The 115343-nt window shown below is 60.5% G+C and carries 91 protein-coding genes, 1 tRNA gene, 1 other RNA gene, 1 CRISPR repeat array and 3 riboswitches (2 of these 97 running past the window's edge); of the genes, 36 read left to right on the top strand and 57 right to left on the bottom strand.

Annotated elements, in window-relative coordinates:
- Positions 1 to 2667: the 5' portion of a S8 family serine peptidase gene (locus ACFP6B_RS00730; RefSeq protein ID WP_377125510.1), read on the bottom strand. Its footprint begins 1212 nt before the window's first position; only the first 2667 of its 3879 coding nucleotides appear in the window; it begins with the start codon at positions 2665 to 2667; its stop codon lies off the left edge, out of view.
- 221 nt (positions 2668 to 2888) lie between these two features.
- Positions 2889 to 6776, bottom strand: a complete 3888-nt coding sequence (locus tag ACFP6B_RS00725; RefSeq protein ID WP_377125507.1) for a S8 family serine peptidase — start codon at positions 6774 to 6776, stop codon at positions 2889 to 2891.
- A gap of 223 nt (positions 6777 to 6999) precedes the next feature.
- Between ACFP6B_RS00725 and ACFP6B_RS00720 the strand changes: the two genes are divergently transcribed.
- Positions 7000 to 7557, top strand: coding sequence for a DUF4870 domain-containing protein (locus ACFP6B_RS00720; RefSeq protein WP_377125504.1), 558 nt, complete (start codon positions 7000 to 7002; stop codon positions 7555 to 7557).
- A gap of 4 nt (positions 7558 to 7561) precedes the next feature.
- Here ACFP6B_RS00720 and ACFP6B_RS00715 read toward each other — a convergent pair whose 3' ends face one another.
- Positions 7562 to 7987, bottom strand: a complete 426-nt coding sequence (locus ACFP6B_RS00715) for an arsenate-mycothiol transferase ArsC (protein ID WP_377125501.1) — start codon at positions 7985 to 7987, stop codon at positions 7562 to 7564.
- Between the two features lie 15 nt (positions 7988 to 8002).
- A complete protein-coding gene (locus ACFP6B_RS00710; RefSeq protein ID WP_377125498.1) occupies positions 8003 to 8653 on the bottom strand; it encodes a DJ-1/PfpI family protein in 651 nt (216 codons plus the stop codon).
- Between the two features lie 323 nt (positions 8654 to 8976).
- Between ACFP6B_RS00710 and ACFP6B_RS00705 the strand changes: the two genes are divergently transcribed.
- On the top strand, positions 8977 to 10161 hold the full coding sequence (locus ACFP6B_RS00705; protein ID WP_377125495.1) for a tyramine oxidase subunit B: 1185 nt from the start codon (positions 8977 to 8979) through the stop codon (positions 10159 to 10161).
- 194 nt (positions 10162 to 10355) lie between these two features.
- Here the strand turns inward: ACFP6B_RS00705 and ACFP6B_RS00700 are convergent, their stop codons facing one another.
- Positions 10356 to 12332, bottom strand: coding sequence for a M13 family metallopeptidase (locus ACFP6B_RS00700; protein ID WP_377125492.1), 1977 nt, complete (start codon positions 12330 to 12332; stop codon positions 10356 to 10358).
- A 275-nt stretch (positions 12333 to 12607) separates the two neighbouring features.
- Between ACFP6B_RS00700 and ACFP6B_RS00695 the strand changes: the two genes are divergently transcribed.
- Positions 12608 to 13372 carry a Rho termination factor N-terminal domain-containing protein gene (locus ACFP6B_RS00695; protein ID WP_377125489.1) on the top strand — a complete coding sequence of 255 codons (765 nt, stop codon included), beginning with the start codon at positions 12608 to 12610 and terminating at the stop codon, positions 13370 to 13372.
- Positions 13373 to 13454: 82 nt separating this feature from the next.
- The gene (locus ACFP6B_RS00690; RefSeq protein ID WP_377125486.1) at positions 13455 to 14972 is read left to right on the top strand and encodes an MDR family MFS transporter; all 1518 of its coding nucleotides are present in this window, start codon (positions 13455 to 13457) and stop codon (positions 14970 to 14972) included.
- Positions 14973 to 15066: 94 nt separating this feature from the next.
- Here ACFP6B_RS00690 and metE read toward each other — a convergent pair whose 3' ends face one another.
- Together metE and ACFP6B_RS00680 are read right to left on the bottom strand one after the other, a co-directional pair.
- Positions 15067 to 17397 carry a 5-methyltetrahydropteroyltriglutamate--homocysteine S-methyltransferase gene (metE, locus tag ACFP6B_RS00685; RefSeq protein WP_377125483.1) on the bottom strand — a complete coding sequence of 777 codons (2331 nt, stop codon included), beginning with the start codon at positions 17395 to 17397 and terminating at the stop codon, positions 15067 to 15069.
- Positions 17398 to 17434: 37 nt separating this feature from the next.
- Positions 17435 to 18346: a methylenetetrahydrofolate reductase gene (locus ACFP6B_RS00680; RefSeq protein WP_377125480.1), complete on the bottom strand. Its 912-nt coding sequence runs from the start codon at positions 18344 to 18346 to the stop codon at positions 17435 to 17437.
- Between the two features lie 104 nt (positions 18347 to 18450).
- Positions 18451 to 18540: riboswitch (SAM riboswitch) on the bottom strand.
- Between the two features lie 113 nt (positions 18541 to 18653).
- On the opposite strand from ACFP6B_RS00680, the gene ACFP6B_RS00675 reads away from it, so the two are divergent.
- Positions 18654 to 19640: an aldo/keto reductase gene (locus tag ACFP6B_RS00675; protein WP_377125477.1), complete on the top strand. Its 987-nt coding sequence runs from the start codon at positions 18654 to 18656 to the stop codon at positions 19638 to 19640.
- A 90-nt stretch (positions 19641 to 19730) separates the two neighbouring features.
- Here ACFP6B_RS00675 and ACFP6B_RS00670 read toward each other — a convergent pair whose 3' ends face one another.
- On the bottom strand, positions 19731 to 20156 hold the full coding sequence (locus ACFP6B_RS00670) for an arsenate-mycothiol transferase ArsC (RefSeq protein WP_237222909.1): 426 nt from the start codon (positions 20154 to 20156) through the stop codon (positions 19731 to 19733).
- A 102-nt stretch (positions 20157 to 20258) separates the two neighbouring features.
- Positions 20259 to 21284: an Ltp family lipoprotein gene (locus ACFP6B_RS00665; RefSeq protein ID WP_377125474.1), complete on the bottom strand. Its 1026-nt coding sequence runs from the start codon at positions 21282 to 21284 to the stop codon at positions 20259 to 20261.
- Between the two features lie 305 nt (positions 21285 to 21589).
- Here ACFP6B_RS00665 and ACFP6B_RS00660 point away from each other — a divergent pair, with 305 nt between their 5' ends.
- Positions 21590 to 22885, top strand: a complete 1296-nt coding sequence (locus ACFP6B_RS00660; RefSeq protein ID WP_377125471.1) for an adenylosuccinate synthase — start codon at positions 21590 to 21592, stop codon at positions 22883 to 22885.
- Positions 22886 to 23008: 123 nt separating this feature from the next.
- Entirely contained in the window at positions 23009 to 24022 is a 1014-nt protein-coding gene (locus ACFP6B_RS00655; RefSeq protein WP_377125468.1) for a magnesium and cobalt transport protein CorA, read from the top strand.
- Between the two features lie 143 nt (positions 24023 to 24165).
- On the opposite strand, the gene ACFP6B_RS00650 is transcribed toward ACFP6B_RS00655, so the two are convergent.
- Entirely contained in the window at positions 24166 to 25707 is a 1542-nt protein-coding gene (locus ACFP6B_RS00650; RefSeq protein ID WP_377125465.1) for an MFS transporter, read from the bottom strand.
- 174 nt (positions 25708 to 25881) lie between these two features.
- Between ACFP6B_RS00650 and ACFP6B_RS00645 the strand changes: the two genes are divergently transcribed.
- The gene (locus tag ACFP6B_RS00645; RefSeq protein ID WP_377125462.1) at positions 25882 to 26415 is read left to right on the top strand and encodes a TetR/AcrR family transcriptional regulator; all 534 of its coding nucleotides are present in this window, start codon (positions 25882 to 25884) and stop codon (positions 26413 to 26415) included.
- Here the strand turns inward: ACFP6B_RS00645 and treC are convergent.
- From treC to ACFP6B_RS00630, 3 genes are all read right to left on the bottom strand, one after another.
- Entirely contained in the window at positions 26412 to 28061 is a 1650-nt protein-coding gene (treC, locus tag ACFP6B_RS00640; protein WP_377125459.1) for an alpha,alpha-phosphotrehalase, read from the bottom strand. The two genes, ACFP6B_RS00645 and treC, sit on opposite strands and share 4 nt — an antisense overlap.
- A 159-nt stretch (positions 28062 to 28220) precedes the next feature.
- Complete coding sequence (treR, locus tag ACFP6B_RS00635) at positions 28221 to 28955, bottom strand: trehalose operon repressor (protein WP_237196707.1); 735 nt, start codon at positions 28953 to 28955, stop codon at positions 28221 to 28223.
- Positions 28956 to 29351: 396 nt separating this feature from the next.
- Positions 29352 to 30557: a cobalamin-independent methionine synthase II family protein gene (locus tag ACFP6B_RS00630; RefSeq protein ID WP_377125456.1), complete on the bottom strand. Its 1206-nt coding sequence runs from the start codon at positions 30555 to 30557 to the stop codon at positions 29352 to 29354.
- Between the two features lie 593 nt (positions 30558 to 31150).
- On the opposite strand from ACFP6B_RS00630, the gene ACFP6B_RS00625 reads away from it, so the two are divergent.
- The 3 genes from ACFP6B_RS00625 to ACFP6B_RS00615 all read left to right on the top strand — a co-directional run bounded on the left by ACFP6B_RS00625 (position 31151) and on the right by ACFP6B_RS00615 (position 35217).
- Entirely contained in the window at positions 31151 to 31660 is a 510-nt protein-coding gene (locus ACFP6B_RS00625) for a GNAT family N-acetyltransferase (protein WP_346876024.1), read from the top strand.
- Between the two features lie 174 nt (positions 31661 to 31834).
- Positions 31835 to 33673, top strand: a complete 1839-nt coding sequence (ilvD, locus tag ACFP6B_RS00620; RefSeq protein ID WP_377125453.1) for a dihydroxy-acid dehydratase — start codon at positions 31835 to 31837, stop codon at positions 33671 to 33673.
- A gap of 347 nt (positions 33674 to 34020) precedes the next feature.
- On the top strand, positions 34021 to 35217 hold the full coding sequence (locus ACFP6B_RS00615; RefSeq protein WP_377125450.1) for an RNase H family protein: 1197 nt from the start codon (positions 34021 to 34023) through the stop codon (positions 35215 to 35217).
- Positions 35218 to 35374: 157 nt separating this feature from the next.
- Here the strand turns inward: ACFP6B_RS00615 and ACFP6B_RS00610 are convergent, their stop codons facing one another.
- Complete coding sequence (locus ACFP6B_RS00610) at positions 35375 to 36001, bottom strand: DedA family protein (protein WP_377125447.1); 627 nt, start codon at positions 35999 to 36001, stop codon at positions 35375 to 35377.
- 341 nt (positions 36002 to 36342) lie between these two features.
- Here ACFP6B_RS00610 and ACFP6B_RS00605 point away from each other — a divergent pair, with 341 nt between their 5' ends.
- The 4 genes from ACFP6B_RS00605 (at position 36343) to ACFP6B_RS00590 (ending at position 42134) form a co-directional block, all read left to right on the top strand.
- Entirely contained in the window at positions 36343 to 37857 is a 1515-nt protein-coding gene (locus tag ACFP6B_RS00605) for an O-acetylhomoserine aminocarboxypropyltransferase/cysteine synthase family protein (RefSeq protein WP_377125444.1), read from the top strand.
- A gap of 3 nt (positions 37858 to 37860) precedes the next feature.
- Entirely contained in the window at positions 37861 to 38364 is a 504-nt protein-coding gene (locus ACFP6B_RS00600) for a CoA-binding protein (protein ID WP_377125441.1), read from the top strand.
- A gap of 313 nt (positions 38365 to 38677) precedes the next feature.
- A CRISPR array of direct repeats spans positions 38678 to 39318; the repeat unit is 29 nt; unit sequence GGAAATACCCCCGCGAGTGCGGGGAAGAG.
- A gap of 416 nt (positions 39319 to 39734) precedes the next feature.
- Positions 39735 to 40856 carry a pirin family protein gene (locus ACFP6B_RS00595; RefSeq protein ID WP_377125438.1) on the top strand — a complete coding sequence of 374 codons (1122 nt, stop codon included), beginning with the start codon at positions 39735 to 39737 and terminating at the stop codon, positions 40854 to 40856.
- Between the two features lie 414 nt (positions 40857 to 41270).
- A complete protein-coding gene (locus tag ACFP6B_RS00590; RefSeq protein ID WP_377125435.1) occupies positions 41271 to 42134 on the top strand; it encodes an NlpC/P60 family protein in 864 nt (287 codons plus the stop codon).
- Between the two features lie 421 nt (positions 42135 to 42555).
- Here ACFP6B_RS00590 and ACFP6B_RS00585 read toward each other — a convergent pair whose 3' ends face one another.
- Complete coding sequence (locus ACFP6B_RS00585) at positions 42556 to 42822, bottom strand: hypothetical protein (RefSeq protein ID WP_377125433.1); 267 nt, start codon at positions 42820 to 42822, stop codon at positions 42556 to 42558.
- A gap of 1228 nt (positions 42823 to 44050) precedes the next feature.
- On the opposite strand from ACFP6B_RS00585, the gene ACFP6B_RS00580 reads away from it, so the two are divergent.
- Positions 44051 to 45187 carry a trans-sulfuration enzyme family protein gene (locus ACFP6B_RS00580; protein WP_377125430.1) on the top strand — a complete coding sequence of 379 codons (1137 nt, stop codon included), beginning with the start codon at positions 44051 to 44053 and terminating at the stop codon, positions 45185 to 45187.
- 62 nt (positions 45188 to 45249) lie between these two features.
- Here the strand turns inward: ACFP6B_RS00580 and ACFP6B_RS00575 are convergent, their stop codons facing one another.
- Positions 45250 to 46422, bottom strand: a complete 1173-nt coding sequence (locus ACFP6B_RS00575; RefSeq protein WP_377125427.1) for a hypothetical protein — start codon at positions 46420 to 46422, stop codon at positions 45250 to 45252.
- A 14-nt stretch (positions 46423 to 46436) separates the two neighbouring features.
- Positions 46437 to 47165, bottom strand: coding sequence for a hypothetical protein (locus tag ACFP6B_RS00570; protein ID WP_377125424.1), 729 nt, complete (start codon positions 47163 to 47165; stop codon positions 46437 to 46439).
- A 306-nt stretch (positions 47166 to 47471) separates the two neighbouring features.
- Between ACFP6B_RS00570 and ACFP6B_RS00565 the strand changes: the two genes are divergently transcribed.
- The 3 genes from ACFP6B_RS00565 to ACFP6B_RS00555 are packed head-to-tail and all read left to right on the top strand — an operon-like array spanning position 47472 to position 49776.
- Positions 47472 to 48299 (top strand): transporter substrate-binding domain-containing protein, encoded by an 828-nt coding sequence (locus tag ACFP6B_RS00565; RefSeq protein ID WP_377125421.1) that lies wholly within the window; start codon positions 47472 to 47474, stop codon positions 48297 to 48299.
- A gap of 57 nt (positions 48300 to 48356) precedes the next feature.
- On the top strand, positions 48357 to 49034 hold the full coding sequence (locus tag ACFP6B_RS00560; RefSeq protein ID WP_377125418.1) for an amino acid ABC transporter permease: 678 nt from the start codon (positions 48357 to 48359) through the stop codon (positions 49032 to 49034).
- The gene (locus ACFP6B_RS00555) at positions 49027 to 49776 is read left to right on the top strand and encodes an amino acid ABC transporter ATP-binding protein (RefSeq protein WP_237186904.1); all 750 of its coding nucleotides are present in this window, start codon (positions 49027 to 49029) and stop codon (positions 49774 to 49776) included. Before ACFP6B_RS00560 ends, ACFP6B_RS00555 begins: the two co-directional genes overlap by 8 nt.
- Before the next feature lie 158 nt (positions 49777 to 49934).
- Here the strand turns inward: ACFP6B_RS00555 and ACFP6B_RS00550 are convergent, their stop codons facing one another.
- On the bottom strand, positions 49935 to 50198 hold the full coding sequence (locus ACFP6B_RS00550) for a type II toxin-antitoxin system RelE family toxin (protein ID WP_283489840.1): 264 nt from the start codon (positions 50196 to 50198) through the stop codon (positions 49935 to 49937).
- Between the two features lie 2 nt (positions 50199 to 50200).
- A complete protein-coding gene (locus ACFP6B_RS00545; RefSeq protein ID WP_237186906.1) occupies positions 50201 to 50422 on the bottom strand; it encodes a DUF6290 family protein in 222 nt (73 codons plus the stop codon).
- Between the two features lie 136 nt (positions 50423 to 50558).
- Between ACFP6B_RS00545 and ACFP6B_RS00540 the strand changes: the two genes are divergently transcribed.
- Complete coding sequence (locus tag ACFP6B_RS00540) at positions 50559 to 50996, top strand: GNAT family N-acetyltransferase (protein WP_377125413.1); 438 nt, start codon at positions 50559 to 50561, stop codon at positions 50994 to 50996.
- A 59-nt stretch (positions 50997 to 51055) separates the two neighbouring features.
- Here the strand turns inward: ACFP6B_RS00540 and ACFP6B_RS00535 are convergent, their stop codons facing one another.
- From ACFP6B_RS00535 to ACFP6B_RS00495, 9 genes are all read right to left on the bottom strand, one after another.
- Positions 51056 to 51829 (bottom strand): trimeric intracellular cation channel family protein, encoded by a 774-nt coding sequence (locus tag ACFP6B_RS00535; protein ID WP_377125410.1) that lies wholly within the window; start codon positions 51827 to 51829, stop codon positions 51056 to 51058.
- Positions 51830 to 52279 (bottom strand): gamma-glutamylcyclotransferase family protein, encoded by a 450-nt coding sequence (locus tag ACFP6B_RS00530; protein WP_377125407.1) that lies wholly within the window; start codon positions 52277 to 52279, stop codon positions 51830 to 51832.
- Between the two features lie 99 nt (positions 52280 to 52378).
- Positions 52379 to 53593, bottom strand: coding sequence for a glutathionylspermidine synthase family protein (locus tag ACFP6B_RS00525; protein WP_377125404.1), 1215 nt, complete (start codon positions 53591 to 53593; stop codon positions 52379 to 52381).
- Between the two features lie 5 nt (positions 53594 to 53598).
- Complete coding sequence (locus ACFP6B_RS00520; protein ID WP_377125401.1) at positions 53599 to 54219, bottom strand: hypothetical protein; 621 nt, start codon at positions 54217 to 54219, stop codon at positions 53599 to 53601.
- 121 nt (positions 54220 to 54340) lie between these two features.
- Positions 54341 to 56449, bottom strand: a complete 2109-nt coding sequence (locus ACFP6B_RS00515) for an AMP-binding protein (RefSeq protein ID WP_377125398.1) — start codon at positions 56447 to 56449, stop codon at positions 54341 to 54343.
- A 317-nt stretch (positions 56450 to 56766) separates the two neighbouring features.
- Positions 56767 to 57693 carry a type IV toxin-antitoxin system AbiEi family antitoxin domain-containing protein gene (locus tag ACFP6B_RS00510; RefSeq protein ID WP_377125395.1) on the bottom strand — a complete coding sequence of 309 codons (927 nt, stop codon included), beginning with the start codon at positions 57691 to 57693 and terminating at the stop codon, positions 56767 to 56769.
- Between the two features lie 234 nt (positions 57694 to 57927).
- The gene (locus ACFP6B_RS00505; RefSeq protein ID WP_377125392.1) at positions 57928 to 58785 is read right to left on the bottom strand and encodes an ABC transporter permease; all 858 of its coding nucleotides are present in this window, start codon (positions 58783 to 58785) and stop codon (positions 57928 to 57930) included.
- A 2-nt stretch (positions 58786 to 58787) separates the two neighbouring features.
- A complete protein-coding gene (locus ACFP6B_RS00500; RefSeq protein WP_377125387.1) occupies positions 58788 to 59828 on the bottom strand; it encodes an aliphatic sulfonate ABC transporter substrate-binding protein in 1041 nt (346 codons plus the stop codon).
- Positions 59829 to 59836: 8 nt separating this feature from the next.
- Entirely contained in the window at positions 59837 to 60643 is an 807-nt protein-coding gene (locus ACFP6B_RS00495) for an ABC transporter ATP-binding protein (protein ID WP_377125384.1), read from the bottom strand.
- Between the two features lie 4 nt (positions 60644 to 60647).
- A riboswitch (SAM riboswitch) is annotated at positions 60648 to 60741 on the bottom strand.
- A gap of 201 nt (positions 60742 to 60942) precedes the next feature.
- A riboswitch (SAM riboswitch) is annotated at positions 60943 to 61043 on the top strand.
- 108 nt (positions 61044 to 61151) lie between these two features.
- On the opposite strand from ACFP6B_RS00495, the gene ACFP6B_RS00490 reads away from it, so the two are divergent.
- Positions 61152 to 62618 carry an LLM class flavin-dependent oxidoreductase gene (locus ACFP6B_RS00490; RefSeq protein ID WP_377125381.1) on the top strand — a complete coding sequence of 489 codons (1467 nt, stop codon included), beginning with the start codon at positions 61152 to 61154 and terminating at the stop codon, positions 62616 to 62618.
- Positions 62619 to 62750: 132 nt separating this feature from the next.
- Here the strand turns inward: ACFP6B_RS00490 and ACFP6B_RS00485 are convergent, their stop codons facing one another.
- Complete coding sequence (locus ACFP6B_RS00485; protein ID WP_377125378.1) at positions 62751 to 63482, bottom strand: hypothetical protein; 732 nt, start codon at positions 63480 to 63482, stop codon at positions 62751 to 62753.
- Positions 63483 to 63665: 183 nt separating this feature from the next.
- The gene (gene cls, locus ACFP6B_RS00480) at positions 63666 to 65165 is read right to left on the bottom strand and encodes a cardiolipin synthase (RefSeq protein WP_377125375.1); all 1500 of its coding nucleotides are present in this window, start codon (positions 65163 to 65165) and stop codon (positions 63666 to 63668) included.
- 141 nt (positions 65166 to 65306) lie between these two features.
- On the opposite strand from cls, the gene ACFP6B_RS00475 reads away from it, so the two are divergent.
- Both ACFP6B_RS00475 and ACFP6B_RS00470 read left to right on the top strand, forming a co-directional pair.
- A complete protein-coding gene (locus ACFP6B_RS00475) occupies positions 65307 to 65963 on the top strand; it encodes a TetR/AcrR family transcriptional regulator (RefSeq protein ID WP_237186917.1) in 657 nt (218 codons plus the stop codon).
- 110 nt (positions 65964 to 66073) lie between these two features.
- Positions 66074 to 67036: an NAD(P)-dependent oxidoreductase gene (locus ACFP6B_RS00470; protein ID WP_377125372.1), complete on the top strand. Its 963-nt coding sequence runs from the start codon at positions 66074 to 66076 to the stop codon at positions 67034 to 67036.
- A 433-nt stretch (positions 67037 to 67469) separates the two neighbouring features.
- Here the strand turns inward: ACFP6B_RS00470 and ACFP6B_RS00465 are convergent, their stop codons facing one another.
- Positions 67470 to 69221 (bottom strand): ABC transporter ATP-binding protein, encoded by a 1752-nt coding sequence (locus ACFP6B_RS00465; protein ID WP_377125369.1) that lies wholly within the window; start codon positions 69219 to 69221, stop codon positions 67470 to 67472.
- Positions 69222 to 69298: 77 nt separating this feature from the next.
- Here ACFP6B_RS00465 and ACFP6B_RS00460 point away from each other — a divergent pair, with 77 nt between their 5' ends.
- Positions 69299 to 69919 (top strand): hypothetical protein, encoded by a 621-nt coding sequence (locus tag ACFP6B_RS00460; RefSeq protein ID WP_237186920.1) that lies wholly within the window; start codon positions 69299 to 69301, stop codon positions 69917 to 69919.
- Positions 69920 to 70010: 91 nt separating this feature from the next.
- On the opposite strand, the gene ACFP6B_RS00455 is transcribed toward ACFP6B_RS00460, so the two are convergent.
- The 10 genes from ACFP6B_RS00455 to ACFP6B_RS00410 form a co-directional block, all read right to left on the bottom strand.
- Positions 70011 to 71222: an ABC transporter permease gene (locus ACFP6B_RS00455; protein ID WP_237205858.1), complete on the bottom strand. Its 1212-nt coding sequence runs from the start codon at positions 71220 to 71222 to the stop codon at positions 70011 to 70013.
- On the bottom strand, positions 71222 to 72754 hold the full coding sequence (locus ACFP6B_RS00450) for an ABC transporter permease (RefSeq protein ID WP_377125365.1): 1533 nt from the start codon (positions 72752 to 72754) through the stop codon (positions 71222 to 71224). The genes ACFP6B_RS00455 and ACFP6B_RS00450 overlap by 1 nt, the downstream gene beginning before the upstream one ends.
- A 150-nt stretch (positions 72755 to 72904) precedes the next feature.
- Entirely contained in the window at positions 72905 to 74659 is a 1755-nt protein-coding gene (locus tag ACFP6B_RS00445; RefSeq protein WP_377125362.1) for an ABC transporter family substrate-binding protein, read from the bottom strand.
- A 253-nt stretch (positions 74660 to 74912) separates the two neighbouring features.
- Positions 74913 to 75392, bottom strand: a complete 480-nt coding sequence (locus tag ACFP6B_RS00440) for a GNAT family N-acetyltransferase (RefSeq protein ID WP_377125359.1) — start codon at positions 75390 to 75392, stop codon at positions 74913 to 74915.
- A gap of 124 nt (positions 75393 to 75516) precedes the next feature.
- A complete protein-coding gene (locus ACFP6B_RS00435; RefSeq protein WP_377125356.1) occupies positions 75517 to 77634 on the bottom strand; it encodes a glucose PTS transporter subunit IIA in 2118 nt (705 codons plus the stop codon).
- 249 nt (positions 77635 to 77883) lie between these two features.
- The gene (locus tag ACFP6B_RS00430) at positions 77884 to 80406 is read right to left on the bottom strand and encodes an HAD-IC family P-type ATPase (protein ID WP_377125353.1); all 2523 of its coding nucleotides are present in this window, start codon (positions 80404 to 80406) and stop codon (positions 77884 to 77886) included.
- A 92-nt stretch (positions 80407 to 80498) separates the two neighbouring features.
- Positions 80499 to 81275, bottom strand: a complete 777-nt coding sequence (locus tag ACFP6B_RS00425; protein ID WP_377125350.1) for a heme ABC transporter ATP-binding protein — start codon at positions 81273 to 81275, stop codon at positions 80499 to 80501.
- Positions 81272 to 82264: a FecCD family ABC transporter permease gene (locus tag ACFP6B_RS00420; RefSeq protein ID WP_377125542.1), complete on the bottom strand. Its 993-nt coding sequence runs from the start codon at positions 82262 to 82264 to the stop codon at positions 81272 to 81274. The genes ACFP6B_RS00425 and ACFP6B_RS00420 overlap by 4 nt, the downstream gene beginning before the upstream one ends.
- Positions 82265 to 82312: 48 nt before the next feature.
- Positions 82313 to 83527: a heme/hemin ABC transporter substrate-binding protein gene (locus tag ACFP6B_RS00415; protein WP_377125347.1), complete on the bottom strand. Its 1215-nt coding sequence runs from the start codon at positions 83525 to 83527 to the stop codon at positions 82313 to 82315.
- Positions 83528 to 83605: 78 nt separating this feature from the next.
- The gene (locus tag ACFP6B_RS00410; RefSeq protein WP_377125344.1) at positions 83606 to 85768 is read right to left on the bottom strand and encodes an HtaA domain-containing protein; all 2163 of its coding nucleotides are present in this window, start codon (positions 85766 to 85768) and stop codon (positions 83606 to 83608) included.
- 199 nt (positions 85769 to 85967) lie between these two features.
- Between ACFP6B_RS00410 and ACFP6B_RS00405 the strand changes: the two genes are divergently transcribed.
- Complete coding sequence (locus tag ACFP6B_RS00405; protein WP_377125341.1) at positions 85968 to 86624, top strand: biliverdin-producing heme oxygenase; 657 nt, start codon at positions 85968 to 85970, stop codon at positions 86622 to 86624.
- A gap of 182 nt (positions 86625 to 86806) precedes the next feature.
- Here ACFP6B_RS00405 and ACFP6B_RS00400 read toward each other — a convergent pair whose 3' ends face one another.
- Positions 86807 to 87913 carry a YhgE/Pip domain-containing protein gene (locus ACFP6B_RS00400; RefSeq protein ID WP_377125338.1) on the bottom strand — a complete coding sequence of 369 codons (1107 nt, stop codon included), beginning with the start codon at positions 87911 to 87913 and terminating at the stop codon, positions 86807 to 86809.
- 109 nt (positions 87914 to 88022) lie between these two features.
- On the opposite strand from ACFP6B_RS00400, the gene ACFP6B_RS00395 reads away from it, so the two are divergent.
- Together ACFP6B_RS00395 and ACFP6B_RS00390 are read left to right on the top strand one after the other, a co-directional pair.
- Positions 88023 to 88640 carry a TetR/AcrR family transcriptional regulator gene (locus ACFP6B_RS00395; RefSeq protein WP_377125336.1) on the top strand — a complete coding sequence of 206 codons (618 nt, stop codon included), beginning with the start codon at positions 88023 to 88025 and terminating at the stop codon, positions 88638 to 88640.
- Between the two features lie 225 nt (positions 88641 to 88865).
- A complete protein-coding gene (locus ACFP6B_RS00390; protein WP_377125333.1) occupies positions 88866 to 89762 on the top strand; it encodes a hypothetical protein in 897 nt (298 codons plus the stop codon).
- A gap of 163 nt (positions 89763 to 89925) precedes the next feature.
- Here ACFP6B_RS00390 and purL read toward each other — a convergent pair whose 3' ends face one another.
- From purL to purS, 3 genes are read right to left on the bottom strand one after another with little or no spacing between them, the layout of a single operon-like run.
- Complete coding sequence (gene purL, locus ACFP6B_RS00385) at positions 89926 to 92244, bottom strand: phosphoribosylformylglycinamidine synthase subunit PurL (RefSeq protein ID WP_377125330.1); 2319 nt, start codon at positions 92242 to 92244, stop codon at positions 89926 to 89928.
- Positions 92245 to 92269: 25 nt separating this feature from the next.
- Positions 92270 to 93079, bottom strand: a complete 810-nt coding sequence (gene purQ, locus ACFP6B_RS00380) for a phosphoribosylformylglycinamidine synthase subunit PurQ (RefSeq protein WP_377125327.1) — start codon at positions 93077 to 93079, stop codon at positions 92270 to 92272.
- 5 nt (positions 93080 to 93084) lie between these two features.
- Complete coding sequence (gene purS / locus ACFP6B_RS00375) at positions 93085 to 93336, bottom strand: phosphoribosylformylglycinamidine synthase subunit PurS (protein ID WP_237188980.1); 252 nt, start codon at positions 93334 to 93336, stop codon at positions 93085 to 93087.
- A gap of 120 nt (positions 93337 to 93456) precedes the next feature.
- Here purS and ACFP6B_RS00370 point away from each other — a divergent pair, with 120 nt between their 5' ends.
- Positions 93457 to 94806, top strand: a complete 1350-nt coding sequence (locus tag ACFP6B_RS00370) for a Fic family protein (protein WP_377125323.1) — start codon at positions 93457 to 93459, stop codon at positions 94804 to 94806.
- Here ACFP6B_RS00370 and ACFP6B_RS00365 read toward each other — a convergent pair.
- The gene (locus tag ACFP6B_RS00365; protein ID WP_377125320.1) at positions 94803 to 95378 is read right to left on the bottom strand and encodes a TetR/AcrR family transcriptional regulator; all 576 of its coding nucleotides are present in this window, start codon (positions 95376 to 95378) and stop codon (positions 94803 to 94805) included. The genes ACFP6B_RS00370 and ACFP6B_RS00365 overlap by 4 nt on opposite strands.
- 94 nt (positions 95379 to 95472) lie before the next feature.
- Here ACFP6B_RS00365 and ACFP6B_RS00360 point away from each other — a divergent pair, with 94 nt between their 5' ends.
- Both ACFP6B_RS00360 and ACFP6B_RS00355 read left to right on the top strand, forming a co-directional pair.
- Entirely contained in the window at positions 95473 to 95856 is a 384-nt protein-coding gene (locus tag ACFP6B_RS00360; RefSeq protein WP_377125317.1) for a DUF1304 domain-containing protein, read from the top strand.
- Between the two features lie 54 nt (positions 95857 to 95910).
- Entirely contained in the window at positions 95911 to 96918 is a 1008-nt protein-coding gene (locus tag ACFP6B_RS00355) for an NADP-dependent oxidoreductase (RefSeq protein WP_377125314.1), read from the top strand.
- 92 nt (positions 96919 to 97010) lie between these two features.
- Here the strand turns inward: ACFP6B_RS00355 and ACFP6B_RS00350 are convergent, their stop codons facing one another.
- The 7 genes from ACFP6B_RS00350 to ffs form a co-directional block, all read right to left on the bottom strand.
- A complete protein-coding gene (locus tag ACFP6B_RS00350) occupies positions 97011 to 98111 on the bottom strand; it encodes a C4-dicarboxylate ABC transporter substrate-binding protein (RefSeq protein WP_377125311.1) in 1101 nt (366 codons plus the stop codon).
- Between the two features lie 16 nt (positions 98112 to 98127).
- On the bottom strand, positions 98128 to 99060 hold the full coding sequence (locus ACFP6B_RS00345; protein WP_377125308.1) for a 3-methyladenine DNA glycosylase: 933 nt from the start codon (positions 99058 to 99060) through the stop codon (positions 98128 to 98130).
- A gap of 427 nt (positions 99061 to 99487) precedes the next feature.
- Entirely contained in the window at positions 99488 to 100108 is a 621-nt protein-coding gene (locus tag ACFP6B_RS00340) for a hypothetical protein (protein ID WP_377125305.1), read from the bottom strand.
- Positions 100109 to 100338: 230 nt separating this feature from the next.
- A complete protein-coding gene (locus ACFP6B_RS00335; protein WP_237197563.1) occupies positions 100339 to 101628 on the bottom strand; it encodes an aspartate kinase in 1290 nt (429 codons plus the stop codon).
- Between the two features lie 145 nt (positions 101629 to 101773).
- The gene (gene recR / locus ACFP6B_RS00330; RefSeq protein WP_237198740.1) at positions 101774 to 102883 is read right to left on the bottom strand and encodes a recombination mediator RecR; all 1110 of its coding nucleotides are present in this window, start codon (positions 102881 to 102883) and stop codon (positions 101774 to 101776) included.
- A 13-nt stretch (positions 102884 to 102896) separates the two neighbouring features.
- Positions 102897 to 106133, bottom strand: coding sequence for a DNA polymerase III subunit gamma and tau (locus ACFP6B_RS00325; protein WP_377125301.1), 3237 nt, complete (start codon positions 106131 to 106133; stop codon positions 102897 to 102899).
- A 273-nt stretch (positions 106134 to 106406) separates the two neighbouring features.
- An RNA gene (ffs, locus tag ACFP6B_RS00320) (signal recognition particle sRNA small type) lies at positions 106407 to 106503 on the bottom strand.
- A gap of 200 nt (positions 106504 to 106703) precedes the next feature.
- On the opposite strand from ffs, the gene ACFP6B_RS00315 reads away from it, so the two are divergent.
- Positions 106704 to 106788 (top strand) — tRNA-Ser (locus ACFP6B_RS00315).
- 241 nt (positions 106789 to 107029) lie between these two features.
- Here the strand turns inward: ACFP6B_RS00315 and pnuC are convergent.
- Together pnuC and ACFP6B_RS00305 are read right to left on the bottom strand one after the other, a co-directional pair.
- Positions 107030 to 107896 carry a nicotinamide riboside transporter PnuC gene (gene pnuC / locus ACFP6B_RS00310; RefSeq protein WP_377125298.1) on the bottom strand — a complete coding sequence of 289 codons (867 nt, stop codon included), beginning with the start codon at positions 107894 to 107896 and terminating at the stop codon, positions 107030 to 107032.
- A gap of 30 nt (positions 107897 to 107926) precedes the next feature.
- Positions 107927 to 109027, bottom strand: a complete 1101-nt coding sequence (locus ACFP6B_RS00305) for an AAA family ATPase (protein ID WP_377125295.1) — start codon at positions 109025 to 109027, stop codon at positions 107927 to 107929.
- 203 nt (positions 109028 to 109230) lie between these two features.
- On the opposite strand from ACFP6B_RS00305, the gene ACFP6B_RS00300 reads away from it, so the two are divergent.
- Positions 109231 to 109557 carry a type II toxin-antitoxin system VapB family antitoxin gene (locus ACFP6B_RS00300; protein ID WP_237205835.1) on the top strand — a complete coding sequence of 109 codons (327 nt, stop codon included), beginning with the start codon at positions 109231 to 109233 and terminating at the stop codon, positions 109555 to 109557.
- On the opposite strand, the gene ACFP6B_RS00295 is transcribed toward ACFP6B_RS00300, so the two are convergent.
- Positions 109554 to 110222, bottom strand: a complete 669-nt coding sequence (locus ACFP6B_RS00295; protein ID WP_377125292.1) for a TetR/AcrR family transcriptional regulator — start codon at positions 110220 to 110222, stop codon at positions 109554 to 109556. The genes ACFP6B_RS00300 and ACFP6B_RS00295 overlap by 4 nt on opposite strands.
- A 219-nt stretch (positions 110223 to 110441) precedes the next feature.
- Here ACFP6B_RS00295 and ACFP6B_RS00290 point away from each other — a divergent pair, with 219 nt between their 5' ends.
- The 4 genes from ACFP6B_RS00290 (at position 110442) to ACFP6B_RS00275 (ending at position 114976) form a co-directional block, all read left to right on the top strand.
- A complete protein-coding gene (locus ACFP6B_RS00290; RefSeq protein ID WP_377125289.1) occupies positions 110442 to 111152 on the top strand; it encodes a queuosine precursor transporter in 711 nt (236 codons plus the stop codon).
- A gap of 313 nt (positions 111153 to 111465) precedes the next feature.
- Positions 111466 to 112923, top strand: a complete 1458-nt coding sequence (locus tag ACFP6B_RS00285; protein ID WP_377125286.1) for an amino acid permease — start codon at positions 111466 to 111468, stop codon at positions 112921 to 112923.
- 128 nt (positions 112924 to 113051) lie between these two features.
- On the top strand, positions 113052 to 114497 hold the full coding sequence (locus ACFP6B_RS00280) for an amino acid permease (RefSeq protein WP_377125283.1): 1446 nt from the start codon (positions 113052 to 113054) through the stop codon (positions 114495 to 114497).
- Between the two features lie 2 nt (positions 114498 to 114499).
- On the top strand, positions 114500 to 114976 hold the full coding sequence (locus tag ACFP6B_RS00275) for an acyl-CoA thioesterase (RefSeq protein ID WP_377125280.1): 477 nt from the start codon (positions 114500 to 114502) through the stop codon (positions 114974 to 114976).
- Between the two features lie 80 nt (positions 114977 to 115056).
- On the opposite strand, the gene ACFP6B_RS00270 is transcribed toward ACFP6B_RS00275, so the two are convergent.
- A protein-coding gene (locus ACFP6B_RS00270) for an SRPBCC family protein (protein WP_377125277.1) crosses the window boundary here: on the bottom strand, positions 115057 to 115343 show its 3' portion. Its footprint extends 202 nt past the window's final position; only the last 287 of its 489 coding nucleotides appear in the window; its start codon lies beyond the right edge, outside the window; its stop codon occupies positions 115057 to 115059.

Here is a 115343-nt window from a genome sequence, read left to right as displayed (position 1 = left end):
GGCGGTTGAGTTAGCACCTGCATACATGAGGTCAGCTACCTGAGATGAGACACTGCCCAGGGAGCTGGTGGGAATGCGGGGGCTTTCAACACCCAGCTGGAAGGCACCAACAGCGGAGCGGTAACCGCCCTGGTTGAGTTCAGTACCGGAGAGAGTGACTTCGGTGGCGTTTGAGCCGGGGCCGAACTCGATAGCTGAGTTAGCTACCTTCATATCGGCAACGGGCTTGGGAGCTACCTGAACAGGTACGCGCAGCTGAGTATCGCCCTCGGTCAGAATCAGACGTGAAGAAACGGTTGCCAGGTACTGGCGGGCAATTTCCTTATGGGTTTCGAGAGCCGCGGGGTCACGATCCTTAGCGAGCTGGGAACCGTCAAGGGTTGCGGTGAGAGTGATTTCAGCCTGGCCACCGGCAGGAACGGTGACGGTGCTGGGGGCACTGATGGTCGCGCCGGTTACGGTGGAGCTATCGGCCAGGGCTACCTTGAAGGTACGCTCACGGTCGGAGTAGTTCTCAACGGTGACGTTACGGGAGATGGTGAGAGACTCACCTACGGGAACTTCGGGTGCACCGAAGCTGGTTGAGACCTGCTCGGGGCGGTTGGAGTTGTAGACCAGAACATCGGTGTTGACGGCAGCCAGGGCGTCAACACGGCCCGAGCCAACTCGTTCAACAGAGTAGATATTGCCTTCATCGGTAACCAGATCGTGGTTAGCGGTGTTCATGATGGCGGCCTTGATTTCGGCAGGGCCGTAATTCTGGTGGGCCTCCAGCACAAGGGCTGCGATACCTGCAACGTGGGGAGATGACATTGAGGTGCCGGTCATAATCATCGGGTCAGAGCCCAGACCAACACCAGCGGAGCTGATGGAGGTACCGGGAGCAGCGACGTCGGGCTTAGTGAAGCCGTTTACACCAAACTGACCACGGCCGCTTGATGAGTTGAGGGTGTCGAGCGCGCCGGTCTCAAAGACGGTCTTGCCGATCCAGTCAGAATCCAGCTTGATACGCAGGGTACCGGCCTGGGCGGCAGGCAGAGCCTTCTCGGCATCTGCTACGGTCAGGCGGATGCCGGGGATGGTTGAGTTACCGGCGATACCTGAGGTTTCCTTCAGTACCTTGGACGCGAGGACAACACCTGCGCCACCGGCCTTCTCAATGTTGTTGAAGCGGACGGCGGAGCCACAGGGGAAGTTACCTTCGAGGTCTTCGGCCCAGTCAATCCAGACCCACTTGCCGTTGAAGTCGGTTCCCGCGGGGAAAGCTTCACAACCGTAGCGGTTGTTTTCGGGGGCCATGACAACTTCACCGGTGAGCTGGTCCTCAGATGCTGCAGCGTAGTTGAAGCTGATGCTGTAGTCGCCCTGGACGGGGCCAGCGATATTGGCAGGGGAAAGAATCTCGGCCTTGTCAGCGTAGGCATAGGTTCCGATGGAGTTAGCTACGGTCAGAGCTGAGATGGTGTTACCGGGAGTACCCAGGATTGAGTAGGTATCGCCCTGGCCCTGGTAGCTGTTGGCGTTACCGGCTGCAATAACCGAGAGAACACCCTGGCGGTAGAGGGAGTCAATAATGTAGTTTTCGGGGTCATCTACCGCTCCGAAGTCAGCACCCAGGGAGAGATTGACAATGTCTGCCTTGTCGGAGAAATCGCCGTCGCCGTTGGGGTCGAGGGCGCGGTCGAGGGCTTGACCGGTGAGGTTGGTGCTACCGTCACAGCCGAAGACACGCAGGCCGACGACCTTAGCTTCGGGAGCTGCACCCGGGCCAATCTTCATACCCAGAACATCGTCCTGGGTGAGCTTGGTGTAGTCACCGCGGAAGGTGCTGCCATCTGCATTGACGGCAAAGCCCGCAGCGCTACCTGCCACGTGGGTGCCGTGGCCGTTGGCGGTGCAGTCAAGGGGGTTGTTATCGGGCTTCGGTGCGTTAGAGCCGAGGTAGTCGTCACCGGCTAGGTCGTAGCCACCGACGAACTTTTCGGGATCGTAGAGGCCACTGTCTGCAGCGGGCATATCGGTTGAGGCCTTAGCTTCATTGTAGGCTTCAACGGTGCCGGGGCCACCAAACGCTGCGTGGGTGTAGTCCACACCGGAGTCGATGACGGCGATGGTGACGTCCTTACCGGTCTTGCCGGTCTGTACCCAGGTGTTGAGGGCCTCGGTGGTGATAGCGGTACCGCCGTTGGTGCGTTCCTTGGGGACGATGCGGGAGATGCGAACAACGTCGCTACGCTGGGCCAGCGCGCGGAGCTCTTCGGCGTCACCGCGCAGAGCGGTTCCTCGCAGGACGTTGTGGGTGGTGTAGATGACCTCTGCATTAGCCTGGGTGGCGACCTGCTGGGTCTGGGATTCTACACGCTGGGCGATGGCTTCAACCTGGGCTTGGGCCTGCACAGGATCGCTTTCGCCAGAAAGGACGCTGCGGGGCTGGGTGCTTTCGTAGGCGCCATTTCCTCGGAACTGAACGAAGACCTCAACTGTGCCTTCAGCCTCTGCCAGTGAGCCCCCAATTTTGCTGGTGACATCGTTAGCTTGGGTTGAAGGGTTGAGGTCTACATCGTATGCCTGGGCCGGTGGAGCGGCCATAGGCAAGGAAAGCGCGAGACCAAGCAGGGCAGCTGCACTGCCTTGTGCGGCCTTCCGTCGCATAGGATTCTTCTTCATGGGTTTCCTTAGGGTGTGTGTATTAACGCCCACGGGTGGTGAGTGTCATTATCTATCTAACCGTTGTGAGGTGGGTCTCTGTCAAGGGGTTTCTCATAATGTGTACGGAATTAACTGGACAGATAGTGAGCGACCCCTATCGTTTTACTGGGGTAATCAGTAGAACGTATAGGGGTCGCTAGTGAGAGGATCCGACTCAGTGCGAACCTTCTGCTACAGGTTTACCTCTTTTTAGCCAGGACGCTCTGGTCGTAGCGGTAGAGGAATGCTGCCATCGCACCACGCTTGATGGGGGTGTATGGACGGTAGGTGCCGTCCTCCCAGCCATAGGTGATGCCGGTTGACTGTAGCCAGAGAATCTCCTTGTGGAAAATATCTGCTGAGCTTACGTCAACGAAGGGAGATTCAGCGGGAGCAGTGAAGTCCGGTGAACCTGCGTAGCGATAGAAGAAGGCAGCCATCGCATCTCGATTGACGGGTGCATCGGGGCGGTAAGTACCATCAGGCCAACCGGTGGTGATACCCATGGAGTGCATCCAAGCGATTTCCTTGTAGAAAGTATGATCGGTGGGCACATCGGTAAAGGGTGAGACCGTCGGTGCGGTGTACTGGGGTGACCCTGCGAGGCGGTAGAAGAATGCTGCCATTGCATCGCGTTTTACTTCTTCCTGAGGGCGGAAGGTGCCGTCTGACCAGCCGCGGCTAATGCCACGCTGGGCTAGCCATGAAATTTCTTCATAGAAGAGATCACCAGGTTGGACGTCGGTAAAACGCGGTGCATTCACCTGGACAGGGGCCGCGCTGCCGGCGTTCACGATTTCGGCGCGTCCGCCGTCCTCGCCCTTCTTGATGCCGCTCAGGTCGCCGGTGGCGTTGTGCAGGTGCAAGAAGAGGCCCTGGGCCTTATTGTCGGTGCCGCGGTAGGCGGTGATTTCGTTATCGGGGGAGTCTACGTAGAGACCGGGGCCAATCTGCTGATCAGAGCCAAACGCCAGATCGGGCACAAAGGGGTTGTAGGAAATCCAGCCGGTGGTATCTACAAGGGTGTCGTGGCCTGCAGCTACGGTATATACCAGGTAGCGCAGTGACTTCAGGGAGTCCTTGGTGATGCCGAGCTTGGTCAGTGAGATAGGAATGACCATGGCGTTGTTATCCATGATGTTGGTATCAACATCACCCCATACACCGTTGATGGGGACGATATCTACGATCTTGCGGCTCCAACCGTTGCTGCCGTAGACCACTGCTACCGGGTAATCCACGCCGGGGAGGCGCTGGGTGACAATCAGGTATTCGGCACCGCCGTCACCGTTGGTGTCTACCTCGATATTGAAGGTAAGTGCCGGCGTAAGTGATTCCCAGTTAGCCCAGGTTGAGATACCAAAGCTCAGGTAGGTGTCCTGGTCGGTGGTATCGGTGTAGAGCTGGTAGGCGTAGTTGCTGTTGGCACCTACGTACTGCAGGTCGCCAGCCTGGGCAGAAGGTACACCGAGGGTGCTGGTCTGCTGGCGGGGGCTTGAGTAGCCCAGCTCAAAACCTGCTACCGCAGAGACGTAGTTACCCTGGTTGAGCTCGGTGCCCTTGAGGGTAACCGGTGCAGTTTCTTCGAAGGGTTCAAAGTTGATATTGCCATCGACGCTCATATTAGCAACGGGCTTGGGAGCTACCTGCACGGGGGCACGCAGCTGCTCGTCGCCGTCGGTCAGGGTGAGGCGGCTAGAGAGGGAGGCAATGTACTGACGGGCAATGTCAGTCTTCAAATCACCCGAGTAGTGGGTGGCTAAGGTGCTCTGGTCAAGGTCCTTGGCCAGCTCTGAGCCGTTGATAGTAACGGTGACGGGGATACCTGCAGTAGCACCCGGGGCCACGGTGACGGTTTCGGGGGCAGAGATGCTTACGCCCTGCAGGGTGTTGCTCCCGGTGAAGCCGACCTTGAACGTGCGGGTGGTATCGCCACGATTCTCTACGATGAAGCTCCGGGTGAGGGTCTGGGTATCACCCGGGGCAACCTCAACTACGCCGAAGCTGCTGGATACCTGTTCCTTGCGGTCTGCGTTGTAGAGCAGGACGTCAGTATTGACGGCCTTGTAGGCGTCTACGCGGCCTGAGCCCACGCGCTCCACGGTGAAGATGTCGCCCTCAGCGTCGCGCAGATCGTGAACAGCGGTGTTCATGATGGCGGCCTTGATGTCGGCAGGGCCGTAGTCAGGGTGTGCCTCAGCAACCAGTGCAGCAATACCAGCAACGTGAGGAGCTGCCATCGAGGTGCCGGTCATGGTGGCATGAAGGGTGCCGCCACCTGCGGCAGCTGAACGGATGGAGGTTCCGGGGGCTGCGACGTCCGGCTTGGTAAAGCCCTTGCTGCCGTGCTGGCCGCGGGAGGTCGAGGTGTTCAGGGTATCGAGTGCGCCGGTTTCCTTGACGGTGTTACCAATCCAGTCTGCATTGAGGCGGATGGTGACGTTCTCGCCTGCTGCCACGGCTGCGCGCACCTTCGTGGCATCGTCCACGGTCAGGCGGACGCCGGGGATAGTGTTGTTGCCCGCGATGCCGGTGGTCTCGTCCTTGACGCGGGAGGCGAGGACGACGCCTGCACCGCCAGCCTTAGCGATGTTGTTGAATCGCACGGCTGAGCCGCAGGGGAAGGTGGTGGGGGAGTCTGCCCAGTCGATGAAGACCCACTTACCTTCAAAATCAACGTCTTCTGGGTAGGCGTCGCAGGCGTAGGGGTTTTCGGGAGTGGTCATGACAATTTCGCCGGTGAGGCGCTCTTCGGTGGCGTCAGCGTAGTTAAAGTTGACGCTGTAATCGCCAACGACCTTGCCGGCGAGGCCTTCGGGGGCGATAATTTCGGCGCCGTCGCCGTAGGAGTAGGTGCCTACGGAGTTGGCAACCGCCAGTGAAGCTACGTTATTGGCGGGGTTGCCCAGGATGTTGTAGGTGTCGCCAACGCCCTGGTTGTTGTTGGCGTTACCGGCTGCGGTGACAGCCAGGACGCCGTTGCGGTACAGGGCGTCCATCATTGCGTTTTCGGGGTCGTCGGCCGGGCCGAAGTCGGTGCCCAGGGAGAGGTTGACGATGTCTGCCTTGTCGGAGAAATCGCCGTCACCGTTGGGGTCGAGGGCGCGGTCGAGAGCCTGACCGGTCAGGGAGGTTGAGCCGGAGCAGCCGAATACTCGGAAGCCTAGAAGTTTAGCTTCGGGGGCTGAGCCCGGGCCGATGAGCATGTCCTTGACGTCTTCAGGCTGCAGGGTGGTGTAGTCGCCCTCGAAGGTGCTGCCGTCGGCGTTGATGCCGTAGCCTGCGGCGCTACCGGCGACGTGGGTTCCGTGGCCTGCAAAAGAGCAGTCAATGGGGTTGGTGTCGGGTTTGGGGCGGTTCATGCCGTTATAGCTGTCGCCCGAGAAGTCGTAACCTCCGACAAACTTTTCAGGGTCGTAGAGACCGGAGTCTTCCGCGGGCAAGTCAGCCATGCGGATAGCCTCTTCGTAGGCATCAATCGTGCCGGGGCCGCCAAAAAGGGCGTGGGTGTAGTCGATGCCCGTATCGACTACGGCGATGGTAACGTCCTTACCGGTTTTGCCGGTCTGTACCCAAGTATTGACCGTCTCGGTATCGAGGGCTGTACCTGTGGTGGTGCGCTCCTTGGGGATGATGCGGGAGATTCGTTCCACATCGCCACGCTCTGCCAGGGCTCGGATAGCCTCGGCATCGCCGGTGATGGCGGTGCCACGTACGGTGTTGTGGGTGGTGTAGATAATCTCTGCGCCGGCCTGTGAGGCAACCTGCTGGGCCTGCGACTCAACGCGCTGGGCAATGGCATTCACCTGGGCTTGAGCACTCACAGGCTCACGCTGGCCGGAGCGGACGTTCTGGGGCTGGGTGCTCTCAAAAGCGCCGGTGCCGCGGAACTGGACGAAGGCCTCAACGGTGCCCTCTGCATTAGCCAGGGATTCGCTGACCTTGCCTGCGGTGTTGCTGGACTGGGGTGCCAGATCGCTGTCGTATGCCTGCGCCGGGGGTGCGACAAGCGGCAGGGAAAGAGCCAGGCCCAGCAAGGCTGCAGCGCTACCCTGGGCTGCTTTCTTGTGGAAGGAGGATTCTTTCATGGGATTCCTTAGGTGTGCATGTTCTGCATACATGAGTGGTGTATGTCACTATCCAATAAGCGGTCTGTGGGGGTTCTGTGTCAAGTGTTTTGCAAAAACAACGTGATTTTGAAGTGCTGGCGTAACACAGAAATACATATGCTTATGGGGTGCCATGCCCTGGCGAAGACGGGCGAATAGATAAGCTAGATAGCACAGTGGAGACAAGCAAAGGCGTACTACCATGACTGAACAGAATCAGAACCCCTACGGCGACTACGGCAATCAGAGCGGGCCGGGGCAGGGCCCCGTTGGTCAGCCTGGCCCCGCATACCAGCAACCTGGCGCCCCGGGACAACCCTACAGTGGCCAGCACGGTTATGGGCAGGGTCCCAATGTTGCTTCCCCGACCTATGATGCTTACGGCAACCTTATTCCTGCTGATGCCAAGAGCATGGCCATGTTTGCCCATCTCTCGGGCCTGCTGGGCCTGATATTGACCGCATCTTTCGCGAGTTTTGTGGGGCCCCTGATCTTCTGGGCTATCTACAAAGACAAGCCGGGGTACGCCTTTGTGCGCGTGGCCGCTGCGGGCGCCTTCAACTTCAATTTCACTCTCTGGCTAGTGAATATTGCCGCCTGGGTACTTACTATCGTGACTTTTGGAATAGCGGGTCTATTTACCTGGATTGTCTTTATTGCGGTATGGGTAGCCCTGATCGTTGTGCACATTCTTGCAGCGGTGAAGGCCAATAACGGTGAAGTTTTCACCTACCCCATGACCCTCACCGTATTGAAATAAAGCCCTAACGAGAAAGTTCGTCGAGCAGGGTCCTGACGCGGCTATCAATATCGTCGCGAATCAGGGCCATACGCTCTGCACCCTCAATACCCTGGTGAGAAGGTTCTACAGTTTCCCAACGCTCGGTCTTAGCCAGAATCGCAGGGTCATCGGTTTCAAGCTGGGCAGCAGTCCCCACAATAACAATGCGGTCTGCGGCAGCTAGATCTTCGGCCGACGCGAACTTGGGGGTACCTGCGCTCATATCTGCCCCAATTTCGGCCAGCGAAGCGGCCGACTCAGCGTTCACCGCACTACCCACCGCAGCCTTGGTACCCGCGGACGTCGCGCGCACGCGTCCTTGCGCATGAAGGTTCATCAGGGCCTCAGCCATCTGCGACTTACCCTTGTTGGACTGGCAAATAAAAAGGACGCTGGGGGTGGGGTTCACGGGGCCTCCTCGGGTTTAGAAAGAGTTGGTTGCTACCCATTGTTTAAGGGCGCGTGTGTAGGCAAGATTGCTTTCTTCTGATGCCGTTTCGAACAATGTTTGCCACGCATTAATTACTGGCTGAGGAAAAACATTAGCTTGACGAAGAACCTCAGCTGTGAATGCGATTGGATGCAGGCCGGAAGCAGTGGTGATACCTGTGTCGGTAACAACTTTGGTATCTAGGTAGAATCTCTCCCCGGTATAGCCAGGAGCCTGCTGCAGAAAAGATATTGAGTTAGATGTGTGGGCACGGGAATTCAAAAACCCGCAACGTGCTAAAAAGTACGTTGCTCCACAAATTGCAGATACTGGTTTTTCTTGCTCCAATAAAGCAGCGACCGTTTGATACAAAGTGCTGTGTCCCTTTCCGTAGGTAGCAGCACCGGGTATTACTAGAGTAGCAAGGGCCTTATCATCGCAAATTTTTTCGACTGTAGTTGTCGGCGTAATAGATAGGCCTCCCTGAGAATAGACGGTATCTAAGGTTTCTCCGGCAAAGGCAACGTGGTACTGTCCTGGTCTTGCTTTTTCTGCTATGGCTAATTGAGTTGTAATGTAAGCATATTCCCAGTCAGCCATCGTATCCGTTGCATAGATAGCTACTATTTTGGGACGTTGTTCCATAACCTCTAGGATATCAATCTGCTGTATAAGCATAAGGATATTTGTCCTCATGATTCATTGAGCCGATATCTCTTCGTAGGTGGAGTAGGCAGGCACCTCATGGTGGTCTTGGCGAAGATGCAGAACCCTGATAAGCAGAGTTCTGGTTTAGCTGTTTTTGACGCCTGTCCTGCATCGTATACGCCGTTCAAGGTTGTGTAGAACGAGTTCTGTTTCCTGACTTTGCCGGCCAGATATTTCCCACAGTCCATTTATTTCCTTCCGGCAAAAGTGTTATGTTGATTCGTCTGAACTTTTAACACTCACAGTTGGAGATCCCCCGCTTGACTTCACACGACGCCTACCTCAACGCAGCCGTTGACCCCGAACTCAACCCCGTCTTCCCCCGCATCGACTTCCGCTACCTCTCAGAAGCCGACATGATTGCAGCGGGCGTAGAAGACGTCGCCGCTTGCACCGACGCCATGGAAGAAGCCCTGGCCCTGCACGCCCGCGGCGACTACCGCATGGCCGGCCACAACGGCGAATCCCACGGCGCTAAGGTACAGTTCCCCGTCAACCCCGCCCACGAAGGCATGCCCGCCGACGGCCCCGACCGCCGCTACGTCGCCATGCCCGCCTACCTGGGCGGCTCCTTCCGCACCATGGGCGTCAAAACCTACGCTTCTAACATCGACAACCGCGAGATTGGCCTACCCCGCTCCATTCTCATGCTCACCCTCAACGACGCAACCTCCGGCGCCCCCCTCGCCTACATGAGCGCCAACCTACTCTCGGCCTACCGCACCGGCTGCGCCTCCGGCGTCGGCGCCCGCCGCTTCGCCCCCAAGAACGCCAAGGTGCTCGGCCTGCTGGGCCCCGGCGTCATCGCCAAAGCAACTGTTGCAGCCCTCATCGAAGCCCGCCCCACGGTCGACACCATCAAGGTACTCGGCCGCTCCCAAAAGGGCATCGACACCTTCATCAGCTGGGCCGAAGAAACCTACCCCGGCATGAACGTCATCGCCGTTGAAGAACTCGAAGAAGTCGTGCGCGACTCAGACATCGTCACCTTCTGCACCTCAATCCACGTGGGCGACCCCGAAACCTACCCCACTGTCCGCCGCGAATGGGTCAAGCCCGGCGCCTTCTTCGCCATGCCCGCCGCCTGCAACCTCGACGAAGGCATGTTCGAACCTGACGTGCGTAAACTCGTCGACAACGCCGGCATGTATGACGCCTGGGCCGAAGAAACCGAACCCGGCAAATCCCACAACTACGTCTCCATCGTCGGCTGCAAGTTCAACGACCGCATCCATAACGGCCTCATGGCCCCTGAAGAACTGCGTGACATGGGCGAAGCCCTCAACCACCCCGCCCCCGAGGACGACGAAGAAAAAATCACCGTCTACTCCGTCGGCGGCATGCCCATTGAGGACGTCGCCTGGGGCACCGTGGTCTACCGCAATGCCGTCCGCAAGGGCATCGGCACCGTGCTGAACCTCTGGGACGTCCCCGCAATGTCCTAGCGCTCGGGTACGCAAAAGGACGCCGGTGAGTAGTTCACCGGCGTCCTTTTAGTTAAGCGGGGGTGCGGGGGACGGGCGTGCTGGAAGCCTGCTGGCACGGGGCTGGCGTGAATCGCTGCGAGCCCCCCAGGGCGAGCTGCGAGAGGGTCAGCAGGCGGAAGCACGGCCGTCCCCCGCACTTTATATAGCTTCTTCTACCAGATACGCACGCGCTCCTCCGGTGCCAGATAGAGGCCGTTCTCGGGCTGCACGTCGAAGGCGGTGTAGAACTCGTCGATATTGCGGACAACGCCGTTGACGCGGAACTCCTCGGGGGAGTGCGGGTCGATGGCCAGGAACATCTCGGCGGTCTGCGGGCGGGTCTTCATGCGCCAGCCCTGGGCCCAGGAGATAAAGACGCGCTGGGTGGCGGTCAGACCGTCGATGACGGGGGCGGTCTCGAGGGTGAGGTCCTGGCGTTCCAGGTAAATCTGGTAGGCCTTGAGTGCGATGGAAAGGCCGCCCAGGTCACCGATGTTTTCGCCCAGGGTCAGTTCGCCATTGACGGTGAACTTCTCGGGGTCTAGGCCGGTGGGGGTGTAGCCGTTGTACTGCTCCACCAGGGCCTTGGTGCGGGCGGTGAATTCTTCGCGGTCGGCGTCCGTCCACCAGTTGTTGAGTGCACCGGTGCCGTCGTACTTGGAGCCCTGGTCGTCGAAGCCGTGGCCGATCTCGTGGCCAATGACGCCGCCGATAGCGCCGTAGTTGACGGCGGCGTCCGCGTCCACGTCGAAGTAGGGGGCCTGCAGGATTGCGGCGGGGAAGACGATTTCGTTAGCCGGGGGCATGTAGTAGGCGTTGACGGTCTGCGGGGTCATGAGCCACTCGGTCTTGTCAACGGGCTCATTGATGCGGGCAATCTGGAACTCGTGCTCAAAGACGCCCGAGCGGCGCAGGTTCTCGAAGAGGTCGTCAGTCAGTTCTAGGGCGGAGTAGTCGCGCCACTTGTCGGGGTAGCCGATCTTGGTGACGAACTTGCTGAGCTTCTCGAGGGCACGGGCGCGGGTCTCGTCGGTCATCCAGTCTAGGTCGGTGATGGAGCGGCGGTAGGCTTCGAGCAGGTCGTCTACCAGTTCCATCATTTTGGCCTTGTGGGTGGGCGGGAAGTGAATCGCCACGTACTCCTTGCCCAGTTCTTCACCCAGGGAGTTTTCGACCAGGCCGACGCCGCGCTTCCAGCGGTCACGCAGTTCTTCGGAGCCTGAGAGGGTGCGGCCGTAGAAGTCAAAGTTCTCTTCAACGATGGCCTGGTTGAGGTAGGGGGCGCGGGAGTGAGCCATGTGCCAGATGTACCAGAGCTTCCAGATGAAGAGGGGAGCGGTGGCCCACATCTGGGCGGCTGCCTCAAAGTAGGAGGGCTGGTTGACCACAACGGTGCCGGCCTTCTCTGTGGAAATACCCATGTCTGCCAGCCAGGTGGTGAAGGGGAAGCCGGGGAACTTCTCGTCCAGGTCGGCGGCCTTGACCGGGTTGTAGCGGGCATCGGCGTCGCGGGTGCGCACGTTATCCCAGTGGTGGGAGGCGATTTCGGTTTCGTGGGCGAAGACGGCGCGGGCGGCGTCTGCCGGTTCAAGCCCGAAGTTCTCGGCCAGGCCGGTCAGCTCAAACATGCGCTCAATGTGGGCGACGTAGGCCTCGCGCAGCTCGGCGTATTTTTCGTCGCGGTAGTAGGACTCATCGGGCAGACCCAGGCCGGTCTGCGCCAGGTAGAGCACGTACTTCTGGGGGTTCTTGGCGTCGATGCTGGTGTACCAGCCGAAGGGGCCGCCGTGGCCCTGGCGGTCAAGTTCAGCCATCACACGCACGAAGTCCTCGGGGGTAGCTGCCTCCAGCACTGGCTGCACTTCGGCGTGCAGCGGGGCGGTGGCGTCCGCCTCAATTTTCTCGGTGTTCATGAAGGAGGAGTAGAGGGCGCCAATGCGTGAGGACGGTTGCTCGGCGGCGAACTTCTCGACGATGTCGCGCACGTGTTCCTCGGCTGCATCGCGCAGGAAGTACATGCCGCCGTCGCGGGAGCGGTCGGCGGGGATCTCGTGGGAATCGTACCAGGTGCCGTTGACGTGGCGGAAGAAGTCGTCAGCGGGGTTGGTGGCGGGATCAAGGAAGCTAGTGTCGATACCTGAGTTAGTCATATCACCTAGTTTAGGGGTGCGGACGCCGCCCGTCAGGTGCCCTGCGCTGGTTCGGCTCAGAGCGTGAGGGGGAGCTGTTCCGCCCCCTTCCGCTGCTCCGTGTTCTGCCGTCCCGTTATTTTGTACCGTGCCCTGCCCACTTTTTGGGTCAAAAGTGGGCAGGGCGCGGTACAAAGTGGGTTAGAGGGGCGTAACCAAACCGTGCCGCGCTTGGGGTGGCGCGTGACCGGGACTACGCTTAGACAGTAAGAACACTGATAAGTGGAAGGTGAACCATGGGCAAGAAACCAGAACTCAGCAAGGAACTCAAGCGCTCCAGCGACAAGGCACAGAAGCGCTACGTGAAGGCCTACGCCAAGGCCCTAGACAAGCACGGCGACGAGAAGAAAGCCCGCAAGAAGGCCCAGAAGAAGCTCGAGAAGAAGTACGAGCTGGTGGGTAAGAAGTACGAAAAAATCTCTGACAAGCCCCAGCCCGCCCCTAAGGGCAAAGGCAAAGGCAAGGACGCCGCCGCCCCCTCTACCGGCAAGGGCAAGAAAGGTGCCGCGAAGGTAAAGGCAGAGAAGAAGTCTGACAAGAAGGACTCGAAGAAGGTCGAGACCAAGAAGCCTCAGAAGGCTAAGAAAGCTGAGCCCAAGAAGGCAGAGAAGAAGGACTCAAAGAAGAAAACCAAGAAGGGCACAAAGAGCACGGCCCAGCGGGAGGCTGAGCTGATTCTGGCTGAGACAGCTGAGAGCACGGAGGAAGCTACTGGCTACGAAGAGATCCTTGATGCTGAGAGCCTGGAGCTTGTTGACTCCGCTGACTTCGACGAAGACCTGACCACCGAACCCCTGGCCGAGGCCCCTGCCCAGGAGGATGCGGCGTCCGCCCCCGACCTGCAGGACGACGATAACCAGACTTTCCTGGTGGCAGAGGTGCGCCCCCTGGCTGAGCTGACGCGTGCTGAGCTCTACGAGCTGGCGAAGCAGCTTGAGGTGCCGGGCCGCTCGTCCATGAACAAGGGTGATCTGCTGATTGCGGTGCGCGCCGCCCAGTAAGCCATCTCGCTCGGCTCGCCTAGGCAGGTGTGAGCAAGACGCTATATACGCTCTCCACGGCGAAGAGTAGGCTTAAACGCCTATGTCTTCTACGCAAACACACTCTCACCCCGAAACCGGAGCGCACGCGGTCACCGAACCGGCTGCGCACACCGCATCAATGCCCGCCGCCCATAAACTAGAGCGCCAGGAGTTCCTGCTCCTGGCCATTATGGTCATCGCGGCCTTCGTGCTGATTCTGAATGAAACCCTGCTGGGCGTAGCCCTGCCCGACATCATGTCAGACCTGAACATCAGCGCCTCCACCGCTCAGTGGACCTCCACCGGCTTCATGCTGACCATGGCAGTCGTAACCCCGGCTTCTGGCTTCATCATCTCCCGCTATTCCATCCGCACGGTCTTCGTGGGCGCTATGGCCCTGTTCTCCCTGGGTACCCTGGTGGCTGCCATCGCCCCCGGCATTGCCCTGCTGCTGGTCGGACGCGTGCTCCAGGCAGGCGGTACCGGCGTGATGATTCCGCTGCTGATGACCACCATGATGCGCCTGGTTGCCCCCAGCAAAATCGGTCAGGCGATGGGCCTTATCGGTATGGTCATTTCGGCGGCGCCGGCTGCTGGCCCCACCGTCTCAGGTCTTATTCTGAACGCCGCTAGCTGGCGCTGGCTCTTCTGGCTGATCCTGCCTATCGGCATCATCGCCTTGGCGATTGGTCTGCGCCTGGCCCCGGCCGAGAAGCCCGAGGGTAGCTCGCAGAAGCTCGATGTCTTCTCTATCGTCCTCTCAACCCTGGGCTTTGGCGGCCTGGTGCTGGGCCTATCGTCTATGGGCGGCGATTCCTCCCACGGCGGTGCCCACCTGCCGGTTAACCCCTGGGTTATCGTGGCTGTCTCGGTTGCCCTGCTGGCCGTATTCGTGCGTCGTCAGATTCAGCTGCAAGATCGCGGCCCCTTCATGGACCTGCGCATCTTCCGTGCCCGCCCCTTCACCCTGACCGTCATCATGACCTCCCTGGGTATCGGCGTCATGCTGGGCACCGCAATTATGATTCCTCTCTACGCCGCAAACGTCCTGGGCATGAGCGCCCTGCAAACCGGCCTGATGCTGCTGCCCGGTGGCGTGCTCATGGCGGTGCTGAGCCCCGTCGTCGGCCGCCTGTCGGACCGCTTCGGCGCCCGCACCCTGGTCATCCCCGGTGCCCTGCTCTTTAGCGCCTCTATCTGGCTAATGAGCACCTTCAACACCCAGACTCCCGTCTGGTACCTGGTGGCCACCTACATGCTCATGACCTTCGCCCTACCGCTGATTAACACCCCCATGATGTCCCTGGGGCTGGGCTCTCTTGATCACGAACTACACGCTTTCGGTTCCTCGGCCATGACCACCTTCCAGCAGGTATCCGGTGCCGCAGCAACCGCCCTCTTTGTGGCCCTGCTGGGTATCGGGTCGGCTGCCCACGGCGGTACCGGCGTAGAGGCCTACATGGCCGGTGTGCACCTGGCCTTCCTGGTAGCAGCCTTCATGTCGCTGGGCTCTATCGTGGTGGCCCTGCTTCTGCCTGCCGGCAAGCAGGCTGCCGGAAGCGCCCCCATGGCCCACTAGGGTCGCATCTGCGCTTCACGGGTGCAAGGACGCCGCCACCCACCCTCCTGCCAGACGGCAGGGAGGGCGGGGGCGGCGTCCTTTTTGCTTACCCCTAGACCGCTACGGTGAGGCTGGCTCGTACAGCCTCGGTAGCGGCAACCAGAGACTCGATGGAAGCCTTGGTCTCCTTGTAGGCGCGGGTCTTCAGGCCGCAGTCGGGGTTAACCCAGAGCTGACGGGCGGGGATATGCTCCAGGGCAGTAGCCAGTAGCTTCTCGACTTCGTCGACCTGGGGCACACGCAGGGAGTGGATGTCCCACACGCCGGGGCCGATGCCGCGGTCGAAGCTCTCGGGTACGTCGGCCAGTAGCTCCAGGCGGGAGCGGGCTGCCTCAATCGAGGTGACATCGGCGTTCAGGGCATCGATGGCCCCAAAAATCTCGTTGAACTCCGAGTAGCACAGGTGGGTGTGAATCTGGGTGGAGTCGGCAACCTGCGAGGTCGCCAGTCGGAAGGCACCGACCGACCAGTCGAGGTAGGCAGCCTGATCCTCGGCACGCAGGGGGAGCAGCTCGCGCAGGGCGGGCTCATCCACCTGAATGATGCGGGTGCCTGCGGCCTCAAGGTCAGCAATCTCATCGGCTAGGGCCAGCGCAACCTGGGTTGCGGTCGCCGCCAGAGGCTGGTCATCGCGCACAAACGACCAGGCCAGAATCGTCACCGGGCCGGTGAGCATACCCTTGACCGGCTTATCGGTCTGCTGCTGCGCGAAGCTAATCCACGGCACCGTAAAGGCCTCACCGCGAGTACCCGCACCGCTACGCTTCACATCGCCCCACAGAATTGAGGGGCGGGTACAGCGCGACCCGTAGGACTGCACCCAGCCGTGCTCGGTCGGCGCAAACCCGTCGAAGTTCTCCGCAAAATACTGCACCATGTCGTTACGCTCAGCTTCACCGTGCACCAGCACATCCAGCCCCAGACGCTCCTGGAAGTCAATCACACAGCGAATCTCCTCCCGCAGATGAGCATCGAGCTCTTCCCTGGTCAGCGCACCCTTGCGGTAGTCCGCCCGCAGGGAACGAATATGACCGGTCTGCGGGAAAGACCCGATGGTGGTAGTCGGCAGCAGGGGCAGGTTCAGATCCTCCTGGGCCTGCTGACGCACCTGAGCGGACGCGCGCTCGTAGTTCTCGGGGGTAATGGAGAGGGTACGCTCGCGGATGCAGGGGTCGTTGACTCCGCTGGACTGGGCACGCGCTGCGAGCGCTGCCTTGGCCTGCTCAACCTCGGAGGCGATAGCCTCGGGCCCCTCAGCGAGCCCCCGAGCGAGCAGGGCAACTTCGCTGACCTTCTGGTGGGCAAAGGCCAGCCAGCTGGTGAGCTTCTGGTCGAGCCCGGTTTCCAGGTCAAGGTCGTAGGGCACGTGCTGCAGGGAGGTCGAGGTCGAGACGGACGCCGCTCCCACCGCCTGCAGGGTGTGGAGGGAGGCCGCCAGGTCGTTACGCCAGATATTGCGGCCGTTTACCACACCTGCCACCAGCAGGGGAGCCGAATCGCCGCCGAAGAGGCGGGTGAGGGCGTCCTGATCATAGCCGGTAGATACCAGGTCAAGGTGCAGGGCCTCTACGCCCGAAGTGGCCAGGGGTTCTAACAGACCGGCCAGGTTGCCGTAGGGGCTAGTGACCAGCAGGGAGGGGCGGTCAGAGAGCTGGGTGAGCTCCCCGTAGGTCTTCTCAATGAGCTGCGCCAGCTCGGCTTCACTCACAGCCTGGTCGGCACCCAGGGCGGGCTCGTTGAACTGAACCCAGTGCACACCGCGGCCGGCCAGGTGGGCGAGCAGATCCCGGTAGAGGGGCAGCAGGTCTGCTAGACGGTCGAGGGGTGCGAAGTCGGCGGGGGCGCCGTCCTCGGCTTTTGCCAGGAGCAGGTAGGTGAGGGGCCCGGTGATGCTGGGGCGGGCGGACGTCCCCGCCGCCTCAGCGGCTGCCAGCAGGTCGTCGAGAGCTTCAGTGTTGAGGGTAAAGCCGGTGATCGGGCCGATTTCTGGTACCAGGTAGTGGTAGTTGGTGTCGAACCACTTGGTCAGCTCCAGCGGGGGCAGGTGCTCGGTGCCGCGGGCTAGGGCGAAGTAGCCGTCCAGGTCGATCAGGCCGCGGTCATCGCGTACCGACTCGAAGCGGGTGGGCAGGGCGGTGAAGAGGCGGGTGGTATCGAGTACCTGGTCGTAGAAGGAGAAGTCCGCGGGAATAGCGTAGTCGTCGGTCAGGCCGCGCTCGGTGAGGGTGCGGTAGGCGTCCTGCTGAATCTTCTGGGCGGTCTGTTTCAGCTCGTTCTGGTCGGACTTACCCGCCCAGTAGGCTTCAACAGCGCGCTTGAGTTCGCGGCGGGCGCCGATACGGGGGTAGCCGGTGATGGTTGCGGTGGGGAAAACGGTGGTCATGGTGGTGTCTTTCTATAAGGTCTTTGGGCCGATATTTTTAGGCGTAGGTCAGTTCGGCCAGGGGGTTTTCAAAGCGGGTGCTGTAGCGGGGCAGGTCAACCCGCTCGAGAACATCCAGCACCGCTGCGTGTTCATTGAAGGTGTAGAAGTGGATGCCGGGGGCACCGGCGTCGAGGGATTCTTGGAGCAGGCGGACGCCGAACTCCACCCCGATACGGTGCCTTTGGGCGTCCCCGCTCGCGGTTTCCAGGTTGTAGGCCAGCTGCTGGGGTACGGGCAGGCCCGCTAGTGAGCAGAGGGTGGTGAGCCTGCGCAGGCTGGTCACCGGCATGATGCCCGGAATCAGGGGCAGGGTCACCCCCGCGGTTCGGGCCCGCTGCACCAGGGATTCGTAGCGGGTCGCCTCAAAGAAAACCTGGGTAATAGCGAAGTCAGCCCCCGCCCGCTCCTTGGAGAGCAGAATTTCAATATCCTGCAGTTCCGAGCTGGATTCCGGGTGCCGGGAGGGGTAGGCAGCCACCCCCACCGCTACGCGTCCTGCCGCTAGGTGGGCAAAATCCTGGGTCTCCACCCGGCGGATGAGGTCAACCAGGGACCGGGCAAAGGGGATGTCGGGAGCCTGCGTGCTGCCCGGCGGCAGGTCACCGCGCAGGGCTAAAAACCCGCGGACGCCGATCGCCAGAATGCGGCGAACAGCAGCTTCCAGCTCCTCGGCGGTGTGCCCTACACAGGTGAGGTGGGCCAGGGGAGTGAGCCGGGTTTCATGAACCAGATGGTCTAGTAGGGCCAGGGTTTTCTGCTTACGAGCCCGGTCACCGGAATAGGTCACCGACACATAGTCGGGGTTAGTGGGTGCCAGCTGGTCGATGGTCGTCAGCAGACTCTCGCAACTGGCAGAACTTCGCGGTGGGAAGAGTTCGTAGGAGAGCGCCGGTATATGGGTACTCATGGTTTCCTTACAGGTCGTTGGGTAGACCCGAAAGAATGCGGTGGCCGCTCCCACTGGTGGCGGGAGGGCGCCACACAGTGCGGTGGGTGGACCGCTGGTGATGCACTCTATCGGTCCTAGCAGGAGCACCTTTCCCGTCAGGGTGGTTGCTGCGACGTCATCGAGCTAGGTCTCTCGGTCGCTCTGGATAGATTTGATGGTTCTACACTAAAAGCGCAGGTGGGGCGCTGGCAAGAAACCGCCGCTCTGTGTAGCTTTTTGACTCTGTGTCGGGTGTGTTGAGACACATGACAGTAATATGACGGGTATGAGCATTGAATACCGTCAACTGGGAAAAAGCGGCCTCACCGTTTCAAATGTAGGCCTGGGGTGCAATAACCTGGGCCGCGCCAAAACCGCCACCGAAACGCAAGCTGGAACCAACGCCGTCCTCACCGCTGCCGTTGAAGCCGGCATTACCCTTTTCGATGTCGCCGATATCTACGGGGCTGAACCGGGTATTTCTGAAACCATGTTTGGGCGGGCCCTGCGCGAGACCGGAATCGACCGCGATGAGATTGTGATTGTCTCCAAGTTCGGCATGGATATGGGCGGGGCTAACGGCACCGACCACGGGGTGCGCGGCTCCCGCCGGTACATTATGCGGGCGGTTGAGGCGTCCCTGAGTCGCCTGGGCACCGACTACATCGACCTCTACTTCCACCACACCCCCGACCCCGCCACCCCCATCGAAGAAACCCTCTCAGCCCTGGGCACCCTGATTGAGCAGGGCAAGGTGCGCTACATCGGGTCGTCCAACCACACCGGCTGGCAGATCGCCCATGCTGAGCACCTGGGCCGGGCCCTGGGGCACCGCTACATTGCGGCTGAGAACCACTACAACCTGCTTGACCGCCGCGCTGAGCTTGAGGTGCTGCCCGCCGCCCGCGAGTTCGGGTTGGGTGTACTGCCCTACTTCCCCCTGGCTAACGGGCTACTGACGGGTAAGTATTCGCGCTCTTTTGCTCCTGCCGACGGGCGCCTGACCCGCATCAAGCCCGACATCTTGGACGGCGCTAACTGGGACCAGCTTGAAGCCTTCTCAGCTTTCGCCGCTGAGCGCGGCCTGACCGAAGTACAGGTCGCCTTCTCATGGCTGGCCCAGCAGGAGCCGGTTTCCTCTGTAATCGCCGGGGCCACCACCGAAGACCAGGTGCGCGCTAACGCGGCGGCTATCGTCCGCCGGTTCGACGCGGACGAGCTCGCCCTGCTCGACGAGATTTTCCCGGCACCGCCGAAGGTGGCGCTCTTCTAACCCACCCCATACAGCAAACGACGCTCCTTCCCTCTTTCCCGCAGCACTCCGGTGCGTGGAAAGAAAGATGGGGCGCCGTTGTATGCCTAACTAGGGGGTGAGCTCAGCCAGCAGGGCACGGACGCGGGCGTCGATATCGTCCCGAATCAGGTTCATGCGCTCAGCCCCCTCAACTCCATCGTGGGAGGGCTCAACGGTATTCCAGCGTTCGGTCTTAGCCAGGACCTCCTCGTCCGTCGTTTCAAGCTGTGCCGCCCCACCCAGAATGACGATACGGTCAGCAGCAGCCAGGTCGTCGGCGCTGGCAAACTTGGGCGTACCCTTGCTCATATCCGCACCGATTTCAGCGAGCGAAGCGGCAGATTCAGCGTTGACCGCGCTGCCCACCGCAGCCTTGGTGCCTGCGGACGTCGCCCGCACGCGTCCTTGCGCATGGAGGTTCATCAGGGCCTCAGCCATCTGAGACTTGCCCTTATTGGACTGGCAGATAAAAAGAACGTGGGGGATAGAAGTCATAGCTCCATCATAGGGTTCATCAAGAACTTCTACCTACACAAAAGCCCGCACTGACCCTATCTCAGCGAAGGGGGCAGGGCGGGCTTTGATATTTTTCTAGTTTTAGAGATTGTCGATGGCGTACTGGGCCTGTTCGGGGGTGAACTGGCTACCGTACTCACTGGTCAGCTGATCGAAGAGGCGGGCGTCGCTCATCTCAGAGATTTCCAGGTAGCTACGAGCGGCATCGAGAGCTTCCTGGTTCCAGTCTGCATTGACATTGTCAACCGCGTACTGTGCCTGTTCAGGGGTGAACTGGCTACCGTACTCGCTGGTCAGCTGATCGTAGAGACCTGCGTAAGAGAAATCAGAAAATTCGATGTAGTCTTCAGCGGCTTCAAGAGCTTCAGCGTTCCAATCAACATCGCTCAGGTTATCCATAGCGTACTGGGCTGCTTCAGGTGAATACTGGCCGCCGTACTCGCTGGTCAGCTGATCGTAGAGGCCAGTGTAGGAGAAACTGCTGAACTCTAGATAGTCACGGGCTTCGGCAAGAGCGCTCGTGTAATCGCGGGGGATATCCCCGGCAGCAGAGGCGGTCTGCTGGGAGGCTTCGGCAGATGGTGCGTTAGAAGTAGCAGGGGCAGAGGCAGTGACGGCCGGAGCAGCAGAACTTACCGGAGCAGATGCGGTTGCTGACGGGCTAGCTACCGCTGACTCAAGCTCCTGCAGGCTCTGCTGGAGCTCGGGGTCGTTAGCAATAGTATTGAGGGCAAAGAAAAACAGGACGATACCTGAAATCACTGACCCGATAACCGAGAGCACAATGGCGATAATCGAGGTGACTTTTTCCTTGTTCTTCTGAAAAAGTCCAACAATACCGGTCACAAAAGCCGCAAACAGCAAGAGCCAGCCAAGGACGGCAACGGCGGGAATGCAGCCCAAGATAAAGCCGAGAACGCCCAGGCCCAGAGCCACCAGGCCAACCACATTCTTAGGCTTTTTGCCGTTAGGTTGCTGAGGTGCGGCGTAGGGGTCCTGATAGGGGTACTGGCCCGGTGCGGCATAAGCCCCGGCAGACGATGCTGGTACTCCGGGCTGATCGGGCTGAGAAGACGGAGTGTTAGGTGTGTATGGGTTTTCGCTCATACCTACCAGTTTAAAGACATTCTGAGTAAGCTCTGACTACAAGTCATATTATTTCTTAGTGCTTTATTGGTGCCCTCTACCTAAGTCCTTCCAGCACACCTGTACATCTTCTAAAGTACCGTCCGGCGTCCGCCCACCCTCTACCGCTAGTAGCGCAAAACCTGGAACACCTGCCCAAACACAAACCACCCTTGCTATCCTTAAGAATGGTGTGCCCTGCGTCCGCGCCGTCTGCACAGGCCGCGCAGCCCCACCCCACCGCCGTGAAACCCGGCAGGTGACCACCCTATTCAGGAGTAAGACTTATGCCAGCAATTGTGATTGTAGGCGCCCAGTGGGGCGACGAAGGTAAGGGCAAAGCAACCGACCTGCTCGGCGGCCGCGTCGACTACGTCGTCAAGCCCAACGGCGGTAACAACGCAGGCCACACCGTCGTTGTCAACGGCCAGAAGTTTGAGCTCAAGCTCCTTCCCGCCGGCATCCTCTCAGAAAACGCTGTACCCGTTATCGGCAACGGCGTGGTCGTCAACCCCGAGGCCCTCTTCGAAGAAATCGACGGCCTTGAAGCCCGCGGGGCAGACACCTCCAAGCTCAAAATTTCAGCTAACGCCCACCTGGTAGCGCCCTACCATCAGACCATGGACAAGGTCACCGAACGCTTCCTCGGCAAGCGCGCCATCGGTACCACCGGCCGCGGCATCGGCCCCACCTACATGGACAAGGTTGGCCGCCTAGGCATTCGCGTGCAGGATATCCTCGACGAGTCCATCCTGCGCCAGAAGGTCGAAGGTGCCCTGCGCCAGAAGAATGAACTGCTGGTCAAGGTCTACAACCGCCGCCACGTTGAGGTCGAAGAAATCGTTGACTACTTCATGAGCTTCGCCGACCGCCTGGCCCCCATGATTGTTGAGTCAACCCAGCTGCTGAACAAGGCCCTGGACGAAGGCAAGACCCTGCTCATGGAAGGCGGCCAGGCCACCTTCCTCGACGTTGACCACGGCACCTACCCCTTCGTCACCTCATCCAACCCCACCGCAGGTGGCGCCTCAGTCGGCTCCGGTGTTGGCCCCACCCGCATCTCCCGCGTCATAGGTATTCAGAAGGCCTACACCACCCGCGTGGGTGCCGGCCCCTTCCCCACCGAACTCTTTGATGAAATGGGCGAATTCCTGCGTACCACCGGTGGTGAGTTCGGAGTGAACACCGGCCGCCCCCGTCGCTGCGGCTGGTACGACGCGGTTCTGGCTCGCCAGGCTGTGCGTATTAACGGCTTCACCGACCTCTTCATCACCAAGCTCGATGTGCTCACCGGTCTGGAGAAAATCCCTGTCTGCGTAGCCTACGACGTGGACGGCGTTCGCTTTGACGAGATGCCCATGACCCAGTCAGACTTCCACCACGCCAAGCCCATCTACGAGTACTTCGACGGCTGGACCGAAGACATCACCGAGGCCAAGACCCTCGATGAACTGCCCGAGAATGCCCGTAAGTACCTGGAGAAGCTGGAAGAGATTTCCGGCTGCCGTATCTCGGCTATCGGCGTCGGCCCCGGCCGCGAGCAGACCATCGTGGTGCGCGACCTGATCGACGAGGAGAAGTAGGGCGGACGTCCGCGCCCCTTCCCCTGCACCGGGTAGGTACCATCTAAATCAGAAAAACCCACCAACTAGGTGGGTTTTTCTGATTTAAATGGTCTTTTCTGTAGAAGGACTACGATAGACACCATGCCCTTACTCAACACACTCAACCACACCACCGGGGCCGTCACCGGCTACGACTCCCTCACCGACCTCGCCCAGGCCTTCACGCCCGGCACCGACTGCGCCTACATCGGCCTGATTGACCCCTCCCGCGACGACCTCACCACCCTCACCGGCCTCTTCGACCTGCACCCCCTCGCCGTTGAAGACTCCGAGCAGGGCCACCAGCGCTCCAAGCTCGATCGCTACGGCAGCACCTACTATCTGGTGCTCCGCCCGGCGGTCTACCTCGATGACATCGAAGAAATCCGTTTCGGTGAAACCCACATGTTTGTGGGTCAGAACTTTACGATTTGGCTTGTCAAAGACGCTCTGCGCTCTGTCGATACCACCCAGCGCACCATGGACGCGGTCTTCTCGAGCGCGCTGGAGAACCCCACCATGCAGGCCTACCCACTGGCCTTCCTGCACCGGGTGCTCGACATGCTCGTGGACGGCTACTTCCCCGTCATTGAGGGCCTAGAAAACGACGGCGATGAAATCGAGGATGCCCTCTTCGCCGACAACTCTGAAGCTAGCGAGATATCGCAGCGCATCTACAGCCTGCTGAACGAGGTCAGTGACTTCAAACGGGCGGTCAAGCCGGTGGGGCAGATGCTGGACCTACTCATGGGGCGTATTCGTATTCAGGCTGAGACCGGGGATGAGTACCAGCTTGAGCTGCTCCGCCACTTCCGCGACGTGAAGGACCACGTCATCAGTGTGGTAGACCGGGTGGACGACCTGCGGTCTTCCCTAGAGAACGCCTTGGCGGTGAACTCAACGATTGTGGCGGAACGCCAGAATGACGACATGAAGAGAATCTCGGCCTGGGCTGCGATTCTGGTGGCCCCTACCGTCATTGGCTCGATTTACGGCATGAACTTCGACGTCATGCCCGAGCTACACTGGACCTTCGGCTACCCGGCCTCCCTGCTGCTCATGGTTGCGGTGTCCTTCGGGCTGTGGCTGGTGTTCAAGAAGAAGGAGTGGCTGTAGGGGCTAGATGAGCCCCAGGCCTGCCTGCGCCTGCCCCCGCTTCCCCTGGCCGAAAAAGACCATTTAACTCAGAAAAACCCACCTAGTTCGTGGGTTTTTCTGATGTAGATGGTACCTACCTTGAAGGGGCAGGGCGGGCGGCTCTACATCTTCACCCCGCGCAGGGTGCGCACCACCATCACAGCGCAGAGAAGCATGAGCACCACGCCGATAGCCGAGGTGTAGACCACGCCCGAGTCGAAGGCGTGCTGGGCTGAGGCCAGCAGGGCGGCGCCGGTCTCTCCGCCGATGTTCTCAGCCACCTCAGCTGCCCCACCTAGGGTCTCGCGGGCGGCGTCCGCGTCCGCAGCGCTAACCCCCTCGGGTACCACCAGGTGGGCAACGTAGGCTGCATTCAGGATTGACCCCAGAATCGCGGTACCCATGACCGAGCCGGTCTCGTAGGCGGTCTCCGAGATAGCGGACGCCGCACCCGCCTTATGCGGGGGAACAGCGGCCAAGATGATGTCGTTGGTCAGAGTCTCAGCAAAACCAATGCCCACACCCAGCAGGGCAAAGGCCACCAGAATACCGGTATCAGAGCCTGAATCGGCGGTGAAGAAGACCAGGCCGAAGGCCGCCGCGTTCATCAGCAGGGCACCTGAAATGACAATCCAGGGCTTGAGAACCTTGACGATATAGACAACCACTAGCCCCGCAATAACGGTCAGTGCCAGACCGGGCAGCAACAGGAGGGCGGCACTGAAGGGGGAATGGCCGCTGACCAACTGCAGGTGCTGGGAGACGAAGTAAAGGAAGCCAACCAGTGAGAAAATCGCCATGAGGTTGGTCAGTACCGCACCGGTGAACTGCTTGTTGGTGAAGAGACGGACGTCCAGCATGGGGTTGGTACGAGCCAGCTGGCGGCGGGTGAAGACAAGACCGCAGATGGATGCTACCAGCAGCAGGGCGACGGTAAGCAGGTCGAAGCCGTCGTGGGCAAAGTGCTTGATGGCGTAGACGAAGGGGGTCATGGTCGCCATGATCAGGGCGATGCTGACGAAGTCGATGGCGCCGGGGGCCGGGTCCTTGGAGTTAGGAATCAGCCAGAAGCCCAGCAGGAGCATGGGCAGCAGGACGGGCACGGCCATGAGGAAGACCGAGCCCCAGTAGAAGTGCTCCAGCAGGAACCCGCCGACGACCGGGCCCAGGGCTGCGCCACCTGCGAAACCTGAGGCCCAGATGGCGATGGCGGTGCGACGTTCGGTGGCGTCGGTGAACATGTTGCGAATGATGGAGAGGGTCGCGGGCATGAGCATAGCCCCGAAGATACCCATACCGGCGCGGGCGGCAATGAGCCAGGCGGCGGTGGGGGCGAAGGCTGCGGCAGCTGAAATAACGGTAAAGCCGAAGCCGCCCAGTAGCAGCATGGTGCGGCGGCCGAAGCGGTCACCCATGCTACCTGCGGGAATGAGCAGACCCGAGAGAATCAGCGGGTAGACATCGTTAATCCAGAGCAGCTGGGTGCCGCTGGGGGAGAGCTGGGCTGAAATCTCAGGCAGGGCGAAAGAGAGCACGGTGTTATCGACCGAGACCAGCAGTACCGGCAGCATGAGGACGGCCAGGGCTGCCCAGCGACGGGAATAGGGGGTGATTGAGGATTCTTCAGTGGTGACGGCTCTCATCTGGCCGGTTGCGGGGTGCATGTCTGCTCTTTCGTGAGGACGGCTACCTGGGGTTGGTGCGGGCGCGGTACCGGGCAGGACGCCGGGGTACGCTTGGCCGCTCATCGGTAGCGGGGTGCTCGGTGGGGAGCACACTTGTTACTGTACCGTCTGGACGGTTTTGTTTTCAACTGGGGAGGCGGTAGGGTTGGGCACATGAGTTCTCGCGAAAAAATCCTCGACGCCTACGAAGCCCTACTGATCGAGGAGGGGGAGCGGGCAGCGTCCTTGAACGCCATTGCCGCCCGAGCCGGGGTGTCCAAGGGAGGGCTGCTCTACCACTTCCCCGATAAGACTGCGCTGATTGATGGGCTTTTGGGGCGGGCATGGATGCTTGCTGAGCAGGACTTTAAGGCCATGGCAGATGACCCCGCCGGGGCCTGCGCCTACTATGTGCGCACCTCTATGTATCAGGACACCCCTTTTGACCGGGTGTTTGTGGCCGCTTCGCGCCTGCGTCAGGACGCCGCCGAGAAGGTTGCCGAGGTCTACGACAGGATCCAGGGGCGCTGGTTTGAGATGATTCGGGCTGAGACCCCCTCGGATGCTGCGGCCCGCGCTATCTTGCTGATGGGGGACGGGCTCTACTACAACGCGGCGGTCGCCAGTAGTGAGTCCCGCCCCAACCTTGCTCTCAGCGGCGATATGGACGCCCTGCTTGAGGTCGTGGAGCAGCTCAAGGGACGTTAGCCAGCCAGTACAGCTACCGTCTCGTAGGGCCGCAAGACCAGCTCGCTGGTTCCCAGCCCAGGCTCATTCTTGTAATTACACAGAAGCACAGACTCCGCCGCAAACTCGGCAGGCAGCTGCACTGGGGCGTCCTTACCGTAGAAGTTGCAGAGCACCAGCAGGCGCTGACCCTCATGCTCTCGTACAAACCCGTAGACGCTCTCGTGCTCGCGGGCAAAGGGCTCGTAGGAGCCCTCAGCAATCAGGGGCATCGTATGGCGCAGACGCACCAGCTCCCGGTAGAAGGGCAGAATAGTGCCCTCGGATTCTTCGCGCTCCACGTTAATGTCGGCCTGCGAGGTAGGCATGAGCCAGGGCTTTACCCGCGAGAAACCGGCGAATTCGGAAGAATCCCATTGCATGGGGGTTCGGGAGTTGTCACGGGACTTCTTGGTGACAATGCGGAAGGCCTCGGCCTCGCTCACGCCCCGCTCCTGCAGAATGGCAAAGGCATTGTGGGATTCAACGTCCACGTAGTCATCCATGGACGAATAGACCGGATCAACCATGCCGATCTCTTCGCCCTGGTAGATGTAGGGGGTGCCGCGGGTTAGGTGCACGGCGGCAGCCAGCATGGTGGCGGACTCTGCCCGGTAACGCTCCACATCACCAAAGCGGTTGATGGCGCGGGGCTGGTCGTGGTTATTCCAGAAGGACGCCTGCCAACCGCCTCCTGCCTGAATACCTACCGCCCAGTCGGTCAGCAGACCCTTAAGAGCCATGAAATCAAAGGGAACATCAGACCATTTTTCGGCACCGTCATAGTCCACCTTGAGGTGGTGGAAGGAGAAGACCATATCCAGCTCTTCGTTGGCCGGGTTGGTGTAGCGCACGCTGCTGTCGATGGTGGTCGATGACATCTCACCCACGGTCACGGTGCCCTCGGTGTCGCCAAAGGTGGCCCGGTGCAGTTCCTGCACCCAGGGGTGCACGCGCTCGGTGTCGGTGTAGATGAGCTTGTCGTTCTCGCCGGGTGCGGCATCCCGCAGGTCCTCGGCCTTGCCAATCACGTTGAGTACGTCGAAGCGGAATCCGCGAACGCCCTTGTCCTTCCAGAAATTCACGACCTTAAAGAGCTCTTCGCGCACCCTGGGGTTGTGCCAGTTCAGGTCTGCCTGGGTCACATCGTAGAGGTGCATGTAGTAGAGGTCGGTATCGCCAAACTGTGACCAGCAGGGGCCGCCAAACTTGGACTCCCAGTTGGTCGGTAGGGAGCCGTCCGCCTGCGCTGGGCGCAGGTAGAAGAAGTCCTGGTACTCCTTCTCACCGGCCAGTGCCCGCTGGAACCACTCGTGCTCGGTAGAGACGTGGTTGAGCACCATATCGAACATAACCCCAATGCCCTCTCGCCCCAGGGCTGCAATCAGCTCTTCGGCGTCCGCCATGGTGCCCATCTCGGGGTCTACCTCGTAGTAGTTGGCGATGTCGTAGCCGTTATCGTTCTGGGGGGAGACAAAGAAGGGGTTGAACCAGACCATGTCCACCCCCAGAGAGGCAATGTAGGGGACCTTCTCGATAATGCCCCGTAAGTCGCCCACCCCGTTGCCCGTCGAGTCGTAGAAGGACTTGGGGTAGACCTGGTAGATGACCTTATCGTGAAAGCTCATGGTGTGCTCCAAAGGGTAGGACGCCGGTGCTGGGGTGGCTGCGCCCGGTAGGTTAGGTGGGGTAAAAGAAAAGAAGCGTACCCCGTCAAAGTGAGGTACGCTCCTTAACCTTACCTGTCTAACAGGTGCTTCGGCTGTTGTTACAGCCGATGTGGAACTTTATTCAGAAACCGGAATTTCCTGGCGGCGGTGCGCGAAGTCCAGGTAACGGAACTTATCGGCGCGGTGGCGGGAAATGGTGTACTGGAAGGCGGTGCCGTCCTCAAGCACGGTGATAGAGGTGGTCACAGCAACGTACTCGCCAGCGTGCAGGTTCAGGTACTTGGCGTCGTTGGGGGTGGCCTGCTCGATGGTGATCTGCTTGGCGGAGGAAACGATGCTCAGGCCCAGCTCACCCTCGAAGTAGTGGTAGAGGGAATCCTCAGCGACCTCGCGGGGAATTTCGGCTACTACGCTCTTGATGATGTAGTCATGGTCGATGATGGCGGGGGCGCCGTCCATGTGGCGAACTCGCATGATGTGGGTGACGGGCACCTGCTCTACGGAGCCGTCCGTCAGGGCCTGGAAGGGCACATGCGGCAGCAGGGCGTCCTCAAGTTCAACCAGTTCAGTCTGGGTGTCGCGGCTGGCTGACTCAGCAAATTCCTTGTAGCTGACCAGTGATGACACGGGAATGGAGTAGCGCTTGTGGTCAATGACCAGGGAGCCCTTGCCCATGATGCGCTGGATGTAGCCGCGGTCGGTCAGGATCGCCAGGGCCTTGCGGGCGGTCTCGCGAGAGACGTTGTACTTTTCGGTCAGCTTCTTTTCGCTGGGCAGCAGGTCGCCGACGCCGTACTTACCTTCATCAATATCACGAGCCAGGTCGTGGTAGATGCGTTCAAACTTTCCCATTTGGTTCCCCTATGTAACAGGTGCGAGAGCACATTGTGTGAGATGGAGTGAGAGTTTCACACGGTGATTGTGTTTCCCTATAGTCTAGGGTGCGCCCGGGATGTTTGCGAGAGACACACCTATAAATTTGTGTCACACGTTAGACAGGAAGGTGACATGCCGGTTTTTTCCAGGAGGGTACGAGTTTGACCTGCAAAAACTCTGGTTAGCGAGAGCACCCCTGGCGGAGATGTGGCGCGAAACGCACTTTCGGGTTGTAAGAAGCGGCCCCCACCAGCGTCCGCCCGCTTCTCTTCAGCCCGCAGCAAGGGGACCGTATAACTTCAAAGGGACCGCATATTATGAGGTCCCTTTGAAGTTATGCGGTCCCCTTTAACGGTGGGGTGGCGTCTAGCCCTAGCCGAAGAGGCGCTCACTGGCGATGCGGGCGCCTTCCGTCAGCGATTCCAGCTTGGCCCAGGCAAGGTCGGGGTGCAGGCGTCCGCCCAGACCGCAGTCGGTTGACGCCACCACGTTCTCCTTGCCCACTACCTGAGCAAACTGCTCGATGCGCTGGGCAACCAGCTCAGGGTGCTCAATCAGGTTGGTTGAGTGCGAGACAACACCGGGAATCACGTACTTGCCCTCGGGCAGCTCCAGGTTCTCCCAGACCTTCCACTCGTGGGCGTGCCGCGCGTTAGCGGCCTCAAAGGTGTAGCCGGCGGCGTCAATCGATAGCAGAGTATCGGCCAGGTGCTTGAATTCCAGGTCGGTGCTGTGAGGTCCGTGCCAGGATCCCCAACAGAGGTGGAAGCGGGTCTGCTCGGTCGGAATATCCTCCAGCGCGTAGTTGAGGGCATCAACCGCCACCTGAATAAAATCAAGGTAGTCGCGGACGCTGGGCTCGGGGTTAATCTGGTCCCAGCCCTCAGCCACCGACGGGTCATCAATCTGCAGGGTGAAACCGGCGTCGGTGATGGCCTTATACTCATCTTTCAGCACCTCCGCCCAGGCGTAGATATGCTCCTTATCGGTGGGGTAGTAGAGGTTACCCACGCGAGCAGCAGAGCCCGGCGACAGGGCCGCCACAAAAGCGCTGTGCACCCCCTTGCCCTCGGTCGCTGCGGTAAGGTTGCGGACGTCCCGCCCCACCTCGTCCTGCCCCCGATAGGTCAGCGGGGCAACGGTGACGGGGAAACTGCGGTCAGGGTCATTGCCCAGGTCGAGCTCCGCGGTGTAAAAGTCTTGGAAACGGGTCCAGTCACGGCGGTCGGCAAAGCTGGTGTACTTGAGCTTGCCCGGCTCAGAGCGGTGCACCTCGTTCGCGGGGTTGCCCTCGGTCAGCAGCTTCAAACCGCCGGTGCGGGCAAAGGAGTAGTGCCACCAGGCACCGTAATCTACCGCCTGACTCATGGCATGCCCGTACTCGCCGTCGTTCACAATGTCGATACCGATGTCTACCTGGCGGTCAATCACTGCCTGGGTTTCCTCGGTCAGAATCTGCTGGAAATCTGCCTCGTCGATGCTGCCATCGCGGCGGGCGGCGTTAGCTTCAATCAGGCGCTGACTGCGCGGCAGGGAACCAACGTGGGTGGTCAGAATACGGTCGGTATTGATGGGCATGATCTGCTCCTGGGGTAGTCCTACGGCTGTAGAGGCTGCTTGCTTCAGCGGCCTTGACTCCAGCTAACACCCCCACCCGGCGAGCGCCCAAGCCCTCCAGACCCTAAGACGGCATATTTCAAAAATGAACTTCGGTGACGGATGCGCGTCATACGCGCGTCATGAGCGCCTGCCTCATCGCAAGGGGACCGCAAAACTCAAAAGGGACCTCATATTACGCGGTCCCTTTTAAGTTTTAAGGTCCCCTTTGAGAGGGCGCGGTGCGGAACCGTCCGCCCCTAGTCATCCCCAAGAGCTACTTGTTAGACTCGAAACAACAAGACCAAGGAAAGGAGCAGAACTATGACCGTAAACGCTAAAGATGCAACTCGCTGGCAGCCCACTCATCGAGCGGCCCGTCAAACCCTGCAAAAAGTTCTGCGCCATCACACCACGGCTATCGGGAACGACGGCCTAACGGATACAGAGCGAAAAACCCTCGCATCGGAATACGAAACCCAGCAGAACCGGGCTTTTTCGGCTCAGCATCGTAGAACCCTTGAGCAGCTCGAGCCTACCCCAGTAGGATTAGCCCTCAAAAACTAGGGGCCTACGTGTATTTTCGAGAGCTCAGCACAAGCGATATACCGGCCCTTCAACAATGGGTCTGCACCTACCCTGCCAAGCGGCATTACCACACCGCTTCACACCCCGCGGAATGGGAGCTAAAGGTTCAAAGCTTCGTCAGGGAAACTCAGCCCCAGAAAATTGCCCGAGATCCCTACAAGGTCTCTATCGGAGCTTTCTTGGAGGAGCAGATAGCAGCTGCCGCTCTCATTACATATCGCCCCTATGATGATGTCTTCGACATTACCTATATCTCTACGGCCGCCCACGCCCAAAACCAGGGAATTGCACAACAGCTTATTCAGCAATGCGTTATCACAGCCCAAGAGCACCCCAAATTTAAAGACCTCACCAGTGACATCATGACCTGCGCTATCGACCGCAGAAATACAAAGTCTCAACGGGCCTTTGAGCGCTTTGGATTTACCCTAGTTGACGATAGCCACCCCCAGCTTCTGGAATATGCGCTGAGATTTATGCGAGGCTTACTGGAGTAGCGTCCCGCGGACGCCCGTCCTGCCGTCCCTGCCCCTTGGCAGGGGAGTGGGGGAGAGACCGTCCGCCCCTATCTTCACTATATGAGAACGCCGCTTCCCACCCTGTGGACTACCCGCGCTCAGGCGTAGACTAGTACCCAAACCTCCAACCACAAACTTTCTTGGGAGCTATCGATGCCAGAACTGTGCTCGCGTACATCAACCCACGGCAGAAACATGGCAGGTGCCCGCGCACTGTGGCGCGCCACCGGCATGGGCGACGACGACTTCGGCAAGCCCATCATCGCTATCGCCAACTCCTTCACCCAGTTCGTGCCCGGCCACGTGCACCTGAAGAACATGGGCGAACTGGTTGCCGGTGCTATCCGCGAAGCAGGCGGCGTAGCCAAGGAATTCAACACCATCGCCGTGGACGACGGCATCGCCATGGGCCACGACGGTATGCTCTACTCCCTGCCCTCCCGCGACCTGATCGCCGACTCGGTCGAATACATGGTCAACGCCCACCGCGCCGACGCCCTGGTCTGTATCTCTAACTGCGACAAGATCACCCCCGGTATGCTTCTGGCAGCTATGCGCCTGAACATCCCCGTCATCTTCGTCTCCGGCGGGCCCATGGAATCTGGCGAAGGCATTGAGGGGGTCGTTGAGCACCGCCTTGACCTGGTGGACGCCATGGTCATGGCCGTGGACGACAGCGTCAGCGACGACGCCCTAGCCCAGGTTGAAAAGAATGCCTGCCCCACCTGTGGCTCCTGCGCCGGTATGTTCACCGCCAACTCCATGAACTGCCTGAATGAGGCCATCGGCCTGGCCCTGCCCGGTAACGGCACCACCCTGGCTACCCAGGTCGCCCGCAAGCAGCTTTTCCTCGAAGCTGGCGCCAAGATTGTAGAACTGGCCAAGCGCTACTACGAGCAGGACGACGAGTCCGTCCTACCCCGCTCCATCGCCACCAAGGCAGCCTTCGAGAACGCCATGGCCCTGGACGTTGCCATGGGCGGCTCCACCAACACCGTCCTGCACATCCTGGCTATTGCCCACGAGGCAGGTGTCGACTTCACCCTGCGCGACATCGACGCCATCTCCCGCAAGGTGCCCTGCCTGGCTAAGGTCGCCCCCAACTCCACCAAGTACCACATCGAGCATGTGCACCGCGCCGGTGGTATTCCCGCCCTGCTCGGCGAGCTGGACCGCGCCGGTCTGCTGAACCGCGACGTCCACTCCGTGCACGCCGACTCCCTTCAGCAGTGGCTCTCTGACTGGGACATTCGCTCCGGTGCCGCCACCGACACCGCCAAGGAGCTCTTCCTAGCTGCCCCGGGTGGCGTCCGCACCACCCAGGCCTTCTCCACCGCCAACAAGTACGAGTCCCACGAGACGGACGCCGAGAACGGCTGCATCCGCGCCGTTGAGCACGCCTACACCAAGGACGGCGGCCTGGCGGTTCTCTACGGCAACATCGCCGAAGACGGCGCCATCATCAAGAGCGCCGGTATCGACGAGGAGCTCTTCCATTTCGTTGGTAAGGCTTTTGTGGTGGAGTCCCAGGATGAGGCCGTCTTCGAGATTCTGTCGAAGAATGTGAAAGAAGGCGACATTGTCGTCATTCAGTACGAGGGCCCCAAGGGTGGCCCCGGCATGCAGGAGATGCTCTACCCCACCTCCTACCTCAAGGGCCTGGGGCTGGGTAAGAAGTGCGCCCTGATTACCGACGGCCGCTTCTCCGGCGGTACTTCCGGTATCTCCATCGGTCACATCTCTCCCGAGGCAGCAGCCGGTGGCGCTGTGGGTCTGATTGAGCACGGCGACGAAATTGAGATCGATGTTCATAACCGCATCCTGCGCGTGAACGTCTCCGACGAGGTTCTGGCTGAGCGCCGCGCCAAGAAGGGACCGGCCCCCTGGAAGCCCACCAAGCCCCGTGAGCGTCAGGTCTCCAGCGCCCTGCGCGCCTACGCCTCCATGGTCACCAGCGCCGACAAGGGTGCTGTACGCATCGTCCCCGAGTAAACCTCGGTTTTCACCCAAAATCAGGACGCCCGCCCCGGCTTGCGCAAGCCGGGGCGGGCGTCCTTGTGTTGGGGGTTCTGTAGTCCTGCCCGGTGTGTCTCCTGCCGGGCTGTCTCGGCGTCCGTCCGTCCGTCCATCTGCTCCGACCACTCGCCCGTCCGTGAGTGCCCACCAGACTCGCGCGGTGCTTACGCGCGGGATGGACGCCACGCGAGAACCGTGGACGTTCACCGAGAGAGTGAACGGGCAGCCGATGCGGCTCTAGCTGTTGGCAAAAGGGCGTGGAGTTGGTATAGCTTTAAAGAGTAAGCAAAACAACTATAGACACCCCTTAGGAGATGAATAATGTGGAAATTACGCCTGCGCATATCAAGAAATGTGAGCTGACCTGGGAGCCGCCGGATTACACCAGCTCCTACCCGGCAGGCTTCACCGAGCAGGGTGTGGCTGTCATCGTGGTGGTCATGGACCAGGTGCGAGCTGCCGGTGACTGCCATGTGGGGCTGACGTCCTTCGCTTTTATCTCGCGCGAAAACGGCGAGCGAGAGGTCATTGAGAGCGAACCTGTGGCTGAGTCTCTGACACACAGCCTCATGGACCCCTGCGACACCGTACATACCGACATGCTGGGCCGTGCGATTCTGGCGACCATGGACGCTATCCCCGAGGAGTATAAGACCAACCTCATCACCGTGGCAGCCGATAAGCACTACCTCAAGCTGCTCTTCCGCAAGTTCACGGCCTTCCGCGATTTCTTGGAATACCGGTCCATTGATAAGGTCATGAACCCCTACGAGTCGCACTCCCTGGGCGAGATTCACGTGAAGCTTATTGGCACTCCGGCAGGTGAGCTCATGCCGCACTTTATGGACGAGGCCTCGCGTCTGGCTCACGCTGAGTTTGAGAAGAACACCGCCCAGCTGCCGGTAGAGAAGCTGGTGGAGTACAGCGTCTTTACTGACTGTTCGTACAGGTCAACGAACAATAAGAAGTATTTAAAGGGCGGACGCATGGGCATCGGCGGGGTGAGTGAAGACGGCTTCTTCTTCCACTCCCACTACGATGCAACCAACATTATGACTGGGGAGCTCTCTGCTATGTTGGCTGCCTTTAATATCTTCTACCACGGTGGCCGCCAGCTGATTATTCACACCGATTCGCTGGGGGCTCTGACCTTTGTGCTGCGCCTGGCGCACAACCGCTGGGTCTATAACACCTGGGTTGAAGAGGGGGTGCAGAACCAGCAGGTTCTGGACGAGATGGAGCGGCTGACCGAGGCCATTCGGGAGCGCCGGGTGCTGGTTAAGCACATCCCGGGGCATACCGGGCACGGGCTGCAGGAGTCGTCGGATTCTGTGTCGAAGATGCACCGGCACTTCCCCGGGCAGATTGTGGATAAGGGGCATGTCTCTGAGTTCAACAAGCGGTGCGAGTCGATTATTACCGCCCTGTCTGGGTGCGAGAAGGCTCTGCGTCTGCCCTGTGCGGATTGGATTCAGATTCGCCCGTCGGTGGTGCACGCCCGCAACCGCCTGTGGAAGTAGCGGGGCCGCTGCCCTAGGGTGCCCAACTTCCTCAAAGGGGACCTTAAAACTTAAAAGGGACCGCGTATTATGCGGTCCCTTTTAGGTTTTAAGGTCCCCATGGGCGAGGGGCAGGCGCGGACGCGGGGCTCAGCTTAAGCCGTGCGGACGCCCGCCGCTAGGCTACGTCGCGCTTTTCCTGGCGGGCGCGACGCAACAGCCAGATGAAGACGGCCACCAGGGCCAGGGCTACCAGGGCGTAGACCACCTTGGAGTACTGGTCGATGACGCCTTCAACAGCGTGCCAGTTTTCGCCCAGGACCCAGCCGCAGTAGATGAGCAGGGTGTTCCAGATGGAGGAACCGAGCAGGGTATAAAGACCGAAGGTCAGAGGGTTCATGCGGTCGATACCGGCGGGAATCGAGATGAGTGAACGAATACCGGGGATGACACGGCCGATGAGGATGGAGGCCTTGCCGTACTTGTCGAACCAGGCTAGGGCGTTGTCGACGTCCTCAACCTTGACCAGCCACATCCAGGCCGCGATCTTGCGCAGGCGGTTGGCGCCGATAGCTGCACCTAGGTAGTAGAGGAAGTAGGCGCCGGTGAGTGAGCCGACGGTCGCCCAGATGAAGGCGGCCACTACGTTGATGGAGCCCTGGGAGGCGGTGAAGCCGGCCAGCGGCAGGATAACCTCGGAGGGGATGGGCGGGAAGACGTTCTCAAGGAAGACGGCCAGGCCAACGCCGGGGGAGCCGATGGCCTCCATGACGGAGATAACCCAGTCGATAATGTTCTGGAGCACGAGTGCCCTTTCTCTGCGAGTGCGGGCAGCCGCCCGGTGACAAAACTTTCTCTATTCTCTCGTAGAACCCTGTGTTTTCCTATGAGCTAGCTTGTAGAGAGGCTGGGGGTTTTGGTCACGTTAGATTGGTGGGGCTCAGCGTCTACTAGAATCGCGCGGTGCTTACGCGCGGGATGGACGTTACGCGAGTTTGGTGGACGCTGGCCGAGGTGGGGAATGGGGCGCCCTGCCTTCCCGGTAATGCTGCGTAACCTGTTCACACGGTGAAATAAGTTACCGCCGGTGTAGGGGCATGGGTGACTATGGAGGGTAGATAACTAGGCCTACTATCAGGAGAGTCCATGGCTGAGCATACTTTTGGCTTCCGCACCCGTGCCCTGCACGCGGGCGGTACCCCCGACGCCGAGCACGGTGCTCGTGCGGTTCCGATTTACCAGTCCACCTCCTTTGTTTTTAAGGACGCGGACGACGCCGCCAACCTTTTTGCCCTGCAGAAGTACGGCAATATCTACTCCCGCCTGGGTAACCCCACTGTGGCGGCGCTGGAAGAGCGTATCGCTTCGCTGGAGGGCGGTATCGGTGCGGTGGCGACCGCTTCGGGTATGGCCGCTGAGTTCATTACCTTCGCGGCACTCTGCCAGGCTGGGGACCATATTGTTGCTTCGTCCAACCTCTACGGCGGCACTATCACCCAGCTGGATGTTTCCCTGCGCCGGTTCGGTATCGACACTACCTTTGTGGACGGCACTGACCCGGCCGACTATGCCGCCGCGATTCGTCCTGAAACCAAGGCTGTCTACACCGAAATCGTGGCTAACCCCTCGGGGCAGGTCGCTGACCTAGAGGGTCTGGCCCGCGTTGCCCACGAGAACGATATTCCCCTGGTCGTGGACGCCACCCTCTCTACCCCCTACCTGATCCGCCCCATCGAACACGGCGCTGACATCGTGATTCACTCGGTTACTAAGTTCCTGGGCGGGCACGGCACCACCTTGGGCGGTGTGGTTGTCGAGTCGGGCCGCTTCAACTGGGGCAACGGTAAGTTCCCTACCATGACCGAGCCGATTCTCTCGTACAACAACATCTCCTGGTGGGGTAACTTCGGCGAATACGGCTTCCTCACCAAGCTGCGTTCGGAGCAGCTGCGTGACTTCGGCCCCTCCCTCTCAGCCCAGGCGGCTTTCAACCTGCTGCAGGGTGTTGAGACTCTGCCCCAGCGCATGGACGCCCACCTGGCCAACGCCAAGGACGTCGTCGCCTGGCTAAACGAGGACGCCCGCATCTCCTACGTCAACTACGCCGGCCTGCCGGATCACCCCCACTATGAGCGGGCGCAGAAGCTGCTGCCGCTGGGTGTTGGGTCGGTCTTCTCCTTCGGCGTTGCCGGCACCGAGAAGGCGGGCGGACGCGACGTGGGCGCCGAGTTCATCAAGAACCTGCAGCTGGCATCGCACCTGGCTAACATTGGCGATGCCCGCACCCTGATTCTGCACCCCGCCTCAACTACCCACCAGCAGCTGACCGCTGAGCAGCTGGCAGCCGGTGGCGTGGGCGAAGACCTGATTCGTATTTCGGTGGGTCTGGAAGATGCTGTCGACATTATCTGGGACCTCGACCAGGCTCTGACTATTGCTTCTGGCCGCAACCACGCCGGTGAGGTCGTGGGCACCGCCAGCGCGGACGAGCTGGTGGCCCGCCGCGAAGCTGCCGAAGCTGAGGCAGCTGCCCAGAAGGAGGCACTGGAGGCGGACGCCGCCGCCCACGCTGCCGAGCGCGCAGCGCGTGAAGGGGCGGGGACGTCCGCACCGGCGTCCGCGCCCGCCTGCGAAATTCCTGCACCCAAGAAGGAGGCCTAAGCCGTGACTGAGACTCGTACCTGGGAAGGCCCCAGCGCACCGGAGCGACTGAAGATTCTGCATGAGACCAAGTCCATTGCGATTGTGGGTATGTCTGACAAGATTTCGCGCTCTTCGTATTTTGTGGCGACCTATCTGCAGTCGTCGAGCCCTTACACCCTGTACTTTGTGAACCCGATTTTGGCGGCTAAGGGTAAGGAGGTGCTGGGGCAGAAGGTGTACGCGTCACTGGCTGACCTGCCTGAGGCCCCTGACCTGGTGGAGATTTTCCGCCGCAACGAGGACCTGCCGGGTGTGGTGCAGGAGGCCATTGAGGTGGGCGCGAAGACGGTGTGGATGCAGTTGGGCTCCTGGAATGAGGAGGCTGCGCGTCTGGGGGAGGACGCCGGGCTGAACGTGGTGATGGACCGGTGCGTGAAGATTGAGCACGCCCGCTTCCACGGCGGCCTGCACCTGGCAGGCTTCGTGACCGGCGTGATTTCGTCCAAGCGGCAGGTCCTGGCCTAGGGAGCTTATTCGATAGGGGTTCCGCAGGCTCGCGCTCGCTGCCGACCCTCTCGTCTGGTTCGCTTCGTTCACGAGACGATTCACGCCAGCCGCCGAGCCAGCAGCTTCGCTGCGAGCCTGCTTCACCCCCTATGTACTATCTAAATCAGAAATGACCACCTACTAGGTGGTCATTTCTGATTTAGATGGGTATTTCCCGAGAGTGTTGAGTTTAAGTTCCTACTGCGTCTGGTGTAGATAAGGATGTCGCTATGGTTTTCCTCCGCTTTAGCGGAGAATAGTCAAGCCGTGTCCATAGGTGGTGGTTACCAACAGAAGTACCCCCGCTTGCGCGGGGAAGAGCTATGTATCTTAAACCGAAGACGCTGCTCGCTGGAAATACCCCCGCGAGTGCGGGGAAGAGCCCCGGCCGCCGAGCCGTTCAGAATCGGAACGGGAAATACCCCCGCGAGTGCGGGGAAGAGCAATCAAGCCACCAGATACCCGTACGCGACACGGAAATACCCCCCGCGAGTGCGGGGAAGAGGGGCTTGGGGGCGTCTGTGCTCTGCTGGTGCGGGAAATACCCCCGCGAGTGCGGGGAAGAGTTACCCTAGACGGGCAAGGGCAAATCTACATGGGAAATACCCCCGCGAGTGCGGGGAAGAGTCCAGTCCCTGCTGACTGCGCTTCTGCCCCTGGGAAATACCCCCGCGAGTGCGGGGAAGAGTTGCAGGCCATGGGCTTTCACCGCCTTACTCGGGAAATACCCCCGCGAGTGCGGGGAAGAGAGGACGCCGATGGTAATCATGAAGGCGTCTTCGGAAATACCCCCGCGAGTGCGGGGAAGAGGGGTGGAGTTATCGAGGATATTCAAGGGGGGTGGGAAATACCCCCGCGAGTGCGGGGAAGAGCAGACCATGAGAGGCCCATCAGCAGGCAGCAAGGAAATACCCCCGCGAGTGCGGGGAAGAGAGTGACGGGCAGGGCTAATAGCGGCTGACCTAGGAAATACCCCCGCCTGGGTGTAGGTAACTCAGAGCTGCTCTATCAGCTTCCTACAGTTGCCACGAGAAAAGGTCAGGAAAAAGCGTTGGTTACTATCCATGAGTTCGTGCAGAATCAGGCTATAGCCCCCTTCACTACGGAAGTTCCTGCAGTTTCTAATCGTGGGACTTGGCTGAAGGACGTTGGCACTCAGCTAAAGCGTCGCAAGACCGTCCTCTCTGCCTAGGCGTACCGCCGAATGCGACTCCTTTTCCCAACAGGACGTTAAAACAACGCCCGCTCGGGAAAAGGAGTCGCATTCGGCGTAACTGCCCTCCGCCGTCCGCTTGCCCCGGCCGTCCGGCCAAACCCACCCCCCGTCCGCCTCGGCGTACACTAAACCCATGAAACTTATTGAGCCTCGCCCCGTGCCCCTGGGCGGGCTGCGCGCCATGACCGTGCGTCGCCTGCTGCCCTCCCGCGACCGCCGTATGGTCGGCGCCTGGTGCTTCATCGACCACTACGGCCCCGACGACGTCGCCGTCACCGGCGGCATGCGCGTCGCCCCGCACCCCCACACCGGCCTGCAAACCGCCAGCTGGATCTTCACCGGCACCGTCGAACACCGCGACTCCCTGGGCACCGTCGCCGATGTGCGCCCCGGCGAACTCAACCTCATGACCGCCGGCTACGGTATAAACCACTCCGAATACTCCACGCCAGACACCACAGTGCTGCACGGCATCCAGCTCTGGATCGCCCTGCCCCGCGACGACATGAACACCGCCCCCGCCTTCGAAAACTTCGTGCCCGAAGCCCTCACCTTCGGCGGGCAGGGGAGCGGGCAGGACGCGTCCGCCCCGGCTGGAGTGCAGGCCCGCGTCTTCCTGGGGGAGCTGGGTGTGACTGTCGATGAGGAAACCAAGACCGGCTCGTCCCCCGTCACCACTTTCTCGCCCCTGCTGGGCGCAGAAATCCTGGTGGGCGCTCCCGGCTCAGACCCTCGGGCCGACAAGAACCCGGCAGAAGATGCCCTGCGCCGAACCCTCACCCTGACCCTCAACCCCGAGTTTGAGCACGGCTTCGTGGTTGACACCGGTGCCCTCCTTATTAAGGGCCAGCACGTCGCCGCCGATGAGATGCTCTTCATCGAACCCGGCACCGAAGAGCTGACCATCGAGGCCATCGGCGCTACCCGCCTGATCCTGCTTGGAGGCACCCCCTTCGGTGAAAAAATCACCATGTGGTGGAACTTTATCGGCCGCACCCACGAAGATATCGTCGAGGCCCGCGCCGCCTGGAACGCCCAGGCCGAGAGCTTCGAGGCCGTCACAGCCCCGGCGGGTGCCTCTGGCGCTGACATTGTGACCGACGGCGCCCTTGCTGCCGGTCAGGGCGCTACCGCCGATCATCCCCGCTTCGGCGGGGTGGTGCTCCTGCCCGGTGAATATGACGAAAAGCCCCGCACCTCCGTCATTCCCGCCCCGGAGCTGCCCAACGCCCGCCTGAAGCTGCGCGGCGACTAGCCCCCGGGCAAGGGGGGGGGGGGGGGGGGGGGGGGGGCGCGCGTCCGCTTGTGTAGTACCTGAAAGTTGTCGGCCGGGCCGCGGTTTTGTCATGAAACCATGACTCGGCCGTTGCCGTGTCGCAGATTATTTCGGTGTGTTCTTGCCGCACAGGTTACTCGCCAGTAACCAGCCGTGACCAGTCTTAACAGGTGATTCCCAGGCTATTCGGGGGACCCGTTAAGACGTGACATAGGGCAGAAAAATCAACTTTTTATAACGATTTGGTATACATCGTTACCAAATCGTTATAGGCTGTTCAGAGTCCAATCAGCTTCCGAGGGAAGCATGGGAGCCCACAACCCCACGTACGGGCCACCCAGCAGTAGCAGCAACCCGGCTGCGAAATCTCAAGAAGAGACGAAAGGTACAACATTGCGTCGTTCACTCTCAGTAGGTGCGGTAGGTGTCATCCTCTCCGGCGCTGTTCTCGCAGCAGCAAACGCATCGGTAAATGAAGCCCCGCAGACCACCGTAGACAACGGTGCAGCTGTTTCAACCCCCCTGCTCAAGGCATTCGCTGTTGCGGGTGAGGGCAAGGTCGTAAGCTGGGGTGTTCCCGCCTACATCGTAGCTCCCGAAAAGCCTGTTGAAGCAACCCCTGTTATCGAAGAAGCTCCGGTAGTTGAAGAGGCTCCCCTAGAGGAAGCTCCGGCACCTGAAGCGGAACCTGTTGAAGCTCCTGTTGAAGAAGCCCCCCTTACTGTACAGGCCGAGACCGTTGAGGTTGTAGAGGCAACTGTAGCTCCTGCCCCGGTTGAGACTGTAGCTCCTGTAGCGCCCCAGGCTCCGGCTCCTGCGGTTAGCACTGCCACTCCTGCACCAGCAGCAAGCACTGCTGCAGCTGTACCTACTCCCGCAGCAGCCCCCACTCTTTCCAGCACTACTAACCAGGCTAAGCGCGATGCCGTCGTAGCCGCCGCTATGGCTGCTGCGGCCGTCAATGCCCAGGTCGATTGCACCATGCTGGCAACCAACTCTCTGCGTGCAGCTGGCATCAACTTCCACGGCTGGCCCATGGAGTACATGTCACTGGGTACCGTTACCTCCAACCCCCAGCCTGGTGACCTGGTTCTTTACCAGTCCAATGGTTTCGGCGGGCAGCACGTTGCCGTGTACATCGGCAATGGCCAGGCCGTACACGGCGGCTGGAACGGCATCGGCACCACCGTTTTCTCGGTAAACCTGCCCAACGCCTCCGCCCCGATCTTCCTGGCACCGGCTGGCTACAACAGCTAGGCTACTGGCCTCAGATATCTTGTCTTGACAGAAGCCCCGCTCCCTGGCTTATAAAAGCCCCAGGGAGCGGGGCTTTCCAGCTCCTCGGCCTCTAGCTTCTAGCGGAGCTACCAGGAGAAGGAGGCCCTAAACTCGCGCACAGCGGTCAGCTAAGCAGATTGCCGGTAGAGCTAGCCCGCACCGGTATAAGCTAGGGCAGGCCGGTGCTGAGGGTCTGACTAAAATGGGCTGGCCGGTCATCGAGCGAGGTAAGGGGGTCTGCCTGCTGGGGAGGAGGGGGGGAAGACGCTGGATACCTTCGTGTTCTAGGAGAGTGGTTTGGCGGCAAACCCGCGGGGAGTCATATCTAGGGATACCTTATCTACTAGGCCTTCTACGATAACTCGATCTAGCTCCTGCCCGGTGTGCCGATCGTAGCGGATTATTTCAATGTCATCCTGGCGGTCATTCTCTTCATCGAAATTTCGGGAGAGAACCACAATATCGTTCTCGCGGAAGATTGCATCAGAGTTCGAGTAACTTTTTTAACCGCTGATATTTCGAAGAGTTCTTGAGTTACACCTGTTTGAGCGTCGGTCTCATAGATAGTGTTCCCCATATACCATGAAATCTTGCCATCTTTGAGGGCATCGTTGCCTTGGCTGCCCAAGTAAATCCAGCCAGAGCCGTTAGGGTGACTGAGAGGCATAAGGTTGCCCTCTTGATCTACTACGGGTATTTCCTGCCTTTGACCAGTATCTAAGTCCCAGGTAAGTATGGATCCATATCGAGTAGTGTAGTATCCACCGTGATTATTATCTGATACTATGGCGTAGATGGTTCTATCTTGACACTGTAGATTTCCCCCAGTGGTCTTGAAATGATAAGGGACGTAGTCAATAATTTCTTCTTTTGGGTCTGCTCGTTCATGGCGACAAGCAGATATTCTTCGGGGCCGCGACGTTTTTCCATACCAGATAGGGCAACGATGGTTCCATCTGGGCATACTCCTGAGTGGTAGTAGGCTCCCTCGATGGGGAAGGACGTGACGTCGCCCCCTGGCGGATAATGACTTGGGTGGTGTAGCTACGGTCGCTGTCTTTTTCGACCTCGTAGTTGTAGAGGCCGATGGTTTCACCGCGGGGGCCTAGATGGTAGCCTTCGATGAGATCGGTTTTGTTGAGGGGCCAGCTTGTAAGCCCTTCTTCGGTGAGAAGGTAGTCTGTTTTTCGGTCAGCAAAGTGGATTCCTGTTTCGTCCCAGAAGACTCCACCTCTGTCTAGGCCTTCGGTTCTGATGCTCTCAAAGCTACCGTCTTTTTTTGATGAGAGCTAGATAGCCCCGGTCTACGGGGGTTTTGCCTATAACTTGGGGGTTGAGGTAGAGAACATATTCTACGTATTCTAGGGGATTCCCTTGTTCAGTATCAGCCGCTGGCCAGCCATCTAATGCGGGAGGCGGGGTGCAGGAAGTGAAAGCTAAGGTCGCAGAAGCTAGCACTAGAAGGAGTTTTCGTTGTATTCGCATGGCTGTCTCCTTGCTTTTAGTCATTAATGACGCGGTAGGTTGCAGTGTGTTCCGAGTCTTTGATGTTGTAGGGGCGACCTATAAGGTTCTCATCTGCCCATTGTGCGACAGCATCTTTTCTCTCCTGCTCGATGGTGACTTCGGTGCCTGCTGCGACAGGCTCTGGAGGTATATGGAAACTCCCAATAGGCTAATAGTAAGTTTATTTACTGGTGTTAAAAATCATATCGGATGCGGGGTGGGAGTCAAGGCTTCAACCTGCCCTTGCCAACTTTTGGGTGGGCTTTCCCACAGGTCGGCCCTTTTCCCCGGCGATTCTTCATAAAGGCGTAACATTAATTCTCTGCCTTGCAGATAGCAGGTATAGGCTCTATAAATACGCTTTTTTCTTGATACCGAAAGGAACCACCGTGGCAGGCTTTACCACTCGCGCCATTCACGCCGTGCACTCTAACGAAGAACAGGCCGTCGTGCCCCCGATTTACACCGCCTCCACCTTCGGCCAGCCCACCGACGGCACCGAAGGCCCCTTCGAATACCAGCGCGGTGGCAACCCCACCCGCTCCAAGGCAGAAACCACCCTCGCCGCCATCGAGGGTGCCGAGCACGCCTTCCTCTACGGCTCCGGCATGGCAGCCACCGCTGCCGCCATGGGAATCCTGGAACACGGCCAGACCCTGCTCATGGGCATGCCCGTCTACGGCGGCAACTACCGATTCGCCACCATCGAGCTGCCCAAGCGTGGAGTTGCGCACGAACTGGTCTACGACCTCTCCACCCTCTCCGACGCCCACTTCGAGGGCAAGAACGTGGGCATGGTCTTCATTGAGACCCCCTCCAACCCCACCCTGCGCGTCACCGACATCAAGAAGGTCGCAGAGCTGGCCCACCGTCACGGGGCCCTGCTGGTCGTCGATAACACCGTCATGACCCCCTACCTGCAAAAGCCCCTGGAACTGGGTGCCGACATCGTCGTGCAGTCAGCCACCAAGTACCTGGCCGGTCACGGCGACCTGCTCGCGGGCGTCGCCACCACCAACGACGCCGACCTGGCCGATAAACTCTTCAAGGCTCAGCTGATTTCCGGCGGCGTGCTTTCACCCATCGACTCCTACCGCCTGCTACAGAACGTCAAGACCCTGGCCCTGCGCATGGAACGCCAGCAGGCCAACGCTGAAGCCATCATCGAGGCTGTCGCCGCCCACCCCGCCGTAGAGACCGTCTACTTCCCCGGCTCCTACAGCGCCGAAGAAGCTAAAATTCAGGCCGAACAGGCCACCGGCAAGGGCGCCCTCTTCTCCTTCACCGTCAAGGAAGGCCACGACATCAAGGCCTTCCTCGACTCCCTCAAGGTCTTCACCTTCGCCGTCTCCCTCGGCGGCATTGAGTCCCTGGTCTGCCTACCCACCACCATGACCCAGGGCGCCTACTCCCCAGAAGACCGTGATGACGCCGGCCTCACCACCCGCCTGGTGCGCGTAGCCGTCGGTATTGAGGACGTTGAGGACCTGCTGGAGGATATGACCTCTGCCCTGGATGCTGCCTAGGGCGGGGTAAAGATACAAAGGGTGGGCTCCTGGGATAGAAGCCCACCCTTCTGCGCGAGGGCTCAGGTTAGTGGTTTAGCTGCGAACCCTCGGGGTATCATCTTGATTGAGGTTTTCTCAGTTAGACCGTCGACTTGAACACGGTCAAGTTCATGCCCAGTTGAGCGGTCGTAACGAACCATCTGGATTTCTTCGTCTTGGTTGTAAGAGAAGACGACGATATCGACTTCCCTGAAAACAACCTGTGAGTTGGACAGTCCTTGTTTAGTTGCGGAGATGTCGAAGAGTTCGTTGGTGACGCCGGTGGCAACATCGGTCTCATAGATAGTGTTCCCCAGGTACCAGGACAGTTTGCCATCTTTGATAGCTTCATTATCTATAGCTTGAGCGTGTGCTACTCCAGTGCCGTCTTCATGGGTAAGAGGTAGCGGGGCTCCTTCTTTATCAGTCACAGGGACCGCTAAGAACTCTCTTGTTTCAAGGTCGAAGGTGAGCACATCGCCGTACTGGTAGCTACCGTATTCATTCTCTTCAGGCAGTGTACCCAGGGCAAATACTTTTCCGTCCCGGCAGTGCAAGTCGTTTGCAGGGGTATGGTAGTTAGGAAAATTAAGAACTAGTTTTTCTTTTTCTTCCTTCTCATCAATTGTGACAAGAATTTTTTCTTCAACTCCGTCATTTTTGTAATGTCCAGTGGTCGGAGAAATCCCTACGATTGTTCCATCCGGGCAAATTCCTGAATCATAGTATGAACCCTCGGTTGGAAAGGAGATAACATCATCTCCGTTTCGTTGAATAACCTGAGTTGTATACCCCTGATTTTCCTGGGAACCAAAGCTGTAGAGACCTACGGTAGAGCCGTCGGGATGAAGATTGTAGCCGTACATCAAGTCAGATTTTTCAAGGGACCATTTTTCGAGTTTTTCATCGGTCAGCAGATAGTCTGCGGATTTATCAGCAAAGTGGATTCCTTCTTCTGTCCAGAAAACACCACCGTTATCTAGCCCATCCACCCTTATGGTTTCATAGGATCCATCAGCTTTAATGAGGGCAAGATAGCTACGGTCAACGGGGGTCGAACCAATCACTTGGGGGCTGAGATAAAGCGCGTATTCAACGTCCTCTAAGTTATTCCCGGTAAGCTTTGCTTCAGGCCATCTGTCTAAAGCTGGGGGAGGGGTGCAGGCAGTAAGGAGGAAGGTAGCTGTGAGTGCGATAAGACTTCTTTTTTTCATGATAATCTCCTTACTTAGCTCACGGTATGGTAAATTTCGGTGTGTTCGGAGTCCTTAATGTTGTAGGGGTAGACACCGGGGCCGCCGTTGCTGTCTAAATTGATACCGGCGGCAACATCGTAGGCGTGCCAGACCAGCTGAGAGCAGTTGAGGGCTGAGAAGCTACCAAATTTATTGACAGCAAAGTTTGAGTTATAGGGGCGACCTAGTAGGTTCTCATTCGTCCAATCTGCGACAGAATCCTTGGTAGCCTGGTCAATTTTCACATTGAGCAAAACTGAGCCAGATGGTGCTGATACGTTGTTTCGGCTGATTCTATGGCTTTGAGTATGTTCACCCTTTTTGCCGGGGGCTTCAATGATTTCTTCGGCTGAGAAGTACAGGCCAGTATGACCGTGATCAAAACCGAGGGTATTTGCGGGAGTGACAAAGATGTCACCCCTATTCCGCCCAGCAGGTAAGACGGGAACAGCCTGACGGAAGCCAGAAGAGCTTGCAACGTTGTTGGTAGTGCTTCCCCGGGCGTCCTCGAGTGCTTCCTGTGCAACAGCCTCCACGGTGGTGTTATTAGCTTCTGCATAGGCCGAAAGGTCAGCCTGCATCTGTGAATAGGAGGTGCCGGGGTTTAGCTCTACAAGCTCGGCGATGGAATCGTCGCTGCTCGCTGAAGCGGTGGTAATCCCTGCGAAGGCCAGAAGGAGGGTGGCGGCAGCGGTGGTCGTAGTCTTGCCAAAGATGAACATGTGAAACACCTCTCTTATAAGTATGCTTTGTGCTTGTGGTGGTTCTAAATTTAGTAGTCCACTTCCTTTGGGGCAAGGGTGTTTGCTTGTTGAATGAGGCTACTTTGCTTTAGTGCAGTCCTGTTCAAAAGTGTTTTTCCCCTCATTTCTGCTGGTGGGAGGGGTGCCTTAGTGGCGTTTCATGGCACCTCCAACCTCCCCTGAAAAATTTTCGTAACACTCTCGTAACAATAATTCTTTGTGGGGGCTCCACCTGTTATAAGCTTGCGCAGTTACCCAAAGTGTCACCACCGAAAGACAGGTACCATGACAGTAATCAACCGTCGTTCCGCTCTCGCCCTCACTGGCGCGTCCGCCCTCGCCCTGGCCCTGGCAGCCTGCGGCTCCTCATCCTCCACCACCTCCGGCTCCTCCGCCGCAGCAGCAGACAAGCTGCAGGCCATCAAGGACGCCGGTAAAATCCGCATCGGCTTCGAAGGCACCTTCGCCCCCTGGAACTACCACAACGAAGCCGGCGAACTCGTCGGCATGGAAAAGGAAATCGGCGACCTCATCGCCGCCGACCTGGGCGTCACCGCCGAATACACCGAAACCCCCTGGGACTCCCTGATCGCCGGTGTCGACGCCGACCGCTACGACATCGTCATCAACAACGTCTCACCCACCGAAGAGCGCAAGCAGAAGTACGACTTCTCCAACCCCTACGTCGCCTCAGAAGGTAAGGTCGCCGTCCTGCAGGACTCAGAACTGCAGACCATCGCCGACCTCAACGGCGCCACCGCAGCCTCATCAGAGACCTCTAACTTCCGCACCCTGCTCGAAGAAGCAGGCGCCCAGATGACCATCGTGACCGGCTTCGACGAAGCCATCGAACAGGTACTCACCGGCCGCGTGGACGCCTGCGGTAACGACGCCGTCACCTTCGCCTACTACCAGGAACAGCACCCCGACGCCCCCATCCGCCTGCTCGACGGCGTGCTCGGTGACGCCTCCGAATCAGCAATCCTGATGCCCAAGGGCGCAACCACCCTGCAGACCGCCATCAACGACTCCATCGCCAAGCACCTGGAAAACGGCGACTTCAAGGCCATCTACGAAAAGTACGTTGGCATCGACCTCAGCCCCAAGGCCTAACCCGGCCCCGGCAAGCTGAACCCCGGCGTCCGAACCGAAAGTAACCCGTAGAACACTATGGACCGCTACCTAGAACTCTGGGCACAATCCCTGCCCTCCCTGCTGCTGGCCACCGTGCAGGTGACCATCCCGCTGACCCTCATCTCCTTCGTCCTCGCGCTGGTACTGGGTCTGCTGGCCACCACAGCCCGCAACCTCAGCCGCTACAACCCGCTCAACTGGCTGGCAACAGCCTTCGTGTGGTTCTTCCGCGGCACCCCGCTTCTGGTGCAGCTCTTCCTGGTGTTCTACGGGCTACCCCGCATCGGCATCACCCTCGACACCTGGCCCGCCGCCATCATCGCGCTCAGCCTCAACACCGGAGCCTATGTGGCAGAGACCTTCCGCTCAGCCTACGCCTCGATTCCGCGCGGCCAGTTTGAAGCTGCCCGCACCCTCAACTTCACCAAGATGCAGACCCTGCGCCACGTCGTAGTCCCGCAGGCCACCCGCATCGCCCTGCCCCCGCTGGGCAATGACCTGATCGACCTGGTCAAGGGCACCTCCCTGGTCTCGGTGATCTCCATGGTTGATCTCTTCCACTCCGGCAAGCAGGTTGCCGCCCGCACCTTCGAACCTTTGGCCATGTACCTGGAAGTCGCCGCTATCTACCTGGTCATCTTCACCCTGCTCTCCATCGCCCAGCGCGCCCTCGAAAAGCGCACCAGCCGTTACATAAGGACAGCCAATGCTTAGCCTGAAGAACCTCACCAAAAGCTTCGGCGAGAACACCATCCTGCGTGACATCTCCCTGGACCTCGACAACGGCGAAACCACGGTCATTCTCGGGCCCTCCGGCTCGGGCAAATCCACCCTGCTGCGCTGCCTCAACCTGCTTGAAACCCCCGAGTCTGGCGTCCTGACCATCGAGGGTGACTCGGTGGACTTCGCCGCCGGGCTGACCGACGAGCAGGTACGCACCATCCGCAAGCACTCGGCCATGGTCTTCCAGAACTTCAACCTCTTCCCCCACTACACCGCTGAGCAGAACGTGGCCCTGGCCCCGGTGCTCAACGGCAAGATGGGTAAGGACGCCGCCGCCCAGCTTGCGCGCGAACTCCTAGAAAAGGTGGGGCTGGGGCATAAGGCGGACGCCTATCCCGATAACCTCTCCGGCGGCCAGCAGCAGCGCGTTGCCATTGCCCGCGCCCTGGCGGTCGCCCCCGACTACCTGCTCTTTGACGAGCCCACCTCCGCCCTCGACCCCGAGCTTGAAGCCGAAGTCATTCAGGTGCTCATCGACCTGGCCCGCGAAAAACGCTCCCTGGTGGTCGTTACCCACAACATGGCCTTCGCCCGCCGGGTCGCCGACCGCATCGTCTTCCTCGACGGCGGTAATGTGCTCTACAACGGCGCCCCCGAAGCCTTCTTTGCCTCCGACAACGAACGCATCCAGCGCTTCCTGCAGATCTTCGAAATGACGGACTACCGAATCTAAGGCGCTGGGGCGCTAGGGGCGGCCTGGACGTAGCGATGCCGGCCTGAGCGCCCCAGAGCCGACTTCACCCCGTCCTTTCTCTCTTCACCCCGAGATAATCACTAGGGTGAAGAGAAAAAGGATGGGGTGATTTTTTAATACCAGAGGAGCTTAGAAGACTAACGGTAAATTGTTGAACGGTGACCAACATCGAGAGCAATAACTTGCATCTGCTGATCTTCAAATTTTACGAGTACTCGAAAATTTCCTACACGATAACGCCACAGGCCAACCTTGTCAGCTGTCAGCGCTTTTCCCCGGTCCCTCGGATTATCTAACTGAACTACCTGGTCAAGGTAAGTCTTAATTCTACGAATATCCGGCTTATCGAGCTTTCTAATCGATCGTTCAAACTCTTTTGCCAGTACTAATTGCCAGGCCACATTCAGACCCCGAGCTCATCCCACAATTCTTGGGCAGGGCGGGTCTCACGGCCGTCTGCCTCGAAGCGCGCCAACGCCTGCTGTGCCCATACCTGTTCTTCCTGCTGCTCAAGATAATCAAGTACAGCAGAACGCACTAGCTCTTCGGTGCTCGTACCAAGAGCGGAAGAAAGACTCTGTAGCTGTGCCTCTTCAGTAGCTGTAAACTCAACATGCACGGTCATAGGTTCTCTCCTTACTGTGCTTTCCAGTATGGCAAACGGCTGTACTTTCAACAATAGGATATTGTTCTGGGCTTGCTTTCTGTGATGAAGAAGCTGGGAGTATTTTCAGGGATAAGCGCACGGTAAAGTTTTGCCCATGAACACCGCTTTTACTTTTTCAGTAGGTCTGGTACCTAGCCAGCAGGAACTGGTAGATCTCTATACCTCTGTTGGGTGGAGCGCTTACACCGACCACCCTGAAGACCTGGTCCCCATGTGCACCGGTAGCCTTTACTTGGCGGTGGCCCGTGAGGACGCCACCGGCCGACTTGCCGGGCTGGTGCGGGCCGTTGGCGATGGGGTCAGCATTAGCTATATTCAAGATTTACTCATTAACCCGGACTTTCAGAAGTCTGGCCTTGGTTCCCGCCTGCTCGACATGGCGCTGGCTGCTGTTGGTGGCGTCCGCCAGGTCTACATCACCACAGACACCCATCCTAGCAACCAGCACGTGATTGACCTTTACCGGGGTAGGGGCTTCAATCCCGTCGAGAGCTACGGCTGCGTGACCCTGGCACAATTTATCTTTGACTAGGTCAAAGGGGTCTTTCTTAGACCCATCATTTTATACTGTGAAAACCGTATAACTATCCCTTACAGCCGACCCTCGCGGTGGGCGCGGGCTGTTTCTTCGTCAATAATGCGCATTTCCTGGGTCAGCGGGGCACCGGGAACCCACCGGTCGCGCGAACCTGAGCGGCGGCGTCCTAACCGCAAACGGGGGCGGGGAACCTTGAACTGAACCGGCTCCGGCAGCTGCCAGCGGCGCCACCGCGCCACAATACCCATGACCAGGCAGGTCACAATGGAAAGAGCCATGCCCAGCACCTGCTGATCCCATACAACCATGCACAGGGCGACCTCCGCAGCCCCCACAAACGCCACCGTGGCGTACAGCGGGCTACCACCCAGAATCGCCGGAATACGATTGACCATAATGTCGCGCAGGGCACCGCCGCCCACCGCCGTCACCACACCCAGAGCAATCGCCGGTAGCCAGTGCAGACCCAGAGCGAGAGCCTTGATAGTTCCGGTCGCGGTCCAACAGCCCATACCGAGAAAGTCCGCCACCAGCAGGGTCCGGTCAGCCCAGCGAGACCCAAAATCCATGAGATAAGCCAGAGCCGCAGACCCCAGGGCAGCCACCCAGTAGTAGCTATCGGTCAGAGCCACCGGGAAGCCGGTATCGAGCAGAACATCGCGAATAATGCCCCCGCCCATCGCTGTAATGACCGAGAAAATAATGAACCCCACAATATCGAAACGGTGGGCGCGAGCAACCGCCCCACCCAACAGACCGTTGGTGACAATAGCGGCAACATCGATCACACGGAACCAGGTCTCTGGTTCAAAATCAAAAGGGGGCATTTACTCGGTCCACTCGCCGCCCGGCACCAGGGGGTAGCGCTCCCGCAGCTGCGCCTGCTTGCTCGCTGGCGGAATGTAGACCCAGGCGGTGACCGGCTCACCGGCGTCCGTCACCACCTCGGCCAGCACCCGGTTGTAGAGGTTGTCATCGTGCACAGGACGCGCAGGGTCGGTTCCCTCAAGCTCATCGAGGGAGGCGGCAACGGCCTCCCAGTCGGCGGGGTCTACAAAGACCAGGGTGCCGCGCACCACCGGGGCGTCCTGCCCGGCGGCGTCGCTGCCGACCGGTGCGGACGCCGGGAGCAGGTAGGGGTAGGAGCCATTCGTGACCAGCTCGTAGCCGGTAATAGTCGCGTCAGCGCGGTTAGAATCAGCCCCGCGGAACCAGCGATTATTACTCATGCCGGGGCGCAGGGTGCCGTAAACAAAAACGGGGTGGTGGGCTGTCATGCATCTATCGTACCTACCTGGCAGGAAGGTACCATCCTACTCAGAAAAACCCATCTAGTTGGTGGGTTTTTCTGATTTAGATGGTACCTACCCACCGGTTTACTTGAGCACCGTCGGCACGAACCGGCAGTAGCCGTCGGTAATTGCCCCGTCTGATTCGCGCACGCCGAAGCCCACGGAGCGTCCGCCCACCACCCAGGCCCCGATGATGGGGTAGTTGGGTTCGCCGGCGTCCCCGGTGAAGTTGGGCGGCTGCACGTACTGCTGGTAGATGTACTCGTGGTCGGCGGCGGTTTCGGTCATGTAGCCGTCGGTGTGGGCAACCTGCACCCCGTGGGTCGGGGCGTTCACCACGATACCGTCGCCCTCCCGCCCAAAGATGGGTTTCTTGACCCAGTTGGTGAAGCCGTGGTCGGGCGACAAGGACGCCGGTAGCAGCAGCGGGTGCCCCGGGTAGAGTTCCCAGAGGGCAACCATCAGCACCTTGTTGGAGAGGAACATCTTCCAGGCCGGTTCAAACCAGTTCTCCATGGCAGCGTAGCCGCCGTCGAAGAGGACCTGCCCGTAGGCGTCCTCAACCATGTCTTCCCAGGGGTAGAGCTTGAAGAGGTTGTGCACCTGCCGGTCGTGGTGATCGAGCCAGATGCGGCGGTCGGCGTCCCAGTAGAGGTCGTCGATGCGCATGATGTGGGTTTCCCAGCCCGCCATGTGCGCGGCGTGGGCTACGACCTTGAGGTTTTCAATGTCCTCGCCGAGCTCGTCGATGTCTTCGTTCACGCAGGCCAGGTGTAGCACCGGGTACTTGACGCGCTGGCGGATCTGCGCCCAGCGGGCGACAAAGGCGTTACCCAGGTCGTTCCACTCTTTGAAGCCGCGCAGATCCAGACGCTGGTCGTTGAACCAGGTGGACTGGCTGACTGCCGCCTCCACCAGGCCGGTGGGGGTATCTGCGTTGTATTCCAGAATCTTGAGCGCGTGAGTCTCGGGGTTGTAGACAAAATCAAAGCGGCCGTAGAAGTCGTATTCGTGCCAGCGCCAGGAATCAATCGCCAGTTTCAGCGCAGCGTCGCTTAGCCCCAGCTTGTACTTGAGGGGGCCGGCAATGATGTGGTCGATGGCCGCAACGCACATGCGGTGGGCCTCTTCGACCTGCTCCTGCAGCCAGAGGGCCTCAGCCACGGTGAACTCGTAGGCAGCAAACTCGTTCCAGTAGTGGTCGGTGTCGTCGGGGCCTTCGAGCGAATAGATCAGCCCCTCAGCGGCGATAGTCTGCTCCCAGTTATGGCGGCCCAGGGGGAAGGACAGTCGTCTCATTAGCCTTAGCCTCCCTTGGTTCCGCCGCCGGTCTTCGACCCGCTGCCAAAGCCGCCACGACTCTTCTTGGTGGTGGTGTCTTTGTTAGCGTCCCGGTTGAAACCGCCGTAGGAGTCCCCGCTCTGGCTCGACTTCACCTGCGAGTTCTCCACGGTATAAGAGCTCTTTGACTCGCGGAAAGACTCGGCAAACCCGCCGCCCTGCGAGGGCAGGTTACGGAAAATCGTGCCATCGGACGGGCGACTCTCCGAGCCACCTGCCACCTTCTCACCCACCTTGGGCAGGGTTGACGATGAAGAATAGGGAACCCAGTAGGAGCGCCCGGTCCCGCCTGCGCCGCCACCGCTGCTGGAACCTGAGCCGCTGCCGTCCTCACACTCGGAGTTCTCAAGACGCTGCCCGGTGCCGGGGTCGTAGCAAATCTCGGCGTACTCCTTGGAACTGCCGCTAATCTGCGAACTGGTGGAGGAACGTCCGCCCTGCTTCTGCGACGACGAGGACGAGCCGCCCAACAGGGGCGCAACACGGGCCGGGGCGGCGTGGTTGGTGGCGCCAATACCGATAATGGCTGCCCCGCCCGCAAGCAGGGCAAGCACGGTCTTGGTCGCGCGTGAGAACCTTGGCATGGAATCTCCCGATAGTAGGTGAGTGCGTTCCCTCCCTATTTTAGGGCGGGTACGCGCTCACCTGCGTAAAGGGGGCGGGGCGGGCAGACGGACGCGGACGCGCGGGGCAGTTCGGGTGCCTTTAGCGGGTTGCCAGCACCTGAGCGATAGCCTCCAGGGCCTCCTCGTTCTGCAGGGAAGAAGTATCGCCCAGCGTGCGGCCCTGGTAGAGCTCACCGAGCAGGCGGCGGGTAATCTTACCCGACCGGGTCTTGGGGATATCGGCAACCGCAATGACGTCCTTGGGCTTGGCAATCGGGCCAATCTCGTGGCGGATATGCTCGGTCAGCGCCTTCTTCAGCTCCTCGGCGCTCAGCACCCGTCCGGCCTCAGAGAGAGTCACATAAGCAACCGCCTGGTGGCCGGTCAGCTCGTCCTCCACCGGGCAGACACCTGCCTCTACCACGGCTTCATGGGTGACCAGGGCAGACTCAATCTCAATGGTCGACAGGCGGTGGCCCGAAATGTTAATAACATCGTCGATACGGCCCAGAATGTAGACATCGCCCTCCTCGTCGACCTTGGCCCCGTCCCCGGCCAGGAACCAGCCGCGCTCGCCGTAGTGGCGCCAGTAGGAATCCAGATAGCGCTGCGGGTTGCCCCAGACTGTTCGGGCCATGGAAGGGCCAATCTTATCGACCACAATAAAGCCCTGGACGCCAGGCTCAACGTCGGCTCCGTGCTCGTCGACCACGCGGGTTGAGATACCCGGAACCGCCCGGGTCGCACAGCCGGGCTTGGACGCCGTGTGGGGGGCGCCGTCCGCAAAGGTGCCAGCGGGTGCAAACTGGGGATCGTGAGGACGCGGCGAGCACACGGTCGAGCCGGTCTCAGACTGCCACCAGGTATCGATGAAGGACGCGGTGCCCCCGCCCACATGCGCGCGCAACCAACGCCAGGCCTCGGGGTTGATGGACTCACCCACCGACCCCAGCAGGCGCACCGACGAGAGATCGTACTTGCCCGCCGGCGGGCCGTCAGGGAAGGCACCCATGAGGGAGCGAATCAGAGTTGGGGCCGTGTAATAGTTGGTGACCCCGTAGCGTTCAATCACCTCGAAGTGGCGCTCAAAGGTGGGGGTATTGGGGGTGCCTTCATAAATGACCTCGGTGACGCCGTTGAGCAGCGGCCCGTAGATTTCGTAGGTGTGGGCGGTGACCCAGGCCAGGTCGGCGGTGCACCAGTGAACGGTATTCTCAACCTTGGCGGGGTCGTTGACGGTTGCCAGCTCGTCCACGCGGCGCTGGCCCTGCTCGTCCTCAATTTCGGGGAGCAGGTCGAAGAGCAGGGCGTGGGTGTAGGCCACCTGGGTCAGGTAGCCAGCGGACGTGTGCACCAGGCCCTTGGGCTTACCGGTGGTGCCGGAGGTGTAGATGATAAAGAGTGGGGTTTCAGCGTCAAAGAGCTGGTAATCGTGGGCGTCGGGTAGGTTATCGACCAGGTCGTGGTACCAGACGTCGCGGCCCTCGGTCCAGGGCACAGCGGCGTGGGCTTCGGGAGTGCCCGCGGTGCGGTCAACCACAATAACGTGCTCGATACTGTTCTCACCCGAGCAGGCTTCGTCAGCGGTCGCCTTGACCGGAACCACGGTGCCGCGGCGGTTCTGCCCGTCAGTGGTAATGAGCACCTTAGCGCCGGTATCTTCCACGCGGAACTTCAGAGCCTCAGCCGAGAAACCGCCGAAGACCAGGGAGTGAATAGCGCCAATACGGGCGCAGGCAAGCGTGAAGATGATGGTTTCGGGAATCACCGGCAGGTAAATCACCACACGGTCACCCTTGCCGACGCCCAGCTTCTCCAGGCCGTGGGCTGCCTTAGCGATCCGGCGCTGCAGCTCGGCATAGGTAATGGCCTCGCGGTCACCGGGTTCACCTTCGAAGTAGAGAGCCACCTTATCGCCCTGACCCGCTTCGACGTGGCGGTCTACGCAGTTGTAGGCAACGTTGAGCTTGCCGCCCTCGAACCACTTAATCTCGGGCACAGTGAACTGCTCGATACCCTCATCATCGAGGCCCAGGCTCTGCGGCTTGGCGAAGGTGTGGGGGTTGGCTTCGTCAAACATCTCACCCCAGGTCAGGCGGGCTTTAGCCTGGTCAGCCCAGAACTGGATTCGGGCCTTATCTGAGATGAGCGCCGGGTTGGGCGTGGGATTGAAGGGGTCGGTGTACACGAAGTCGGTAGGTGCGCCCAAGGGTATCTCCCATCGGTAGCTGGCTGTAGCACCGGCGCCGGTTCTCGCAGGACGCCCGTGGGCGGCTTGTTCGGCGTGGTTGCTGCGATCGTCGTAGAGCCAGGTCTCTCGTATCGCTCTTGATGGACAAAATCTCTTTCAGGGTAAGCACCTGCGAGCCACTGCTACTAAACCGTGACGCCCCTTAACGTTTATGACGCCGCGTGACGCGCGTCCGTCCGCCTGCTTCGTCCCCGAATGTAACCGAAACCTTCATCTGCGCGTTCAAAGAACATGCACATGAAGGTTTTGACGACATTCGCCGAGCACACGCCACGTTACCGCACCCCGGCATTGACCAAAAGGATGCGTAAATTTTCCGGGTGATGCACGATGTCTTCCCACTGCACCCTAATGACCCGGTACCCGAGTTTCTCAAGGTCACGGTGGCGTCTTTTCTCAGCGCGGATAGCTGCCCCAGGGTCGCCATAGGTGCCATCATATTTGACGTAACCATCGACTTCTAAGATGAGTTTGAGCTCTTCCCACAGAAAGTCGGGGCGGTAGTAGGAACTCCCCACCCAAATGGTTGCCTGTTCCTTGGGCGGGATGAACCCCCACATCGCAATTCGATAGCGGGTCACCGTTTCTGCAGGAGATTCTGAGCGTTCGCTCATGAGACGGCTGACCTCACGCGCGTTTTTGACCCCTTTGCAACGTAAACCCGTGATGCTACTGGTGAAATCAGAGGCGACAATGAGCCCTTGGTTGAGAAAAAAGTCCACGATACACAGGGCATCAAGTATGGGCAGAGTCAGCGCACAGTCAACTGCTGTTTGTAGGGGAGGAGTGACAAAAGCTCCTTGATGGAAGACAGCAGATGAGCACTCTGTCTTTCGGGCACGGCTGACATGGACTTTTGGGGTAGAGCGGACGGTCTCCGTTGGATGGCTGACCCAAATTTTGCGGGGGAGCCGCAGTAGGGGTACATCCCACCACAGCGCTGCGGATATATGGCTGAGTACGAAGTCTGATCTGGTTTTGAGAAACCCTACGTGTTGGGCGATGCAACGGGCGCGGGCATCCCAGCTGTTCCAGGTGGAGGTCTTGATGTAGGCTCCGTGGCAGATGCGACGAAGGGTTCCGCTCTGACATGCCCTGGTGATGCTTGAGGACGACTTCCCGAGATGGCGCAGCTCCGTAGAGGTTTTTACTTCGGTAAAGAATTGTTCCATGCCATGAATGTCTCCTATAGTTTCGTCCATGACAAGGGGTTATATATAAATTGTGGATAACTCGGGGTGTTTTGTGTGGGTTTATACCTCTATGCGTTTGTATGACGCTTGAAGGGCTGTTTTCCACAGGGGAGCTTCACCAGTGCTGTAGGTAGCCAAAAGCTTCATCTGCGCGTTCAAAGAACATGCAGATGAAGCTTTCGGTTACATTTACGGATGGTCGCGCCCTCGCCCTCAACCTGGCGCGCCCTCCCACCCCTTCTTCTAGTTGCTGGGGAACCGGGCCTTGACCCACCGTTCGAACACACCCAGCAGGGCATCGGTGATTTTACCCAGGATAGCGAGTAGCACGATGGCCAGGAGCAGACGGTCGGTGCGGCCGTTGTTCTGGGAGTCGGTGAGCAGGAAGCCCAGCCCCATCGAAGCACCGAGCAGTTCGGCGGCGACCAGGAAGAGCCATGCCTGCGCCAGGGCCAGCCTCAGACCTGACACCACAGCGGGTAGAACGGCAGGCAGCTGCACGGTGGTAAAGAGGTTGATGCCGCGGACGCCGAAGGTGCGGGCCGCCTCAACCAGCTTGGGGTCCACGTGGGCTAGGGCCGCCGAGACGGTGGTGTAGACGGGGAAGAAGGCGCCGATAGCGATGAGGGTGACCTTGGAGTTTTCACCAATGCCGATCCAGAGCAGCAGCAGCGGCACCCAGGCCAGCGACGGCACAGCGCGCAGGGCGCCGATGGTGGGGGCAGCGAGCACCTGGGCCCAGCGGGAGAGCCCTACCCAGGCTCCGAGCGCCAGCCCGAGGATAGCCCCGATGCTGAAGCCCAGAACCACGCGCTGGGTTGAGATAGCAACGTGCAGGCCGAGCTGTCCGCGTCCTGCTAAATCAAGGGCAGCGGCAACCACCTTCGAAGGGGCAGGGAGCTGCACCGCGCTAAAGACTCCGGCGGTGCTCAGGTACTGCCAGAGCGCCAGCAGAACCAGGGGAAGCAGGGCGCCGAGCCAGGGTGCCCAGCGGCGGGTGAGCAGGGGGCGGCGGGGTACCTTCGCGGACGCCGGTGTTTCGGTGCGCGCCAGACGGCGGCGGGTTGCCGGTTGGGTGGTGAGATCAGAGGTAACTGACATGACTACTCAGCCACCAGGGTTGAGATGCGGGCGGGGTCTGCCTTCTGGGCAAAGGTTTCGTTGACGATGCTGCCCAGGGCAGTGTCTACTTCGTCTTGTGAGGCAACGTCGCCGGATTCAACCAGGTAGGGGCCGACCTTCTCCAGCACGGCGAGCTGCTTGTCGCCGGGTACGTTATCGATATCGAGGTAGGTGCGGTCCCAGACGACCTGGGCGGTTTCAAGCTCAATTCCGGAGCCATCCGCCAGGATCTGCACGGCCTCTTCTTCGTTGGCGAGTGCCCAGTCGCGGGCGTATTCGTAGACGTCAACGATGGTCTGGGCGGCTTCGGGGTCGCTCTCGATGAAGTCCTCGGTGGCGTTCAAGAAGCCGTAGGTGTTGAAGTCGACGTTGCGGTAGAAGAGGGTGTTGCCGTCCTCAATTTCGGCGCTGGCCATGATGGGGTCAAGGCCGCTCCAGGCGTCTACGGTGCCCTGGTTGAGGGCGGTGCGGCCGTCGGCGTGCTGCAGCTGCTCGATGGTGACCTCATCGGGTGACACACCTGCTTCTTCAAGAGCTTGGAGCAGGAAGAAGTAGGGGTCGGTGCCCTTGGTGACGGCTACCTTTTTACCGGCCAGGTCTTTCACCGATGAGATACCGGTATCGGTGCGGGTCACCAGAGCTGACCACTCGGGCTGGGAGTAGAGGTCAATCACCTGAATGGGGGAGCCGTTGGAGCGAGCCAGCAGGGCAGCTGAGCCCGCGGTGGAACCCACGTCAATCGCACCGGAGCGCAGGGCCTCATTAGCCTTGTTTGAACCGGCTGACTGTACCCACTCGACGTCCTTACCCTGCTCTTGTAGGGCGGTCTCAAGCCAGCCCTTTTCCTTGATAATCAGGGAGAGCGGGTTATAGGTGGCGTAGTCGATGGTGACGGTGGTATCGCCCGCAGCGGCAGAAGTATCGGCGGTAGAAGCGTTTTCCCCTGCCAGGCACCCGGTCAGTAGTAGGGTGCCGGTTGCGAGCAGGGCAGAAGTGGTGGTGAGACGAGAAATGAGTGACATGTGTGTTCCTAGTGTTCTTCAACGCCGAGTTCGGCCAAAAGTTCTTTACGCAGGGACGATAGCGCCGGGTTGCCGCGGTCGCGCGGGCGGTGATCGGGCACCTCAACGATGCGGGCAATCGTCGCGGGTGCGGCGGGGTCCGGCTTACCCAGCACAATCACCCGGTCTGAGAGGTAGAGGGCTTCTTCCACATCGTGGGTGACCAGCAGGACGGTGGCCGGGTCGTGGGCATGAATATCGAGCAGCAGATCCTGCATGTTGATGCGGGTGAGGGCATCAAGGGCGCCGAAGGGCTCATCGAGCAGAAGGACGCCGGGGTTCCGCGCCAGCGCCCGGGCCAGGGAGGCGCGCTGAGCCATGCCACCGGAAATCTCACGGGGGCGGTGCTGGGCGTAGTCTGCCAGCCCCACGACGTCCAGAAGGCGGGCAACCTGCTCGCGGGCAACGTCCTTGGGGGTACCCTTGGGCAGACCCAGCGCCACGTTCTTCTCAACGGTGCGCCAGGGCAGCAGACGCGGCTCCTGGAAACCAATAGCCACACGGGAATCGAGACCCCGTACCGGGCTGCCGTCAATCGTGACGGTACCGGCGGTCGCTGTCCCCAGGCCTGCAGCAGCCCGTAAGAGGGTCGACTTGCCGCAGCCCGAGGAACCAATAATCGAAATAATCTCACCGGGGTAGGCGGTAAACGACACGTTTTCAAGGACGGTGCGGGTCTCCCCGCGCTCGCCGATAAAGGTCTTGCCAACGGCATTGAAGTCGATTTCGCAGGCGGTGAGGGTGGTGGGGGTGCGTTCTAGCGTGGGTGCGCTCATGCTTTCTCCATCGTCTCTTGGCGTTAGCACCGACCCCTGGTGTAGAGAGGTTGCTGCGACGTCGTTGAGCCAAGTCTCTCGGTCGCTCTGGATGGTTAACGCTTTCAACGCTAGGGGCGTTTGTTGGAACCGGGCAAGAGTATGACGCGGTATTTCGGCCGGTTACGAGTGTGACGCTGTGGGTAAAACTGACCGAAACTCGCCGGCGTCCGTAACAGAGCTCAACACGCGCCACAATGTGAAACGTAGCCTCAGATGCTTGCACCTGGGCGTGCTGGGCGGGCTACACTAAATCTCAAGATCAAGAGTCCCAACGTCAAGCTCTGGCTAGTTGGGCGGCAACCCTCTCCCGTAGCGGGGTGCCCCAGATGAGGATCAGGCAGTAATGCAAGTACGGCGCACCCAGGCGCCACCTTCGCGAAGGCTCGGTGCCTTTTACTTTGGGTAAGGACGCCGGTGGCAGCACGGGCGCGGAGGGCCAAGCACCACCTGTGAAAGGGCCCGGTTCATGACCGAGAAGAAGCGCATCGTCGTCAACGCCTTCGATATGACTACCACCAGCCACCAGAGCTTTGGCCTGTGGCGTCACCCCCGTAACCGGGCGGATGAGTACAACACTATTAAGTACTGGACCGACCTGGCTAAGGTCTGCGAGAAGGGTCTGTTCGATGCTGTCTTTATCGCTGACGTGGTGGGTGTCTACGATGTCTACAAGGATTCAGTAGCTCCCGTGCTGAAGGATGGCGCCCAGGTTCCTGTGGGTGACCCCTTCCTGCAGATTTCTGCTATGGCCGCTGTCACCGAGCACCTGGGCTTTGGCGTGACCGCCGCTGTGACCTACAACCAGCCCTACACTCTGGCCCGCTCTTACTCCACCCTGGATCACCTGACCGGTGGTCGCGTGGGCTTCAATGTGGTGACCTCCTACCTTCAGTCTGCTGCTGAGAACCAGGGTCTGCCCGGTCAGATTGAGCACGATGAGCGGTACGAGATTGCCGAAGAGTTCCTCGACGTCTGCTACAAGCTGTGGGAAGGTTCGTGGGAGGACGGCTCTGTGCCCCGCGACCGTGAAAACGGCATCTTTGCTGACCCTTCTAAGGTGCACCCCATCCTGCATAAGGGCAAGTACTTCCAGGTTCCCGGTATCGCCCTGACTGAGCCTTCACCCCAGCGCACCCCCGTGATTTTCCAGGCCGGTGCTTCGTCTCGCGGCCAGGCTTTCTCGGGCCAGCACGCCGAGGCTATCTTCATCACCGCCCTGCGCCCCCACCTGACCAAGGTACTGACCGAGCGTATCCGTTCTGAGGCTGAAAAGGCCGGTCGCAAGCGCGATGACGTCAAGATCCTGGCCATGCTCTCAGTTGTTGTGGACGAGACCGACGAGAAGGCTCAGGCCAAGTACGCTGAGTACCTCAAGTACCAGAACGTTGAGGCGTCCCAGGGCATCATCGGCGGCTGGAGCGGTCTTGACCTGGACCAGTTCGATGAGGACGAGGCCCTCAAGTACGTTGAGACCGAGTCGATTCAGTCCTTCCTGACCCCCTTCACCCTGCAGGATAAGGAGAAGGAGTGGACCCGCAAGGACATCGCCGAGCACTGCGCCACCGGCGGCATGGGTGCGGTTTTGGTGGGTTCCCCCCAGACTGTTGCCGATGAGCTGGAGAAGTGGATTGACGAGGGCGGCCTGGACGGCATCAACCTGGCTTACCACGTTTCCCCTGGCTCCTTTGAGGACTTCGTTGAGTTCGTTGTTCCCGAGCTGCAGAAGCGCGGCCGCTACCGCACCGCCTATGAGGGTTCCACCCTGCGCGAGAGCCTCTTCGGTGAGGGTAACAAGTACGTGGACGAGCGTCACCCGGCTGCCAAGTACCGCGGTGCCTACGCGGGTAAGCCCTCCGCTGCCGACACCCCGGCCCGTGACTTCCTCAAGCTGGCGATTGAGAACGCTGAGAAGGCTGAGGACGCAGGCCACTAGGTCTTAGGGCTGTAAGGACGCTGCCCCGCACCTTCCTGCCAACGGGCAGGGGAGTGCAGGGCGGCGTCCTTACATGGGGGCATTCTGGCTATTCTTTTCTGAGAAGTTCGAAGCTCGGCAAGATATCTTTATCTACTTATTCGCATCGTCGATGGAACGGTTAAAGGTATCAAGGAAGCTATCCGCATCGATTTTCCAAGCTCCCTCCTCATAGGTGAAGCTAGTACCGTCAAACAACGCTACGAGAGCACCTTCAGCAGCAGCCGTGACGCTTTCAGGAACCGACGTGCTTGTGGATGCCTCTGTTTCAGTTAGAAAAGAATCTGTGCTGGTCGTTGCGGTCCGTTCACCAAATTCAACTTTATTGAGGTCAACCGTGATGGATTCAATGATTGCAGTGTCCAGGCCAGAGAACATTGACCCAACAAAAGTATTCATAAGACTGAGAGCAACATCTTCTCCCTCAGTCAGACCAGATCGTTCGAAGAGGTCATAGGTAGGGTCAATTCCGCGACTGTACTCTAGTAACTTCTGGCGATCATCGGCGCTCAACGTATCGATAGCTTTACCGAGGTCTTTGAGATTTTCAGCGTCTTCGCCGCCCTCAGCTTTGTCGATGATGGCTTGAATATCATCTGGCATATTATGCAAAGAGCCAGCTTCTCTTGCCTTCATGAAGTAGTTCTTGATAGCAGGTTCCAGCTGGCGCTTCTGTTCTTCAGTGAGGTTAATGGCAGCCCCTACTGATTCCACAGAAGACGACGTTGAGTCAGAGGCCTCCTGCGCGGCTCCGCAACCCGCAAAGGCCATTGAACCTATCAAAAAAGCAGAAGCCAGAGTGGTTTTCGAGTAGTAGGGTGTCATGGGCATCTCTCCTTACTCGTTCATTTGTGCGTTTAATAAGTATACCTAGCTTCTGGATAAATGTAACCCGTACTACATTTTTAGTAGATAAATATTAAGGCAAGGACGCCGCCCCGCACCTTCCTGCCAACGGGCAGGGGAGTGCGGGGCGGCGTCCTTATCTTCTTTATGCCGTGCCGACGGTTAGAGCAGGGCGCTCCACAGGCGGCAGAGGTTCTCGGCAACCTTCTGGTGGTTGGGGCGGTTGACCCACTCGTCGTAGCGCAGGCGCTTGCAGCGGGAGATGTAGTCCCGGGCTACGCCTTCGAGTTCCTGCACCATAGCCTTGCCCACGATAAAAGTGGAGACCTCAAAGTTGAGGGCGAAGGAGCGGGGGTCCATGTTGGAGGAGCCGATGAAGGTGATTTCGTCGTCCACAATCATGAACTTGGAGTGCAGAACGGTGGGGCCGGGGTACTGCTGAATGTTCACACCCGAGCGGAGCAGCTGCTCGTAGTAGGAGCGCTGCCCCATAATCGGCAGGAACTGGTCGCCCTTCTCGCAGACGATCAGGGTCACGTCGATACCCGAGAGTGCCATGTTGGTCAGAGCCTGCAGCAGGGTCTCTTCGGGCACGAAGTAGGGGGAGCAGATGATGATGCGTTCTTCTGCGTTGTAAATCAGGTGGTTGATCAGGCGCAGGTTGTTTTCGGTTTCGAAACCGGGGCCAGAAGGCACGATTTGGGCGAGCGGACGCTGGCCCTCCTGCCCTGCCTCGTCATGGGCTTCGATGTCGGCGTCGATTTCATCGAGCAGAAGCTCCTTGGTCTCGGCGTACCAGTCGGAGACAAAGACCGCGTTGAGCTCGTGTACTACGGGGCCGGTGCAGAAGAAGGAGAGGTCCTTCCACTCCAGGCCCTTCTTGATGTTGCCCTTGAGATTGTAGGTGTGGTCGATGGCGTTCTGAGAACCTGAGAAGGCTATTTCCCCGTCAATCACTACGATCTTGCGGTGGTTGCGCAGGTCAGGGCGCTGCCACTGGCCCTTCCAGGGTTTGAGGGGGAGCATCAGTCGCCAGGGTACACCGGCATCGTTGAGCTTGCGCTGAAGTTCCCGCCAGCGGGGGTATTTGCGGGAGCCGATATGGTCAATCAGCACATGCACAGCCACCCCGCGCTGGTGGGCGCGCACCAGGGCGTCCCAGAGGGGCTCGGTGGTGCTATCGAGGGCGGTGATGTAGAACTCGAAGTGAACGTACTTCTTAGCCTGGTCGATCTTTTTGGCGATTTCCTGCAGGGCTGCGTTGTTGTCGTGGCGCAGCTCGAAGTCGTTGCCGCCAATCAGGGGCAGAGCGCCGAGCTTGTAGTTGAGGTTAGCTGCCACCCGCGCAGGCTCAGAGAGCTCCGGGTCGCCCAGCACGGCGTCGTCCCCCTCGATGGAGTCTTTAATAATCTGGTTCATGCTGCGCTGGCGGCTGCGGCGGTGCCGGGGCACCAGGTTTGAACCAAAAATTAAGAAAGCAAACAGGCCCACGAAGGGAATAAAGAAAATCGCCATCAGCCAGCCCAGCGCAACCACGGGTTTGCGGTTGTAGGGCAGCCAGAAAATGACGGTGATGCGGATCAAGATATCGATAACGACCAGGGTTACCGAGAGCCAGTCCGGCAGGTTAGGGATGTTGAGAAAAGGCAGGCTGAAGTTCACATTTTTCAGTCTAGCGGGGTCTTGCCCCGGGCGAACGGGTCTTCTCACATAAACAGATGATTTAGGGGGTGGCCTTCTTCTACCTTGTAGGGGAACTTCCACTAGGCCCCGCGACCTGCACTTCTGCAATAGACTGGTGGTGTGAAGAAACCCGAGAAGTCCGTGCGCCAGCAGCGCCGGGAGCGAACCCACACCGCGATTCACGAGGCCGCACTCAAGCTTGTGCTTGAGAAGGGCCTCAAAGCCACCACTACCGACGAAATCGCTGAAGCTGCCGGGGTCAGCCCCCGCACCCTCTTCAACTATTTCGCCAGTAAAGAGGACGCTGTGCTCGGCCTGCGCGCCCCCGTCATTACCGATGACATTCTGCAGCGCGATGCTGCCCGCCAGGACCTCTATATTTTTGAGCGCGTCGCCCACCTGATGCTCGACATCATGGTCGCATCGGTCGACAGCCCCACCTACCCGCAGGTGCGCCCCCTGGTGCAGGAATACCCGGAGCTGCGCTACCGCCTGAAAACCCACCATATCGAGTGTGAAAAGACCCTGGCTGACCTGCTGCGCACCGTCAACTGGGTGGAGTTCAGCGCGAGCGGACGCCGCGGCCCCTGGCCCTACCTGCCTGAAAGTGAAGCCGGAGAAGGGGCCTCAGAACCCCGCCTGCGTGCAGCCCTTTGTATCACTTCGGCCCTGCTCCGCTATATGGACTACACTCGCGGTGTGCCCGAGAGCACTGAACGTGATGAGATAATCCGCGAGGCCGTGCAGACCTTCCGCCACCTGCTGCGCGAGGACTAGCCGCGGCCCGTCCGTCATGCTGCGTCACGGGTAGAAACAGCAGTGCCCTGCGGGGGTAAAGTGGCTAGTGGGTGCCCCCGCGCCTAACACTTGGAACAAAGGAGTACACCATGAAGATTCTTCTGCCCACATCAATCACCCTTGACCAGAGCGCCCTGGGCGCTGAAGCCAGCGACGAGCTGGTCAGCTACGACCCCACCGTCAATATCGCCCCCGAACACCACGACGCCGACGTACTGGTGGCATGGGGGAACACCAATGACCAGCTTAAGGACGCCGCCGCCCACCTTCAGCAGGTAGAGCTGGTCCAGGCGCTGCTGGCAGGCCCCGACCAGGCCCGCGCCGCGGGCTTCCGCCCCGAGGCCGTCATCGCCTCCGGCAGCGGCCTGCACTCAAAGACCGTTGCCGAACACACTCTAGCCCTGGCCCTGAACTTTGTACGCTTCCTGCCCACCCTGGCCGAGCACCAGGCACAGAAGAACTGGGCCACCGAACTCGGCGGCCCCCAGGAACTCCACCCCGCCGACCAGGTCACCACCCTGCTCGGCGCCAAAGTCACCATTTGGGGCTTTGGCTCTATCGGCCAGGCAACCGCCCGCCTCTTCGACGCCTTCGGCGCCGAGGTCACCGGTATCGCCCGCTCAGCAGGTGAGCGCGCGGGCTTCCCCGTGGTCGCCACCGACGACATCGACTCGGTCCTAGAAACCACCGACATCCTGGTCATGATCCTGCCTAACTCCGAGGAAACCAAGAACTCCCTCGACGCCGCTCGCCTGGCCAAACTGCCCCAGCGCGCCTACGTCATCAACGTGGGCCGAGGCCCCACCGTCAACGAGGCAGACCTGATTGAAGCCCTCAACTCAGGCAGCATCGCCGGCGCCGCCGTCGACGTTGTAGTCGAAGAGCCCCTACCCGCCAGCGACCCCCTGTGGGATGCCAAGAACATCATCATCACCCCCCACTCAGCGGGCGGCCGCCCCGTCGAGCCCGAAGCCCTCATCAAGCAGAACCTGCTGGCCCTGCGCGATGCCCGCGCGGGCAAGGACGCCGACTGGCGCAACAAGATGAATTAGGGATTCAGGGTCGGGGTAGGGCGAGTAATGCAGTGCCCGTGCTAGCGCCAGCTGACCCTCTCGGGCTCGCGCTGGGGCGCTCGCCCGATTCACGCCAGCCCCAGCCAGCTGGCTTCTAGCACGGGCACCGCATTATGCCTGTTCTCTCGGCATCTTCAAGTATGCGGGCAAAGCAGGCTCACAGCGAAGCTGTTGGCTCGATGGAGTGAGCGGGTGCGAGCGCGCGAGCACGTAAGAGCGAACGGAATCCGCCGTAAGGCGGGGCGTGAGGGTCAGGCTTATGCCTATTGCGCCCGCAGATTATTTTCCTCGCGCGCTCGGAATCTGCGGGGCTTCATCCAGCGTGAGCCTGCGAAGCCCGCAAAACTTTATTGATCTCTGGGTACACAAAAGGAGCTCCACCATAATCTGGTGGAGCTCCTTTTAGTTGCCTTTAGCTGACAACGTGGCCGGTTTCGTCCAGCAGCTTGGCGCGCAGTTCGCGGCGCTCAGCCTGGGCGTCCGGGTCGGGCAGCGGCACAGCGGCCAGCAGGCGCTGGGTGTAGACCTCGCGGGGGTGGCGCAGAATCTGCTCGCGCGGCCCCTGCTCGACGATTTCGCCGCGGCGCATCACCGCGATACGGTCAGCCAGGGCGTCAATGACTGCCAGGTCGTGGGTGACGAAGAGGCAGGCGAAGCCCATTTCTTCCTGGAGCTCACGGAAGAGTTCCAGCACGCGGGCCTGAACCGAAACGTCGAGTGCTGAGGTGGGCTCGTCCGCGATGAGTAGCTTGGGCTTGAGGGAGAGGGCGCGGGCGATACCGACGCGCTGCTTCTGACCGCCGGAGAGCTCGTGCGGGTAGCGGTTGCGGTAGGAGCGGGGCAGCTCTACACGGTCCAGGAGCTCCTCGATACGCTTCTGCAGCTCGGCTCCCTTAGCCACGCCAGCAAGCATCATGGGCTCACCGATGGATTCGCCAATGGGCAGGCGGGGGTTGAGGGAGGATGAGGGGTCCTGGAATACCATACCTACGTGCTTGCGTACCTCGGCCAGGTCCTTGCGGCTGGGCTTGCGCATATCGACGCCGCAGACGTTCAGCTCACCTTCGGCTACCTGCAGGAAGCCGACGGTTGCGCGGCCGATGGTGGACTTACCGGAGCCCGATTCACCCACAAGACCCAGTACCTCACCGGCACGGATTTCGAGGTTGGCGCCGGTGACGGCGCGGAAGGGGCCAACCCGTCCCTGCTTGGGGTACTCGAGGGCGACGTCCTTGAGGGAGAGGATGACGTCGCCGGTGCGCTGGGGGGCTACCTGCTCTAGCAGGGCGGTGGCCGGACGCTGGTTTTCGGCGGCGTCGTCGATGGCGGCGTTCACGTCGATTTCGTCGCCACCCAGGTGGAGCACGGCACCGAGCAGGGCTTGGGTGTACTCGTGCTGGGGGTTGTTGAAGACCTCGTGAATTTCGCCGGTTTCAACGATCTGGCCGCGGCGCATGACGGCAACACGGTCGGCCAGGTCGGCGACCACGCCCATGTCGTGGGTGATCAGGATGATGGCTGAGTTGAGCTTCTTCTGCAGGTTGCGCATGAGCTCAAGAATTTCTGCCTGCACGGTCACGTCGAGTGCCGTGGTGGGCTCATCTGCAATGAGCAGCTTGGGGTTGGTGGAGAGCGACTGGGCGATCATGGCGCGCTGGCGCTGGCCACCGGACATCTGGTGGGGGTAGGAGTTGAAGGCCTTGACGGGGTCGGGCATTTCGACCATCTCAAGCATCTTGATGGCTTCTTCTTTAGCCTCTGCCGGTGAGACGTTCTTGTGCAGGCGCAGGGTCTCAACAATCTGGTCGCCCACGGTCATGACCGGGTTCATGGCGGTCATGGGTTCCTGGAAGATCACGGCGACTTCTTCACCGCGCACGCTGAGCAGCTCGGTGTTGGTCAGGCCAATGAGTTCGCGGCCGTTGAGCTTGACGGAGCCGGTGACGCGGGCGTTCTTGGGCAGCAGCCCGATCATACCCATGGACGAAACGGACTTACCTGAGCCGGATTCACCCACAATGGCGAGGACCTCACCGGCATGCACCTCGTAGTTGAGGTTCATGGCGGCGGGAACCCAGGTACGTTCGACGCCGAAGTCAACGCTGAGATCGCGGACTTCGAGGACCGGCTGGGCGCCGGTTGGCTGAGTGGTTGGTGTATTCACTGGTTTTCCCAACTCTTGGTTGTTTCTGTAGAAGATTGGTGTGGTGGAGCTGTCTCATCTGAGAGAATCGAGAGACTATGAAGTCTCAGTATTTGCAGAACCCTCCGGTTACCTTTCGCGTGAAGACCGCCCCTTTTTACACCTGGTGCGCTGTGCTGGTTGCAGCGAGCGTGCTGGTGGCCTTAGCTATCAGCGGTGGCCTTTCGGCCCTACTGACCGGCGGCTGGGGCGTGCTGTGGATGGCCTATACCGTCTGGTACGTGCTGGGCCGATCCCGCCTGGTTGCTGGTGCTGACGACATCACCATCTATAACCCCTTTGTAACCCACCGGGTCAATTACGCTGCCCTGATTGATATTTCAACCAAGTACCATCTGACCCTGGTGACTCCCACCAAGCGTTTTCAGGCTTTTGGTTTGCCGTCAAGCGGTATGGTGGCGTCCCTTTCTGCCCATCGTCAGGATCTTGAGCGTTTGCCCGCTATCACCTACGGTGCAGAGCGGTCAGTGCGCGCTTCGGATCTTCCGAATTCGGCGGCTGGGGCGGTTGCCCTGGTGCTGCGCGGCTACTGGCAGGAGCTGGTGGAGGACGAGGCCCTGGGGGCGGTTGAGCCCCTTCAGCAGTCGCGGGTGGACGCCCGTGGGCTGGCTATTTTCGTCCTTTTGCTTCTGGCCGCTGTGGCTGGCTTAGTCTTCTAAGCTTTCGGTAGGCCGGGAGGTTCTGCCTTCTCTATTCGGTTATCAACGAGGCGGTGAGTGCTGGTGCGCTCACCGCCTCGTGCGATGAGAGCTACTTGTTCTGGGGTGAGCCTGCCGGGCCGTCCAGGTCCTGGTCAAGGGAGTCTGAGGTTCGGCTGCTGGCGGGGGTCTCTACCTCGGAGGCAAGGGAGGTATGTACCGTGGCGGTGCCTGCCGCGGCAGTAGCTGCTGCGGGGGTGGTTGCTGAGCCATCGATACCCACGCCGTTTTCGGCTGAGTGGGCGGTACGCTTGGTTGCCTTCTTGGGGTTGAACTTCTTCTGGCGGGGGTCAAAGGCGTCACGCAGGCCGTCGCCAACGAAGTTGACGGCGAGTGAAATCACCAGAATGAAGAGGCCGGGGAACCAGAAGAGCCAGGGGCGGGTAGAGAAGGCTGACTGGTTCGCTGAAATCAGTGAACCCAGTGACCAGTCGGGGGCCTTGATACCGAAGCCCAGGTAAGAGAGCGCGGTTTCGGTCAGAATTGCGGAGCTCATCATCAGTGACACGTTCACGGTGACCACGCCGATGGCGTTGGGCAGGATGTGCTTGAAGATGATGCGCAGGTCTGAGGCGCCTGCCAGGCGGGCGGCGTCCACGAACTCGCGTTCGCGCAGGGAGAGGAACTCTGCACGGACCAGACGGGCCAGGGAGGACCAGAAGAGCAGACCCACGACTACACCGAACATGATGGTGTTCCAGATGCCGTGGAAGTAGCTACCGGCCAGCTTACCGAGCACGGCGGTCAGCAGCATCAGGGGGATGATGATAACCATGTCGGTAAAGCGCATGATGACGGCTTCAATCCAGCCGCGGTAGTAGCCTGCCAGGCCACCGAAGAGTACACCGAGGAAGCCGGCGATGCTGGTAATCAGGATGACCACCAGGAAGGTGTTCTGCACACCGCGCATGGTCATGGCGAAGAGGTCGCGACCGGTGGCGTCCTGGCCGAACCAGTGCTGGGCGTTGGGGGCTGCACCGTTCACGATGGGGTTCATCTCGGTGTAGTTGTACTTCCACCAGCCGGGGATGGGGCCCACGCCGATGGAGGTGAGGGCCAGTAGGAGCACGGCGACCAGGATAGCCAGTGAGATGACCGCACCGGTGTTCTGGCGGAAGCGCTTGCGCACAATCTGGCCCTGGGTCTTACCCACGGACTCCTGGGCGCGGATGTCGACGTTGGTTTCGACGGAGCGCAGGGCGGTGGTCTCGGTGGTGGGCTCCTTAGCGGGCCCTGAGCTGAGGTTCTTGTCGTTGGTGCTCATTATGCTTTCACCCTCACGCGCGGGTCGAGGGCTGAGTAGAGGAGGTCAGCCACAAGGTTGAAGACGAGCGCCAGGATGCCGGTAAGCAGGAAGACGCCCATGACGGGGTTGGGGTCGGTGTGAGCCAGCGAGTCGAGGAAGAGGGTACCCATGCCCTTGAAGGCGAAGATACGTTCGGTGATCGCTGCGCCGCCGATGATGCCGCCGATGTCCATGGCGATGATGGTGGCCAGGGGGATCAGGGCGTTGCGGAAGGCGTGCTTCATGACGACGGAGCGCTCTGAGACGCCCTTGGCGCGGGCGGTGCGGATGTAGTCCTGGTTCATGATTTCGAGCATGGACGCACGTGAGTAGCGTGAGTAGGAGGCCAGCGAAATCAGGGTCAGGGCGATGGTGGGGAGCAGGATGTGGGTGAGGGTATCTGTGTTCAGAATCCAGAAGTCACCCTGCAGGTTGGGGGTAGAAGCGTTGGCGGTGGGGATAGGACGGCCCTTGATACGGCTGTTGCTGATGTAGGCGGGCCAGGCCTGCATGAAGCGGTCGGCGATAATCAGCAGCGCCATGACCAGGCCGGTGAGCATACCGACGCGGGCACCCTGGCCCTTGTCGTAGCCGCCCCAGAGCAGGCCAACAACCCAGCCCAGAGCCATGAAGGCTAGGGCAATCAGAATGACCATGAGCATGGTAGCCAAATCGAGCAGGTCCTGCAGGGGGAAGTAGGCAGCTAGGCCAGCGACGACCATGGTTAGACCTGCACCCAGGGCACGGCGGTTACGCAGGCCGGAGACCAGGATGGTGAAGATGATGGCGGCGCCCAGGCCCAGGGGCAGCATGAAGGGGATGCCCAGGAAGGGGGTGAGGAACCACTTGGTGGTGGAAACGAAGACGATAGCGCCCGCGGTGATGACGAAGCCCAGCAGGCCCATCAGGTAGCGGGTCTTCTGCTTGCCGAAGGAGGCGGAGTACCAGAAGAGGCCTGCCAGCACCGATATGAGCAGGGTCGTGGGTATGGTGACCACCGGGTTGCGGAGGAAGTCGTTGAAGCCGATGGCGACGAATTCCTTGAGCAGAACTGCGATCCAGAAGGAGGGCAGGGAGAAGAAGAGGAAGCTGGCGAAGGTCACGGTGTAGTCCAGGCCTGAGTACTGGCGCAGGGCTGAGATGATACCCAGGCTGACACCGATCAGGATGGAGAGCACGGTGGCCGCTACGACCAGGGTAAGGGTCTGGTAGACAGCGTTAGAGAGAAGCTGGGTGACGGGTGTGCCTGCCAGGTTCTGGCCAAAGTCGCACTTACCTGCAAAGCAGCCGAGCACGCCGCCAAGCCACTTGAAGTAGCGCAGCGGGGCGGGGGTGTCTAGGTCCAGGGCAGCAATGCGCTGGGCAATGAGTGCGTCTTTGTTAGGGGAGGACGATGTGCGTAGCTCTTCGAGGGGGTCACCCGCGATTGCTACGAGGTTGTAGATGAGGAACGATGCACCGAAGAGGATGAAAACTGCGGTGATCAGGCGCCTCACGGAGTACATGAGCATGATGAATCCTGATGGGTAGGGGAGCACACCCTGGGAATAGGAGGGTGCTCTCAAAACAGCCAGAGGCGCGGACGCTCGTGAGCGTCCGCGCCGTAGGGCAGTTACAGATTGTTAGTTGCCATCTGTAGCGTGACTAGAGCGTAACTGTACTTACTCTGCGATGTCCCACTCTTCGATGTTCCAGGTCAGGGGCTGCTGACCGGGCTTGGGCTGTACACCGGTGATGGTGTCGGAAACCGAGGTAACAGCGATGGACTGGAAGAGGGGCAGACCGTAGCCGTCCTTGAACAGTTCGCCGTCTGCCTGCATCTTCAGTTCTTCGATGCGGGCGGTGTCGGTGGTGGTCATGATTTCATCAGCTGCTGCGTCAACGGTTGCGTTGGAGTAGCCGGTGAAGTTGGAGGATGAACCGGTCTTGAAGATCTGGCCCAGTGAGGAGTTACCTACACCTGAGGAAACCCAGCCGAAGATGGATGCCTCGTAGTCGCCACCGGCCAGCAGGGATGACCACTGCTCGCTACCGGCGTCAACAACCACGAAGCCTGCCTTCTCAGCGGATTCCTTGATCATCTGGAAGGAGTTGATGCGGTTGGGGTTCTTGTTGTTGTAGAGGATGCGGATGGTGGGGGTCTGGCCGCCCAGCAGTTCCTTAGCCTTCTCGATGTTGGCGTCCATGTCGTCTGAGGGGTAGTCAGAGGAGTTGTTGGACTCAACAGTCTTGGCGTAGTTCTCGGAGTCTGATGCTACGTAGAGCTGGGAGTTCAGAACCTGAGCATCGGCGTCCATGGGCTTGATGAGCTTGTCGACGATGTCCTGGCGGGGAACGGTCAGCAGGAAGGCCTTGCGGACGTTCTCGTCAGCGAAGGGTGAGCCTTCCTTGACGTTCAGATCCAGGTGGTCGTAAGCCTGGTCGGGCTGGGTCTCGGTGACAACGCCGCTCAGAGCTTCCAGCTGGGAGACGGTGTCGATGGAGGCCTGGGGGGCAACAGCGTTGACTTCGCCGTTCTGCAGAGCCTGAATCTGGGTTGCAACGTCGCCCTGTACCTTGAGCACAACCTCGTTGATGGCGGGCTTCTTGTCGCCCTGGTAGTTGGGGTTGGCGGTCAGGGTAACTGACTGGTTCTCTTCAACGGCGGTGACCAGGTAGGGGCCGTTACCGACGGTGAGAGCCTCGTTGGCAGGCATGGTGGTGGTGTTGTAGCCGGTGTTCCAGGCATCTGCAATCTTGCGCAGCTGCTCGTTTTCTTCACCGGGGGTTGCGGTCTCGATAGCTTCGATGAGCTCGTCTTCGGTCATGCCGGCCAGCTCAGCGACAACGTGGGCAGGCTTGTCGATGTCGTAAGCGATTTCCCAGTCAGCGAAAGCCTTGGGGTAGGTGAAGGAGATGGAGCGGCCGTCTTCGCTCACAACGGGGACCTCTGCGCCGCCGAGGCCAGCGGTTTCACCTGCAAATTCGAAGTAGACGACTTCGCCGTCTTCGCTGTCGAAGTGGCCTGACTGAGCAGCCCATGCCAGGAGCAGGTCGCCCTTGTCGATGTCGTTGCCATCTGACCACTTCTGGTCGTCGTTGACCTTGTAGTCAACCTTGATGCCTTCGCCCTCTTCAGTCATGGAGTAGGTGCCGAACCACTCGTTGTGGCGGATGTCGAAGGTGTTGGTGATGGTGTAGAAGCCACGGTTGGTCATCTGAGCGATGATGCCGTTGGTGTCTGAGTTACCTTCAGCGGTGCCTACGTTCAGTGAGGAGAAAACGTTGGTGATAGCAATTGAAACTGACTTGTCTGATGCAGCTGCGTCGGAGCCTGAGGTGCTGGAGGCGCCGGTGTCGGAGCTGGCGCAGGCTGAGAGAGCCAGGGCAGCTACAGCTGAGAGGCCGAGAGCTGAGGAAATGCGGGTCTTGCGCATTAGTGTCTCCTTGCTGAAAAGGGGAAATGTATGTTGTGGTCCGCGATCTTCACCCTGTGTGTGCGGGGCGGCGCAAGCCTTCCCAACTCTTGGGTGTGGTGAATCACACGATGTGTAATGTATATACTAGGTCACTTTTGGGGAACTGCGCCACAAAAACCCCTGTTTATATGTAAAACTCTTCAAAAAAATGTAAAAAATACGTTACAGCGTCTTTTTAGCTCATGAATTTGGCGTAGCTTTTCTTCTTTTGCTATCGCTCGATGGGGCGCACCATGTGCACGTGCTCGATACCCGCTTCCAGGTAGGGCTCCCCCACAACTTCAAAGCCTGCCGCCCCGTAGTAGCTCTCTGCTAGGTAGGCCTGGGCGCTAATAGAGATGCGTTCGGCCTCAGTGTTTTCTTCAATCCAGGTCAGTGCCTCATTGAGTAGGCGGCGGCCCAGGCCGGTGCCGCGGGCGTCCGGATGTACCGCCACTCGCCCCAGCGTCCATGCGCCGGGGTCCGCCGGGTGGGCGTCGTCAGAGAAAGTGGCCAGGTCAAAGAGACGCAGGTAGGCCAGCACTTCGCCACGCTCATTGGCGTGGAAGAAGTGCAGGGCCTGCCGATCTGCCCGGTCAATCTCGTTCTCTTCGGTAATCTTCTGGCCCACCACAAAGACCAGACCGCGGAGCAGGTAAATCTCGTTGAGCTCATCAAGGGTCAGGTCATAAAAGGATTTGACGGTAAACATACCGCCATTCTAAAACCCTTTAAACCGCGCTTATTACCCGCCGGTAACCGTCCTTTACATAAAAAGCCGCCCCGCACCGTCCGGAAGGACGATGCGGGGCGGCGTATCCAAGAGCGCGACAGGATTACTTAGTGGTAACCTTCAGCAGCTCGGAGCCGGGCTGGACGGCGCCGGTAGCGCCCTCAACCTCAGCGAAGCGGTTGGTGTTGGTAACCAGAACGGGGGTAACCAGAGAGTAGCCAGCGTTCTTGATGACCTCGGGATCGAAGGTCAGCAGAATATCGCCGGGAGCAACACGCTGGCCCTTGGTGACCTTCACGTCGAAGCCTTCACCGTTCAGGTTGACGGTGTCGATACCTACGTGAATGAGCAGTTCTACACCGTTGTCGAGCTTCAGGCCTACAGCGTGGCCGGAGGGCATAGTGACAGAAACCTTACCGGCTGCGGGTGCTACCACGGTGTTGCCGGTGGGAACGATTGCCGCACCCTTGCCGAGCTTTTCAGCGGCGAAGATGGGGTCGGGGGTCTCGGAGAGAGGAACTGCCTGGCCTTCTAGGGGTGAGGCCATAGTCAGGACGGTGCCCGCTGCGGGAGCCGCTGCTTCTTCAGCTGCCCAGGGGGCGGCGTCCTGCTTCTCAGCAACTGCAACGGGGGCTGCGGTGGCGGCAACAGCTTCGGTGCGCTTTTCGGCTGCCCCGGGGGTGGTTGCTTCAGCAGCTGACTCGCCAATGCCGGTTTCTGCAACGGCTGCCGCTTCGGCCTTCTGGTCCTTGGACTCATAGCCGAAGACCAGCACACCTGCCATAGCGCCGAAGAAGGCGATGGCCAGGCCGATCATGTAGAGGTGTGAGGGCTGCATAGCGGGGATGGACAGCAGGGAGGTGAAGGCGAAGGCGTAGGACTTAACACCCAGAGCCGAGATAGTGGCACCACCGATGATGGCGGGAACCAGAATCAGGGGGAAAACGCGCTTGTAACGCAGCACAACACCGTAGAGGGAGGGCTCGGAGATACCGCCGAGCAGACCGGAAACAGCGGCACCGGTAGCGGTCTGGCGCAGTTCCTTGTTGCGGCGGGCGGCGATAGCAACGCCGGTGACAACGCCGAAGACAGCGAAGTTGTAGGCGCCCATGGGGGACTGGATGAAGTCCACACCGTCGGTCTGCAGGTTGTTGATCATGACGGCGTTCAGGGGCCAGTGCAGACCCAGGGGCACCATGAAGAGGTAGAGACCGGCGATGAGGCCACCAACCAGCCAGGGCATGGATTCGTTGACGCCACCGATGAAGTCAGAGATAGCCAGGGCGAAGCGGATGCCGATGGGGCCGATCAGGAAGGCGGTCAGGGGTACCAGGATCATGACGGAGAGCATGGGCACGAAGACCATGTGCAGCATGGTGGGGATGACCTTCTTCAGGAAGCGCTCCAGGGGTGCCAGCAGAGCTGCGGCGAAGAGGGGCGGGAAGATCTGGCCGGTGTAGTTCATGACGTAGAGCGGCAGGTCAAGGCCCAGGAAGGGGACGCGGACGACGCCATCGACGGCGATGTCGGCGAAGCCCTGGAAGGTGCCGGTCATGAGGGCCGCGGGGATAGCCGCGCCGACCCACATGTTAGCGCCCAGGCGCTTGGCGGCGGTTGCACCAATCATGATGGGCATGAACTGCAGGACCGACAGGGAGGCGGCCAGCATGATGAACCAGAAGGGGAAGGCTGCACGCCACTCGTTGAGCATAGCGGCAGCCGCGTCGGCGTCGGCCAGGCGGGGGCCGTTGACGATATCGACGTTGACGACCTGACCGGTGAGGTCGGTGTACTGACCGAAGTAGCCCAGCTGCTGCAGGAAGACGATTAGGGTCAGGATCATGGAGGTGCCCAGCAGTGCCCAGAGGATGGGGCGGAAGGAGTCTGAGAGCACGTCGAAGACGCGGGTGAGCACGCCGGCCTTCTTCTCGTCGGTAGCTACGGCACCCTTGGAGGCGCTTTCACCGACGGAGCCCATGCCGGGCAGCTTGAGCATTTCGTTGTAGACCGATTCGACCTTGTCACCGAGGACGACCTGGGTCTGGCCGGACTGCTCGATGATGGAGAGAACACCGGGGATGTTCTCAATCTTGGTGCGGTCTACAGCGCTGTTGGACTTGGGGGTCACGCGCAGGCGGGTGGCGCAGTGGGTAAAGTGCGAGATGTTCTCGGGGCCGCCCAGGCCTTCGAGGATCTTCTCGCCCATCTGTGAGTTATTCACGGGTGGAACCTTACTGGTGTGTGCGGATTGCTAGCTGTTAAGACGAAAAAGACCCGAGTTGCTTATCGAACCGTGTGCCCTGACGAGGGTAGACGGGTGCTCACAGGTAGGGCGCGTGTGCGGGTGCACAGGTGCCGTAGTGAGCTGATAGCAACTCAGGTCTTGCCTGCTTAACCAGTAACAATCCTGATGATTGACTACATAGAGTGGGGCTTTCACCCCGTTCGTGGTCAAGCGTACTCCCAGAGCTTAGCTCTGCGCAAGTACCTGGGGGTGTTTAGCTCGTAGCCAGGCGGTGTGTAGGCGCAGGTTGATTTCGATGGCGAGGCAACCTAAAAAGGCTGACGCCAGGGTAGCTAGTAAATATGCCCCGCTGGGAATGATGAACTGGTGGTACCAGAGCGAGGGCGGCAGAAGCAGAACCAGGGCTAGGCCTGCGTACATGGCAGCTACAATCGCCAGGCGGACGCCGCGCACGGGCCGTACTACGGTGGTGATGTTGTAGATGCCCATGAGTACAAGGGCGATGAAGGTGGCGGTCTGAATTTCCGCTGTCGCCACCCCAGCGAGAGCGTGCCCGTAGCCGTTGACGAAGACCAGTACCGCTGTGATGATAACGGCTGCCGGTAGGGCATAGTGCAGGGCCCTGCCCAAGAAGCCGCTGACGTAGCGGCGGGTGTTGGGCAGCATGGTCAGGAAGAAGGCGGGGCCGCCCACAATGAGCAGGTCGGCGGTGGAGTACTGGCGCGGCAGGAAGGGGAACTGCCAGCAGAGCACGCCCAGGGTGAGACCCAGCAGGATAGCGAAGGCAGTCTTGGTGAGGAAGAGGTTGGTGACCCGCTCGATATTGGCGATAATCTTGCGCCCCTCGGCGAGTACACCGGGTAGGCGGTCAAACCGTCCGTCGAGAAGCACCAGGCGCGATACCGCCTTGGTGGCGGGCGCTGCGTTGCCCATGGCGATGCCCAGGTCGGCGTGCTTGAGGGCCAGGGCGTCGTTGATGCCGTCACCGGTCATCGCTACTACGTGCCCGGCCTCGCGCAGACCCAGCACCATGTTCTTCTTCTGTTCGGGGGAGACCCGGCCAAAGACGGCGTGGGTTCGGGCAGCTTCTACCAGCTCAGGGCCAGATTCGGGCAGGGTTGAGGCATCGACCGCACCAGCTGAGACGTCCATACCGGCAGCTGCCGCTGCGGCAGCTACCGTGCGGGGGTTGTCGCCGGAGAAGACCTTCAGGTCGATGCCCTGGCTTCTGAAGTAGGCCAGGGTTTCGGGAGCCTCGGAGCGTACCTGCTCGCGGAAAATCACGAGCACCTGGGGCTCAAGGCCGGTAGGAACCCGGGTGGCTACCTTGCCGGAAGGCTCGCGCAGAAGGGCGGGGGCGTGGGCCAGCACCAGCACACGCAGCCCGCTCTCGGCTAGCTCACCGGCCAGTTCTCGCGCGGGGGAGTCTGTAGGCAGGAGGGCCTCGGGGGCACCGAGCAGCCAGGCCCCAGAATCTGCCAGCTCTACCCCGCTAAAGCGCAGGGCAGATGAGAAAGGTAGGACGCCGGTTGCCACCGGGGCGCTGGATTGGTCTGGATCATCGGTGCCCCCTGCGGCAGCAAAGGGCTCTTTCAGGGCAGCAGCGGTGGGATTAGCGTTCTGGTCGGCTCCCAACCAACCCAGGGCGGCAGCCCAGCCGTCCTTAACCCGGGAAGCGGCGGCGGCGTCCTGATACCCGGCCTCTGCCCAGAGCACCTGCCCGGTCAGGGAGCGAACCGAATCAAAGCGCACCCCGCCCTCGGTCAGGGTGCCGGTCTTATCGAAGCAGACGGTATCAACGCGGGCCAGCACCTCAACAGCGGGCTGCTCCTGAATCAGCACCTCGGTGCGGGCCAGCTTAACCGATGCCACGGCAAAGGAAATCGTGGTCATCAGGGCCAGGCCCTGGGGAATCATGGAGGCCACCGACGAGACAGAGGTAATCAGGGCATCACGCCAGGCCCCTGAATCAAGGGCCAGCTGCCAGCCGCCGGCGGCCTGCATCTGCCCGTTGAGCACAATCGCGATAATGGGAACCAGGGCCCAGGTAATCCAGGTGACCACCCGTTCCATACCCGCCCGGAGCTCCGAATGGATGGTAGTGAACTGGCGGGCTTCGGCCGTAATTTTCGCGGCGCGGGAGGTAGCCCCCACCGCCGTCAGCCGCACCTTGCCCGACCCGCCGATCACGGATGAAGCCGACAGGACGCCGTCCCCCGGCACCTTGCCGACGGGGTCGTTTTCGCCGGTGAGCAGGGATTCATCAAGATCCAGGCCGTCGCTGGTGAGTACCACGGCGTCGGCAGGAACCTGGTCCCCGCGCTTGAGCAGCACAACGTCGTCAAGAACCAGCTCATCGAGGGCAACCGGCACCAGCGTGCCATCGCGCAGGGCGGTAGCGGGGTCGCGGCGCAGCAGGGCGATGCGGTCCAGCTGGCGCTTCGCCGAGAACTCCTGGGTGAAGCCGATGACCACGTTGGCAATAGCAGCCAAAAGGAAAAGGGTATCGAGCCAGGAACCCACCAGAATCACGGCCAGCCCGCAGAGCCCCAACACCAGGTTAAACATGGTGAACAGGTGGGTGCGGATAATGGTGGCGGTAGAGCGGGAGGTCGCATTATTCTGCGTATTCACTAACCCGGCAGAGGTGCGTTCAGCGACCTGCTCGCTGGTGAGCCCACCGGCCTCAAGGACGCTGTCTGGAGGGGTACTCACATTCACGCGGTGGGCAGGCGCGGTGTGAGACATAGGGGCTCCTTGGGCATTGGGCTGGTCAGGGTAGTAACCAGTCTAGTGGGAGAAGCTGAGGGCGCACGTCCGTCTCAAGGATGAAAACAGCCTCAGTCGCGGGCCGGAAGTACCAGCAGCCGCCCGGTCACCGGGTGGGTGAGCACCTCAATGGGGTGGCCGTAGACCGCGCTGAGCCGCTCGGCGGTGCAGACCTGCTGCGGGCGTCCTTGCGCCACCGCCTGCCCCTGAGCAAGAAGCACCAGCCGGTCAGAATAAGAGGCCGCAACATCGAGGTCGTGAAGGACTACCACCACAGCCGCCCCCTGCCGGGCGTAGGCGCGGGCGCGGGTGAGGGTCTGCTCCTGGTGCAGAATATCGAGAGCGGCAGTGGGCTCGTCGAGCAGGAGCAGGGGAGTGCGCTGGGCAAAGACCCGGGCCAGGTGGGTGCGGCCGGCTTCGCCGCCCGAGAGGGTGCGGACGTCCCTGCCCGCCAGGTGCCCGGTATCGGTGTCGGCAAGGGCAGCGGCGACAATCTCGTGATCCTGCTGGGCCTGCTCGGTGCCCCGCCAGGGGGCCCGGCCCATCTGGACCACCTGCTGCACGGTGTAGGAGAAGGCTACCGAGGTGTGCTGCAGCAGCATAGCCCGGGTGCGGGCCAGCTCTACCGGCCGGTAGTCTGCCAGCGGACGTCCGCCCAGGGTAACCTGCCCCGAGCTGGGAGCGGCATCACCTGCCAGCAGGGACAGCAGGGTCGATTTACCCGCCCCGTTGGGGCCGATAAGAGCTAGAACCTCACCGGGGGCAACCTCAAGCGAGACGTCGTGCAGAATCTGCCGCCCGTTCACCCGGTAGCTGACCGAATCGGCGACGAGTAAAGGTGAGGTCACAGGGCCCCCTTGGTTAGGGTTCGGCGGAGCAGGATAAAGAAGGTGGGGCCGCCCACCAGGGCGGTGAAGATGCCGATGGGCAGGTCGGCGAAGCTCACCAGGGTGCGGGCGGCGAGGTCGGAGGCTGCAATGAGCAGGGCACCGCCCAGGGTCGAGGCTGGTAGCAGTACCCGGTTGGAGGGCCCCACTACCATTCGGAGCAGATGCGGCACGATCAGACCCACAAAAGCGATGATGCCCGCGTAGGCGACCGCGGCCCCGGTGAGCAGGGCGGTGCAGATGATGGCTGCCAGGCGTAGGCGCTCTACATGAACACCCGAGTGGGCAGCGGCCCGCTCACCCAGGGCGAGCAGGTTGAGCTGCCGAGCCAAGAGAAAGCTACCGATAATACCGACACCCACAATCGGGGCACTGGTGGCTACCGCCGCCCAGGTCGCCCCGTTCAGGGAGCCCATCTGCCAGAAGATAATCTGGTCGCGACTGGCGTCATCAGCGATAAAGACCATCAGGGCAATCAGGGCGTTAGCCACGGCGGTTACGGCAATACCGGTGAGAATCATCGACAGCACCTCGGCCCGCCCGCCGGAGCGGGAGAAGAGATAGACCAGGGCGGTGGTGGCTAGCGCGCAGGCAAAGGCACAGAGGGGTACGGTGAACATACCCAGGGTATTCTGCCCCAGCACAATAGCCCCGCAGGCCCCCACCGCAGCACCGGCTGAAATGCCGATGACGCCCGGCTCAGCCAGCGGGTTGCCGAAGACCGCCTGCATCAGGGCGCCGGACGCCCCCAAGGCGGCACCCACCAGCAGCCCCAGCAGAATGCGGGGTAGGCGGATATTCCAGAGGGTGGCGTCTGCCAGCTGCATGGCAGGGTCGGCGGACGCCAGCCCCAGGTTGCGCAGGATACCCCCGGCAACCTGGGGGAGGGGAATCTCGAACTGGCCCAGGCTGGCTGATATGAGTACCGTGCCGAGCAACAGGAGGGGCAGGGCGGTAAAGACCGCCGTGAGGGTAGAAGAACGTACCTGCACAAGAACCTACTGCTGGGTGTAGATAGCGGTGGCTAAGGACAGCAGTACCGCCGCACTGTTGGGCCCGAACGAGAGAACCTGGCCGTCTGCCATGTCGACCACGCGCTGGTTAGCACCGGCGGTTGTTTCAGCTACACCGGGGCGGGCGAAGAAGGCCTCGATACCACCGGTGGACTCCACCCCGCCGGTCATGGTGAGGATCAGGTCGGGGTTAGCCCGCGAGAGCGCTTCAGCGTTAGCGGGCACGGTACCCGAAGCCCCGCCCTCACTGGCCACATCGCGACCGCCCAGGGCAGTAATCAGCTCATCGGCCCCCGAACCGTCACCCAGGATAAAGAAGACACCGGCAGTACCCCGAACGTAGAGGAAGGCCATGCCCACCTTCTGCGTCGAATCCCGCGGGGCAACCTCGGCAATGGTGGCTAGCGCCGAATCAATCTCAGCCTGCACCCGGGCACCCAGCTGGGCGCCGGCGTCCGGAACTCCCAAAGCCTGCGCAACCGCCTCAATCTGCGGCACTACCTGGCTCAGGGAACGCGAGGGGTCAAAATGCACCACGGTCACCCCGGCCGAACGCAGCTGCTCGGTAATTTCGAGGGGGCCGTTGGTGGTGTCCATGAGCACCACGGTCGGGGCGAGAGAAAGAACCGCCTCAGCCGAAATGTCGTGGCCGTTCTGGGTTACCAGGGGCAGGTCTGCCAGGGTCGTTTCGGTCGAAGACGTGACCCGACCTACTAGGTTGTCCCCCAGCCCCAAAGCGACGACGGTCTGGGCTAGGGTGCCGTACATATCCAGGGCCAGAATGCGGTCGGCACTGGTCACGGTCACCTCGGTGCCCTGAAAATCGGTGACGGTCACCGGCAGCTGCGGGGCCTGCGGGTTCTCAAGCGGCAGCACATCCGGGACGGACGCCGCCGTCGCCAGACCTGTCAGGCTCTTGGGGTTCTCTACAGCATTGGCTTTGAGGTAGTCCTCGGCCTGCTGCAGGGCGGTGCGGTGCACCTCTTCACTGGCGGGAGCCTCAATGCCCCCGGCCGTTGCCGACGACTGAGCCCCGCCCTCAACCGACGCAGAAGCTGCCCCTGCTTGGGAGCCTGTAGCGGCGGCGTCCGCACCGCTCTCTGCTGACCCGGTACAGGCCGTCACCGCCAGAACCAGGGCAGCACTCAGAACAGAAAAACCCCGGCGCAGGGGCAGAGAAGAAAAGGTGAAGGTAGGCACCAGAACCTCCTGAGAAAAACTGAAAAACGAGGGGGTGGGAGCCGGGTAAACTCCGGCTCCCACCCGGGGAAGGGAGAATTAGGACGCGCGGCGGCGGGCTACCACCACAGCACCGGCAGCTAGCAGGGCAGCACCCAGGGCAATCAAGGCGCCCACCGAAGCACCGGTGTTCGCCAGCTTGCCGCTCTGGGCAGCGGCTCGGGCGGCTTCGGCCTTACGGTTAGCTTCAGCGTTCAGGGCATCGCAGTTAGCACCGTTCTCTGAGACATACTGGGTCTTCTCAATGGTCTGAGAAGCACCGGTGACGGTCTTTGAACCCAGGGTACCGGTGAAGCTAATGGGGTCAAGGGCTTCACCTGCCTGGTAGAAGCCAGCGAAGGCAGCTTTGCCCTCAGCAGTTAGGGTGGCAGAAGCACTGCTGACGCTAATGCTGGATCCGTTAACAGTCAGGCCAGCCAAATCGACATTGGCGAAGGGCACCTCACCGTGGTGGGTTGTCTGCCCCTTCATGTCATTAGAACTTACGGTCAGGTAGAGGGTGCCGGTAGAACCGTTGATCTCAAGGCGGGGGTTAGCCATCAGAGTGTTCAAGGTGCCGCCGTGGCCGGTGAAACGGACAGAGCCCTCGAAAGCCACAGAGCCCTTGCCGTTAGCGTAGGTGCCTGTACCTTTGGACCAGCCAAAGGCCTGGTTAGCGTAGGTAACGCCGTTCAGTTCCCAACTACCCTTAGCGATACCGCCACCAATGTAGTTACGGAAGGAGGAGCGCACGCCCCAGTCGAAAGTAGCAGCTGAGACGGTCCCGTCAGCCTGAGTAGTGGTTGCACCGGGCACGGTTTCGGTCACGGTCACCGGCACGCACTGGGGCGCCGGATCAGCAGGGTTAGCAGAGGGCTGGGCTGAGGGAATGACGGTTGGCTCAGCGGTCGGCTGGGCCGAGGGTGCTGCCGTCGGTTCAGCAGAAGGCTGGGGTGAGGGGGCCACGGTCGGCTGGGTGGTGGGCTCTGCGGACGGGCTCGGGGCAGGAGCCGGGGTTTCGCTGGGAGCCGGGGCCGGTGCGTCCTCAACCACGGGGGCAGCAACCCGCAGGTACAGGGGGTCAAAAGCGGTTCCCTCTGCATAGCGGGCCCCAAAAATGCTGGCGGCATGAGCCGTCGCAACAGTCGGCACGCCCTCCAGAAGCAGGTTACCCGCTGAATCGGTAGTCAGGGCGCTCGCGTCAAAGCTGGCGATGGGCTGGTCGGTAATTTCACCGGTGTTGGCCGAGGTGCCGGTGGCGTAGATGTAGCCGTTTGCACCGTCGGTAACAACGCGGAAGCTATGCAGGTTGATGTTGAGCACCCCGCCGTGGGCGACCAAGGAGAAGCTACCCGGAACACTGATGGAGTAGCCGGTATCAGTCTTCTGGGCGGTTGCACCGGCAAAGACAAAGTTGTTGCCTTCTAGGCTGGTGTGTTCGCCAGGAGTAACGGCGTTCTGGGCGATCAGGTAGTTGAGGAAGGAATCCTTGATACCCCAGGTGACGGTGCCCGCTGCGTTGGTGACGCCGTCAGTGGTGGGCTCGGGTGTGGGCGTGGGGGCCGGGGTCTCTGCGGGCTTTTCAGCCAGGTCAGCCGAGAAAGTGAGCGGAGACAGAACCTCGCCTGCCTTGTAGAAACCGGCGAAGGCGGCTGCGCCGTCGGCGGTGAGAGTAACGGGAGCGGCAGTGGCTGATACGGTGCCGTTGCTGAAAGTGACGCCAGAAAGGTCTACGGTAGCGAAGTGGACGTTGGTGGCATCGATATCGGGGGATCCGTTGTAGCCCTTGGACTTCACATCAGCTACCAGGGTGCCCTGAGTACCGTTGATAACCAGCTTGAGGTTGGCGTAGGTGATATCAAGTTCACCCTTATGGGCGGTGAAGTGGATAGTCCCGGGGTAGTTGATGGTTCCGTTTGCACCGGTGAACTCGCCCTCGGCCCCCTGCCAGGAGAACGTGGAGCCGTTGAAGCTGGGGCCGCCGGTTACCTCGACGCTACCACCGGCAAAAGCGCCGGTGACGTAGCGGATGAAGGAGTCCTTGAGTGACCAGGTCAGCTGGGCATTGCTGGCGACGTGAGTTGCGGACGCGGCCGCGACGGTGCTGCTGGTGGCGTCCGCCGCGTCAGCTACGGACGCGGTGGCTAGGGTCATGCCTGACAGGGTGAGTGCGGCGGTGGCTAGGAGGGCGCAGGAGCGCCGGGCGCTGTGCTGGGGAGACATGGGCATCCTCGTGAAAACTATGTGGTGTAGGGTGGGCACATTTCGTAACATGCCCTGCCTTATTAAATTTAAGGGCATGCCTAAACTAGCATTAAGGCAACCCTAATAAAAATAGGTTACAAGTACTTGACTTAATTCTTTCTTGGTGACAGTCTGTCAATAAATAGTGTTAATCTAGCCCTCAACCAAGGAGGACCCCATGACTACCGCTCTCGCCGACACCGAGCGTCCTACCTTCTCAGCCCGCCTTAAGGCAGAAATCGCTGCCCGCCACGAGCAGGCAGAACACTCCAGCTTCATGGCCGACCTGATGGGCGGCAAGCTCGACCGTAAGGCCTACCGCATGCTGCTGACCCAGTACGTCTATATGTATGAGGCCCTCGAAGAAGTAGCAGCCGGCTTCCGCGCCCACCCCAACCCCATCACCGAACCCTTCGTGCTCGAGGGCCTTGACCGGCTTGCTTCTATCAAGGCTGACCTAGCTGAACTGGGCGGCCCCACCAGTGACCAGCCCTTACCGGCAACCGCTGACTATGCGGCAGCTATCCGGGCGACGGCGTCCGCCCCCGAACGCTTCTTGGCCCACCACTACCTGCGCTACCTGGGCGACCTGTCGGGCGGGCAGGCCGTGGCTGCCCTGCTCGCCCGGCACTACGGTGTGCCCGCTGAGGCTCTGAGCATGTACCGATTTGAGGCACTCCCGAAGCCCAAGGTATTCAAGGACTCCTACCGGGGTCTTCTGGACGATGCCCCGCTGACGGACGCCCAGCGTGACGCCCTGGTTGATGAGGCCCTGGTCGGGTTCGACTACAACACCCGTGTGTTTGCACAGCTGGGTGAGAGCCTAGCCCCATAGATGTGTAGCTAGGGGCCTCCATGCTGTGTGCAGGTTTCTTGGGCTGTGTGCAGGGTTTTCTCTGCACAGAGCCCAAGAACTCTGCACAGGCTAAGACAGAAGGACGCCTGCCCCGGCTTGCGTGAGCCGGGGCAGGCGTCCTTGGGCGCGCTCTGGGTGCTGCTTAGCGGTAATGGTGTGGGTTAGGCGACTAGCTCCTTGGGGGTGCGGTTCTTAAAGGCTGCTACCGCAATGAGGGTCAGGCCGATGGCTACCATCCAGAAGAAGGCGCCGGTGTTAGAGTTCAGCCAAGCCTCGCCTGCGTAGAGGATATCGCGTACCCCCTGCCCGGCGAAACGGGCGGGAGTCCAGGGGTAAATCCACTCGTTCCAGAAGGTCGGCAGGAACTGGCGGGGGATGCTGAGGGTCGCAGTGCCCAGCAGCATGGTGAGGGCCGATAGGGCCACCCCCTTAGCGCCCAGTAGGTCAAGGAAGCTGGTGGTCAGGGCAATATAGCCAGCAGATAGGGCGCTCAAGAAGATGGCCAGCTCGCTAAAGGGTAGCTCAAAACCGGTAATAGACTGCACTAGCCAGGCCATACCGAAGCCAACCAGCAGTGCTGCCGCAGACCCATAAACTACTTGCAGGCCAGCGTTCACCCAGGCAGTGGCACCGCGAGCCCTAGAAACCGAGTGGGATCCGGCAAGCAGGACGGACGATACCATCGAGCTGATGAAGGTGCCCATAAAGAGCATCATGGGGGCGAAGCTGCCAGCAAAACCCCACTCGGTGGGAATCTTGTTTATGGTGGTCACATTGATAGCCACCGGTGAGTTCTGGCTCATGGCGGTCAGGGCGTTGGTTGCGGTTTGCACGCCCATCATAGTCTTGGACTGGTCTACAGTAGCGGTAAGTGCGGACGCCTCGCCGCCTCCAGCCTGTGCCGCTGCGGCAGCCTGAGAGAAGTCAGCTGGAATTTCAAGAACGGCGTAGTAGCCCTCGTCCTCAAGGAGCTCCTCGGCCGACTGCCCGCTAGTGACCAGGGTGAAGTCAAGAACCTGCTGGTCAGCGGAGGTGAGATTTTCAACTGCTTGGGCTCCGGCGTTGATGGTTTCACCAGTCGGTAGGGTGATACCCGAATCTGCATTGACGATAGCTACCGGCAGGTTTTCTGCCTTAGCTCCCAGCATGGGGGTCACTATGAGGGCAGCGACCAGCAGGCCGATGATCGGGGCGAGAAGGGGGAGAATCCAGCGTTTGGGGCTGGAGGTTTGGGTGTGTGAGTCAGTGGCGACTGTTGAGCCTGCCATGTCTGTGCCTTTCTAATGCAACAACTTGTTGTATTTAATCCTAAAATCACCCCGCCCGGGCTAAATTAGACTTATTACAATACTTTGTTGCATTTTTTAGGAGGAGACCATGGCCCGTCCTCGCAAAGACTCAGCCCAACCCGGCGCCCGTCAGCGCATCACCGAAGCCTACTGGGCACTAGCAGCTGAGCGAGCCTTCCCCGACATTGCCGTCGACCAGATTCTCAAACGCGCCGACTGCAACCGCACCACCTTCTACTACCACTTTGAAAACCTCGCCGCAGTGCGTGCCGAGGCTGAAAAGCAACGGCTAACCGCCGAAAAGTTCCGCAGTATCGTACGACTTATCGTCAGCCGTGACTTGAGCAGTAGCACGGTGCGGGCCTTCTATGATGAGAACCTTGACCTTATCCGCTACCTAGCCCGCCAGCTGGCAGGTAGCCCCCGGGGCGAAGCCTCTGACAGGTTCAGGGCTACCGTGCGCGCTATGTGGATTGAGCAGGGGCTTTTACGCGGTGATGGTAGCGACCCCGACCTGCTCCTAGTCACCCACACCTTCCTTATCAACGGGCTGCTGGGGTCTATCGCTTCACTCGCTGATTTGAGCGAGGACGAGTTCTTTGTGCGCCTTGATAGCTTCTCCCAGCTCTACAGCACAATCGTGATGAACGTGCTCGCGGACGTCCTACCCAATAGTGCCCTGGAAGCGCTGGGGGAAGGAGCATAGGTCTGGGCAGGTTTCTTGGGCTGTGTGCAGGGTTTTCTCTGCACACAGCCCAAGAACCCTGCACAGGGTTAAGAAAGAAGGACGCTCCCCGGGTCGGTAACTGCCACGCTAACGCACCCGACTTATCCACAGGCCTGGCTGCTATATGACCTGTTTGTGAACCAAAAGAGCCTGCGATGTTCACACCCCTTGCAAGAGGTGAACGGGGTCGGTGACACTGCCCTTATGAATGATGTTGCAGAGATTTACCAGCAGGTGCGCTGCCTTAAAGATTTACAAGATATCGGTGTAAGCCCCTCTGTAGCTTCGACCCGTTTTAGGTCTGGTTACTACACCAAAATCAAGCAGGGGATCTATATTGAGACCTCTATATGGAACCAGTGGGGCACTCGCCAGAGATGCATAGCCCACCACGCCGCGCATATCAAAACGGTGCCGAGCGGGGTGCTGAGTCACCAGTCGGCTGCGCTTTGGTTAGGAGCTCCGCTCCTAACCCTACCTCACAAGGTGCATATGAGTTTTGCGTCGGCTTCTGTACAGCACCGCCCTTCAGTAACAGCGCATCGCGGACGTACGGACGTAGTTCGCGAGGCTCAACTGGTAGTAGGGGCTTCTGTTGCTGCTCCGGGGCAAACTCTGCGCGATGTGGCCCTATCTCTACCTCGCGTTGAGGCGCTGGTGATTGGTGATTATTTTCTGCGGCAGGGTGTTATATCTGTAGCGTCGGCACGTACTGCTCTGGCTGAGGCGGGTGGAGCTGCGCTTGCCGTGGGGCAGAGACTGAGCGCTTTAGCAGATTCTCCTGCTGAGACGATCGCGCGCGACCTTATTTATGAGTGGAATCTGCCTCTACCTCAGGAGCAGTTCGAGGTATTCACCCACTATGGCCGTGTCTACCGTGCTGACTTCGCTTGGCCTGAGTTGGGGGTCATGCTTGAGGTCGACGGTGAGGTGAAGTATTCGGGAGTCTATGGCCGCGCTGACGATGTGGTTCAGGCGGAACATCGGCGGCATCGCGAATTAGAGATGGCTGGCTGGAAGGTGGTGCGTACGCGCTGGAAGGAGCTGATGTCGCACCCTGCTACTCTCCGGCAACGGCTGTGGGAGGCAGGCGTCCGGTGAGCCAGGCTGGAGGTGTGCAGGTTTCTTGGGCTGTGTGCAGGGTTTTCTCTGCACACAGCCCAAGAAACCTGCACAGGCTAAGACAGAAGGACGCCGCCACGCACCTGCCTGCCCGAAGGCAGGGGAGGGGCGGGGCGGCGTCCTTACGCACAGTAGCTAGCGACTAGCTGGGGGCAACCTCACCGAAGTGGCGGGCCAGAGTGCCCTCGTGGGCTTCACGCAGCTCGTCCAGGTCGATAGCGACCTCACCCTGAATATCCAGGGCGTTAGAAGCGGCATCGACCACGCCGATACGGGCGAAGGGGTAGTCGCGGGCGGTACACATGTCCTTGAAGCGAACTTCCTCGGAACGGGGCACAGACACAACCACACGACCCAGGGACTCTGAGAAGAGCAGGGTGAAGAGGTCAATACCGTCACGCTCAGCAACCTCACCCAGGCCAACACGGGCACCGACGCCAAAGCGCAGGCAGCCCTCAACCAGAGCGGCAGCCAGACCACCGGCAGAAACATCGTGGGCGGCATCAATCATGCCGTCCCGGCTCATATTCACCAGCATGTCGCCCAGCAGCTTCTCGGCAGCCAGATCAACCTTGGGGGGCAGGCCGCCCAAGTGACCCTTGAAGCGGGCCCACTCGGAGCCGTCTAGCTCATCGCGGGTGGTGCCCAGCAGGTAGAGGGCCTGGCCGTCGTGCTCAGGAGCCCAACCGGAGGGGGTGCGGCGGGTGACGTCGTCCATCACGCCCATCATGGCAACCACGGGGGTGGGGTTAATGGCCTTGCCGCCGGTCTGGTTGTAGAGGGAGACGTTACCGCCGGTCACGGGTACGCCCAGTTCCATACAGCCGTCGGCGATACCGCGCACGGCCTCAGCGAACTGCCACATGATGTCCGGGTCCTCGGGGGAACCAAAGTTCAGGCAGTCAGAGACAGCCACGGGGCGGGCGCCTACGGTAGCCACGTTGCGGTAGGCCTCAGCCAGGGACGCCTTCGCACCCTCATAGGGGTCGAGCTTGGTGAAGCGGGGGTTAGAGTCGGTTGCCAGGGCAACACCCAGGCCGGTCTCTTCGTCCACACGAATCACGCCGGAGTCATCGGGCATAGACAGGGCGGTGTTGCCCTGAACGTAGCGGTCGTACTGGTTAGTAATCCAGGACTTGGAGCACATGTTGGGGGCCGCCATAAAGGCCTTGATAGCCTCGCCCAGCTCAGCGCCGGTGGGGCGGGCGTCGTCCGCGCCAGAACCGGTGAACTTGTCGGCCTGCAGGGAGTCCTGCCACTCGGGGCGGGCGTAAGGACGCTCGTAGGTGGGGCCGTCGTGAGCAACGGTCTTGGGGTCCACATCGACGATGATCTCGCCCTGCCATTCGATGGTCAGGCGGCCGGAGCCGGTAACCTCACCCAGAATGGAGTACTCGACGTCCCACTTCTTCATGATGTCTTCGAAGCGGCTCAGGTTCTCGGGGGTCACAACCGCCATCATGCGCTCCTGGGACTCAGACATGAGAATCTCGCCCGGGGTCAGGGTGGGGTCGCGCAGCAGAACCTTGGTCAGGTCAACGTGCATACCGCCGTCGCCGTTGGAGGCCAGCTCGGAGGTGGCGCAGGAGATACCTGCGGCGCCGAGGTCCTGGATACCCTCAACGATGGAGTTCTTAAAGAGCTCCAGGCAGCACTCAATCAGTACCTTCTCAGCGAAGGGGTCGCCCACCTGCACGGCAGGACGCTTGGAGGGCTTGGTGTCGTCGAAGGACTCTGAGGCCAGAACGGAAGCGCCGCCAATGCCGTCGCCACCGGTGCGGGCGCCAAAGAGGATCACCTTGTTGCCGGTACCTGAGGCGTTAGCGGTGCGGATATCCTCGTGGCGCATGATGCCCACAGCCAGGGCGTTGACCAGGGGGTTTGCCTGGTAGCACTCGTCGAACTCGACCTCGCCGCCGATGTTGGGCAGGCCCAGGGAGTTGCCGTAGCCGCCAACACCGGACACAACGCCGGGCAGGAGGCGGGCGGTGTCGGGGTGGTCGATGGCACCGAAACGCAGGGGGTCCATGACGGCCACGGGGCGGGCACCCATCGAGATAATGTCACGCACGATACCGCCCACGCCGGTCGCTGCACCCTGGTAGGGCTCAACGTAGGAGGGGTGGTTGTGGGACTCGATTTTGAAGGTCACGGCCCAGCCGTTGCCAATGTTGGTCACACCGGCGTTCTCGCCGATGCCGACCATGAGGTCCTTCTTCATCTCGTCGGTGACCTTAGCGCCGAACTGCTTGAGGTGCACCTTGGAAGACTTGTAGGAGCAGTGCTCTGACCACATGACCGAGTACATGGCCAGCTCGGCTGCGGTGGGGCGGCGGCCGAGAATCTTCTTGATGCCCTCGAACTCGTTCTCCTTCAGACCCAGCTCAGCCCAGGGCAGCTCGGTCTCGGGGGTGGCAGCGGCGTGCTCAACGGTGTCGAGATTAAACTTCTTGTCGCTCAAAATTCTTATTCCTTATGCGAGGCGTTTAGGCCGAAACCAGCTGGTTGAGTACGGAGGTGAAGACGCCCAGGCCGTCCGCGCCACCGCGCAGGCCCACGGTGCCAAAACCGGAGGACGAGGGGCCGAAGCCGGGTTCGACGGCGTGCTCGGGGTGGGGCATGAGGCCCACGACGTTGCCGCGCTCGTTGGAGATGCCGGCGATATCGTTGCGAGAGCCGTTGGGGTTAACATCCACGTAGCGGAAGACCACGCGGCCTTCAGCTTCAAGTGCCTCAAGGGTCTTGGCGTCGGCAACGTACTGGCCGTCCTGATTCTTGAGGGGCACCACGATGTTCTGGCCCGCCTCGAAGTCGCCGGTCCAGGCAGTCTGGTTGGTTTCAACGCGCAGGGTCTGATCACGGCAGATGAACTTGCGGTGATCGTTCTTGATCATGGAGCCGGGCAGCAGGTGGGTTTCGGTCAGAATCTGGAAACCGTTGCAGATGCCGAGCACCGGCAGGGGAACAGAGCCGGAGGTGCCAGCGGCACTGGCTGCCTCAACGACCTTACTCATGACCGGGGCCTTAGCGGCAATAGCGCCTGCGCGCAAGTAGTCACCATACGAAAAACCGCCGGGCACAATTACGGCATCTACATCGTGTAGAGCTGCTTCATCGTGCCACAGCGGTACGGGGGTGCCACCAGCTAGGCGGACGGCGCGGGAGGCGTCGCGGTCGTCGAGGGTGCCGGGGAAGGTGATGACGCCGACGCGCACATCAGCCAGGGCGGCATCGGGAGTGTTCTGAGAGAAGTCGCCCACCAGGGGAACTTCGGTTGCTGCGAGGGATTCTGCCACGTCTTTTAGTCCTCCAGAGCTTCGACGTTGACGACGTCTTCAATCACGGGGTTAGACAGCAGTTCTTCAGCTGCCTGGCGGGCCTGCGCGAGCAGTTCTTCGGTGACTTCACCATCAACGGTCAGTTCAAAACGCTTACCCTGACGAACATCGGTGAAGTTGGTGAGACCGATACGGGGAAGCTCGTGAGCGATAGCCTTGCCCTGGGGGTCGAGGATTTCGGGCTTGAGCATAACGTCAACAACAATACGGGCCATGAATGGGCACTCCTTGGGTGCTGGAATCTATATAGAGCCAGGTCTCATTTTACCGGTTTGTACAAGCTTGTGCCCCAAAGTGAGACGGCGGGGCGCGGGGCTTTTCTGGGGCGTCTGGTCATGACGAGCGTGCGCTATATCGCTGAGCGTGCACCCGGCAACCGCACGCTCGGCGATATGGCGCACGCTCGGTGTTTGCGAGAAGATACTGGGAAAATAAACCATAATTTTCTATATAAACAGCTTAATGGGAAAATTGAGGTGCATTTTTCTCAAGAGAGACTCGCAGGAGGCAACATGCAGAGTTGGCCATCTCTTACATATACAGAGCGCTTGTGGGTGCACCGTGACCCCTTGGCCTCTCGCCGGAGCCAGCGGAAAAATCGAGGTACTTTTCAGGTGCCGCACGTTCCGTATATTTCTGAGGCTCCTGTGAGGCTCAGTGCAGATGTGCTGGCTAGCGCATCTGCGGCATCAGTGGCTATGACAAGGTTCGACCACGAACAGGCATCATTTGTTCATTTCCCATTCGCTACGGTGCTTTTGCGCGGAGAATCTGCCACAAGTTCACAGATTGAAAATCTGACGGTAAATGCTCGAAAACTCTCGCTTGCTGCACTTGGTGCGCCGGTAGGAGGCAATGCTGAACTTGTTGCCCGCAACGTCCGCGCCATGAAAGCTGCAATCGACGTTGCCCACGAACTTAGCATCGACGCTTTGCTGACCATGCACGAGGAGCTTACAGCGGGTGTTCAAGATGATGCCGGTGAGCTGAGAAAAGAATGGGTGTGGATTGGGGGAGAATCCCCTGTCACAGCCAGGTACGTAGCACCTGCCTGGGAGGATGCGCCTGGGTTGCTTGAAGACCTCGTTGTCTTTTTGGGGCGCCGGGACCTTGATCCTACCGTGCAGGCGGCTCTTGCTCATGCCCAGTTTGAAACTATTCACCCTTTTACAGATGGGAATGGGCGTACAGGGAGAGCGCTCATCTCATCTCTGTTAAAGGCGCGCGGGGTGACGCAGTATGTGGTGGTTCCCCTGTCGAGCGGTTTGCTCTATGACCTTGAGGGGTATGTTTCTGCTCTGGAGGCGTATAGGCGCGGGGATATAGAGCCCATCATCCTGTGTTTTGTGGATGCCATTGAATCATCGCTGGCTAATACTCGTTTGCTTGCCCAGGACATTGAACAGTTTTATGAGCAGATTCTTGCCTCGCGCCCGAGGGTGACTGAAGCGGTGCGTAAGGTGGCAAGGTTCTGCTGCTCAGAGCCAGCTTTTACGGCTGGAATGCTAGAAGAACACGCCGGAGTGGCTAGATCTACCACCTATCGCATTATTGATTCCCTGGTGGAAACCGGTATCTTGCGGCGGGAGCAGAAAGTGCGCGGGCAAAATGCCTGGTCTGCCCCTGCTTTGACGGAAGCGCTTGACGCGTTTGCCCAGAGGGCGGGCCGTCGGCGTTTTGTTTAGTCCTGAGCGGCCAGGAGCGCCTGCGCCGCCTGCAGGTTGGCTAGGGTGAGGGTTTTGTTGGTGCGGGCAAGGGCCAGGGCTGAGATGGTGAGGGCAACCAGGGCGCGGGCTTGGCTGTATACTTCGGCCTCGGTGAGGTGAGGACGCGCCCTGCCCAGCCCCGCGTGGAAGGCGGCAAGGAGTTCGTCGTAGTAGCTGCTGACGGCTGCGCTGACCACTGGGTCGGTGCCCACCGGGGCGTTAGCTGCCGCTATGAGTAAGCAGCCGGGGTGGCTATCGGCAGAGCTAATAGAGCTGGCCAGGGTCGCAAAGTAGTCGTTGAGGGCATCGGGCTTCGCGTCTTCGCTGGTGATGCGAGCAAGGAGCGGGCGGACGCTTTCTGCCAGGTAGTTCTCTACCGCTTCGTCAAAAAGCCCCTTTTTCGACTCGAAGGCGTGGTAGAGACTGGAGCGCTTGAGGCCGGTTGCCTGTTCAAGGTCGGGGATTGAGGTTGCCTCGTAGCCCCGATCCCAAAAGACGTCGCGGGCTGCCCTGACGGCGTCCGCTCGGTCGAAGGTTGCTGCGCGCCCCATGATGTGCCTCGTTTCATAGCTAACAAAATTGTGTACTGACCATTCTAGTATATATTGGAATAAGCATTACAAAAACCTATGAAAGGATATCCCCATGACTATCGCCGGTATTATCGCCCTACTGCTCGCCGTCGCCCTGCACGTTTTTATCTTCTACCTCGAATCCTTCGCCTGGACCACCCGAGCCCTGCCAGTCTTCGGTATGAGCCGTGAATCAGCCGAACAGACCAAGGAAATGGCCTACAACCAGGGCTTCTACAACCTCTTCCTGGCAATCATTGCCGCCGCCGGTGCCCTGGCCCACTTCGCCGGTGCCCCCGCCGTGGGCCTAGCCCTCATGCTCGCCGGTACCGGGTCAATGCTGGCCGCCGCAGCCGTCCTCTTCATCACCTCACCCGACAAGCGCCCCGCCGCCATCAAGCAGGGTGCCTTCCCGCTGCTCGCCGTCCTTCTGCTCGCTCTGGGCGCAACCCTTTAACAAACGCCCTCGACAGGCGTAGAACTGGTTAAACAGCTTTCGAAAGGAAAAATCATGACACAAGCACGTGAAATCCGCCTTGCCTCCCGCCCCAGCGGCTGGCCCACCTCCGACAACTTCGAATTTGCCACCGTTACCCTGCCTGAGCTCACCGATGGCCAGGTACGCGTTAAAAACGAGTTCATCTCGGTTGACCCCTATATGCGCGGGCGCATGAACGACGCCAAGAGCTATGTAGCCCCCTACGGCCTGGGGGAACGCATCACCGGCGGTGCCGTCGGACGCGTTGTCGAATCGCACGATGAAAGCCTGCCTGTAGGCACCCTCGTATCGCACCAGCAGGGCTGGGCAGACTACGCCCAGGGCGCCACTCGCGAGTTTACCGCCCTGCCGGAACTACCTGCCGGGGCGCCGTCCTCGCTCTACCTGGGCATGCTGGGCATGACGGCGATGACCGCCTACGCAGGCCTGACCCGCATTGCCCACCTGAAAGAAGGCGACGTCGTGTTCATCTCTGGCGCAGCGGGCGCCGTGGGCACCGCCGTCGGGCAGATCGCTCGCCTGCTCGGTGCCTCCCGCGTTGTCGGCAGCGCTGGCTCGGCTGAGAAGGTTGAGCTGCTGACCAGCAAATACGGCTACGACGCCGCCCTCAACTACAAGGACGCCCCCGTGCGGCAGGCCCTGCCCGAGCTGGTTCCAGATGGTGTAGACGTTTACTTCGACGACGTCGGTGGCGACCACCTCGAAGCCGCTCTCGACGTGATGAACCGCGGTGGCCGCCTGGCGCTCTGCGGCGCGATCTCTGCCTACAACACCAGCGAGACCACCCCCGGCCCCGACAACATGACCAACATGGTCAAGCAGGGCCTAACCATGCAGGGCTTCACTCTGGGGGAGTACCTAGACGTCGTCCCCGAGTTCCGCGAAAAGATGGGCCGCTGGTTTGCCGACGGCAAGATTGCCTATGACGAGACCGTCTACGAGGGGCTCGACTCCACCGTCGAAGCCTTCATCGCCATGATGCAGGGCGCGAACACCGGCAAGATGGTGGTCAAGCTCTAGTCCTTAGGCATACCGAAAGGGGACCGCATACTACGCGGTCCCTTTTAAGTTTTGCGGTCCCCTTGGGTGTGGTGGGGGAGAGAAAAACGTGATTACTCGGCAGACAGGTAGCCCAGCTGGCGGGCCAGGTCAGCCGTCATCTCGTTGTTCTCAATTTCGGGCTCCTGCTGCTCATAGGGCGAAATGCCGGGGGCAGAAGACTGGGCCTGGAACTTCATAGTCATCAGATCGTTCGGTGCGGTCAGCTTACCGATAGTGCCGTCACGGTTCACATCAATCTGCTGGGCGGTAGTCTCTACAACGCCGTCCTGGTCAAAGTCGATACCCTGGTGGGCGTTCCAGTAGCGGGTGCCGTAGTGAATTGAGAAGCCACGGGCAGCGTTACCGGCGCCCTTAGACTCAACTACTGCGGTCTCATCAATGGTCATACCCGCGCGGGTGGAGTAACCGTAGTAGACCGACCCGTCGGTGCGGCGCACACCTTCCAGCTGGTACTTGTAGTTCATGATGCTGGTGTAGTTGGGCTTGTAGTTTGTGCCGTCGGTGCCGCCGTGGTTCAGGCCCAGGTTGTGGCCGAGCTCGTGAATGAAGGTGCCCACGCGGATAGCGCTACTTGCCTTGCCCCAGTGGGTGGGGCCTACGGTCACCATGAAGGTGCGGCCAGGGTAGTAGCCTGATCCAGAAGACCCGCCGGTGCCGTAGTAGTCGCCCCAAATCATGTAGTGGAAGACGCCCGCACGTGCCGGGTTGGAGTTAGTACCCCGCAAAGTATTCACGTCGCCCAGGCCATTAAAACCCTGGTGGGGGATCTCGTTGCCGCCGCCCAGGTCGTAGGCGGGGTAGATGCTGCCGGCGTCCAGGTGGATGGTGATGCCGGTGGTACCGTTGGGGTTCCAGACGGGCATGTCGGCGAAGGTCTGGACGATGGTGCCCAGCTCAGCTTCGCTGGCGAGTAGGCCGGGCATGTAGTCCATCTCAACGAAGAGGTCTTTGCGGTAGGGGTCTGCGCCCATGGCTGCGAAGTCGATGTCGATGACGCCGTCGTTGTTGTAGTCGTAGCCCTCGGTTTCCCAGACATCGAGCAGCTTATCGCCGTCGGTATCGATGGTGACTGCTGAAGCAATCGGGGCGCTCAGCCCGGTGAAAGCCATGGCCGCAACTGCTGCGGTGGCAAGTTTGCGCGAGAAACGCATGTGTGTTTTCCGTTCTCTAAGTGTGGTTTAAGGACGATTCTAGGGCATCGAGCAGTCTCTGCCGCAGGGCGACTGACCGTTCAGCGAAGAGTCTTTGCTGGCGCACGTATTCGGCCTTACCCTCGGGGGTTTCAATGACAACTGGCTCGTAGCCCCAGTCCTTTAGGTCGTAGGGGGCTGCTTTCATGTCGAGTTCGCGCACGTCCCAGGCCAGTTCGAAGCAGTCCATGACCAGGTTCGAGGGCACCAGGGGCAGGAGCTTATAGGCCCACTTGTAGATATCCATGTTGGTGTGCAGGCAGGCCGGCTGCTCTAGGTTGCGCTGTTGCTCGCGCGTGGGCTGTAGCTCGTTCATGGGCACCGCCTGGGGCATGAAGAACCGGAAGGCATCGAAGTGGGAGCACCTAATTTTATGGCTCTCAACCACCCGGTCGGTGCCCTCTGGCCCCAGGCGCAGTTCTAGGTAGTCGTGGCGGATGTTATTCTCCACCGACTTATAGGCCATAGCCCACTCGTGCAGGCCAAAACAGCCAAAGAAACCGGGCTTGGCAGCGGTTTTACCCAGGATAATCCGCGCAAAATCAATGGCTGAGGCGCGGGCCTCAGCAAACTTTTCGGTATCGACAAGGATGCTGGTGCCCGCCTGCGCCGCCGCGGCGGCTTCGGCAGGTGGTAGGCCTGCCTCTTCCAATTCTTGCTGGGTAGCGGCCCGGTAGAACTTCCAGTCTGCCCGCTCACCGGCGTCCTGCAGAATGACCCCCGCGCCGGGGTGCCAGCGCATAAACTGCCCGGGTTTTAGGGTGTAGTAGGTGAAGAGGAAGTCTTCAACGGGGTGGGCTTGGCCGCGCTCGCGGCGGGCTGCGAAGGGGAGGGCGTAGCGGCCGGAACGTTCTTCGTGGGCGCGCGCGAGTGCACGCCAATCGTCCGGGGCGAGGAGGGTGAGGGGCATGGGGTCTATTCTAACGGCCCTTCATCCCGCGCTAGAAAAACATCCCTTCCTTTCCCTGCCACCTCAGATAAGTCAAGGACGAAAGAGAAGGGAGAGCACGGAGCAAAAACAATATGCAACATCAAGTCTTCAGAAGAAGGGTTATTTATAAGGGGTAGGTATGCCAGACCCACAGTGACTGTGGGTCTGGCATACCTTATAGATAATAATCTTTAAGTTTCATGCTTCACAGAAAGGACTGTTGCTAAAGTTGTAGAAACTCCGGTGATTGTTACGAGAATAAGGATGATGTACTTGTTAAAGGCAGTCGGATCAATAAAATACCATACCCCATAGAACAAAAGTGGAAGAGCAGATAATAAAGATATCCAGCGTAGTATATTTTTCATTTTATATTTTCCTTGATGGGCTACTGGTAAGATTTTATCTACCGAGGTGTGCACCAGACGGCTGTGTTGTGAGCCCGATGAATATTAATTCCTCGCTGGTTCCAGTTGCAAATTAAAGATGCGGCCGAGACAACCGCGAAAGCTGCTGCAAATCCACCTGCCACTACTGCTCCTACACCAGTTACCGAGGTAATGAATACTGCTACGGTAGAAATTGCTGCACCGCCAGCGAGTAGTGCTGAGAGTCTGTATGAGTTTATGTTATTTAACCAGAGCGTCTGACCCCACCAGTGGAAGATAACGCCACCGCCAGCTGACTGAATTTCATTTCCAGTAGCCTTCGCATGCTGGGGGAGATTGGATAGCGCTTCGCGGCGTTCTTGATTGGATTTGGTGAGAATCTGCTGCAAAATCGCCTTATCTGCGGGGGAAAGATTTGAATCGCTCCTGATTGAGAAATCTCCCATCAGCCCAGTGGTAACATGTCGGTCGTAGCGGTTAATTTGTTCGTCTGAGATGTCGGTAAGGCGAGTGTCGGCCGTTGTTGCGATTGTGCTGGTGGATTCTACCGCATTAGCGCTTGTGAATCCCCCCCCGGATAGTAGACCCGCGAGAATCAGCGTGGTTGCCAGGGTTTTCTGAGTGGTTGTAGCTTTCATAGCCTACTCCTTTAGTGCTTGACCAGCCGGTTGGCTGAATTTGGGGGTAAAGAAGATGTGATGTACAGCAATACTATATTGGTCTATATATTCCCAACAAGTCTTTGGGTGGAAAATATAGAAAATTTTTTATAAGCCCTTGAAATGGGCAAAAGCCGGGCCCCGGGCCAGCAGCGTGGTGCTGCCAGCCCGGGGCCCGAGCGTCCTCGCGGACAAGCCTAGTTCACGACCTAGCGGCCGGTACCACCGTAAACGGTAGCCTCACCCTCGGTATCAAGGTCAAAAGCTGAGTGCACAGCGCGCACAGCCTCATCAAGCTTCTCAATATCGGTGATAACCGAAATACGAATCTCAGAGGTAGAAATCATTTCGATATTCACACCGGCGGTGCTCAGCGCATCAAAGAACTTAAAGGACACGCCGGGGTTAGACTTCATACCCGCACCCACCAGCGACAGCTTACCGATGGACTCGTTGTACTGGACCTCTTCAAAGCCCAGCTCAGCCTTCTTAGCTTCAAGCGCAGCCAGAGCGGCAGCGCCCTGGTCCTGGGGCAGAGTGAAGGAGATATCGGTGACGTCGGGGCGGTCGGTTGAGACGTTCTGAACGATCATGTCGAGGTTCACGTTGGTCTCATTGAGAATACCGAACACCTTGGCCGCGGAACCGGGCACGTCGGGCACACCAATAACGGTGACCTTAGCCTGGCTACGGTCGTGGGCGACGCCCGAGACGAGGGGCTGTTCCAAGGGGATCTCCTTCAAATTAGTTTCCATACCCTCATTGTCGGGGATAACGAGAGTGCCTTCAAGCTGTGAGAACGAAGAGCGAACATGCAGCTTCAGGTTGAAACGGCGCGCGTACTCCACCGAACGCAGGTGCAGAATCTTGGCGCCGTTAGCAGCCATCTCAAGCATTTCTTCGCTCGTAACGGTATCGAGCTTGTGGGCGGACGGCACGATACGCGGGTCAGCGGTGAACACACCATCAACGTCTGAGTAAATCTCGCAGACGTCAGCATTCAGGGCTGCCGCCAGGGCAACCGCGGTGGTGTCTGAGCCGCCACGGCCCAGGGTGGTGATGTCACGGGTCTGGCGGTTCATTCCCTGGAAGCCTGCGACAACGGCGACGTAGCCTTCATCAAGGGCGGTGCGAATACGCTCGGGGTTAACCTCCACCAGGCGGGCAGAACCGTGCACGCCGTCGGTGATCATGCCGGCCTGGGAGCCGGTGAAGGACTGGGCGCGGCCGCCCATGTTGTTAATAGCCAGGGCCAGCACGGCCATGGAAATTCGCTCGCCGGCGCTCAGCAGCATATCGAGTTCACGCGAGGGGCCGGCGTTGGGGGTTACTTCAGCCGCAAGGTCGAGCAGTTCATCGGTGGTATCGCCCATTGCTGAGACCACCACGACGACCTCGTTGCCAGCCTTCTGCGTGTCCACAATACGGCGAGCTACACGCTTAATACCCTCGGCGTCAGAAACCGAGGACCCACCGAACTTTTGGACAATCAGGCTCATTGAAACTTCTCCAGTGCAAAGGTGTTGAAGGTGCCGGGCATTTTCCGGCCTAAAACTATCGTAGGGGTGGGTGTCGCACTTGAACGATTTTTGCTCAAATGACGGGAATATAACGTGTGTGACGCTAAATTACAGACCCGTGGGTTTAGGTCCAGGGGTTCACGTAGGTCTTACCCGGAATCGGCGGGATTTCGGGGGCAACCGTGCGTAGCGGGGTCTTCTTGAGCTCTTCCAGCTTGGCTTCGTAGGCATCGCGTAGCTCTTCTGACTGCACGCCCTTACCGGCTTCTTCAGCCTCAAAGGCGGCGGCCGCCGCGAGTTCAGCCTTCTCTTCGGCAGATAGCTCACCCGGAATGCCCGCCAGCTCCTGTTCCAACAGCTCTTCGTTCAGGTCCCCCTGCTGCCCCTCAGCCGGGGACGGTTCGCTGGGAGCTGCGGGGGTAGCGTCCGGACGCTTCCCCCCGCCATCCTGCCCTTCGGCAGGGGATGGGGTGGCGGCGTCCTCGCTATCAAGATCATCGAACATGGAACCAGACCAGCGGGCCCGCGGGCCCTTAGCTGCCTGCTCCGCTGCGGCCTGCTGCTCCTTGGCCTCGGTTTCTGCCTCAAGGGCGGCCTCAAAATCTTCGGCGGGGTTTGCGGCCTCGGCGCGGGTGCCCTCGCTGATGATGCGGCGGCCCTCAAGGGCACGGCCCAGGGTGATCTCGTCGGCGTATTCCAGGTCGCCACCCACTGGCAGGCCCGACGCCAGGCGTGACACGCGAATACCGATGGGCACCAGCAGGCGCGAGAGGTAGGTGGCGGTAGCCTCACCCTCAAGGTTGGGGTCCATGGCGAGAATCAGCTCGGTGATGCGCTCGTCCGACAGGCGTGCCACCAGCTCGCGGATGCGCAGCTGCTCCGGCCCGATACCGGCCATAGGGTTAATAGACCCGCCCAGCACATGGTAGCGGCCGGTAAAAGAGCGGGTGCGCTCAACGGCCACCACGTCCTTGGACTCCTCCACCACGCACAGCACCGCCGGGTCGCGCTGCTCGTCGCGGCAGATAGCGCAGAGCTTGGTTTCAGAGACGTTGCCGCAGATTTCGCAGAAGCTCACGGTCTTCTTCACGCGCGCGATAGCGTCGGTGAGCTTGGCCATCTCAGAGCTTTCCGCGTTCAGAATATAGAAGGCGATACGCTGGGCTGACTTGGGGCCCACACCGGGTAGGCGGCCCAGCTCGTCAATCAGGTTCTGGACGGCACTCTCGTACACAAAAAACTCCTTGTTAGCCCTGGTGAAGGGGCTGTTCGTCAATTACTTTGCCGCCCAAAATCTTCTCAACGGCCCGCTGGCCAATCAGCACGGACGACTCAAGGGCGGCGTCGTCGTCGCTGGGGGTGAAGTCCTCGGGGGCTTCTGCCGGGGTGGGGGCCTGCGCCTGCTGGACGGCCCGCTGGCCGGCCGCAATCTGCGCCGCGTGGCGCTCTCGGAAGGAGAGCTTCTTACCGCCGGGCTGTTCGGGGGCGGGCTGTGGGTGTGCCGGCTGGCTCTGCTGTTCCTTCTGTCGCTCGTTCTGGTGCGGTGCGGACGCCGGGGCCTGCGCGCCCTGCGCCAGGGGAGCACCGGGGGTACCAGCGCCCGCCAGGGGTGCACTCGAAGAGGGGGCTGTCTGTGGGGCACGAGCGGCAGCAGGTGCTGGTGTCTGAGCGGTTGACTGAACAGCTGGTTGAGCCGGGGCGTCCTGCGAAGACTCTGCCTTAAGGTAGCCAACCCCGGCGACGTACTCGGGTTCGTCCTCGGGGGCATCGTCAAAGTAGCCGCCGTCGTAGTCAGCGTACTCGTAGGCTACCGGGGCTTGGTTCGGGGCTGGTGTTTGGCTTGGCGCGGGTGCCTGGGACGGGGTCTGGGCCTGGCCTGCTGACTGGGGGGCAGGGCTGTTTTCGCTCTTGGCCTCTTCTTGCAGGGCAGCATTATCGGCGTCCTTGTGCCCCTGCTCGGCCAGACCCTCGCTGGTGGGTACAGGTTCAAGCGACACCGCGTGCGGGCTGTCCTCATGGGGCACCTGGGGGCCGGTCTCTTCGGGGCCTGAGCCCTGGGCCTCGTCCCGCGCCAGGGAAATGTTGTGCTGTTCCTGGGGGCCGCGGGAGGGGTGCTGGGCCTTAGCGATTTCAAGGGGGTCGGCTTCCCCCTCAATCACGCGCAGGCGCGGTGCGGACGCGGTCTGCTCGTTCGCTGGCTCCTTGGCCTGCTCGTTGGTTTCGACAGTCTCGGCGGCTCGGGGTGCCTCAGCGTCGTCGTCGCCGGGGATAGCTGCAACCGACCAGGAGGTGACGGGGTTATTCCAGTCGTTGGGGCTCCACGAGGGGGGCTCTTCGGAGCGGGGCTGGCCGTGAGCTGCCCAGGCCTGCTCGCCCCCGCGCGGGCCCTCGGCAACATCGGCCGGGGGCTGCTGCTCCCGTACATGCTGGCTAGTGGGCTGGGCAGGGCCATTGGGTGCCGGGCTCCCACCCGACGGGCCTGGCCCACCGGGGCGACCGCCACTGGGGTTGCCACCGCCGGGGTTGCCGCCGTCACCGGGCTTCTTAATTTCGCCGCGCAACTGTACCTGCAGACCCAGCACCTGGAAGAGGGCCTGCTGAAGCTGCGGCAGGTATTCCTTAACCGCCTTGAGCACAGGTAGTTCAGCGCGCAGGAAAAGCGCCCCGTTCTCGAACTTGGAGGGCTCGCAGAGGGCGAACTGGGCGCGGGCAAAGGAAGCAGGAACCTTTGCCACCACGTCGGCCCAGGAGTTAGCCACCATATCTACGGTGTTTTCACCGGGCACGCCCTGTTGTGGCTGGTTCTGGGGAGTGGGCTGCTGGGTTGCCTGCGGGGTCTGCTGACCTGTGTTTGCCAGCGGCGCGGACGCCTGCTGCCCGGCCTGGGTGCCCTGGGGCTGCTGGGCGGGCGACTGGGCTCCACCCAGTGGAGGAACTCCTCGACCCGCCAGCGGGGCGCCACTGAGAGGAGCACCCGCCACAGGGACTCCAGCCAGAGGCGCACCGACTAGGGGAGCGCCGCTCTGCTGGGTAGGGGCCTGAGTTTGCTGACCTGGCTGGGTCTGCTGCTGGGGGTGGCCCTGCTGGTCTGGCTGGTTGTGCTGGCTTTGCTGCACGGGGGGTTGCTGCTGAGAATGACCCTGCTGGGTAGGGGCCTGCTGGGCAGGGGCCTGACCTGCGTCTACTCCCTGATGTGCGGTACTGCCCTGCTGGGCAAGCTGCTGCCGGGCGCGCGCCAGGGGGCTGGCGGCGTCCGCACCGGTGCCAGAAGCGGAACCTGCCGGTGCAGAATGACCGCCCGCGGGCGCAGGGAACTGACCCGACGCCAGCTTGCGCTCAAGCCGATCAAGGCGGGCAGCTAGGTTACCGACACCCTGCTCCCCGGCAGCCAGCAGAATGCGGGCGCAGAGTAGCTCCAGGTGAAGCTGGGGATTCATGGCCCCGCTCATCTCATTCAGGGCCTCATTGGTGACGTCCGCAGCCCGCGACAGCTCAGCAGAACCCAGCTGTTCAGCCTGAGCGCGCATACGGTCAAGCTGGTCAGCGGCAAGGCCGCGCAGAATCGAACCTGCCGAATCGGGCACGGCCTTCACAACAATGAGGTCGCGGAAGCGCTCGAGCAGGTCCTCTACAAAGCGGCGGGGGTCCTGGCCGGTCTGAATCACCCTATCGACCGAAGCGAACACCTCGGCGGCAGAACCAGAAGCAAAAGCATCGACAACCTCGTCGAGCAACTCGCCGTGGGTAAAGCCCAGCAGGGCAACGGCCAGGTCGTAGGAGATGCCCTGCTCGTCCGAGGCACCCGCCATGAGCTGGTCAAGGATCGACAGCGAGTCACGCACCGAACCGCCACCGGCGCGGACAACCAGCGGCAGCACGCCATCGGCGACCTTAACACCCTCTTCGGCGCAGAGCTTAGCCAGGTAGTCCCCCAGAATCTGCGGGGGCACCAGGCGGAAGGGGTAGTGGTGAGTACGCGAACGAATAGTGCCGAGCACCTTATTAGGCTCGGTGGTCGCAAAAATAAACTTAATGTGCGCCGGGGGCTCTTCCACGATCTTGAGCAGGGCGTTGAAGCCCTCGCGGGTGACCATGTGCGCCTCGTCGATAATGAAAATCTTGTAGCGGTCGCGCACCGGCGCAAAAGTAGCGCGTTCACGCAGGTCACGGGCGTGGTCTACACCGCCGTGGCTGGCGGCGTCCATCTCAATCACATCGAGGGAACCGCCACCGTCGCGGGAAAGCTCCTTACAGGACTCGCACACACCACACGGGGTAGGGGTGGGGCCCTCAGCACAGTTGAGGCAGCGCGCCAAAATACGCGCTGAAGTGGTCTTGCCACACCCGCGCGGCCCCGAGAACAGGTAGGCGTGGTTCACCCTGTTCTTCTCAAGGGCAGTCATGAGAGGTTCGGTGACATGCTCCTGCCCGATAACGTCGGCAAACGACTCAGGGCGATAACGGCGATACAGCGCAGTGCTCACAATAAACCTTCGGTTGAGTGCAGAAAAACTGAGCCCGGCCCAGGGAGAAAAGCAAGAGAAAGAATCAGGCGCTCGCCGCCCCGGGTGTGCTGGTTAACAGTGTAGTGGGGGTGGCTGACGTTTTAAGAACCGTGCGCGAAAGGCTTAAGCTGCTCCCGGCGTCCGCCCCGCTGTGTGTCAGTAGGGACCAGATTCCTCCCGAAATCCCTAACGCCCACACATACTATTGTGATTTTTCTGGTCCCTAGTGGGGAGGCTGGCAGATTTGGGCAAAATAAAGACCCCCTACGCACCCGTCAGAGCCCAGATACCCTTGCTGCCTTCCGGCCCTGGGGGAGTTTTCCAAGATGACGCCACGTAAGGGGCTCCAACAACTGTACCCTAAGCCGCCACGAAAAACAAAGGGCGGTAGAGAGAGCTTCTTAAGTAAGCGCGGAGGTGCTCCCTGGCGCGATGAGGGGAGGACGGCCGCGCCCGCCGCAGTTATGAATTTGCGCGGACGCCCGAGCATGGGGTATGCTCGTATCTGTTCGCTTTCGTGAAGCTATGCATATAGCTAAGCAACAGCCTGGAGGATTCGCCTAGCGGCCTATGGCGCACGCCTGGAACGCGTGTTGGGTTCACGCCCTCGGGGGTTCAAATCCCCCATCCTCCGCTGAAGCCGGTTTCATCGCCCACTTGATGAAACCGGCTTTTTCTATGCCCAGATTCTTTTGTATAGCCAGAATCTTGAGCAGTTTGCTGGAGATGTAGGCAGGCGCCCCGCACTCGCAGCGAAGCTGCTGGCTCGGCGGCTGGTGCGAATCTGGCGAGCTTGCGAGCCAGCTAGCGAACCAGGCGAGAGGGTCGGCAGCGAGCGCGAGTACGGGGCGCCTTCTCTTGGCTAGTTTCTAGTTCTAGCCCTGCACCCCGCGAGACAGCTTGGTCCAGTTGTACCAGCCGTAGACCGAGTTGGCGATAAAGCCCAGGTACATGGCCATGATGGCCATGTTGCCGCCGCCCTCCACGGTTGACCACAGGTAGATCTGCACGGCGTTCAGTACCAGCCAGCCGACCCACTGTTCGCGGAAGCGGTAGACCATCAGTACCTGCGAAATCAGGGCGATCACGGTGGTGAAGGCGTCAACGTAGGGCTGGTTGGAGCCCCAACCGTTCAGTAGTACTCCGTACCCCCACGATGCTGCGGCCAGTAGCGCCAGCACGCCCGCGATAGCGGGCAGGGTCAGGCGGCGGGTCTGCACATCTAGCGGGGTGCCCTCGGCGGCACGTGCCAGGGTGGACGCACCGCCCTGCCCACCGGCGTCCGCACTCGTGCTGACCGCGCGGCTACCGGCCAGCTGCCCAGCCCCGTCAAAGGAGGCACCGCCTAGCTCGGGCCGGGTCTTGGCTGCCCGCATGTTCTTGCGCCACATGTAGAGGCCCCAGAACTGGGTGAGCACATAGAAGGCGGCGATAGTAATTTCACCGATGAAGTAGGCCTGATAGGCCAGCACCAGGTAGGGCACGTTCTGCACGATGCCGAAGAAGTAGTTCGACAGGCGCCCCTTGCCCACCAGAATCACGCAGACCATGCCCGCAAAGGCGGTGATGAAGCTCAGCCAGCCCTCAAAGGCCACGGTGCTGACTACGACCTGCAGCAGAATCAGGGCGGGGAAGAAGACCTTCTCGAAGGGGCTGTAGCCGGTGAAGAGATCGGTGTAGGTGGCCTTGGCAAGGCGGGTCAGGGGGTTGGCCGGTACCTGGCCAGTGAGGGGTGTGCTCATGATGATTCTTTCGGGTGACGGGGGTAGGAGTTAGGGGAGGAGGCGCTCGATAGCGGTCTTGGCCTGCTCGTAGCGCTCAGCGTAGCCCGCGCCGTCCAGCAGAACCAAGCGGTCGAGCAGACCGGCTACTTCAACCTCGGCCAGCATGATGCGGGAAATCTCGCCAAGGTAGTCATCGGAGTTATTGGTTTGGGAGCGGAAACCGTCGAGGGTGTAGCCGGAGGCTCCCACCGGCGGGATAAAGAGAATCAAGTCCCAGCGGGCCTTGGCAATTAGGGAATCAGCCAGGGGCAGCAGCTTGGCGTAGTCGCTCTCGCTCAGTTCGCTGGCGGGGTCGGCGGCGCTCATGGCGGCGTAGGCCTTGGTGACCATGGCGTCGGTGTCCATGAGGGTAAGACCCCGGTTGCCGGGGTTGTCGATGGTCTCCCGATTGAGGTTGAACTGGCCGGTGAGCACGTTCTGGTAGTCCAGCAGGTCATAATCCTCATCGCGGATATTGGCCTCGACCTGGTAGACCCGGGCGTACTCGTAGGAGTAGGGGGCGTTGTAGAGCTTGCCGAGGTCCTCCACCAGGGTAGTTTTGCCGCCCGAGGCAGCTCCCATCACTAGGACGTTGCGGGTAAAGAAACGGCGGAAGGGCGGGGCGATAAGGTCCCAGTGGGCCAGCGGGTTTTCCCGGATATCCGGTTCGGACGCCGCCAGCTGGCAGGGTGCCAGGCGGGCGGCAGGCTGCCCACCGGCGTCCTGATTTCCTGCCTGGAAGCGGGAGCTGTGCTCTTCATCGAGCAGGTAGAGGCGGCGCTCAGCGCCCGCCGCCACGTGGGTAGCCCAGAAGCCGTCCAGGGCTTTACCCCAGGCTTCGGGGCTGGTGAGATCGGTTTCATCGAGGGAGTCGACAATGACGAGGGGGTCGTTCTTAAAGTGCTCAGACACATAGCGGTAGCGCTTGGTGTGCTTCATGCCTGCCTGCTCACCGGCGTCCTGCTGGGAACCGGCGACAATTACCAGGGTGCCGCCGGGGTTCTCTTTCTTGGCGCGTAGAATCTGGTCGATATGGCCGCGGTGCAGGGGCGCGAAGCTGCCCACTACGAGTCCCACGTGGGAGCCGGTGAGCTGTTTTTTGTAAAGCATGGTGTCCTTGGGCTGGGGCGGGCTGGTGGCCCGCGCATAGCCACGATTAAACACCCGAAGCACCACCAAAGCAAATAAGGTCAATATGACTCTAAGTAATAGAGTGTCACGAATATGACCGACGGCACTTTAGGCTGCTGGCGCGGTGCTTCTCGCTGCGACTCTGTCGAGTGCTAGCCGCTTCTCAGCGTACAATAGAGCGCATGATTTTCAAAGGAGTCGGCGACACCCGCCCCTACCCAGACCACGGGCTCACCCAGCGCACCTGGGGCTCCATCGCCCCCTCCCAAGTCCGGCTAGACCGCCTCATCACCACCCAGAAGAATCTCAACCTCGAAACCCTCCTGGCCGAAGACTCCACCTTCTACGGGGACCTCTTCCCGCACGTCGTGCGCTACCGGGGCGAACTCTACCTTGAAGACGGCGTCCACCGTGCCCTGCGTACCGCCCTACAGCGCCGCGCTGTCATGTACGCCCGCGTACTCGACCTAGATGCCCTAGCCCCCTCACTTCTGGAGTCGGGAAACTAGGACGCTACGACCAGGTGCAGCTCCGGGGTGCCGTCCAGGCGTACGGGACGTCCGCTCTCATCAAAACGAGCCCCCAGGCCCATCTGAATAAAGCGAATGGTGCTCTCAATGTGGCGCTCGCGGGCTTCAGTGCTGCTGGCCTCGTCGGTGCGGTCGGCGCTCGATGAGAGGGAGCCATGCACTAGCTGAGCCAGCTCACGGATATCGTTCTCGGGCAGGTAGCCGCGCTCAATCGCTGCAGAAAGAATCCCCGCCAGGACCATCTGGAGTTCGCGCACGTGGTCACCCAGCTTGGCAAAAGCCTCGGGGGATAGAACTGACCGCATGGCGGGGCCGGGGGGCATGTGGCGACGGGAAAGGTCCTCAATCTGTAGGCGCACATAGACAGCCAGCTGGTCGATAGGATTCTCAACCCCTGCCAGGGCCTCACGCAGTTCGGTGAGGAAGCGCTCGGTCTCATCCAGGGCGTAGGCAATGAGTAGTTCGCCCATGTCGGCAAAGTAGTTGTAGACCGCGGTGCGGCCAATTCCAGCGGTTTTGGCCACGTGGGTCATGGTAAGACCGGGTAAGCCGCGCTCGTAGAGCAGACGGCCGAAGGAATCGAGAATAGCGCGCTTGGTGTTCTCGCGCTGGGCGGCGTTGGTGGCGGCGGTAATTCGAGGCATAATGACACCTTACCGCTATCTGTCACTAAAACCTATTTTTCACGACAGAACCCAGCAAACTGTCAGCAAAACCTGCCGCTTGTCCACCGGTGCGGACGCCACTGCGCCCCACCCCACACCCGGCACGTCGTGCGGGGCCGCCTAAAAATCGGTAAGCTAGTGGGCGCCCAGGTGGCAGGTGGGCACTCTTCAAACCGATACTCAACCCAGGGGATAACTGTGTCTACACCTCCCACCAGTTCACCGGCGTCCGCCCACAAGCAGGGCGCCGATACCGGCTTTGCCCGCCCCACCCGCACCTACTACGACCTGCTTCTGGCAGCCACCTGCGTGGTCTTTATTCTCTCTAACATCGGGGCCACCAAGGGCGTCACCTTCGGGTCAATCATCACTGACGGCGGTTTCTTCCTCTTCCCCCTGGCCTACGTGCTAGGCGATGTGATCAGCGAAATTTACGGCTTTAAACTAGCCCGCCGCGCCATTATCACTAGCTTCGTTGCCGCAGCCGCTGCCGCCGCTAGCTTCTGGGTACTCATCGCCCTACCCGCAGCCGACTTCTACGAGGGGCAGACCGCCCTTGAAACCGTACTGGGCCCCGTGCCCCAGATTCTTGCGGGCTCCCTGCTGGGCTTTTTGACCGGCCAGCTACTTAACTCATGGGTGCTGGTCAAGCTCAAGGCGGCAACCGGCGGCCGTCACCTCTGGGGCCGACTCATGGGTTCAACCCTGGTCGGAGAACTGGCTGACACCGTCATCTTCTGCTCCATCGCCGCCCCCATTATTGGAATTACAACTTTCGGCGACTTCCTCAACTACGTCATCGTGGGCTACATCTACAAATGCGCCGTTGAGTTCCTCCTGTTGCCCATCACTTACCCCGTTATTGGCTGGTTCAAGCGCCACGAACCCACCTACCAGCTGACCCGCTAAGGCAAGTGCCCACCAGACTCGCGCAGTGCCCACCTGCGGCGTAAGCACGGCGAGAGTCTCGTAGACAGTCAAGGGGAGAGGTGCGGACGCCTGCCGCCGCTGGCGTCCGTCCGTCGGCCTGGTGCGGGGTCGGCTGACCGCTGACGTCCACCTGTCGCGCACCTCCTGCCAAATACCCTGCACCCGCCACCAAGGGGGTGATGTGTCTCTCACTGCATAATGGTGAGCACTGAAGACCGGTTTTCCCCCAGAAAACCTGTGTAAACTTTCGGTTCATTGCATACACCACACTCTCTTGAAAGGGAGGGCACCCGTGGCATCAACCACCACCGGCCAGCAGGAGGGCGGCAACCTCAGCCGCGCCCTCTCCCACGGCCAGCTCACCATGATTGCCCTCGGCCTCGCCGTGGGCACCGGCCTCTTTTTGGGCTCCGGCGCAGCTATCTCTATCGCGGGCCCGGCCGTCATCGTCTCCTACGCCATCGGCTCACTGATCGCCGCCATTATCGGTGCCTGCGCCGGTGAAATGGCCGTACGTTACCCCGTGCGTGGCGGCTTCGGCACCATCGCCGGTAAGTTCCTCAGCCCCTACGCGGGCTACCTAACCCGCTGGGCCTACTGGATGACCACCGTAACCCTTGCCGGTGCCGAGGTCGTAGCCGTTGGTGCCTACATGGCCTACTGGTACCCCAACGTCCCCCTCTGGGTCTGGGTGCTCATCGCGGGCGGTGCAATCTTTGTGCTCAATCTGACCAGCGTCAAGTCCTTCGGTGTGGTGGAATTCTTCCTGTCCTCGATCAAGGTGAGCGCGGTCGTCCTCTTCATCATCTTCGGCCTGGCCCTAGTCTTCTTCGGCTTGCCCGGCCAGGACGCCACCGGCGTCTCCAACCTCACCGCCCACGGCGGCTTCATGCCCAACGGCCTTTCCTCCATCTGGATTGCCCTGGCCGTGGTCATGTTCTCCTTCGGCGGTATCGAGCTGATTTCCATTTCAGCGGCAGAAGCCAAGGACCCGGTCCGTTCCGTGCGCTCCTCGGCTAAGGCCATGATGTGGCGCCTGGCCACCTTCTACGTGCTCTCCCTCTTCATCGTGGTCGCCATCATCCCCTGGACGAGCGCCGCCGCCCTGGGCAAGGACATCGAAGGTTCCCCCTTCGTTATGGTCTTCACCGAACTGGGTATTCCCTACATCGGCGGTATCACCAACTTCATCCTGCTGACCGCAGCACTCTCCGGCGCAAACGCCGCCCTCTACGCAGCCACCCGCCTGCTGCACGCCCTGGGCCACGAGGGCATGGCACCCAAGGTACTCTCCCGCACCAGCTCCTCGGGCATCCCCGCCCTGGCCCTGACCGTCTCATCCCTGGGCGCCGTGGTCGCCATGATTATGGCAATCTCGGGCGTCGGCGGAATCTTCGGCTACATGATGGCCCTGGTGACCGTCTGCGTGCTGGTGGTCTGGTCCATGATTCTGCTGTCCTACATGGCCTACAAGAAGGTCGAAGGCGACGCCTCCCCCTTCCGCGTCTTCGGCGGCTCCGCCACCGCAGCGGTTGGCCTGAACGGCGTGATCGCCACCTTCATCGCCATGTTCTTCGCCGGCGGCTCCATGCTCCCCTCCATCTTCGTGGGCCTGGGCTTCTTCGGCCTGATCACCGTCATCTACTTCGCCGGTGTCAACAAGAACATCAGCACCTCAGACGACGCCTTTGAAGAGGTCCGCACCGTCACCACCCAGGTACCCGTCATCGACGGCACCAAACAGCGCTAAAATCAGTAGCAGGTCTACACAAGGACGCCGGTAGCCCGCTCCCCGCCACCAGGCAGGGGAGCTGCGCACCGGCGTCCGCGCATTAACACCGCTACCGCACACGACGTTTTCTCACAGTAAGGCTTACCGTGGCACACACACCTTCGCAGGGGCAGGCCCAGGCGACCACCCTCAAACGCTCACTCACGCACGGGCAGATGACCATGATTGTGCTGGGCTCAGCCCTGGGTACCGGCCTCTTTTTGGGCTCCTCGGGCGCTATCGCCCTGGCAGGCCCGGCCGTTATTCTGGCCTACGCTATCGGCTCCCTGGTCGCCGCCATTATCGCCGCTTCTACCGGTGAAATGGCCGTTCGCTACCCGGTGCGCGGTGGCTTCGGCTCCATCGCTGGCCGCTACCTGGGCCCCTACGCCGGCTACCTGACCCGCTGGGCCTACTGGACCGTCACCGCCATTATCACCGGTATTGAGCTGGTCGCGGTTGCCACCTACCTGCAGTACTGGTGGCCCTCCCTGCCCCTGTGGGTGGGCATCGTGCTCTTTGGTGCTGTAATTGTGCTGCTGAACATCCGCTCGGTCAAGTACTTTGGCACCATGGAGTTCTTCCTGTCCTCCATCAAGGTCATCGCCCTGCTGCTCTTCGTGCTAGTGGGCCTGGCCCTGGTCTTCGTGGGCTTCCCCGGCCACGAGGCTACCGGCATCACCAACCTGACCAACGACGGCGGCTTCATGCCCACCGGTTTCCACGGGGTCTGGCTCTCACTCGCGGTGGTCATGTTCTCCTTCGGCGGTATCGAAATGCTCTCCATTTCCGCCGCTGAAGCGAAGGACCCTGTACGCTCTGTACGCGCCTCGACCAAGGCGAACATGTGGCGCCTGGCTACTATCTATGTGGTCGCCCTCTTCATCGTGGTATCGATTATTCCCTGGCAGTCAGCCGCCCAGCTCGACGGCTCCGTTGAAGCCTCACCCTTCGTGCTGGTCTTCTCAGAAGTCGGTGTTCCGGCCATTGCCTCCATCACCAACTTCATCATTCTGGTTGCCGCCCTGTCCGCCGCCAACGCCAATCTCTACGCGGGCACCCGCCTGCTGCACTCCCTGGCCAGTGAGAAAATGGCACCTGCGCCCCTGGCCCGGGTGAGCGGTAGCGGTATTCCCGTGCTGGCCATGTGGGCCTCAACCTCGGGCGTGGTGCTGGCCATTCTGCTGGCCCTCTTCCTGCCCGGCCAGGCCTTCGGGCTCATGATGACCCTGACCATGGTCTGCGCCCTCACCGTCTGGGTGCTGATTCTACTGGCCTACATCGCCTTCAAGGGGGTTGAGGGTAACTCTTCGGCCTTCCGCATGTGGGGCGGGCGGGTTACCGCTGGCCTGGGTATCTTCCTGCTGCTGGCTATCTGGGCGGCTCTCTTCGCCCGCACCGGCAACGCTGCCCCGGCCACCATAGGCATCGCCTACTTCCTGATTCTGACCATGATCTACTTCGGCGTGGTCAAGCGCGTGCACACCGGGCACGAGGACGCCTTCGCCGAGGCAGACGCCGCCGTGGCAGCCCACAGCGGTGGCAGGGGCTAGGTATGGGTGCAGTCTATGAGGTCGAGGTTCCCCTGCGCTGGGGCGACATGGACGCCTACGGCCACGTCAACAACGTGACCATGATGCAGGTGCTCGAAGAAGCCCGCGTAGCCCTCTTTGGGCCGCCGCCCTCGTCCGGTGAACCTGCCCCGCTGGTAGGGGAGAGCACCGAGGGAAAGCCGGGGCGGGCGTCTGCTCACCTGCCCCTCTTTGAGAGTCTGCCTGCTGGCACCCAGGCCCTGGTTGCTGAAAACCACGTCAAGTACCGCAGCCCCCTGGCCTACCGCGGGGTGCCGGTGCGGGTGCAGATGCAGGTTAGTAAGGTGACGGCAGCCTCGCTGGTAGTTGCCTACGAGCTGTATGACCCGGTGACCGGTGTCCACTGCGTTTCAGCCAGCACAACCCTGGCCTTCTTTAACGTTGAGACCGGCTCCCTGGTGCGCCTGAGCTCCGAACAGCGGGAGCAGCTGGCGGCCTAGATTGTAGATGCCCTTTAAAAAGTGCACGTGCCCTCCACTTTTGGCAGGGCACGTGCACTTTTTGTATGGCGCTTGAGTCTTTAGGCTGCGAGGACGCGGTTGAGCTTATTGAAAGAGGACTTCCAGCCAGCTACCGACATCTCGTGCATGGCCGGGGCGAGCGGACCCTGGGTGATGGTGACGCGGGTGGTGTTCTCGTCAATCTTCTCGAAAGCGGTGCGGTTGAGGAAATAAGAACCAGTCTCCATGCCATGGGCTTCAGCCAGTTCCTCACCAATAGCCTCGTAGCCCTCAATCAGCTCACCGGGCACCAGCTTGTGGAAGGTGCCGTTGACGGGAGAAGTGAACTCCGGGTTCTCCTCGCTGA

It is taken from the genome of Rothia nasimurium (assembly GCF_042660305.1).
Taxonomy (GTDB): domain Bacteria; phylum Actinomycetota; class Actinomycetes; order Actinomycetales; family Micrococcaceae; genus Rothia; species Rothia nasimurium.
Note: the sequence above shows the minus strand (reverse complement) of the source record. Positions and strands in the feature narration are given on the sequence as shown.

What these genes read in the sequence shown, in the direction of transcription:
- ACFP6B_RS00725 (WP_377125507.1), bottom strand. Translation starts at nt 6,776, where the DNA reads ATGAAAGAATCCTCCTTCCACAAGAAAGCAGCCCAGGGTAGCGCTGCA.
- ACFP6B_RS00720 (WP_377125504.1), top strand. Translation starts at nt 7,000, where the DNA reads ATGACTGAACAGAATCAGAACCCCTACGGCGACTACGGCAATCAGAGC.
- ACFP6B_RS00710 (WP_377125498.1), bottom strand. Translation starts at nt 8,653, where the DNA reads ATGGAACAACGTCCCAAAATAGTAGCTATCTATGCAACGGATACGATG.
- ACFP6B_RS00700 (WP_377125492.1), bottom strand. Translation starts at nt 12,332, where the DNA reads ATGACTAACTCAGGTATCGACACTAGCTTCCTTGATCCCGCCACCAAC.
- ACFP6B_RS00695 (WP_377125489.1), top strand. Translation starts at nt 12,608, where the DNA reads ATGGGCAAGAAACCAGAACTCAGCAAGGAACTCAAGCGCTCCAGCGAC.
- ACFP6B_RS00690 (WP_377125486.1), top strand. Translation starts at nt 13,455, where the DNA reads ATGTCTTCTACGCAAACACACTCTCACCCCGAAACCGGAGCGCACGCG.
- metE (WP_377125483.1), bottom strand. Translation starts at nt 17,397, where the DNA reads ATGACCACCGTTTTCCCCACCGCAACCATCACCGGCTACCCCCGTATC.
- ACFP6B_RS00680 (WP_377125480.1), bottom strand. Translation starts at nt 18,346, where the DNA reads ATGAGTACCCATATACCGGCGCTCTCCTACGAACTCTTCCCACCGCGA.
- ACFP6B_RS00675 (WP_377125477.1), top strand. Translation starts at nt 18,654, where the DNA reads ATGAGCATTGAATACCGTCAACTGGGAAAAAGCGGCCTCACCGTTTCA.
- ACFP6B_RS00670 (WP_237222909.1), bottom strand. Translation starts at nt 20,156, where the DNA reads ATGACTTCTATCCCCCACGTTCTTTTTATCTGCCAGTCCAATAAGGGC.
- ACFP6B_RS00665 (WP_377125474.1), bottom strand. Translation starts at nt 21,284, where the DNA reads ATGAGCGAAAACCCATACACACCTAACACTCCGTCTTCTCAGCCCGAT.
- ACFP6B_RS00660 (WP_377125471.1), top strand. Translation starts at nt 21,590, where the DNA reads ATGCCAGCAATTGTGATTGTAGGCGCCCAGTGGGGCGACGAAGGTAAG.
- ACFP6B_RS00655 (WP_377125468.1), top strand. Translation starts at nt 23,009, where the DNA reads ATGCCCTTACTCAACACACTCAACCACACCACCGGGGCCGTCACCGGC.
- ACFP6B_RS00650 (WP_377125465.1), bottom strand. Translation starts at nt 25,707, where the DNA reads ATGCACCCCGCAACCGGCCAGATGAGAGCCGTCACCACTGAAGAATCC.
- ACFP6B_RS00645 (WP_377125462.1), top strand. Translation starts at nt 25,882, where the DNA reads ATGAGTTCTCGCGAAAAAATCCTCGACGCCTACGAAGCCCTACTGATC.
- treC (WP_377125459.1), bottom strand. Translation starts at nt 28,061, where the DNA reads ATGAGCTTTCACGATAAGGTCATCTACCAGGTCTACCCCAAGTCCTTC.
- treR (WP_237196707.1), bottom strand. Translation starts at nt 28,955, where the DNA reads ATGGGAAAGTTTGAACGCATCTACCACGACCTGGCTCGTGATATTGAT.
- ACFP6B_RS00630 (WP_377125456.1), bottom strand. Translation starts at nt 30,557, where the DNA reads ATGCCCATCAATACCGACCGTATTCTGACCACCCACGTTGGTTCCCTG.
- ilvD (WP_377125453.1), top strand. Translation starts at nt 31,835, where the DNA reads ATGCCAGAACTGTGCTCGCGTACATCAACCCACGGCAGAAACATGGCA.
- ACFP6B_RS00605 (WP_377125444.1), top strand. Translation starts at nt 36,343, where the DNA reads ATGGCTGAGCATACTTTTGGCTTCCGCACCCGTGCCCTGCACGCGGGC.
- ACFP6B_RS00595 (WP_377125438.1), top strand. Translation starts at nt 39,735, where the DNA reads ATGAAACTTATTGAGCCTCGCCCCGTGCCCCTGGGCGGGCTGCGCGCC.
- ACFP6B_RS00585 (WP_377125433.1), bottom strand. Translation starts at nt 42,822, where the DNA reads ATGCCTCTCAGTCACCCTAACGGCTCTGGCTGGATTTACTTGGGCAGC.
- ACFP6B_RS00575 (WP_377125427.1), bottom strand. Translation starts at nt 46,422, where the DNA reads ATGAAAAAAAGAAGTCTTATCGCACTCACAGCTACCTTCCTCCTTACT.
- ACFP6B_RS00570 (WP_377125424.1), bottom strand. Translation starts at nt 47,165, where the DNA reads ATGTTCATCTTTGGCAAGACTACGACCACCGCTGCCGCCACCCTCCTT.
- ACFP6B_RS00565 (WP_377125421.1), top strand. Translation starts at nt 47,472, where the DNA reads ATGACAGTAATCAACCGTCGTTCCGCTCTCGCCCTCACTGGCGCGTCC.
- ACFP6B_RS00560 (WP_377125418.1), top strand. Translation starts at nt 48,357, where the DNA reads ATGGACCGCTACCTAGAACTCTGGGCACAATCCCTGCCCTCCCTGCTG.
- ACFP6B_RS00555 (WP_237186904.1), top strand. Translation starts at nt 49,027, where the DNA reads ATGCTTAGCCTGAAGAACCTCACCAAAAGCTTCGGCGAGAACACCATC.
- ACFP6B_RS00545 (WP_237186906.1), bottom strand. Translation starts at nt 50,422, where the DNA reads ATGACCGTGCATGTTGAGTTTACAGCTACTGAAGAGGCACAGCTACAG.
- ACFP6B_RS00540 (WP_377125413.1), top strand. Translation starts at nt 50,559, where the DNA reads ATGAACACCGCTTTTACTTTTTCAGTAGGTCTGGTACCTAGCCAGCAG.
- ACFP6B_RS00535 (WP_377125410.1), bottom strand. Translation starts at nt 51,829, where the DNA reads ATGCCCCCTTTTGATTTTGAACCAGAGACCTGGTTCCGTGTGATCGAT.
- ACFP6B_RS00530 (WP_377125407.1), bottom strand. Translation starts at nt 52,279, where the DNA reads ATGACAGCCCACCACCCCGTTTTTGTTTACGGCACCCTGCGCCCCGGC.
- ACFP6B_RS00525 (WP_377125404.1), bottom strand. Translation starts at nt 53,593, where the DNA reads ATGAGACGACTGTCCTTCCCCCTGGGCCGCCATAACTGGGAGCAGACT.
- ACFP6B_RS00520 (WP_377125401.1), bottom strand. Translation starts at nt 54,219, where the DNA reads ATGCCAAGGTTCTCACGCGCGACCAAGACCGTGCTTGCCCTGCTTGCG.
- ACFP6B_RS00510 (WP_377125395.1), bottom strand. Translation starts at nt 57,693, where the DNA reads ATGGACGAAACTATAGGAGACATTCATGGCATGGAACAATTCTTTACC.
- ACFP6B_RS00505 (WP_377125392.1), bottom strand. Translation starts at nt 58,785, where the DNA reads ATGTCAGTTACCTCTGATCTCACCACCCAACCGGCAACCCGCCGCCGT.
- ACFP6B_RS00500 (WP_377125387.1), bottom strand. Translation starts at nt 59,828, where the DNA reads ATGTCACTCATTTCTCGTCTCACCACCACTTCTGCCCTGCTCGCAACC.
- ACFP6B_RS00495 (WP_377125384.1), bottom strand. Translation starts at nt 60,643, where the DNA reads ATGAGCGCACCCACGCTAGAACGCACCCCCACCACCCTCACCGCCTGC.
- ACFP6B_RS00490 (WP_377125381.1), top strand. Translation starts at nt 61,152, where the DNA reads ATGACCGAGAAGAAGCGCATCGTCGTCAACGCCTTCGATATGACTACC.
- ACFP6B_RS00485 (WP_377125378.1), bottom strand. Translation starts at nt 63,482, where the DNA reads ATGACACCCTACTACTCGAAAACCACTCTGGCTTCTGCTTTTTTGATA.
- ACFP6B_RS00470 (WP_377125372.1), top strand. Translation starts at nt 66,074, where the DNA reads ATGAAGATTCTTCTGCCCACATCAATCACCCTTGACCAGAGCGCCCTG.
- ACFP6B_RS00460 (WP_237186920.1), top strand. Translation starts at nt 69,299, where the DNA reads ATGAAGTCTCAGTATTTGCAGAACCCTCCGGTTACCTTTCGCGTGAAG.
- ACFP6B_RS00455 (WP_237205858.1), bottom strand. Translation starts at nt 71,222, where the DNA reads ATGAGCACCAACGACAAGAACCTCAGCTCAGGGCCCGCTAAGGAGCCC.
- ACFP6B_RS00450 (WP_377125365.1), bottom strand. Translation starts at nt 72,754, where the DNA reads ATGCTCATGTACTCCGTGAGGCGCCTGATCACCGCAGTTTTCATCCTC.
- ACFP6B_RS00445 (WP_377125362.1), bottom strand. Translation starts at nt 74,659, where the DNA reads ATGCGCAAGACCCGCATTTCCTCAGCTCTCGGCCTCTCAGCTGTAGCT.
- ACFP6B_RS00440 (WP_377125359.1), bottom strand. Translation starts at nt 75,392, where the DNA reads ATGTTTACCGTCAAATCCTTTTATGACCTGACCCTTGATGAGCTCAAC.
- ACFP6B_RS00430 (WP_377125353.1), bottom strand. Translation starts at nt 80,406, where the DNA reads ATGTCTCACACCGCGCCTGCCCACCGCGTGAATGTGAGTACCCCTCCA.
- ACFP6B_RS00410 (WP_377125344.1), bottom strand. Translation starts at nt 85,768, where the DNA reads ATGTCTCCCCAGCACAGCGCCCGGCGCTCCTGCGCCCTCCTAGCCACC.
- ACFP6B_RS00405 (WP_377125341.1), top strand. Translation starts at nt 85,968, where the DNA reads ATGACTACCGCTCTCGCCGACACCGAGCGTCCTACCTTCTCAGCCCGC.
- ACFP6B_RS00400 (WP_377125338.1), bottom strand. Translation starts at nt 87,913, where the DNA reads ATGGCAGGCTCAACAGTCGCCACTGACTCACACACCCAAACCTCCAGC.
- ACFP6B_RS00395 (WP_377125336.1), top strand. Translation starts at nt 88,023, where the DNA reads ATGGCCCGTCCTCGCAAAGACTCAGCCCAACCCGGCGCCCGTCAGCGC.
- ACFP6B_RS00390 (WP_377125333.1), top strand. Translation starts at nt 88,866, where the DNA reads ATGAATGATGTTGCAGAGATTTACCAGCAGGTGCGCTGCCTTAAAGAT.
- purS (WP_237188980.1), bottom strand. Translation starts at nt 93,336, where the DNA reads ATGGCCCGTATTGTTGTTGACGTTATGCTCAAGCCCGAAATCCTCGAC.
- ACFP6B_RS00370 (WP_377125323.1), top strand. Translation starts at nt 93,457, where the DNA reads ATGACGAGCGTGCGCTATATCGCTGAGCGTGCACCCGGCAACCGCACG.
- ACFP6B_RS00365 (WP_377125320.1), bottom strand. Translation starts at nt 95,378, where the DNA reads ATGGGGCGCGCAGCAACCTTCGACCGAGCGGACGCCGTCAGGGCAGCC.
- ACFP6B_RS00360 (WP_377125317.1), top strand. Translation starts at nt 95,473, where the DNA reads ATGACTATCGCCGGTATTATCGCCCTACTGCTCGCCGTCGCCCTGCAC.
- ACFP6B_RS00355 (WP_377125314.1), top strand. Translation starts at nt 95,911, where the DNA reads ATGACACAAGCACGTGAAATCCGCCTTGCCTCCCGCCCCAGCGGCTGG.
- ACFP6B_RS00350 (WP_377125311.1), bottom strand. Translation starts at nt 98,111, where the DNA reads ATGCGTTTCTCGCGCAAACTTGCCACCGCAGCAGTTGCGGCCATGGCT.
- ACFP6B_RS00345 (WP_377125308.1), bottom strand. Translation starts at nt 99,060, where the DNA reads ATGCCCCTCACCCTCCTCGCCCCGGACGATTGGCGTGCACTCGCGCGC.
- ACFP6B_RS00340 (WP_377125305.1), bottom strand. Translation starts at nt 100,108, where the DNA reads ATGAAAGCTACAACCACTCAGAAAACCCTGGCAACCACGCTGATTCTC.
- ACFP6B_RS00335 (WP_237197563.1), bottom strand. Translation starts at nt 101,628, where the DNA reads ATGAGCCTGATTGTCCAAAAGTTCGGTGGGTCCTCGGTTTCTGACGCC.
- pnuC (WP_377125298.1), bottom strand. Translation starts at nt 107,896, where the DNA reads ATGAGCACACCCCTCACTGGCCAGGTACCGGCCAACCCCCTGACCCGC.
- ACFP6B_RS00305 (WP_377125295.1), bottom strand. Translation starts at nt 109,027, where the DNA reads ATGCTTTACAAAAAACAGCTCACCGGCTCCCACGTGGGACTCGTAGTG.
- ACFP6B_RS00300 (WP_237205835.1), top strand. Translation starts at nt 109,231, where the DNA reads ATGATTTTCAAAGGAGTCGGCGACACCCGCCCCTACCCAGACCACGGG.
- ACFP6B_RS00295 (WP_377125292.1), bottom strand. Translation starts at nt 110,222, where the DNA reads ATGCCTCGAATTACCGCCGCCACCAACGCCGCCCAGCGCGAGAACACC.
- ACFP6B_RS00275 (WP_377125280.1), top strand. Translation starts at nt 114,500, where the DNA reads ATGGGTGCAGTCTATGAGGTCGAGGTTCCCCTGCGCTGGGGCGACATG.